Raw genomic sequence first — 115,343 nt, 5'->3', positions numbered from 1 at the left:
CTGACCGCGGACGACGGCGTCCTCTCACGCTGACGTGCCGGACCCTACTTGAGGTACGGCCCCGCCTCGCCGACCTTGCCCGGGGCGGGCGTGGTCGCCGTGTCGAGGACGTAGGCGCGCATGTTGCCCTTGCCCGAGACGCTCGCGGTGAGCGTCCCGTTCGTCACGACCTTGCGGTCGCCCGTCACGGCGTCGACGTACGTGCCGTTGGGCACGGACCGGAACGTCGCGGACTCCGAGACGGCGACGAGCACGAAGCTGTCGACCCCCGCGGCCGTGTAGCGGCGCTTGTACGCGATGCCGCCGTCGACGTTCTTCGTCGAGTACTGCCCCTTCTGGAGCGCGGGGACCGCACGCCGGATGCGGTTGAGCCGCTGGACGTGCTTGACGAGCGGCTTCTCGAGCGTCTGTGCGACCGCTCCGGACGACGACGAGACGACGCCGAAGTCCGAGGCGACGACCGAGCCCGCGAGGTGGTCACCGAAGTACGCGCGACCGGTCGTGGCGAGCGCGCAGCTCGGGCCGCAGTCGATCTGCTTGCCCGCCTGGAACTCGATCTCCGAGCCGTAGTAGAGCGTCGGGATCCCGCGGAACGTCCACATGAGCGACATGTTCTCCGCCCATGCGTCGGTCCCCCCGTCATAACGGACGTTCGACTTGTTGGGCCCGTAGTCGTGCGAGTCGACGTAGACCGTGTTGTACGTCGCGTCGTTGTAGGCGTCGTCGGAGTCCATGCCGTTCCAGAACGCCGAGCCTGCGTCGCCGAAGTTCATGTGCATGCGCATGTCGATGACGTTCATGCCCGAGAACTTCGAGTGGTCCGGCGTGTGGTACGTGTTGCCGTCGGCGCCCGCGAGGACCGCGTTGGTCGACGTGGGCTGGCCGGCCGGACCCTGGAGGTTCTCCCACGCGAACTGCTCGGCGGCCGCGACGACGTCGTCGAGCGCGTACTCCTTGCGCTCCTTCCACGTGTAGAACGGCGCGGAGTGGTTGACCGAGCCGCGGTTCCACTTGTCGTGGACGAACTGGGCGACCTCGCCGAAGACGTAGAAGTCCTTGCCCTTCTCCCCGTGGACCGAGGTGGCGTGTTCCTGGATCGCCGGGAGGAAGTAGCGGTTCCACATGACGCGCGGGATGTGGACCGCGGTGTCGATGCGGAAGCCGTCGACACCCATGTCGATGTACCCGTTGTAGGCGTCGATGAGGTACTGGCGGGTCTCGGCGTCCTCCGTGTTGAAGTCCGCGAGGTCCTCGTGGATCCAGCAGTCCTGCGCGTCCTTCCCCTCCCAGTTGCCGATCCAGCACTGGTGGAAGTTCTTCGCGGGGAACATGCCGGCGGTCGGCGAGGGCCACTGGCACTCACGGAGCGCGAAGCCCTCCTTGGAGAACTTGCCGGTCGGCTGACCGAAGCCCTTGCACGTCGTGCCGAGCGGTGCGGTCGAGGACCACAGGTCGCCGTTGTAGGAGCGGCCCTTCGCGAGGAGGTTCTGCGCAGCCGTGAGCGTCGGGTCGTCGCCCTGGTTCTCGACCATGGGGTCGTACTCGCGGCCGGCCTCCTTCTTCGAGTAGAACCAGCTCCATTCCCCGCTCGAGTCGCCCCACACGGTGGGCGTGAACAGGCCCTTGGCTCCCCAGCGCGAGGAGTGGTTGTAGACGACGTCCTGGTAGATCTTGATGCCCTTGGCGTGGGCGGCGTCGATGAGCTCCTGGTAGCTCGCACCCTGGGACTCGAGGCGCGGGTCGACCCGGTAGAAGTCCCAGCCGTGGTAGCCGTGGAAGTCGTAGTCGGAGCGGTTGAGGACGACCGGGGTGATCCAGATCGCGGAGAAGCCGAGGCCCTTGATGTAGTCGAGCTTGTCGACGAGGCCCTTGAAGTCGCCCCGGAACATGGGGTCGTCGTTCGCGGCGTTGCCGGAGCTCACGTGCTGGGAGCCTCCACGGTTGTTCGTCACGTCGCCGTCGTTGAACCGTGCGGTCATGACGAAGTAGATCGAGTCCTCGCGCGGGTCGCCGCCGAGCGGCGTGCCGCCGCGGGGCTTGTCGGGCGTCCTGCCCGTGGTGACGGCGACGGCAGCGCTCGCGGCGGAGACGTTGCCCGCCGCGTCGAACGCCGCGACGGTGTAGCTGTACCGGGTCTCAGGGAGGAGCCCCGTGTCCGTCGCCGTGAGGGCGGAGACGTCGCGCGTCACAGTGCCGGCGCCGCCGGTGCGCACGACGCGGTAGCCCGCGACCTCGACGTCGTCGGTCGACGCACGCCACGAGACGGTCGTGCGCGTGCCGTCGGCGGTCGCGACGACACCTGCGGGGACCGAGGGTGCGGTCGTGTCCTCGACGGGCGGCGGGACGTCCTCGCACGGGTCGGTGCCGGCGGCGATGCGGCCGTCGCGCACGAGGTTCACGCCGGCGCCGTACGTGTAGTCCTTGCCGCCGTTGTTGTCCCAGCGGCCGGAGCCGTCGTTGAACACGGCGGTGCCGCCGGTCGCGGTGCCGAGGGCGATGTCCTTGACGAACCAGCCGGGGCACGCGGGCGTCATGTCGACGCCGGGGACGGCGGTCCAGGCGCCCGTGGCGACGCGGTAGTGGATCTTCGGCGCCGACCACGTCGAGCTGTAGAAGATCTTCGCGCTCGCCGCGGGGGGCGGGGTCGTCTCGGGGTCGGTGGGCTCGTCGGTGGGCTCGTCGGTGGGCTCGTCGGTGGGCTCGGGACCGCAGGGGTTGGTCCCGGCCGCGATCGCGCCGTCCTTGATGATCTGGACGCCACCGGAGTACGCGTAGTCCTTGCCGCCGTTGTTGTCCCAGCGCCCGGAGCCGTCGTTGAGGACGAGCATGCCGCCGGAGGCGGTGCCGAGCGGGATCTGGTGCTTGTACCAGCCGTCGCACGCGAGCGTCATCGCGATGCCGGGGGCGTTCGTCCATGCGCCCGTGCCGACGCGGTAGTGGATCTTCGGCGTGGTCCAGGCGGTCTTGTAGTAGATGGTGGCCGACGACGTGGGCTCGTTGCCGGTGTCGCAGGGGTTCGCGCCCGGGGTGAGCGCGCCGTCCTTCCAGACGACCGTGCCCCCTTCCGTGCGGTAGTTCCTGCCGCCGTTGTTGTCCCACGCGCCCGCACCGTTGGTGAAGGTCACCTGGGCACCCGCGGCCGAGCCGAGGTCGATCTGCTGGGACTTCCAGCCGGTGCACGCGTCGGCCATCACGACGCCGGGGAGCGCAGTCCACCCCTGGCCGTCGACGCCGTAGTGGATGTACGTCTGCGACCAGGCGGCCTTGGCTGGGTAGTAGACGGTCGTCGTCGCGGCGGGGACCGCCGAGACGAGGCTCGCCCCGAGGAGGGGCACAGCGAGGCTCACTGCCACCACCGAGGCGAGGAGACGTGGTCTCGCGAATCTGCTTCGTCGCATCTTTCTCTCTTCTCGACGGGCCGCGACGTCGCGGCCACGGACCGTCCGGCGTCGTCGCCGGCGGGACTCGCCGCAAGTTTCTGGAGGCTTGCTGCAAAAGTCTGCAACGGAACGTAGTGGATCTCACAGGTGTCCGCTACTGGTAAAGAGCGCAACATGGGATGTTTGCGCAGATCAGCGCCAATCCATCGCGAACGACGGCGAAGGCCCCGGTCCGGGGACCGGGGCCTTCGCCGTGCTGCGTCGACGCGCTCGCGATGCGGACGACGCGAGTCCGCATCGCGAACGTCAGGTGACGGTGCCCATGTGCCAGGGCACGAACTCCTCGACGCCGATGCCGAGCTCCTCGCTCACGGTCTGCTCGCCGGACGCGACGGCGAGCACGAGGTCGAAGAGCTCCTGCCCGACCTCCTCGAGCGTCGCGGTGCCGTCGACGATCCGACCCGCGTTGACGTCCATGTCCTCGCTCATGCGCTCGTACATCTCGGTGTTCGTCGCGACCTTGATCGACGGCGCGGGGCGGCAGCCGAAGACGGAGCCACGCCCCGTCGTGAAGACGACGACGTTCGCGCCGCCCGCGACGAGGCCCGTGACGGACACGGGGTCGTAGCCGGGCGTGTCCATGAAGACGAAGCCTGCGTGGGGCGCCATCGGCTCGGCGTAGTCGTAGACCTCGGAGAGGTCGGCCTGCCCGCCCTTGGCGACGGCGCCGAGCGACTTCTCGAGGATCGTCGTGAGCCCGCCGGCCTTGTTGCCGGGCGACGGGTTGTTGTCGAGGGACCCGCCTCCGGCGGCGGCGTAGCCCTTCCACCACTCGATCTGGTCGAGGAGCTTCTGCGCGACCTCGGGCGTGCGCGCGCGCCGGGTGAGGAGGTGCTCGGCACCGAAGACCTCGGGGGTCTCGGCGAGCGCGGAGGTCGCACCGTACGCGACGAGCCGGTCGGACACCCATCCGAGCGCGGGGTTCGCGGTGATCCCCGAGTAGCCGTCGGACCCGCCGCAGTTGAGGGCGAGCACGAGCTCGGAGACGTCGACGTCCTCGCGGCGGCGCTTGTCGACCTCGGGGAGCATGCGTCGGATCGCCTCGACGCCCGCGCGGACGCTCGCGCGGACACCGCCGGTCTCCTGGATCGTCATGGTCTCGACGAGCGTGTCCGCGGGGATGTCGGCAAGGAGCTCGTTGCCGGGCCGTGGTGCCCCGATCGTCGGCATGCCGAGGAGGATCTCGGGGCCCGCGCCCGCGCCGGAGCGCGTGCTCAGCTGGGAAGTGAGGATCATCTCGCAGCCGAGCCCGAGGACGAGGATCGCGGAGATGTTGGGGTGGGCGGCGTACCCGCGGAGCGTGCGCAGGAGGAGCGCGCCGCCCTCGGACTCGGGGACGAGGCCGCAGCCGGACTGGTGGGTGAGCGCGACGACGCCGTCGACGTTCGGGAACGCCTCGAGGGCGCTGTCGGGGAACTGCGCGGCGATCATCTTCGCGGTCGAGGCGGAGCAGTTGACGCTCGTGAGGATCGCGATGTAGTTGCGGGTGCCGACGCGGCCGTCGGCGCGGCGGTAGCCGCGGAACGTGGGCCGAGGGCCGGCGGGGATCTCGAGCTCGGTGTGGGTGCCGCCGAGCTCGTGCGTCCGCTCGCCCTCCTCGAAGACGAGGTTGTGCGAGTGGACGTGGGCGCCGGCAGGCACGGGCTCGGTCGTCACGCCGATGACCTGCCCGTACTTGTGGACGGGGGCGCCTGCGGGCAGGTCGCGGAGCGCGACCTTGTGACTGCGGGGGACGGAGGTCGTCACGACGACGGGTGTGCCGTCGGGGGCGATCTCGTCACCGGGCTCGAGGGCGCGGGTCGCGACCGCGACATCATCCCCGGTCCGCAGGAGCAGGACGCCCGGGAGGGCGTCCGTGCGCTGGTCCGTCATGTGTGGTCCTTTCCTCGACACCCGGAGCAACCGGTTGCCGTCGACTCGCCAGCGAGCCGCGGAGAAGCTTGGGTGCGCCTAGATACTAGCGTGGAAACCGGTTCCGCACCACGCCGGGCAGCAGTGAGCAACGCCGCACGACGAGGTCAGGACTCGGCGAGCAGCCGCGCTCCGAACGGGTACCACCGCTCCGCGACCGACGACGGGCTGTGGAGCCCGTCGAGCACGACCGCCGCAAGCCGGACCGCCAAGGGGTGCCCCTCGCCCAGCTCGATCGGACGACCCGACGCGACCGCCGGCCCCGCCCCGAGGTACGGCGTCGTCCGCACAAACCACGGCCGGCCACGGTCCTGCACGAGCACGACCGTCGTCCACGCCACCCCGTGACGCGCGGCGACGACGAGCCACGGTGAGCGCGAGCCGTGGACGACCTCGCCCGTGCCGAGGCTCGACGCGACCCGGTGCTCGTCCGCGGGCGCGAACCGCCAGAAGATCCCGCCATAGCCCGGAAGGGACCCCGAATCCTCGGCAGGGTTCGAGATCGTCAGGGCCCGACGCGCCGTGAGCTCGCTCGACCACCGCAGCGCCCAGCCCGCGTCGCCGTCGAGCAGCTCGCCGTCGAGCGTCCGCTCCTCGTCGAGCAGCACCTCGCCGTCACTGCCGCGCCACTCGACACGTTCGACAAGCCGGCCCGGCCGCCCCTCGACGATCTCCGTGGACAGCCGCACCTGACGGCCGTGGTCCCCGAGGACACGCATGCCCTCCCCCGGGACGTACGTCCGACCGCCCCAGAAGTTCGTACCAGCGACGTCGGGCAGCGCGATCGACAGCCCCTGATGATGACGACGGTCGGCGGGCGATGCCGCCGTGATCCGCGTCCCCGAGAGCGAACGCACCGGGTGCAGGTGCGGACGCGGCGAGTGGACGTCGGTCATCGACGCCCCCTCGCGGTACCGCGCGAGCCGCGACTCCCCTGCGGCGAGCACCGTGTCGGCCCCGTCGACCACCCACGCGAGACCCTCGGGCCGCGGCGTGCGACGTGCCGCCGCGGCGGCGCTCGCGCTCCCCGCGGGAGCCGGGCCCGACGACGCCCGCACGACGAGGCGCGTCGGCAGGATCTCCGTGAGCGTGTCCGACTCGTGGTCGTCGGCGACTGCGGCCTTGCCCGCGAACTGCGCGCCGAGACGCTCCCACGCGTGCGCACCGAGCTCGTCGTGCGGCACGTGGACCGTCGTGAGCGACGGCGACGAGTACCGCGCCAGCTCGATGTCGTCGAAGCCGACGACCGAAACATCCTCGGGCACCGAGACACCGAGCTCGCCGAGGTGCGCGAGCAGGCCGAACGCCACCTGGTCGTTGTACGCGACGACCGCGGTCGCACGCGTCGCGAGAACCGCCTCGGCCGCCGCGTAGCCGTCGGCGACCGTCGGCCCGCACGGGAGCGTCACGAGGCTCGTGCCGCCGAACGACACCTGTGCTTCGTCGACCCCCTCGAGACGCGCTCGGTTCGAGGGGCTCGTCGGCGGCCCTTGGAGGTAGGCGATCGAGTCGTGCCCCAGCCCGACGAGGTGCTCGAGCACCGTGTACATGGCCTCGGCATAGTCGACGTTGACCGACGCGATGCGCGAGCCCGGCAGCGACCGGTTGACGAGGACGAGAGGACCAAGCTCCGCCGAAGCCGCCTCGAGCGCCGCGTCCGACATCTGCGGCGAGACGAGCACGAGCGCGTCGCACCGCGCCCGCGTCGCGCGCACGACGTCGACCTCCCGCTCGTCACGACCCGCGGTCTCCGCGATGACGACGCCGTAGCCCGCGCGGTAGGCACCGTCCGTCACCGCGCGCAGCACCGCCTGAAACATGGGGTTGGCGAGGTCGGGCACCACGACGCCGACCGCGAGCGTGCGCCCGAGCGACAGCGATCTCGCGGTCACCGACGGCCGGTACGCGAGACGCTCCGCGACCTCGCGGACACGACGCGTGAGCTCGTCCTCGCCGCGCAGGCCGTTCATCACGCGGGAGACGGTCGCACGCGAGACGCCCGCGGCCTCAGCCACGTCGCTGATCGTCGCGCCACCGCTCGCTGCTCTGCTGGTTCGCACGTCGCCATCCTAAGTGTCGGAAGAGGTGAGGTCTGGGACCCGCGGCGCGCAGTATCCTGCGCGCCGCGGGGTCGTCATCGCGTGAGAGCGGTCCCGAGGTCGAGGTCGTCGACGAGGACCGCCTGCCCGGTCTCGAGCGAACGGTTGGCTGCGACGCCGACGGCGATCGCGCGGACGCCGTCGACGAAGCCCGCGGCCCGCCCGAGCGGGTCGTCCCCGACGCGCAGGTCCCGGCGGAAGACGTCCATGAGGAGGATCGCGTCACCCCCGCCGTGGCCGCCGCGACCCTGCGGGATCGCAACCTCCTCGGCGCCCTCCCAGTGGCGCTGGAGGAGCAGCTGCTCACCCTCGGGCCGGGAAGCCGCGACCGGCACGGCGTCCGGAGTCGCCGACGGGTCGAGGACGACACGTCCGTCACCGTCGACGCGGATCGCGCCGCGCTCGACGACGCGCAGCTCGACGCGGCCGCGCGTCCCGTTGATCGACACCGTGTAGCCCTCCCACGGACTGTGGGCGTTGAGCGAGTACGTCATCGTCGCACCGCCCGCGTAGTCGACGACGACCGCGACGTTGTCCTCGATGTCGATGCCGGCGTCGAAGACGTCACGGTCGCGGACGTAGCCGTCGTGCTGCTCTGACTCGAGGTAGAGCTCGCGCAGCCGCCGGTCGCGGCGCAGGTCAAGCGACCACGGGTCGCCCTCGGCCTCCGAGCCGCGCGCGGGCCGCGGCCCGCGGTCCTCGGCGTGCCCGTCCCCGTAAACGTCACGGTGCGCCGACGCGTAGACCCGCACGGGCGTGTCGTCGAGCCACCAGTTGACGAGGTCGAAGTGGTGCGAGGACTTGTGGATGAGCAGGCTGCCCGAGTTCGCGCGCTCACGGTGCCAGCGGCGGAAGTAGTCGGCGCCGTGGACCGTGTCGAGCACCCACTCGAAGTGGACCGACGTGGGGCGGCCGATCGCGCCGGACGCGATGATCTCGCGGAGCGTGGAGTTCCGTGGCGCGTAGCGGTAGTTGAAGGTCATGACGATGTCGCGGCCGGTCGCCGCGACGGACTCCGCGATCGTGCGCGAGCCCTCGGCCGTCGTCGTGAGCGGCTTCTCGACGACGACGTCCGCGCCGGCGGCCTGCGCGCGGGCGACGTGCTCGGCGTGGAGCCGGTCGGGAGTCGTGACGATGACGACGTCGACGCGCTGCTCGGCGATCATGCGCTCGAGGTCGTCGGGGCCGTACTGCGGCAGCCCGGCCGGGCCGTCGAGGCCGAGCGCGGTGCCGACCTCGCGGTCGTAGAAGTCCATGCGTCCGGGGTTGGTGTCGCACCAGGCGACGAGCTCGGCGACGTCAGCGTGGTCGCCCGTGATCGCGCCGACGTACATGCCGGAGCGGTGGCCCGTGCCGAGGACGGCGTAGCGCCGGCGCGGGCGTCCCGCGGGGACCGGGGCGAACGTCGGGACGACGATCGCGTCCGCGACGGTCGAGGCCGACGCCCCTCGCCGGGGTGCGGTGGGGTTCTGGTCAAGGTCGCTCATCGTTGAGCCTTCCCGTGGAGAAATGGGTTTCAGGGGCAACCATAGCGTCCAGCAGCCGGTCACGCCGCACTGGGCCGTTCGTCCCGGCGAAGCGCGCTCTCAGAGGGTTCACTAGCCCTTAGTTCTCGCGAAAGAGAGCGCATCCACGATTCGAGTGTTGCAAGTCGCTCGAGGTCGTGTATGTTCAGAGCAACCGGTTCCCAGGAACCACGGACACTGACGTCCCGAACCACACGAGGGAGTGTGCATGTCAGCACTGGGCGAGCTCCGCGCGCTGAGCAGGAAGCGCGGCGGCACGACGCCGAAGACCACCACCAACCTGCGCAAGGCCGATGGGCGCGCCGCGCTGGTGTTCCTCGGACCATGGTTCGTCGGCCTCTTCGCGATCACGCTGTTCCCGCTGGTCGCGTCCCTGTACCTGTCGATGACCGACTACAACCTCCTCCAGGCCCCGAACTTCATCGGCCTCGAGAACTTCATCGACATGCTGAGCGACCCGCGACTCCACAAGTCGCTCCAGGTCACGGCGATCTACACCGTGGTCGGCGTGCCACTGCAGCTCTCCGTGGCCCTCGGGCTCGCGATCCTCCTCAACAGGGGCATGCGCGGCATGTCCCTCTACCGCTCGATCTTCTACCTCCCCTCCCTCATGGGTGGGTCGGTCGCGATCGCGATCCTCTGGCGCCAGGTCTTCGGCAAGGAAGGCATCTTCAACGCCTTCCTCGGCCTGTTCGGCATCGAGGGCATGGGATGGATCTCGCATCCCGACACCGCACTGTGGACGATCATCCTGCTGCACGTGTGGACGTTCGGCTCCCCGATGATCATCTTCCTCGCCGGTCTGCGACAGATCCCCGACATGTACTACGAGGCAGCATCCCTCGACGGCGCGTCCAAGCGCCGGCAGTTCTTCTCGGTGACGCTCCCGCTGCTCAGCCCGATCATCTTCTTCAACGTCGTCATGCAGGTCATCGGCTCGTTCCAGGCCTTCACGCAGGCGTACGTCGTCTCGGGCGGCACCGGCGGCCCCTCGGACTCGACCCTCTTCTACACGCTGTACCTGTACCAGGAGGGTTTCAAGAACCTCAACATGGGCTACGCCTCCGCGATGGCGTGGGTCCTCGTCCTCATCATCCTCGCCCTCACCGCTCTGAACTTCTGGGTCTCGAAGTTCTGGGTGTTCTACGAGGACTGAAAGGAACCCGTCGATGTCGGTCACCACGACCCCCCAGCCCGACCAGGCCTCCCGCCTCGCGGAGCTCGCCGCCGAGGTCGGTCCCGTGAAGACGCCCGTCCTATGGCGCACCCGCACCCGCTCGGTCCTCCGCCACACGGTGATGATCGCGGCCGCGGCACTCATGATCTACCCGTTGCTGTGGATGCTCGGCGCATCCTTCAAGCCGACCGAAGAGATCTTCCGCAACCTCTCGATCATCCCGGCGCAGTGGCACCCCGAGAACTACCCCGACGGGTGGAACGCGTTCCAGACGTCGTTCTCGCGGTACATGCTCAACTCGCTGACGATCGTCGCTGGCGCCCTCGTCGGCAACCTCGTCAGCTGCTCGATGGCCGCCTACGCGTTCGCGAGGCTCCAGTTCAAGGGCCGCAACCTCTGGTTCATGATCATGCTCGTCACGATCATGCTCCCCGTGCACGTCCTCATCGTGCCGCAGTACATCATGTTCAACCAGCTCGACTGGATCAACACGTTCTGGCCGCTCATCGTGCCCAAGCTCCTCGCCACGGACGCGTTCTTCATCTTCCTCATGGTCCAGTTCTTCCGCGGGATCCCCAAGGAGCTCGAGGAGGCGGCACGCCTCGACGGCTGCGGCCACGGCCGCATCTTCGGCCAGGTCATGCTCCCCCTCGCGACCCCCGCGCTCGCAACCACCGCGATCTTCACGTTCATCTGGACGTGGAACGACTTCTTCAGCCAGCTCATCTTCCTCACGACGGACGAGATGAAGACGGCGCCGCTCGCGCTGCGCAACTTCCTCGACTCGTCGTCAGGTAGCTCGTGGGGACCGATGTTCGCGATGTCCATCGTCACGATCATCCCGATCTTCATCGTCTTCCTCCTCGGGCAGAAGTACCTCGTCAAGGGCATCGCCACGACGGGCATCAAGTGACGCAGACGGCCCGCCGGGCCCTGCGTGGAAGTTCCAGGCCATGACACGTATCAAAGGAGAGACGTCCATGAAGGCCAACACCAAGGTTGCCACCCGCACCCGGCGCATCGCCGCGGCTGCGATGGCCTCCGCCCTCGTCCTCGGGCTCGCCGCCTGCAACTCCGACGACAAGGCACCCGGTGCGGCAGGTGACGACAAGGTCAACATCACGTTCGCGTGGTGGGGCTCCGACACGCGCCACGAGGTGACCCAGAAGGTCATCGCCGAGTTCGAGAAGAAGCACCCGAACATCAAGGTCACGCCTGACTACACGAGCTGGGACTCGTACTTCGAGAAGCTCAACGTCGCGGCGGCCGGCGGCAACCTGCCGGACGTCATCACGCAGGAGGAGCGCTTCCTCACCGAGTACGCGACGCGCGACCTGCTGCTCGACCTCAAGGGCCTCGGCCTCGACACCTCGAAGATCGACAGCACGATCCTCGACTCCGGCTCGATCGACGGCAAGCTCTACGGCGTCGCCACGGGCATCAACGTCCACGGCGTCGTCATCGACCCGGAGATCTTCAAGGAGGTCGGCGTCGAGATCCCCGACGACACGAAGTGGACGTGGGACGACTACGTCGCGACCGCGAACGAGATCTCGGAGAAGTCGGACGGCAAGTACTACGGCGTCCAGAACTACAGCTTCAACGAGGTCACGCTGAAGATCCTCGCGCGCCAGAAGGGCGAGGAGGTCTTCACGAAGGACGGCAAGATCGGCGTCTCCGAGGCGACCGTCACCGAGTGGTTCCAGCGGTCCGTCGACCTGCTCGGCAAGGGTTCGCCCGACGCCTCCGTCTCGACCGAGGTCCAGGGTGCGGGCGTCGAGGGTTCGCTCCCGGCGTCCGGCAAGGGCGCGATGGCGTGGTTCTGGTCGAACCAGCTCCCCGCGATCTCCAAGGCTGCCGGCCGCCCCGTGCAGATCCTCCGCGCACCGGGCGAGTCGCAGTTCCAGCGTGGCGGCCAGTTCTTCAAGCCGTCGATGTTCTACTCGGCCTCGGCCAAGACGAAGCACCCGGAGGAGGCCAAGCTCTTCATCGACTTCCTCATCAACTCGGAGGAGGCCGGCAAGCTCATCCTCACCGACCGCGGGCTGCCGGGTAACACCGATGTCCGCGCGTCCGTCCTCCCGCTGCTCAGCGAGGCCGACACCGTCGGCGCCGAGTTCGTCTCCGGCCTCGAGGGCGACATCGTCGACGGCACGCCCGTGCCGCCCGTCGGCTCCGGCAAGGCCACCGAGATCACCGGTCGAGTGAACTCCGACGTCCTCTTCGGCAACATCACGCCGGCCGATGGCGCCAAGCGCTGGATCGAGGAGATGAACGCCGCGATCTCCTGATCGCAGCAGCCTCACCAGGTCGACCGCGCGGTCCGGGCCCCTCAGCCTCACGACCCGGACCGCGCGGTCCCCGCACCGCATCACCCGCACCACCTGCAGCGCCAGCACCACCCGCGCTCCCGTGGCGCCTTCACCACCCGCCCGGCCGTCCCGGCCCGAGGCCCCTCAACCTCTCCCCCACCCGAAGGCTCGCGCCCTCACCGTCCCCAGGAGGACCGTTGCGACTCGTCACCCACGTCCACGAGAGCTCCGAGCGCCCCGGAGCGCTCGTCGAGCACGCCGGCACCACGCGTGTCGTCGACCTCGCAGGCGTCGCGGCCACGACGCTCGACATCCTCACGGACCCCGCCCTCGCAGACGCCGCCCGCGCCGCGATCGACGCCGCAGACCTCGCCGCGTGCCCCGCGCTCGATGACGTGCGGCTCGCGCCGCCCGTCCGCCCCGGCCAGGTCCTCGCGATCGGCTACAACTACGAAGGCCACCGCGGTCCCACGCGCGACGGCGCCCTGCCGACGACGCCCAACGTCTTCGTCAAGACGCGCAACGCGCTCAGCGGCCCGCACGACGACGTCGTCCTGCCGAGGATCCCCGCGCAGGTCGACTACGAGGGCGAGATCGCCATCGTCGTCGGCCGCCGCATGGACAACGTCGCCGAGGCCGATGCGCTCGCGCACGTCGCCGGCTACACCCTGTACGACGACGTCACAGCGCGCGACTGGCAGCACGCGACGAGCCAGTGGACGCTCGGCAAGAACTTCACGGGCTTCGGCCAGCTCGGCCCGGCCGTCGTCACGGTCGACGAGGCCGGCGACCTCACGGGCGTCGAGCTCGAGGTCGAGCGCGACGGCGTCGTCGTCGCCCGCGCGACGACCTCCCAGATGGTCTTCCCGGTGCCGCGTCTCCTCCACCTGCTCAGCCAGGTCATCCCGCTCGAGCCGGGCGACGTCGTCGCGACCGGCTCGGCCGCCAAGACCCCCGAGGCCTCGGCCTCGCACGTGCCGCTGGCCGACGGCGACGCGGTGACGATCACCGCGACCGGGCTCGGCTCCCTCACCACCCGTTTTGTCGCCCCCGCGACCCTCACCACCGGAGACCTCCCGTGATCCTCGACTCCTTCCGCCTCGACTCCAAGGTCGCCCTCGTCACGGGCGCCGCCCGCGGTCTCGGACAGGCCGCCGCGCTCGCGCTCGCCGAGGCCGGCGCTGACGTCGCCGTCCTCGACCTGCTCGGCACGGAGGAGACCGTCGCGAAGATCGAGGCGCTCGGCCGCCGCGCGTACCCGATCGAGGCGAACCTCCTCGAGGCCACGCCGGAGGACCTCGACGCGATCGTCGCCGGGGTCGTCGAGCACCTCGGCTCGATCGACGTGCTCGTCAACAACGCGGGCATCATCCGCCGTGCGCCCCTCCTCGAGCACCCCGCGAAGGACTGGGACGACGTCCTCGCGATCAACCTCGACGCCGTCTTCCACCTCTCGCGTTCTGCAGGCCGCCGCTTCGTCGCGCAGGGCTCGGGCAAGATCATCAACATCGCATCAATGCTCTCGTTCCAGGGCGGCATCCTCGTCCCCGGCTACACGGCTTCGAAGCACGCGGTCGCAGGCGTGACGAAGTCCTTCGCGAACGAGCTCGCGGCGCACGGCGTCAACGCCAACGCCATCGCACCGGGGTACATGGCGACCGACAACACCGCGCCGATCCGCGCCGACGCGGCCCGCGAGAAGTCGATCCTCGACCGCATCCCCGCGGCCCGCTGGGGCACCCCCGCGGACCTCCAGGGCGCGTTCGTGTTCCTCGCGTCGCCCGCCTCGGACTACCTCAACGGCGCGATCATCCCCGTCGACGGCGGCTGGCTCGTCCGCTGACGCGGCCCCGCTCCGCCGGCCACCGCCCGACGGCCCGATGCCACCCGTCCTCTCGCGCGTCCAGCGCACCCGCATCCCCCGCACCACGCCCACCAGGAGGCCCACGATGACCGCCCCGACCGACGCCACGACGTACCCCTCCTACGGAGGACCGACGGCGGACTGGGCCCGGCTCGGCGCCGAGACGATGCTCGGCCGTGAGCCGAGCATCAGCCCCGCACGGAAGTGGCGCTACGAGGACGGGCTCGTGCTCGACGGCGTCCGCGAGATCGCGGCCGCGACGGGCGAGCAGCGGTTCCTCGACTATGTCAAAGAGAACATCGACGCGTTCGTCGGCCCGGACGGCGCGATCCACGGGTACGTGCGTGACGAGTGGAACCTCGACCACGTCAACAACGGCAAGGCCGTCCTCTCCCTCTGGGAGGAGACGGGCGACGAGCGCTACCGCACGGCCGCCCTCACGCTCCTCGACCAGCTCGAGCACCAGCCGCGCCTCGACAACGGGAGCTTCTGGCACAAGCAGATCTACCCGCGTCAGATGTGGCTCGACGGCCTCTACATGGGCTCGGTGTTCTACGCGCGGGCCGCGCGTGCGTTCGACCGGCCCGAGCTGCTGCCCGACGTCGTCCACCAGTTCCTCGCCGCGTACGACGCGAGCGTCCTGCCCTCGGGGCTGTGCGTCCACGCGTACGACGAGACCCGGTCGATGTACTGGGCCGACCCGGACACGGGGCACTCACCGCACGTCTGGCTGCGGGCGCTCGGCTGGTTCGCCATGGCGATGGTCGACACGCTCGAGCACCTGCCGGCGGACGTCGAGGGCCGCGACAAGGTCCACGCGAACCTCGTCGCGCTGCTCGAGGCCGTCCAGCGGCACGCCGACCCGGCGACGAACCTCTGGTACCAGATCCCCGACCAGCCGGGCCGGCCGCTCAACTACCTCGAGTCCTCGGGCTCGCTCATGATCCTCACGGCGATCGCCAAGTCCCTGCGGACGGGGCTGCTCGCGGGCGAGGAGTGGGAGCGGGCGCTCGAGACCGGCTGGGCGCACGCGACCGAACGGTTCCTCACCGTCACGGCGGAGGGCTGGGTCAACGTCCACCGCATGTGCGAGGTCGCCGGCCTTGGCGGCGCGACCCGCCGGGACGGCACGTACGCGTACTACATGAGCGAGCCCATCGTCACGAACGACCACAAGGGCGTCGGACCGTTCCTCCTGCTCTCCGCCGAGATGCACCGGCGCCGGGCCTGACGCCCGCACATCCCCCACCTGCACCGCCCTCCTCGACCTGCACCACCTGGAGCAACCCATGCCGTCGCCGTCGTCCACCGTGGACGCCACCCTCACCCTCCACCCCGACCGGGCGCTGCCCGCCGAGCCCGGCGTGCGCGCGATCGCGCGCGAGATCTACGGCTCGGTCGCCAACCTGCCGATCGTCTCGATGCACGGTCACGTCCCGGTCGAGTGGTTCGCCGAGGACCGGCCGTTCAGCGACCCGGCGGAGCTCCTCGTCGTCCCCGACCACTACGTCGTGCGGATGTTCGTCTCGCAGGGGGCACGCCCCGAGGACCTCGGCGTGCGGCCGCTCGACCCGTCGGCGCCGCCCGCGGAGAGCGACCCGCGGACGATCTGGCGGCGCTTCTGCGCGGGCTGGAAGCACTTCCGTGGGACACCGTCGCGGTTCTGGCTCGAGCACGAGCTCGTCGAGATCTTCGGCGTGCGCGAGGTTCCGAGCGAGGCGACGGCGGACGCGATCTACGACCGCATCGAGTCGGTCCTGCGCGAGGACTCGTTCCGTCCGCGGGCGCTGCTCGACCGCTTCAACATCGAGACGATCGCGACGACCGACAACGCGTGGGACACGCTCGACGCCCACGGGCGCCTCGCGGCGGAGGGCTTCGGCTCGCGCGTCCTGCCGACGTTCCGGCCCGACGCGGTGTGCCACCTCGACCGGCCGACGTGGGTGGACGACGTCGACCTGCTCGGCGCGGCCGCAGGCGTCGACGTGTCAACGTACGCTGGGTTCCTCGAGGCGCTGCGCGTCCAGCGCGCACGCTTCGTCGCGGCGGGCGCGCTCGCGACCGACCACGGGCACCTCGGCGTCGACACGACGCCGCTCGACGAGGCGGAGGCCGCGCGCCTCTACGCCGCGGCACGCACCGGTCGGACGACGTCCGCCGGGGCGCGGGCCTTCGCGGGCCACATGCTCTTCCAGATGGCGGCGATGGCTGCCGAGGACGGGCTCGTCATGCAGATCCACCCGGGTGTGCTGCGGGACTTCGACCAGGCCGTCCACCGGCGCCTCGGCCCGGACAAGGGGTACGACATCCCGCTCGCCGTCGACTACGCGCGCGGCGTGCGCCCCATGCTCGAGGCCTTCGGGCACCACCCGAACTTCCGGACGATCCTCTTCACGATCGACGAGACCGTGTACTCGCGCGAGCTCGCGCCGCTCGCGGGCGTGTTCCCGTCCGTGCGGCTCGGCGCGCCGTGGTGGTTCCTCGACGCGCCCGACGCGATGCGTCGCTTCCGCGAGGCCGTCACCGAGACCGCGGGCTTCGCGAACATGTCGGGCTTCGTCGACGACACGCGCGCGTTCTGCTCGATCCCCGCGCGCCACGACCTCGCGCGCCGGGTCGATGCCGGCTACCTCGCGCGGCTCGTCGCCGAGCACCGGCTCACGCTCGACGAGGCCGTCGACACGGCCGCGGACCTCGCCTACCACCTGCCTCGCCTCGCCTACCGCGCCGGAGACGCCCAGTGACGACCACGACCCTGCCCCGCCTGTCCGCCGCGACCGCGGAGCGCACGGCCCGCCCGATCACCGTCCTGCAGTTCGGCGGCGGCAACTTCCTGCGCGCCTTCGTCGACCAGATGATCCACGCCGCGAACACAGCGGGCGTCATGAACGCCGGTGTCGCCGTCGTCCACGCGACGCCCGGCCCGGACCGTGCGCTCGAGCTGCTCGAGGAGCAGGACGGCCTCTACCACGTGCTCCTCGAGGGCGTGCGCGACGGGGAGCCGGTGCGGGAGTTCACGCGCGTCGACGTCATCCAGCGCATCGTGCGGTCGCACGAGCAGTTCGACGCGTACCGCGAGCTGTACCTCTCCCCCGAGCTCGAGGTCATCGTCTCGAACACGACGGAGGCCGGCATCGCGTGGGTCGAGGGCGACGACGTGGCGGCGCAGCCGCCCGCGTCGTTCCCCGCGAAGATCACGGCGCTCCTCCACGACCGCTTCGTCGCGTTCGGCGGCGCCGCGTCCGCTGGCCTGCGGATCGTGTGCTGCGAGCTCATCGAGGACAACGCGACGACGCTGCGCGAGTACGTGCTGCGGCACGCGCGCGCCGCGGGCTACGGCGCCGAGTTCGAGCGCTGGGTGCTCGAGGCGAACTCGTTCCACGACACGCTCGTCGACCGCATCGTGCCCGGGTACCCGCGCGACGAGATCGCGGACATCCAGGCGGAGATCGGCTTCGCCGACGACGTCGTCGTCAAGGGCGAGTACTTCGGCGTGTGGGCGATCGGCGGCGACCCCGTCGTCCAGCAGGTGCTGCCGCTCGACCGCGCCGGGCAGCCCGTGCAGTTCATGACGGACATCCGCCCGTTCCGCGCGAAGAAGGTCAAGATCCTCAACGGCCTCCACACGGCGATGGCGGCGGTCGGCCTGCAGCTCGGGTGCGAGTCCGTGCGCGAGGCGTTCGAGCGGCCCGACGTGCGTGCCTACCTCGACGCGCTGCTCGAGGACGAGGTGCTGCCGTCGATCTCCGAGCCGCGCGAGGAGCTGCGGACGTTCGCCGCGAAGATCGTCGAGCGCTTCGGCAACCCCTACCTCCACCACCGGCTCGCGGACATCGCGCTCAACTCGGTGTCGAAGTGGGGCGCGCGCAACCTTCCCGTCCTGCTCTCCGCATTCAAGGACGGGCGCGAGGCGCCGCGCACCGCGTTCGCGGCCGCCGCGCTCCTCACCCTCTACGTGCGCGGCCCCGAGGGCTTCGAGCCGCACGACGACGCGGCCGTCGTCGCCGCGATCCGCGAAGCGTTTGACCCGGCCGACGTGCCCGCGTGGGTCCGCGCCTCGATCGCCGCGGCCGGCTGGGTAACGGACTGCGACGGCTGCCGCGACCGGCTCGCCGACGAGGTCGCGACGCACGCCGCGCGCATCCTCGAGGTCGGCGTCGAGCAGGCCCTCACGGAGCTGCCCGTCTGAAACCGCCGGCGTCCGCATCCCCCCGTCGCGGACGCCGGCCACCACGTACCACGGGACGCCGTGGTCGACCGAGAGCCAGGCAGGGGTGCCCCGGCCTCGGAACCGCCGCCCCGCACACCTCCTCCAAGGGTGTGCGGGGCGGCGATCGTGTGCGGGCTCGACCGCCGCGGCCGGCCAGTCGACAGCCGTCGTGCGCCCGGCACGGTCAGGCCGTCGACCCGGGGCGGTCCGCGCAGGCTGCGAGCCGACCCACCGCCTCGCGGAGGAACCTCTCGGGCTCACACAGCGGCAGCGCGCGCCGTGCCGCGTCCCACGCGTCCTCGAGCGTGGCTCCGCGGTGGCGGGTGCCGTAGAGAGCGGCGACCGCCGCGGTTCGCGAGCGTGCCTCGGCGCAGTGGACGAACACCTCGGTGCCCTCGGCGCGGATCTCGGCGATGACGTCGACGACGTCGGTGAGCGTGCGCTCGAGGTTGAGGTTGTGCCCCTCGCTGTCGATGAGCCGCACGCGGACGGACTCGAGCCCGTCGGGCACCTCGGCGGTGCCGACACGGCTCAGGGAGACGACGGCGCCGACGCTTGCGGGCAGCGCGTCGAGGGCCCCCTGCGAGCCGAGCCACACGCCGTCGTCGAGCGGGTGGCGCACAGGCGCGGTGACCTTGAGCCCCGGGGTGAGCGTGCTCGGTGCCGACGGCCAGCCCTGTCCGTCGGGCTCGCCGTTGCGGACCGCGAGCGCGGCGAGGCGTACGAGCCCGTTGGCGTCGGTCCCGGGCCAGCCGTGCAGGCGGCGCAGCCACGTGCCGGGGATCTGGGTCTGTCCCCAGAGGGCACCTGCGAGCGCGCCGGCAATGGCGGTGACGGTGTCGGTGTCGTTGCCTCCGCGGACCGCGCGGTACATCGCCTCGCGGTAGTCGTCGGCGCCCGCGACGGCTGCGAGCGCGGCCTGGAACGCGGCGACGACCCAGCCGTTGCGTGCGGCGAAGTCGCGCGGGTGGGCGCCGTCGGCGAGCGCGGCGTCGATGATCCGGGCCCAGCGGTCGCGGGGCTTGCCCGCGGGGACGTGGTCGAGGCCGCGGGCAACGTCGAGCTCGCCGGTGAGGATCGCGTGCTCGATCGCGAGGGACCACAGGACGCACGCGTCGGTGTTGTCCGCCTCCCAGTGGGTGAGGCTCGCGATCGCGCCCGCGGCGCGTGCGACGAGGTCACGGTCGGTGCGGGGTCGTCCGGTGCGTGCGGCGGCGGCGATGCCGGCGAGCCCGACGGGGCCCGTGCGCATGAGCGCGCCGTTGCCGGCGCTGCGCCCCGCGCGATTGTGGTGCTCGCGGGCGGCGCGCCCCGGGAGCATCCGGAGGTTGCTGACGTCGGAGAGGTCCTCGACCTCAAGATCGCCGATGTGGAGCAGGTGTGCGGTGCTGTCGAGGACCGCACGGGTCTGGTTGCCGACGTCCTTGGCGGTCCGGGACCATTCGATCCACTCGCGGACGATCGCGAGGTGCGCGCCGGTGTCGTCGAGCGTGGGGAACGGGAGGGTGCCGGGGTCGATGTCGCTCGGGGTGCTCGGGTCGAGGTCGCCCGCGAGGACGCGGAGGATCGACAGGGCCATCGAGGTGTCGTCGGTCCACTCCCCGACCGCGTGGCCGAAGGTTCCCACGCCCTGGACGGGAGTGAAGCTGTCGTCGTGCGCGGGGCCGAACTCGTACTGGGAGCCGAGGGCGTCGCCCGCGGCGGAGCCGAGGATCGCGCCGATCGCGCGATCGGTCTGGTGGGACGTGAGGTGCATGGTGCCTCCCGAAGTCTTTTGCTCGATTATCGTCTAACTACTGGGTCGAGCATGACACACCCTCGCCCTATTGCGCAACAGTCGCCTAAAGTTGGTCCATGCCCGACGACACCCCCGCCTACCGCGACAGCCATGGCCGCACGCTCACCGACTACCCGCGGCCGTCCGTCGCCGTCGACACCGCCGTGCTCACCGTCGAGGACAACGCGCTGTGCGTTCTGCTCACCCCCGAGTCCCGCGCCCACCGCACGTCGGGCTGGGCGCTGCCCGGCACGTTCCTCCACCCCGGCGAGACGCTGCGCGAAGCAGCGTTGCGCGCGCTGCGCACGAAGGCCGGAGTCGACGGCCTCGACCCGCGCCAGCTGCACGTGTTCGACGCCCCGGACCGTGACGACCGCGGCTGGGTGCTCTCGGTTGCGCACGTCGACGCTGTCCGTGCCGACCGCATCCCCCGCACGGCCACGACCCGCATCGTCCCCGTCGCCGAGGTCCCGCCGCTGCCCTACGACCACCGCGCGATCCTCGACGCGGCCGTCGACGACCTGCGCGCCGAGCACGCCGCGCGCCCCGACCCGCGCGGACTGCTCGGCCCCGAACCCTTCACCGTGCGGGACCTGCGCGTGCTCCACGAAGCGGTCACAGGGGAACGCGTCAACGCCGATACGTTCCGGCGCACGATGCTCCCAGGGCTGCGCGCCACGGGCGAGCTGCGCCGCGGCGCCCGCGGCAAACCCGCGGAGCTCTTCGTCCGGGCGTGAGCGCACGTCCCGCTGGCACATGGCGGCTCCACAAGACGTTCCGCGTGCTCGTCGACGACGAGGGGGTCCGGCGCACCGACCACGTGCTGCGGCTGCGCCGGACGGTCGCGGTGCGACTGCACTACCGGATGGAACGGGTGCGGTGAGCGGCCGCAGTTCCGCGAATGTCGGTGGCTCGGGGTAGCGTCCTCGACAGGTCATGAGCGATCAGCGACACGCCCTCCGCGTGCTGGTCCGGCAACCGCGCTCTCGCGCACGGTGCCCCAGGAGGAAGACCGGCCCGTCACGACCGTGACGGGAAGAGCGAACCACCGGAGCGACCCCATGAACATCGATCCCCGCACGACGCTCGACGAGCGCGGCTTTCTGCGGCTGCCGACCCCGGCCACCACGTCCCACGCCCGACACCACGCCCACGGTGTCCGCGCCCTCCAGCTGTGTCACGCATGCCTTGCCGGGGCCTGGGTGCCGAGCGAGGCCCGCGCCCGCCGCCTCACGTGCGACACCTGCCGCCACCTCGAAGACGTCCTCGCCACGCGCACGGGCCACGCGGCGGTCCGCGCCGTCATGAGCGCGCCCCGCCTCGAACCGTCGCGGTCGCTTCTCTCCGTGCGACTGCGCCGCATCCTCGACGCAGTCGGCCCCGACCAGGTGACGCGTGGTCCTGCTCGCCGACGGACGACGACGTGGTCCGCCGTCGTCGACGTGCTCGACACGAGCACGGAAGCGCGCATCCTCCGGTGGCGCGAATGGCTGCGCGCAGTCGCACCCTCCGACGCCGAGGCCTGGGCGGAGGCGCTCACCGACGCAACGTGGCTTGTCGACGTCGCCGACAACTACGAGCACAAAGAGATCGCGGCCCGGAAGGCCCGGGATCGCGCACGTCGTCGTGAGGATCTTGCCGTGGCCATCGCCGAGCTGAGGCGTGCGCTTCGGGCCGTGGTGCGGCCCGCGGGGCGGGGCCGTGGTGTCGGAGCCTTGTAGCGGTCGACTCGCGCATCCAGCACGCGTGCTTGCGTGGGGCACTATCGACCTGGCCAGCACCTCGACCGGTCCTCCCACAGCACCGGCGCTGCGACCAGTCCCACAGCTGGCGCGATCACGCGCCTCGGGTGCATTCTCGGCTCGGCACGTGATGCAGAACCCACACGTGATGCAGAACCCAACAGGTCCTCATCCGGACGCTCGAACGTGCCGATATCGAAGGGAGGCAACGCAGCACGGAACACTCCGGCAGCAGAACGAGGTCAGGGAGAGAACGGCATGTCGGACGAGATCCAGCTCATCAGCGACGGCAACGGTCTGGCTGTCATCGGACCGCAGAGTGCGATCGAGCTCTTCCTCACCTCGCACGAGCTCGAGTCCACAGAGATGTCGACATCGAGGCTCTCGAGCATCTTCGGCGGCATCAGCGGAGCTGGTCAGGCTGGCGCGACGATCGCCGAGAACTCGGGACGCTGGGTGCAGATCAGCGAGAAGTCGGCACGGCAGATCAAGCAGTTCGGTCTCATGAAGAGCCGCACGACCGGGCTCAGCCTGGGCACCGTCACGTCGCCAGAGACTGGGCGGATCAAGGCTCTCGTCGAGTTCACCAAGGGCCCCCAGGAGCTCGGGACGCTCGTCGGCAATCCTGCTGCGCTCGGCGGTCTCGCCGGCATGATGTCGCAGTACGCGATGCAGCAGAAGATGGATGAGATCACCGACTACCTCGCGGTCATCGACGAGAAGATCGACGACATCCTCCGCGCGCAGAAAGATGCAGCGCTGGCAGAGATGATCGGCGCTGGACTCATGATCGACGAGGCGCTCACCGTGCGGTCCGCGCACGGGACGACGGACGAGCTGACCTGGAACAAGGTGCAGCAGCTCCCTGGAACGATCTCCGTCACGCAGGCCTACGCTCTTCGACAGATCGACGCGCTCGCCAGCAAGGTCGAGGCGAAGGCCAAGCTCGGCGACCTCGCGAAGAACGTGGCCGACGTCGATGCGCGCGTACGGGAGTGGCTCGCCGTGCTCGCACGTTGCTTCCAGCTGCTCGACTCGATCGCAGTCCTCGAGATCGACCGAGCATTCGAGCTCAACCCGTCAACGGTCGACACCCACCGCCAAGGTCTCGAAGCAGCGAGGACCCGTCGGCTCGAGACGATCGGCGTCGCGACGGGACTGCTCCTCACACGGATCGAAGCCGCCGCCAAGACTGCGAACGGCAAGGTCCTCCTTCACCCAACGACTGCTCGCACGATCGTCGGATCGAGCAACAGCGTGCACGAAAAGGTAACTGCGTTCCACACCACGGTGGGAATCACGGTCGAGCAGGAGCAGGTGCGCGCCCGCCGCTGGGCCGAGGCCGCCGGGGAACTGCGCGACAAGGTGCTCGAGACCGGCGCCGAGAGTCTCGAGTCTGCGCGTTCGTTCAGCACGGAGACGCTCGATCGGGCCAAGACCGCAGCCGTCGAGACACGCGGACGTGCACTCGAAGCCACTGAGAAGGTCTCGCTGAGCATCGCGGAGCGTGCCGCCCAGAAGCGCACGGCGGGTGAAACCGAGACGGGGCCGGCCGAGATCGAGGCGAGCTAGCCGCTTCCGCCTCGCACAGTGCCACTCATGCGGCGGGGCGGGACCTGCGACGACGAGGCCTTCCGCACAAGCATCCTTCAGCGAGAACCGATAGCGAGACCTCGCCGAGACGGACGGAACGGGGCCCTCGTCAGGGTCACGCGAAGTCGTAGAGCCAGGCGGGCATGCCCAGCTGGAGGTCGACACCAGCCCAGAACTTCTCGATCTCCGCCCGGTCATCGTCGGAGGCGACCTGACCGACCTTCGCCGTCGCGTCGTCGGACACGATCCAGGCGACCCGAACTCGCTGCCCGTTCACGTCTTCCTCTCGGAAGACGGTGGCGGTCTCAGCGTCGCACGCGCTGTCCGCATCGTCGGTCCCGCCACAGACGACGACGAAAGTGCCGCGCTCCTGGAAGTGGACCTCGGACGCCGACTGCTTCGTGCGGACCGCTTGGACGAACTCCAGGAGAGGCGGCTCGGCTGCCGGCAACGCGACTCGTCCCTTGTTCGGGGACGTGTCGATCCGCTCGACCTGCGCCCGGTTCAGTACGGCGGCTGACGTTAGGGTGTCGCCCTCGTCTGTGAACGGGCTAGTTGCGGCTACGTACCCGAGTGAGGCCGTGATGACCACCGCCGCCATCGTCGCGGCTTTGGCACCTCTACGCATGGTCCCCCCTGTTGTCCGGTTGCGACTCACACGCTAGTAGATGGCAACTGGCTGCGTCGGCGGTTTCGGACAGATTCTTGAACCGCACACCTCAGGCCGCCAGGGTCAGCGGGTCTCGATGGAGCTCGGCCAGAGGCTGCGGGGCGCCCGCTGATTTCCTGGGAGCGGCCCGGGCAGGCGCCCGACCAGCGCCCACGGGACTGCTGCACGGATAGGTGACAGTCAGGTTCAGGCTGCGAGTGCGACCTGAGTGGTCATGATGGTCGCGAACTCGATCGGGGTCAACCGCCCCAGACGGAGCTTCCGCCGGCGACGGTGATAGGTCCTCTCGATCCAGGTGACGATCGCGATCCGCAGCTCCGATCGCGTCCTCCACGAACGGCGATCAAGGACGTTCTTCTGCAGCAGCGCGAAGAACGGCTCCATCGCCGCGTTGTCGCCGGCCGCACCGACCCGGCCCATGGACACGGGGAGCCCGTGACGGGCCAGGGCCCGCAGCACCTTGCGGCTGCGGAACTGACTTCCCCGGTCGGAGCCCGCGATGCATCCGGCCACGTTCCCGCGCATCGCCACCGCGTTCTCGATCGCACGCACGACCAGCCGAGACTTCATCCGAGAGTCGATCGCATACCCGACGATCCTCCCGGAGAACGCGTCCGTGATCGCGCACATGTCGACCTTGCCCTCGGGGAGTCGTGTGCTCGGTGATGTCGGTCAACCACAGTTCGTTCGGGCCGTCGGCCGCGAAGACGTGCCGGACGCGCCCGTGCTCATCAGTGCGAGCGCACAGGTCGTCGTGGACCGGAGGGCCCGGGCGACGGCCGTTCTTGCTCTTCTTCTTGCCGAACGACGACCACCAGCCGTTGGCCGAGGTGATACGCCACGCAGTGCGATCAGCCATTGGATGCCCGGCCGCGCGAGCCTCGTCGGCCAGGAAACGGTGGCCGAACTCCGGGTCGTCACGATGGGCGTCGATCAGCGCGTTCGCGCGGTAGGCCTGCGTGATCTCGGAGGAGGTGATGGGAGCCTTGAGCCAGCGGTAGTAGGGCTGGCGGGCGAGACCCGAGCACCCGGCACGTCACCGCGACGGGGACACCGTCAGCGGCAAGTTCTCCGGCGAGCGGGTAGGTCATCTTCCCGGCAGGTGCGCCTGAGCGAAGTAGGCCGCAGCCCGTCGCAGGACCTCGTTCTCCTGCTCCAGCAGCTTGACCCGGCGACGCAGCTCGCGAGCCTCCAGGGCCTCAGAGGGGACCTCTGCGGCCGTCGCGGCGGGGGCGGCCGCAGAGGCCTCTCTGATCGAAGTTCTGCAAGGAGGACTTGTCGACGCCGAAGTCGGCGGCGATGCGTGCCAGCGGCACGCCGGGGCCGCGCGCGAGGGCGACGCGCACGACGCCGCCCGAGGAACTCTCGGGGATAGCGCTTGGACATGGAGACATCCTCTCAGCGGTGCTGGTCAGCATCGCTGGTGGGTGTTACCTGTCCGGGCAGAAGTCCCGAGCGGGACAACCTCAGCGATGCACTGGGAACTCGGCACCAGCGACAAAGGCCAGGACGATGAGCCCCAGCGTCACCGCGAGCAAGGCCACGTCCCGCACGCGGTACCGCAGGTACCCCACTCGAATCTCGCGGCCGCGTCCGTCGATCTGCGCGAAGGTGAAGCCGCGGGTCTCGAGCGACTCCACCGTCGTCCGCACCGACTTCGCGGTGTTGAGAAAGATGGGATAGAAAGCCAGCACCGCTAACCGAGCCCACTGCACGCCGACTCGCCAGCCGAGAATTCCGCGGGACGACACCGGCGCCGACCGCAGGCGATAACCCTCGAACACCGTAGAGAACTGCTCGATCATGATCGGCAACATGCGATAGCCATAAGAGACTCCGAAGGCCACCATCGCTGGCATGCGGAAAGCCAAGAGCGCATCGGACAGCTTTTCTGGGTCAAGGGAAACGAACGCAGCCATCGACGCCAGGGACACCGCACCAAGTTTCAAGGTGAGTTCCACAAGGGCGACGACAGTGGCGCCGTCACCACCGAACCACCATGCCGCAAGCAGCAGATACACGCTCTCGGCGACGAGCCCGAACACAAACAGGCCCAGAATGAGCGGACCGACGCGGGCGAGCACGACGGAGACGACACCCATGGCGAAGAGCACCGCGAGCACCGTGAGGTTGTGCGTGAGCCACGGGGCGAGTGCCATGACGAGGTACCACACAATCACTGCGCGCGGGTCGAGAGCAGCGAACATGCCCCCGCGCGTGGCATAGGCAGTCCGAATGAGCTCGAGTTTGATCCACTCGACGGAGAGGACGTCGTGCTGCTGGCGCATCATGCCTGCCTTCGTGAAAGAGACTCGTCGTGGAGCTTCCCGGCCGACGGCACCACGGAAGCTGCACCCGACCGCGCGCGGGTCGCGGCGGCCGTTGCGAGGTCGGGATCCGGCCCTGGTGCGGACGGGGTCCCATCGCGACCGAATGCGGTCTGCAGCTCAGCGACCGTGAGCGGAACCGGGGAAAGTCCCAACCCGTGACCGATGCGGGTCACCTCGGGCGCGACGAGACGGCTCGCCATGAGGATCTCGGGGTTGGAGAAGAGGTCGCGCGGGCTCGTGTCACACACGATGCGACCCCGGTCCAAGACGATCACTCGGTTGGCCCACTCAGCCACCAGATGCATGTCATGGGTGGCCACCACCGTGCAACGGATGGAGTCGGCGAGGGCCTCGAGCATGTGCGTGACATCGTCTCGGGAGGAGACGTCGAGGGACGAGGTTGGCTCGTCGAGCAACAGCACCGTCGGACGCATGGCGAGGCCGATCGCCAAGGTGGCCCGCCGTTGCTGCCCGCCCGAGAGGCCACGTGCGTCGCGGTCAGCGAACTCGGTCAGGCGCACGCGGGAGAGAATCCGGTCGACGAGGGTGTCGGCGCCTGGGTGCCGACGCTCTCGCGGAAAGAGTGCCACGTCGTCGCGCACCGTTCCCTTGAGGAACATGAGTTCTGGGTGCTGGTGGAGGTAGGCCGCATACTCGGCCAAGCGCGGTGCAGGCTCTGAACGCGTGTTGGTGCCACCGTGAAAGAGGTTGCCGCTGCGAGGCACGGTGATCCCGGCGAGCAAGCGCATGAGGGTCGACTTTCCAGCTCCGTTCCCCCCGACGAGCGCGATCCGGTCGCCGTCGTGCAGGTCGAGATCGACGTGCGACAGCACCTCCTCGACGTGACCGTGCACGGAGCGATAGCCGTGAGAGACGTCCACGGCGCGCACGACGACGTCGCCGCGGACGTGTCCGCGGCGTGCGGCGTCGAGAGCATGGGCGTGGCCGGGCCACTGTGGAGAGGGCTGGAGGCCCGCGCCCGCGATTGCGCTGACGGCCTCCGTGACGGTCCGTGGAATCGCTTCAACACCGAGCGCACGCGCAGCGACGTAGGTCTGGGGGGCGGGAATCCCATGCTTCTCGAGTTCAGCGAGGCGGCCGAGCGCGTCGTCGATGGGAAGATGCCACACTGGGGTGCCCTCAGCCATGAGGACGACCGAGCGTGCATACCGGGCAATGAACTCCGCGTGGTGCTCGATCGTGATGATCGTGATCCCGTGCTGCTGGTTGAGTTCGGTGAGACGCTCGTAGAGGATTTCGGCGCGCTGCGGGTCGAGCTCAGCGACCGGCTCGTCGACGACAAGGATTGTGGGCTCCAGCGAGAGCACGGAGGCGAGCGCGGTGAGATGAGCCTGTCCGCCGGACAGCTGCCACACAAACTTCTGTGACAGCTCCACGATTCCCAGGCGTGCCAGGGTGTCGTCAGCTCGCTCGGCAAGATCGGCGCGGCCGAAGTTCACCGGGCCGAACCGCACTTCGTCGGCGACCGTCGGCCGCACCAGCTGGTTGGAGAAATCTTGGTAGACGTAGCCCACGCGGTGGGAGAGCTCAGCCACCGAGGACGTCCAGGTGTCGATGCCGTCGACCTCCACGGTCCCCGCGAACTCCCCTGACCAGTAGTGCGGGACGAGTCCGTTGAGCGTCTTGCACAGCGTCGTCTTGGCTGAGCCGTTGCCTCCGATGATGGCGACAAAGTCGCCCCGAGCAACGGTGAGATTCACGTTGCGCAGCGTGTCCTGCGCGGCACCGGGGTAGCGAAAACTGAGGTTCTCGATCCGGATGATGTTGTCAGGTTGTGCGGTCATGCGTGCCACCTCGGAGTCCAGAGTCTGGTGAGTCGACGGCTGCGTCGGCCCGCACGGGGTGCGGGCCGACGTTCGCGTCTTCAGCTGCGCTCGGTGGGCGCGGACTGTGCCGGGTCGGTGGGGCGGGTGCTGGCCAGTGCCCGTTCACGTGCCTGACGCTGGCGGCGCGCAAGGCCCAGAGCGGTGCCGAGCAGGACGACGAGGGCCGCGACGCTCACCCAGAGGAAGCCATCGCCGTACTGGTCGCGGAAGTCACCATCGACGGCGCCGAGCTCGATGTCCCAGGCTTCGAGGAAGGCGAAGAAGAAGGAGGACGCGGCGAGCAGCACAGCAACACCGACGAACCAACCCTTGTGCGCGCCGCCGGGGACGGGTTCACCGGGCACGCGTGGGCGCAGACCGAGGAGGGGCTCAAGCTTGCCGTGCAGGGCCGGAATGAGCCACATGGCGGGGAGAGCTCCGAACAGGATGCCGGAGACGAGCAGGTCGACACCGAAGCCGATTCCTTCGATGGCGAGGATCGACTGGGGCAGACCTTCGACGAGTTCGGCGTCTTCGACGCCGATGTACACCTTCGTGAGGTCGACTGCCGCGGAGAGGAACTTGTCGATGGCCACGACGGTGAGGGCGCCCAGGAAGATCTGCGGCTTGGATCGCGGGTTGCGGATGAGGCTCCCAGCGGCGTAGAGCGCCAGGAACATCTGGATGAAGCCCTCAACCTCACCGAGACCAGAGAAGTCTCCCATGAGGAGGTCGGTGAAGATGATCTCGCCGAGCGGGGCGCCGAGGGCGGCCCAGAAGGGGTTGAGGAGCGCCACCATCACCAGTGGCACGAAGACGAAGTAGGCCACCGAGACGTCGATCGGGCCGATGGTGACGTCAGGGATGATCTCCAGGACGACGTTCGCCAGGCCGAACAGTGCCATCGAGAGCACGAAGATCATGAGCTTTTGGGGCATCTGGAGATCGTTGGCGCCGGGTTCGGTGCTGCCGCGCAGAGTGCCTGCGCGCTCGTAAGTGGTGGTCATCATGGTTCCTTCGCGTTGGACGTGGGGTCAACGGTGGTCGGGGTGGCAGCAGGTGCACTCGGTCGTGCGACGCAGCTCTCCTGCTGTGGTCAGGCACCCACGGCGAGGCGTGGGTGAACGAGGCCGTGGTGTGCGCGCACGAGGTCGCTGACGGCGCTGAGGTTGCTGGCGACGACGGTGGCGAGGCCTGAGGCGAGCGCGGTGTCGAGCTCGGGGTCCGGCGTGGAGCCGCCGCGGACGAGGACGCGATGCGCGATGCGGTGGGTGAGAGCGACGCGCGCATCGTTGTCGGGTTTGTCACCGACGAACCAGCTGAGCCCCGGGTGGGCTCGGGCGATCTGCAGGGCCTCGGCGAGGATCGCGGGCTCGGGTTTGCGAAGCCCCAGCTCGTCAGAGCACACGTAGGCACCGATGAGGTCGGTCAGTCCGTGGGCTGCGCACTCGGCGCGGACGGCGCGCCCCGAGATGGTGTTGGAGACGACGACGACAGGCATCGCGAGATCCTGTGCGGTAACGAGCAGCTCGCGGACGCCGGGGCGCAGGGTGCGCCGGGACTTGGCGCGACCGTAGCGCGCCATGAGGTCGAAGCCTTCGATGCGCAGGATGGCGCGCTGGCGGGCGCTGAGGTCGCGGCCAAGGAGTTCTGTCCAGAACCTCTCAGGGGTGACCTCGAGCAGTGGTGCGGTGCCTGCGTCGTAGTTGAGGCGGAGGCCGCGTTTGAGTGCGCGGTGCCGGTCCTTGGCTGCGGTGAGAAGGGCGCGCGCATGATCGACGCTCACTGGCTCCGTCGGGTGTGTGAGAAGTGCGGCGAGGTGTTCGGCGAAGGATGTGAGCAGGTCTGGGTCTTCCTCGGATGCCGAGATCACTCCCCCGTGGTCGAGGAAGAGAGCCGGCCGTCCTCGAGGCGTGGGGCGCGATGCTGGGCTGCGCTCTGGTGCCCGGGGCGAGGCCTGGAGGGGTGCAGAGGCGAGTGCGTGCGTGAGTGCCTCGAGAAGGCCCTCTGGGGTGTCGAAGATGGCGTCGGGCGCTGCGTCAACTGCAAACGGAGGATTGTCTGAGTGCTGGGAGCGGGTGATGAACACTGCGCCCACGCCGGCGCGACGGCCGGTGACGACGTCCCGGTCGAGGGTGTCACCGACGTACCAGCAGTCGGCGATGTCGACTCCTGCGGCCTCCGCTGCGAGGTGGAGCATGTCTGGGTGAGGTTTGCGCATCCCGACTTCGTCTGAGTAGATCTGGGCCGCGAAGGCGCTGCCGAGCCCGTGCGCGGCGAGCAACTCGCGGTGACTTGAGCCCGAGTGGGCGTTGGAGACGATGACGAGCGGGATGTGGTGGGCGCGCGCGGTGGCAACGAGGTCGGTGATGCCGGGGCGCAACTCGTGGCTGGAGAGGGTTGTGGTGAGCATTTCGAGTACGCCGTGGGCTTCGGCGACGAGTGTTGCGCGTGCTGCGGCAGGCAGATCCGAGGCGAGGAAGTCACCGACGATCTCGCGGTGGGTCATCTCGCGTGGGGTTCGGCGACGCGAGGAGGCGTGCTTCCAGTGCTTGAGCGCGGTGAGGCCCGCATCGAGCGACCGGCGCAGCACCGCATGGTCGATGTCATGACCCGCACGGGTGAGCAGCGTGGCGAGGCGCGCAACGTAGTCGTCGCGGCCCTGGGGTTTCTTCGCGGTGAGGAAGATGACTCCGCCAAAGTCGAGGAGCAGCGCCCGCGGCGGTCGAGCGAGTGAGCCCTGTGACGTCGAGGTACCGACGGAGGGTGACGTGCCGGGCGGAGTGAGCGTGGAGTGGAGCAACCTGGGCCTCTTTCTCGTGCGGGTCCGTCGTCAACGTAGAGCGGCGACGTGACGTCCTGAGAGTGAGAAGGTGAACGGAACTGGAACGCTCCAGAACGTTGCAGAATGGTCGCTCATCCCCCGGGTTTGGTGCTCTACTCGTCGTGATAGAACGTCACTCGTGAGCTCTCATCGCCCCACGATCGTTGACGTCGCCGCAGCGGCCGGCGTGTCGAAGTCCCTCGTGTCGCTTGCCCTGCGAGATGCGCCGGGCGTCAGTGCCACGACGCGGGCGCGCATCATGGCGATCGCCGACGACCTGGGCTACCGATCCCACACCTGGGCCCGCGCTCTCGCTGCGGGGCGCAGCCAGGTCATCGGCATTCTGCTCAACGACCTCCATTCGGCGTATCACACCGACATCGTCGAGGGCATCGAGCGGGCAGCAGATGCCGCCGGGCTCACCACGGTCCTCAGCCACGGTCAGCGCGATCCCAAGGTTCTCGCACAACGTCTCGGCCACCTGCAGGACCTCAGTGTCGACGGTGTCATCGTCGTCTCAGCGCTGCTCAGTCCCGACGCGCTAGCACACGCTGCCCAGCGCGGACCGGTGGTCGTCGTGGGCCGAACCACGCAGGTCGCCGACACCGTCGGCGCCGTATGGAACAACGACGAAGTGGGTGCGCACCTTGCCGTCGAGCACCTGGCACGGCTCGGGCACACGCGTATTGCGCACCTGGCGGGTTCTCATCGGCCCGCTTCGCAGGCACGACGCGCCGCCTTCCACGCGACGATGACCGCGCTCGATCTTCCCGCGCCACACCTCGTCTGTGATGACACCGACACTGTGATCGCCTCCGTGCGAGCCGGTGCCACCACCGCAGTCTTCGCTTCGAACGACACCCGCGCGGCGCGCCTCCTCGGGGCCGCCCTCGACGCGGGCATCAGTGTGCCCGGGGACCTCGGTGTCGTCGGCTATGACAACACCGAGCTCACCGAACTTCTTCGCCCTCGCCTGACCTCGGTTGATCAGCCACGCCACGAGATGGGCCAACGCGCCTTGGCCATCCTCACCGATCTGCTCGGCGGCGGTCCCGCGCGCGTCGAGGTCGTGGCTCCGCGACTCATCGTGCGAGATTCTTCGGGTCCGTCGCCCACCCCGTGACCGGTGAGCACCTGGACGCTTCGCACTGAAGCATCCTGGGGCACAGAGCCCGGCCGATGGCCGAGCGCTCGAACGATGAACGGTGACGCGAGCCATCGATGAACGACGTCCCGACTCATCACATGGGGTGGAGCTGAGGGGACTCGAACCCCTGACCCCCTGCATGCCATGCAGGTGCGCTACCAGCTGCGCCACAGCCCCGCGGAGCCGTGGCTCCGAACGCGGAAGATCCTACCTGCTCGCGGACGGTGCTCTGCGCACGGCCCCGAGACACCAGCCGGGAGACGTCGCCGCGGAAGCACCTCCGCCCAGGCAGACGTGCAGCACCACGAACCCAGGCGACTAGCATCACCCCGACCGCCCGCCCGACGGGCACTCCCATCCGAGAACCGGAGCACCCATGCGCACGACGTTGACGGGCCTCGCCCTGCTCGCCGTCGGCGCGGTCCTTGTCGCCACGGGTGTCCTCGCGTCGGCGGACGTCGCCCATCTCGCCGCACGCGTCGGCCCTGTCCTCGCGTTCGTCGTCGGCATGACGGTCGTCACCGACCTCGCCGCCCGCGCGGGACTCTTCGACGCGGTCGCGGCTCGCGTCGCCCGCTGGGGCCGCGGCAGCAGGCTCGCGTTGTGGGGTCTCGTCGTCGTCGCGGGCGCCGTCTCGACCGCGTTCCTGTCGCTCGACACGACCGCCGTCCTTCTCACCCCCGTCGTCGTCGTGCTCGCACGGCACGTCGACGTCGCTCCCCTGCCGTTCGCGCTCACAACCGTGTGGCTCGCCAACGCGGGCTCGCTGTGGCTGCCGACGTCGAACCTCACGAACCTCCTCGCGCTGCACGCGCTCGGTGACCCGAGCCCGCTCGCGTTCGCGCGCCTCACGTGGGCGCCCGCTCTCGTCGCGACCGTCGTCCCCATGCTCGTGCTGCTCGCCCTGTTCCGCCGCGCGCTCACGGGCCGCCACCGCCCCGAGCAGACCCCGCCCGAGCCCCGCGACCCCGTGCTCCTGCGGATCGCAGGCGTCACCGTGACGCTGCTCGTGCCCGCGCTCGTCTCGGGCGTCGACGTGTGGATCCCCGCCGTCGTCGCCGCGGCGGTGCTCGCGGTCGCGTTCGCGCTCCGCGAGCGCGGCGCCCCCGGCACACCCGGTGCTCTCCGCTGGAACCTCGTCCCCTGGCCGACGCTCGTGCTCGTGAGCGGTCTCTTCGTCGTCTTCGAGGCCGCCCACGGGGCGGGCCTGGGCGCGTGGCTCGCGCGCGTCGCGGGCGAGGGCGAGGGCACTCTCGACCTGCTGCGCGTCGCCGTGACCGGCATGCTCGGCGCGAACCTCGTCGACAACCTGCCTGCCTACCTGGCCCTCGAGCCCGCCGCAGGCTCCCCCGCGCGCCTCGTCGCGCTGCTCGTCGGCGTCAACGCGGGGCCGCTCGTCACGCCGTGGGCGTCGCTCGCCACGCTCCTCTGGCACGACCGCCTCACGCGCCTCGGCGTGAGCGTCCGCTGGGGCGGCTACATGGCGCTCGGTCTGCTCGTCGCACCGCTCACGGTGCTCCTTGCGACGCTCACGCTGGCCGCGATGCTCTGACTGCGTCCCGCTCCGGTCGAGCACGCACGGGGGCCCGCGCGCCCGACCACGTCACCTCAGGACGGCGCGCCCGAACCGGCCGACGCGAACCGCTCTCGCAGGTACTGCGCGTACCCGTGCGGCGCCCGGCCCTCCGTCCGGCCTGACGTGAGGACGTCGACGACGTCCGACGCGACGATCCTCACCGGCAGCGCACGCAGCCGCGCGACGAGCCCGACGTCCTCGTGCGCGACGACCGGGTCGAAGCCGCCGGCGGCGACGTGCGCAGACAGTCGCAGGCCGAGGTTCGCGCCGTGGACGTGCCCGTTGGGCCGCCCGGGCACGCGCGTCGCGGCCCACGCACGCGTCCGCTCAGGCCCGAGATCCGCAGGGTCGGGACGGACGGTTCCGACGACGACGTCGGCCCCCGCGTCCGCGAGCCGCACGTGCTCGACGATCCAGTCGTGCCCGACGACGGAGTCCGCGTCCGTGTGGAGCAGCCACACCTCCTCGTCCGCGACGGCAGCCTCGCGGGCGAGCCGTGCGCGCACCGCCGCGACCCCCGCCTCGCGAGCGCGACCGACCGCGCACGCGTCGAGCTCCACGACCGTGAGGTCGAGGCCCGCGCGCGCCGCGGCCTCCGCCGCGACCGTGCCGGTCGCGTCGCGGCACGCGTCAAGGACGAGCGTCACCCACACGTCGAGCCCGTGCGCGCGGGCGTGCCCGACGGCAGCCGCGAGACCCTCGACGCACCGGCCGACGAGTCCCTCCTCGTCGTGCGCAGGCACGACGACCTCCGCGCGTCGCACCCGCGCCGTCGCCGTCATGTCAGCCCCTCGAGCGCCGCGACCGACCGCGGGTCACGGGCGAGGACGTCGAGGACGAAGTCCTCCTCGACGTGCTCGACGAGCCGCGGCAAGCCGAGCCCGCGCGCCAGGACGTCCCGCGCGTCGTCACCCGTGAGCGGGTACTCCGGCACGTCGTGGCGCCAGTGGCACGTGACGACGCACCCCGCCGGTGCGAGCACGCCCAGGAGTCGGGTCGCGAGGTCCGCGAGGTCGGTGCGCGAGAGGTAGTAGCCCACCTCGGAGACGACGACGGTGTCGAACGGCCCGTCCGGCAGCGTGTCGAGCGCCGAGCCGACCCGCACGTCGACCCTGTCGGCGAGGCCCGCGTCCGCGACGCGCTGCCGTGCCTGCTCGACGGCCCGCTCGGCGACGTCGAGCGCGACGACCTCCCGGGCCCGTGACGCCAGGTCGACCGTGAGGTGCCCGAGCGAGCACCCGATCTCGAGCACACGACCGAGGTCCTCCCGCGGCAGGCTCGCGACCGTGAGCGCACGCTTGCGCCGCTCGTACCACCGCGTGCCGAGCCGCCACGGGTCCTCCCGGCGACCGTAGAGCTCTGTGAAGTACTCCGCGCCCAGCCGCTCGGGCCGGTCGGCAGCGCCCCGGGCGGACGTGACGACGAACGTCTCGACGTCCCGCACCACGTGCCGCAGGAACCGGGCGTGCAGCACCGGGGCCGCCCCGGTGGCGTCCGGCATCGTCTGCGACTCGTAGGCGCCGAGCGCCCGCATCTTCGCGACGACCTCCGCGTCCCGCAGGACCAGCGCGCGAGCACCGTCGGGCAGCCCGGCGTCCGGGTCGCCCCAGTGCCACAGCCACACCGGATACTCCCAGAGGTGCACGCCACGCTCCGCGGCGAGCTCAGCGGCGACCTCCCCGACAACCCGGTGGTCGTGATGCCCGTCGCCGCGCCACGGCGCGACGACGAGCAGCCGCGCGCCACCCGTCCCGGCGTCGAGGACCCGGGCGAGGTCGGCGCGCACCCCTGCACGGTGCGCGCCCGTGGCCGCGTCGGGGTGGTCGAGCACGTGGACCTGCGCGCCCGGGCACTGGACGTCGAGCGCCTCGCGGAGCTCGGCACGCCGCGTCGCGACGAGCTCGTCGCGCCCGACGCCCGCGTGCGACGCCGCGCCGTTCGTCACGCACACGACCTCGAGCGTCACGCCCGAGGCGCCGAGCCGCGCGAGGAGGCCGCCCGCCCCGAGGGTCTCGTCGTCCGCGTGCGCCGCGAGGACCACGACCCGGTCGACTGCCGGAAGCGCGAGCGCGGGCAGCGCCGTGAGCGCCGCGTCCCACGCGCGCGCGTCCGTCCCGGGCTCGGCAGCGTCGAAGGTCACCACGACGGCCCCGTCGCGAGGTTCTTGCGGCCCAGCGACACGAGGTCACGCTCCGCATGGTGCTGACGCACGTAGATCTCGAGATCGGCGACCCGTTTGGCGTGAGCGGCGTCGAGCGCGAGAGGTGCAGGGCCGAGCGCGTGCGCTGCCGTCCGCAGCACCCGCTCGCACGTGCGGGCGACCACGGCCCGAACTCGTGCGGACGTCACGGGCGTCGGACGGCCCGCGGCCACCTCGCGCGCCGCATCGCCGAGCACTGCCCGCGCCGCGTGCAGATGCTCGTCGACGTCACCCAGGTGCATGAGGAGCAGCTCGGCGTCCGACCGTCGCGCGACCTGCTCGCGCAGCGTGCGCGCAAGCCCGACAGCCCCGCCGTACCAGCACGCCGCAACCCCCGCGCCGCCCCACGCGAATCCGGGACGCTCGAGGTACCAGCCGGGTTCCCCGACCGCGACCGCCGGGACCGCCGTGAACTCGAGGCCCGTGCTCGGGATCTCCGTGAGACCGCGCGCGACCCACTTCTCGGCCGCCGCGCCGACGCCCGCGTGCCGCAGGTCGACCGCGTACAGCTGGCGTTCCCCCGCTGCGTCACGCGCCGTGACGAGAGCCGCGTCGAGCCGGTCCGCGAGCGAGCACCACGGCTTCGTCCCGTCGAGCAGCACGACGCGCCCGTCGTCCGAGGCGCGCGCCGCGAGCGTCGCCGCCGGCCCCTCCGCCGCGAACACGCCCCACGACGCCTGCGCAGCGTCCGCCACGACGTCGTCGGGCGCGAGCCCCGCCTGGGCGAGAATCGCGAGCGCGTCAAGGTGCGGCTCGATCGCCCGCGCGAGCCCGAGGTCGCGGGACGCGACCGTCGCGAGCAGCTCCCACACCGCCACCGTCCCGTCGCTGCCCGGACGCAGGGTCGCGGGCAACTGCGCCGCGACCGCGAGCACCCCGTCGACGTCGCTCACGTCGGCGAGCAGCTCGAGCGCGCGGTCCCGCGCGTCGCGCGGCCCCTCGGCGCCGAGCGCGACGACGCTCCAGACCTGCCCGGCCGCGCCGTCCCGCTCCCCGCCGTCCTGCACCACGCCGTCCCGCACCGGGCCCGCCGGCACCGTCGCACCTGCCATCGATCCCTCCTTCGTCGTCGGACGTGGACCGATGATGACCTGCGACGACCGACCGCGCGACCCGGGTGCCGCCGTCGACCCGCCCAGATGCGCGCCGCCGAGGCGCGGCGCACGATGGAGGGAAGGGCCGCGAAGGCCACCGGACACGACGGAAGGACGAACCCATGGGCTCGAAGATGACGTTCCTCGCGGGTGCTGCGGTCGGGTACGTGCTCGGCAGCCGGGCGGGCCGCGCCCGCTACGAGGAGATCAAGGCCAAGGCACGCTCCGTGCTCGACGACGACCGCGTCCAGGACGTCGTCGAGACCGCGAAGGAGCGTGCTGCCGAAGCCGCGGGCGCCGCGGGCGCCGCCGTCCGCGCGAAGGTGGGCGAGGTCGCCGGCGACGCCGGGACGGCGCTCAAGGACAAGGTCACGCACGCGTTCCACCGGGACGACGACGGTCACACGCCGCCGCCCACCATGACCACGCCTCCGGTGGCGCCGACCAGCGGACCGTGATGGCGTAGAAGACCCTTGAGGAGAACCCGAGAGAAGGAGGCACCATGTCACATCTCACCGGCAAGAAGATCGCGTTCGTCTCCACGAACGGCTTCGAGGACTCCGAGCTCATGAGCCCGTGGGAGGCGGTCACGGGGCACGGCGCGACCGCGCACCTCATCGCCCCCGAGACCGGCACGATCACCGGCAAGAACGGCCACGAGCACCCCGTCGACAGGACGACCGGCGAGGCCTCGGCCGACGAGTACGACGCGCTCGTCCTGCCCGGCGGCGTCGTCAACGCCGACCACCTGCGTCTCGACGAGGCGGCCGTCGAGCTCGCCCGCGCGTTCTTCGCGGCGGGCAAGCCCGTCGGCGTCATCTGCCACGGTGCGTGGCTGCTCGTCGAGGCCGACGTCGTCCGCGGCCGCACACTCACGTCGTATCCGAGCCTGCGCACCGACCTGCGCAACGCGGGCGCGGAGTGGGTCGACGAAGAGGTCGTCGTCGACCAGGGGCTCGTCTCGAGCCGCACGCCCGACGACCTGCCAGCGTTCAACGACAAGCTCGTCGAGGAGATCGGCGAAGGCGTCCACACCGGACAGCACGCCTGACGCACGCACGTCGAGGGGCCCGGAACCTTGTGGTTCCGGGCCCCTCGTGCGTGCCCCGTCTCAGAACACCGGCTTGCCGCCCGTGACGCCGAGCACCGTCCCGGAGACGTAGCTCGCGTCGCGCGGCGACGCGAGGAAGACGAACGCCGGAGCGCACTCCGCAGGCTGCCCCGCACGTCCGAGCGGCGTGTCGAGCCCGAACTGCTCGATCTTCTCGTTCGGCTGCGTGGCTGGCTGCAGCGGCGTCCAGATCGGCCCCGGCGCAACCGCGTTGACACGGATGCCCTTCGGGCCGAGCTCGGCCGCGAGGTTGACCGTGAGGTTGTTGATCGCCGCCTTCGTCGACGCGTAGTCGAGCAGCGCGTTCGACGGCTGGTACGCCTGGATCGACGAGACGTTGATGATGCTCGACCCGCTCTCCAGGTGTGGCAAAGCAGCCTGCACGAGCCACACGAGCGCGTAGAGGTTCGTGCGCATCACCCGGTCGAGGTCGTCCGTCGTCACGTCCGCGACCGAGTCGCGGCGCGCCATCTGGTAACCGGCGTTGTTGACGAGGACGTCGAGCCCGCCCAGGCCCTCGACCGCGCGTTCGACCGTCTGCCGGCACACGTCCTCCTGGGTGAGATCACCCGGGACGAGCACGCACCTGCGCTGCACCCGCTCGACCCACCGTGCCGTCTCCTCCGCGTCCTCCTGCTCCTCGGGCAGGTACGAGATCGCGACGTCGGCGCCCTCCCGCGCATACGCGATCGCGACCGCCCGCCCGATGCCGGAGTCGCCGCCCGTGATGAGCGCCCGCATCCCGTCGAGGCGCCCGTGCCCCGTGTACGACGTCTCCCCGTGGTCCGGCTGCGGCTCCATGGGCGCCGTGAGGCCCGGCGGCTCCTGCTGCTGCGCGGGGAAGGCCTGGTTCTCCTCGGTCATGTCGTGCTCCCGTCGTCGTCAGGCAGAACGCGTGCCGGGACGGCACGCGCCGTCCTCACCACGCTAGGGCCCACCTGCGCGACCTGCATCCGCACGCTCGGGTGGCGCGCAGACTCCGCCGTGCCGACGATGAGAGGACGCTCGCACCCACGAGGGACACCCCGAGGACCGGAGGTCGACATGCCACGCACGAAGACACCCCAGCTCAAGGACCCCGAGCTCTACGAGAAGCTCGTCGACGACGGCGCGTCGAAGGAGAAGGCCGCGCGCATCTCCAACGCAGCCGCGCGCGACGGACGTTCGAGCGTCGGCCGTCGTGGCGGCGCCGCCGAGGACTACGAGAAGCGCACCGTGCCCGAGCTGCGCGCTCGTGCCAAGGAGCTCGGGCTCAGCGGGTACTCCCGCCTCCGCAAGGCCGAGCTCGTCGACCTCCTGCGCGAGCACTGACATGGCACGGCTCGTCCGCGCCGACCTGCGCGCACCGGGCTGGGGACGCCGCGGAGCCGGCAAGGGCTTCTTCTACGTCGACTCCGAGGGCGACAGGATCTCCGAACCGGAGACGATCGCGCGCCTCGACGGACTCGCGATCCCGCCCGCCTGGACCGACGTGTGGATCGCGCCGGACCCGCGCAGCCACGTTCTCGTCACGGGCGTCGACGGCGCTGGACGACGCCAGTACATCTACCACCCGGCGTGGATCGAGGCGCACGACGCGGAGAAGTTCGCACGCCTGCCCGATCTCGCCGCCTCGCTCCCCCGCGCCCGCCGGCGCGTGCGCCGTGACCTCGGCGCTGAACCTGCGAGCCGCGAGCGCGCGCTCGCCGTCGGGTTCCGGCTCGTCGACACGGTCGGCATCCGCGTGGGCGACGCGCGGCACACGGTCGTCACGGGCCACCGCGGTCTCACGACGCTCGACGTCCGCCACGCGACCGTCGACGCCGACACCGTGACGCTCGACTTCCCCGGCAAGAGCGGCATGCACTGGCACGTGAGCGCGACCGACCACGACCTCGCGGTCGCGGTGCGCTCGCTCCAGCGCGACAGGTCAGCCCGAGCACGCCTCGTCGCGTACCGCGACGGCCGCCGTTGGCGGCCGCTACGTTCGGCCGAGCTCAACGCGTACGTCCGGGAGGTCACCGGGACCGATGCGACGACGAAGGACCTGCGCACGCTCCTGGGCTCGGCGACCGCCGCGCACGAGCTCGCGCTCGCGGGGCCGCTCGAGGACCCGCGGGACCAGGAGCGGGCGATCCGCGACGCGGTGCGGCTCACCGCCGACGTCCTCGGCAACACCCCGGCTGTCGCCCGCGCGTCGTACGTCGACCCTCTCGTCCTCGACGCGTACCGGCGCGGCGAGGTCGCCGACGCGCATCGCGAGATCGCGGCCGCGTACCTCGACCTCGTGCGACGGGAGGGTGCGTGACGGGGGACGTCCCGCCCGTCGTCCGCGCGCCCCGCGCCGTCGTGGGTGGAACCGCTACCGTTGCCGCATGACCGCACCTCTCTCGCACATCCGCTGGGGCATCATCGGCGTCGGTGACGTCACCGAGCACAAGTCCGGCCCCGGCTTCCAGAAGGCTGAGCGGTCCTCGCTCGTCGCCGTCATGCGTCGCGACGGGGCGAAAGCTGCCGACTACGCGACGCGGCACGGTGTGCCGCGGTGGTACGACGACGCCGACGCGCTCATCCATGACCCCGAGGTCGACGCCGTCTACATCGCGACGCCGCCCGGCTCGCACGCCGACTACGCGATCCGCGTCGCCGCGGCCGGCAAGCCCGTCTACGTCGAGAAGCCCATGGCGCGCACGGCCGACGAGTGCCGCGCGATGATCGACGCGGCCGACGCCGCAGGAGTGCCGCTGTTCGTCGCGTACTACCGGCGGGCCATGCCGCGCTTCAAGATCGTCGAGGACCTCGTGCGTTCGGGCGAGCTCGGCGAGATCCGCACGGTCTCGGTGCGCAACACTGCCCCGCGCGACGCGGGAGACCCCGAGCACCAGCCCTGGCGCCTGCAGCCGGAGATCTCTGGCGGCGGGCTCTTCGTCGACCTCGGTTCGCACGCGCTCGACTGGCTCGACCACGTGCTCGGCCCGGTCGAGGAGGTCCACGGCATCGCGACGAACGTCACCGGCACGTCGGCGGCCGAGGACCACGTCGTCGCGGCGTTCCGCTGGGCGTCGGGCGCCGTCGGCACGGGCACGTGGGCGTACGACGACGCCGAGCGCACCGACGAGATCGTGCTCCACGGCACACGGGGTTCGGTGCGGTTCCCGTGCTTTGGCGAGGCTCCGATCCGGGTGCGTGTCGGCGGCGTCGACCGCGAGATCCAGGCGCCGTACCCCGAGCACGTGCAGCAGCCGCTCATCCAGCTCATCGTCGACGAGCTCACGGGCCACGGCGGCCCGGCACCCAGCACGGGCCGGACCGCGCTGCGCACGGGCGAGGTCATCGACGCGGTCCTCGCCGGCTACCGCCGGGCACAGGCCTGACGCACCCTCGATAGCCGATCTGCACGCCTCAGGCGTACGGATCGGCTATCGAACGTCCAGGCCCGGGCCTGGACGACGCCCTCCGCTGTGCCGATAGCCGATCCGTGCACGTCACGTGCACGGATCGGCTATCGGACCACTGGGGTCGGTGAGCGACCAGAGGACCAGCGCGGCCCCGAGAGCTGGCGACCGCGGCTCAGAGCGTCGCGTCGCCGCCCGCCTCGACCGCCGCGCGCGCCGCCTCGAGCCGCGCGACGGGCACCCGGAACGGCGAGCACGACACGTAATCAAGGCCTGCGCCCTGGAAGAACCGGATCGACTCCGGGTCACCGCCGTGCTCGCCGCACACCCCGATCTTCAGCTCAGGCTTCGTCGACCGCCCACCCTCGACACCCACCCGGACGAGCGCTCCGACGCCCAGCGCGTCGATCGTCTCGAACGGGGAGATCGTCAGGACGCCGTTGTCGAGGTAGTCGTGGAAGAACGCGCCCTCGACGTCGTCGCGCGACATGCCCCACGTCGTCTGCGTGAGGTCGTTCGTGCCGAACGAGAAGAAGTCCGCCTCCTCAGCGATCCGGTGCGCCGTGAGCGCCGCCCGCGGCAGCTCGATCATGCAACCGACCGGCAGGTCGAGCAGATGACCCGAGCCCCGACCAATCTCTGTGAGGATGCCGAGCGCCTCCTCACGGACGAGGTGCATCTCCCGCACCGACCCGACGAGCGGCACCATGATCTCCGGACGCGGGTCGAAGCCACGTTCCCGCAGCTCGACGGTCGCCTCCGCGACCGCCCGGATCTGCAACGCGAACAGCCCCGGGATCTTCAGGCCCAGCCGCACACCGCGCAGGCCGAGCATCGGGTTCTGCTCGTGCATGCGCCGCACTGCCCCGAGGATCTTCACGTCGCGCGGGTCCGCGCCGCCGTCGCGCTCCGCGAGCGCGACCTTGACCGAGAGCTCCGTGAGGTCCGGCAGGAACTCGTGCAGCGGCGGGTCGATGAGCCGGATCGTCGTCGGCAGCCCGTCCATCGCCTCGAGCAGCCCGACGAAGTCCCCGCGCTGCAGCGGCAGCAGGTCCGCGAGCGCCGCCTCACGTTCCTCGTCGCTCTCGGCGAGGACGACGGCCTCAACGAAGTGGCGCCGCTCGCCGAGGAACTGGTGCTCGGTACGGCACAGGCCGATGCCCTGCGCGCCGCGCGCCCGCGCCCGCAGCGCGTCGTCCGCCGAGTCCGCGTTTGCCCGCACCTCCATGGTGCGGACGCTGTCCGCGTGCTCGAGGATGCGGTCGACGGCGACGACGAGCTCGCGCGTCGCGTCGTCGGGCGCTGCCGCGAGCCCCGCGTCGAGACCGTCGGACAGGTAACGCATGACGGGCGAGTCCATGACCGGCACCTCGCCGAGGAACACCTCACCCGTCGACCCGTCGATCGCGATAACGTCCCCAGGGCGCAGCACCTGCCCGTCGACCCGCACCTCGCGGGCCGTGAGATCGACGTCGAGCTTGTCCGCGCCGACGACCGCGCAGATGCCCATGCCGCGGGCGACGACCGCCGCGTGCGACGTCTTGCCGCCGCGCGCCGTGAGGACGCCGGCCGCGACAACCATGCCCGGAAGATCGTCGGGGTTCGTCTCGCGCCGCACGAGGATGACGCTCGCACCCTCGGCTGCGCGGGCCTCGGCCTGCGCGTTGTCGAGGACGATCTCGCCGACCGCCGCACCTGGCGACGCCGCCATCGCTCGCGTGAGGAGCGTCGTCTCCCCCGACCTGTCGAACTGCGGGAACATCAGCTGCGTGAGTTGCTCGCCGGTGGTGCGGGAGATCGCCTCGTCGAGCGTGATGAGGTGCTCGTCGACGAGCTGCGTCGCGACCCGGAACGCCGCGGCCGCCGTGCGCTTGCCGACGCGGGTCTGCAGGAGCCACAGCTTGCCGCGCTCGATCGTGAACTCGATGTCGCACAGGTCGCGGTAGTGCGTCTCGAGCTTACGCATCGCCGCGAGCAGCTCGCGGTACGACGTCGGGTCGAGTTCTTCGAGGTGCGCGAGCGGGAACGTGTTGCGGATGCCGGCGACGACATCCTCCCCCTGCGCGTTTGGCAGGTAGTCGCCGTACACGCCCGAGTGGCCCGTCGCAGGGTCGCGCGTGAAGCACACGCCCGTGCCTGAGTCCTCGCCGAGGTTGCCGAAGACCATCGTGCACACGTTGACGGCCGTGCCGAGGGCGTCCGGGATCCGCTCCCGACGCCGGTAGAGCCGCGCGCGGTCCGTGTTCCACGAGTCGAGGACCGCCTCGATCGCCATGTCGAGCTGCTCGCGCGGATGCTGCGGGAACTCGCGGCCCGAGTGCTCGAGGACGAGCGCCTTGTACGTCGCGACGAGCCCCCGGAGGTCGTCGGCCGTGAGGTCGACGTCGCTCGTCACGCCACGCTCCGCCTTGAGCGTGTCGAGCGCGTCCGCGAAGAGGTCCCCGTCGAGGCCGAGCACGGTGCGACCGAACATCTGCACGAGCCGCCGGTAGGAGTCCCACGCGAAGCGTTCGTCGCCCGCCATCTCTGCCAGGCCCCGCACGGACGCGTCGTTGAGCCCGACGTTGAGGACCGTCTCCATCATCCCCGGCATCGAGAACTTCGCGCCCGACCGCACCGAGACGAGCAGCGGATCCCGCACGTCGCCCAGCTGGCGGCCGAACGCGTCCTCGATCTCGCGGACCGCCATCGTCACCTCGACCCGCAGCTCGGGAGGTACGACGCCGTCGCGCATGTAGGCGCGGCACGCCTCCGTCGTGATCGTGAAACCTGGAGGGACCGGCAGGCCGATCTTCACCATCTCGGCAAGGTTCGCCCCCTTGCCGCCGAGCAGGTCCTTGTCGTCCTTGCCGCCGTCAGCGAACCGGTGCACGTACGTGGCCATGCCAACCTCCCACGTCGGGGGGCGCGCCGTTGCGCCCCACGCGAGACGGCATCGGCATGGCGGCCGCGGTCGGACGCCGTCGGTGCCGTCCTTCTTCCTAGATCTCATACATATCGGCACGTCGCCGTGTGAACGTGGTCCCTAGGTCCCGTGCCGCCGCCCGGAGCCCGTCGTCCCAGCGTCACGCCGTGGTGCACCTACCGACGAGCGTGTCACCGCCACGACGTCATGACACGTCGGGGCGGTCCTCGCGCGGTCAGTCAGCGAGCTGCGCGTCGGTCACTCGGCTGCCCGACTGCGGCGTCCGGATCCACGGTTCCAGGTCGAACCCCTGCGCGCGTGCCGTCCCGAGGAAGTCGGACTCGACAGCGCCGTCGATGTGCGGGGCACGTGCCAGGAGCCAGAGGAACTTGCGGTCGGGTGAGCCGACGAGCGCGGTCCCGTAGTCGTCGGCGATGCGCAGCACCCAGTAGTCGGCGCTCGTCCACGGGATCCATCGCAGCCCGGCGGGCAGGAACGTCACCTCGAGCCGGCCGGGGTGCGCCGGGTCCGGGGTGGCCTTGCCGAGCGCCTGCACGGGTTCGCGGTCGGCGTCGAGACACCTGTTGTCGACGCGCACGTGGCCGTCGTCGTCGAGCGTGTACTCGGCGGTGACGTCGCGGGCGGTGTCGTCCTCGTGCTTCATCGGCAGGCGACCGATCTCGTACCAGAGGCCGAGGTAGCGCTCGAGGTCGAGGGCGGGGACCGAGGTGACGTCCATGGTGTGCTCCGTTCGTCGGCGGCTCCTCACCGTCCCACGGAGCCGTGCAGGGTGCATCCGCACCTCTGGTGCGCGGGGCACCTCACTACGCTCGACCGGGGAGCAGCAACGCACGAGGAGACCCGCATGCCAGCAGTCGGAGCACCTGAACCGTTCGTCGTCCCGGACGTCGCAGCGTGGCGGACGTGGCTCGAGGCGCACGAGGGCACGTCCGACGGGGTGTGGCTCGCGCTCGCAAAGAAGGGAACAACGACGCCGACGAGTCTCACGTACGCGCAGGCCCTCGACGTCGCGCTGTGCTCAGGTTGGATCGACGGGCAGAAGCGGTCGTTCGACGAGGCCGTCTTCCTGCAACGCTTCACGCCCCGCCGGCGCCGGTCCATGTGGTCGGCGCGCAACGTCGAGCACGTCGCGCGGCTCGAGGCCGAAGGGCGCATGCGTGCTCGTGGCCGCGCCGAGGTCGACGCGGCGCGCGCGGACGGCCGCTGGGACCGCGCGTACGCGGGCTCGGCGACGATCGAGGTGCCTGAGGACCTCGCGGCGGCGCTCGCCGCGCGGTCCGGCGCCGCCGAGGCCTTCGCGGGCCTCGATGCCGCGAACCGGTACGCGGTGCTCCACCGGGTCGTCACGGCCGCCCCTGGCGAGACTCGCGAACGGACCGTCGCACGCGCCGTCGAGCGGATCGCCTCGGGCGTTCTCTGGCACCCGCGGACGAGCTGACCGCCCCGGCGCACCGGGCTGAGCCCGGGGTGCTCACGCCCCGAGCATCTCGCGGGCGTGGGCGTACTTCTGCGCGAACCATTCCCGCTCGGATGTCGTGAGGCTCGCGGTGCGCGCCGGGTCGGTGTTGTGCGCGATGTCCGAGAGCTTGACCTGTCTGGCCAGCTCGTTCGCGCGGATGGCGCGGTAGTAGTCGTCGGCCGCGACCTCGGGGGTCCGGGTGAGGAGCACGACCGCGTCGACGACGTCATCGGGAATGCCTGCGAGGCGCAGGTCGTCGGGCGTGATCGACGAGTCCTCGACGACGTCGTGGAGGAGAGCAGCGACGTGCTCGGCCTCCTGCTCGACAGGGTCGAACCGTGCGGCGACGGCGCGCGGGTGCTCGATGTAGTCGACGCCGAGCTTGTCGACCTGCCCGGCATGGGCGTGCAGCGCGATGAGCCCGGCGCGCTCGACGAGGCTGATGCCCCGGACCGACGAGACGGGCACCCCCCACGTGAAGCGCTCGAAGGGCACGTCGTGCGCCTCGAGCCAGCGGCCCTCCCCCGTGGCGACGAGCACGGGCGCAAAGATGCGCAGGAGCTCGAGGACGTCACGGTCCGGGTCGCCGCCGAGCGCGGCGTGCAGCTGCGCGACTCCGTCGGCCGGGACCGCGTGGTGGTACTCGTAGTCCTCGCCGTCCCGGTAGTCCGTGCCGTGGAGGTCGACACCGCCGACCTCGGTGCGGGTCGCGCGCAGGGTGAGGCTGCGCAGCCTGAGAAGAGGTTCGTTCATCGGGGTCTCCTGTCCGCTCGGCCGGGCCGCGCGCCCGCGGCCCGGCCAGCGAGGGTCCCTGAGCCCTCACGAGGAACGTAGCGGCAGCCACCGACTCTCGGCAGGTGGCCGCGCGGCGACGTCGCGGTGATGTCCCCTGACCGGCTCGTCACCGCCCCCGGGCGCATGGTCCCGACGGCGGCGCCGAGGCTCAGCCGGTCGGAGCCGGGCGGCGCGGGTCGACGTCCTGGCGGTCCTTGTCGAGCTCGTCGTTGGCCTTCTGCTCGCGCAGCAGCTCGTCGAGCGGGGCCTCCCACCCTCCGAGCGCCGCGTCGACGAGCAGCGTGCCGTCCTGCTCGACGAGCAGGTAGACGTTCCCCTCGGGCGGCCCTGACGGGGCACGTTCGGGCGGGACGCGCACGATGGTGAGACCGGGGTGTCGCGCATCGGCACGGACGTCGCCGGGATGCACGTCGATCGGCGCGAACGCTGGTTCCTTGTCGAGCCACCACCAATCGACGGTGTCCTCGCACGTCGTCGTGAAGCCGCTGAGGTAAAGCGCGAGCCGGTGCGTCACGAGATCGCACGTCGCGCTCGCGTCACCCCGACCGTTCGCAGTGATGATCGTGTCGGTGAGCGTCATCGCGCGTGTCGTCACCGACGCGTCAGCGAGTCGCTCCGTTGCGGAGTCCGACCCAACGGTCGCCGTCCGCGGCCGGTTGAGCAGGGTGAGAGCGACGATGATGCCGGCGAGCACGAGGACGAGGACGGTCGCAACGGCAAGGCGCTGCTGGCGGGTCCGGCCCAGGTGCGGGGCCGGGAGGCCCGGCGGGCCGTTCAGCCAGTCGTTCGCCGTCGTCGGGATGCCGGGTGCGAGCGTCGGCGTCACTGTCGGGGCAGACACAGTCGACGCGGGTGGTGCGAGTGGCGTGGGCGGTGCGAATGACGTGGGCGGTGCGAACTGCAGGCTCGGGTCGCTCGGAGGAGCCGGAGGAGCCGGAGGATCGGGAGGTGGTGGTTGGCGGACGGGCGGGTTCGACGGCGGTGTGGGCGAGCTCATCCCCGGAACATATGGCGCCGGAGCAGCCGCTGCAGGGCACCTGTGGACAACCTGCTTTCGCACCCTTCCTGTGGGCAACCGACGCGGTGTGACACGAGCCGCCACGCTGTGGGCTCCGCGCCTGCCCCCCCACGCCGGTGCAACCGCACGCGTGCTGCGGCGGCAGCAGTCCGCGACGGCTCAGCCGCGCCGACGGGTGCGAACGGAACGACGCGAGACGACGCGTCGGACCGCACCCGGGGCACCAGCACCGTCCGGGCCCGGCGACGCAGGCGGCCGCGCGGGAGCCGCGCCGACCTGCCCGGGGTGGCTCGGCTGCTCGTCGACGACGAGTCCATGCTCGTCGAACGTCGAGCCACAGGTACGGCAGACGTACGCGAGACCACGCCGGACGTCGCAGCCGGCGAGAACGACCCGCTGCCGCTCGAGCATCAGCCCGTAGTCCTCGAGGGACATGCCGTCGGGCGGGACGACCAGGCCGTACGCGTACCGACAGACGGCGCCAGCCGCCTCGCAGACGGGGCACTCGTCCGTCTCGCCCCACGGCAGGACGGACTCAGGCCGCTCACTCGCGTCGGTGCTGCTCATCGTCGACCTCCCCGTGCCCGGGCCGGCCGGGCCGCGCTACCGCGGCCCGGCCGGCGAGGGTCCCTGAGAGCCCTAACGACGAACGTAGCGGCAGCCACCGACATTCACGGACCAGCCTGCGGCGGTGGTGCGAGTTCCCCTCGGGCCGGGTGAGCTTCCCGTCTCCCGTGACCGAATGTCGGTGGCTGCCGATACGGTCGGCAGCACCACGGTGGGAGATCCACGGCGCCGGAACAGGGACCCGGCGCCGGGGACCACCGTCACGCACAACCCTCAGGGAGTCAGACATGGGTGACATTGGAATGGCAGGGCGACTCGTCTCGCCGGCGGGAGCAGCCTTCGGGCTCGTCCCGGTGCCGGACCCGTGGAGCAGGCCGACAGGCCCGGAGGGGAGACTGCTCGTCGACATCGAGATGCTCTCCCCCGACAGGCTCGTCTGCTACCTCGGGCGCAGGATCCCGACGGCCGGGCTCACCCGCCTTGCGGAGGCCTACCTCAGGGCTGCAGCCGACCAGCATCCCGAGGTCACGGTGCCGGCGGTCGAGATCCCCGAGGGCGGCATCACCGTCGCGTTCGTCGCCTCGACACATCTTGATGTCACCGTCGAGTGCTCGGTCGTCGAGGCTCTCGACGCGCACGTCCCGGAGCACGACGGGCTCGCGTTCGAGGTCCAGCGCGCGAGCCTCGTCTCCGCCTCCCACCAGCTCACGTCATGGGTCGAGGCCCTCCATACGCCGGCCGACGAGGAGGCCTGATGGGACTCCTTGCCAAGCGTCTGGCGCGCGAACCCGGCGACCGGCTCGTCCAGGTCGCGGTCCACCCGTACCTCGACGAGCTCACGGGAGCGCCGTCGACCGTCTACATGCACCGGGTGAGTCTCGACGAGGACGACGACCCCGTCACGTTCGCGAGCGCGCTCACCGCGTTCGTCGACGGCGTCGCGGCGACGATGAGCATCGTCTCCCCCGAGTGGTACGCCTCCTCGTGCGTGCTCCTGCAGATCGTCGAGGAGGACGACGCGGAAGCGCTCGTCCCGGCACTCGGCGGTCCGGACCCGCGGTTCCACGCGCCCAGCGAGTCCGTGCGGCGCGCCTGCCGGTTGCTCACGCAGGCGGACCGCACCCCGGTCCACATGACGTCGTGGACCTTCTCCGACCGGTTCCTCCGGCACAAGTTCGGCAAGGCGCGCAGCATCGTCGAGGCATGGCCCGCGAGCGACCTCATGCTCGCGCTGCTCGGCGAGCTCGCCACCGGCCAGTCCCGCAAGGCGCTCGCGGCCGTCGCCGACGACCTCGGATCACTCCTCGGCGATCCTCCCGACGGCCGGCGCGCCTACCTCCACAGCGTGCTGCGCGGCTGGTCATCGACCTACGACGGACCGGAGGTCCCCGCATGAGGCCAGAACACCTCGCAGCCTGGGTGTGCGAGTTCTGCGGCACCTACGGCGAGACGCTGACCGAGAGCGTCGACGTCCGGCAGTGCGACGTGTGCGGCGAGCCTGTGACGGAGGTCCAGCGATAACTGAGGTGCCCGGCGTCCCCGACCTCGAGCCCGAGGCAATCCCGCTCGCGCACCATGCAAAGGGACGATCTCGACGATCCCACCGGTCCGTCCGAGGTAGGCTCGCACTAGCCGTACGCCTGTGAGGCCGCGACGGCTCATCCTTTCGCTGCCCTGCGCCGATCATCACCGTGGAACGGGGACGCACCGGCACGACGCAGCACCGCGTCGTGACCGTCGAGGACTTACAGCGAGCACAGAGCGACAGGGGCAACGATGACGGTTCTTCCCACGTTCGACACGTCGCTCAGCGACAAGCAGCGCAGGACTGTGGCCCATCACGCCGACGAGCTGCTCAAGGACCTCGACAAGAACGTTGTGCCGTCGTTGCATCGCCATGTTCTCGAGGCCGCGCTCGCGCGACTCGTGGGTTCCTCCGCACCGGCGAGCGCCGACAAGGCCGTGTCCGCGACGGCCCCGTCGCCGACACCGCCCCCGCCCGCGGCCGCCCTCCCGTCCGACGACCTCGCGACCAGCGACCCTGCTGCGCCGTCGGTGGATCCCGATCTCGTCTGGATGCTGAGCGCAGGTGTCCTCACGGCGGGCGAGGAGCTGCGCGGACCGAATGACGCGGCCGACGAGCGCGCTGTCGTCACTGCCGCAGGGTCTGTGGTCCGTCAGGGAACGACCCATCCGGGGCCGTCCGCGGCTGCGACGGCCGCCGTCGGCTACCAGCGCAACGGCTGGCTCTTCTGGCACGTCGTCAAGGACGGGACACCCACGTCGCTCGCCGTGCTGCGCAGCCGTCTCCGGGGCCGCTCGCAGCTTCGACGCCGATAGGGCGCCCGCCTCGCTCACGTTGCCGCGAGGTTGCCCGACCCGTCGGGGATGCTCCACCCGGCGGGCCGGGGCCCCGCTGGGCCTCATGCTGCAGCCCGTGCCTGGGATTCTCCTGGCACATCCTGGGAGCTCCCCTGGCAGAACCGCGCCGTAGGATCGAACCTCCCCCGATCCCCTCCCCGGAGCCCCGCATGCCTGCGTCCACCCTCTCCGACGGCGCCCTCGTCCGCGAGGCCCGCCCCGGTGACGAGCCCGCCATCCTTCGCTGCATCCAGGCGCTCGCCACCTACGAGAAGGAGCCCGACGCGGTCGTCAACACCGTCGAGCGCCTCACGGAGACGCTCTTCGGCGAGCGACCCGCAGCGTTCACGCACGTCGTCGAGCGTGACGGCGACGTCGTGGCGATCGCCCTGTGGTTCACGACGTACTCGACGTGGACGGGCGAGCAGGGCCTGTGGCTCGAGGACCTCTGGGTCGACGACGCGTTCCGCGGACGCGGCTACGGCCGTGCGCTCGTGCAGACCCTCGCAGCCGTGTGCGTCGAGCGGGGCTACCCCCGGTTCGAGTGGACGGTCCTCGACTGGAACGCGCCGTCGATCGCGTTCTACCGGTCGCTCGGTGCGGTCGGCATGGACGAGTGGACGACGCAGCGCGTCACGGGCGACGCGCTCGCGAGGCTCGCCACCCGCTGAGCCTGCACTGCTGGCAGCGTGCCCAGCCTGCCCGGCCTGCCCGGTCGTCCGCTCAGCGCTCTGCGTCGAGCGTCGCGTCGTCCCGCGCCAGCGTGGCCTCGTCGACGACCTTGTTGAGCCGCTCGGAGAGCAGGAGCCCGAGAAGGACGAGGGCCCCGAGGTAGAGCGGGAGCAGCCACATCCCCAGCAGCGCGGACAGCCCGCCGAAGACGGGCGGAGCGAGCGTCGAGCCGGTGTAGGCGGCCGCCATCTGGATGCCGATGATCGCGTGCGAGGTGTGACGCCCGAAGTTCGCGGGCGTCGAGTGGATGATCGCCGGGTAGATGGGTGCGCTGCCCAGACCTGCGAGGACAAGCCCGGCGAGCGCGACGGCGTCCGTCGGGACCGGGAGCGCAACGAGGACGACACCTGCGGCGATCGTGAGGAAGCCGCCACGGATGAGCGCACGGTCCCCGATCCTGTCGGCGACGAAACCTGCGAGGAACCGGCCGGCGGTGATGCCGAGGAGGAAGAGGGAGCCGAACGCGGCTGCGGTCCCGGCGTCGACGTCGCGGTACGTGACGAGGTAGGTCGACGCCCAGAGGATCGCTGTGCTCTCGAGCGCGCAGTAGGCGAAGAACGCGCCGAGGACGAGGCGCACCCCGGGGATGCGCAGGACCGTGCGGAGCGGCACGTGCCCCCTGGTCGGCTCGGTGCCGGACTGCTCGTCCCGGGGTTCGTCGACGGTGTGCGTCGTCGTGGCGACGGGGTTGACCCTCCCCCAGAGCGTGACGCTCAGCAGCAGGACGACGGTGAGCGCGGCCTGGATGATGCCGACGCTCCGGTAGGCGCTCGCCCAGCCGAGGCCAGCACCGATCGCGTGGCTCATGATGAACGGGCTGATCGACGCGCCGACGCCCCAGAAGCTGTGCAGCCAGTTCATGTGACGGGCTGCGTAGTGGAGCGCGACGTAGTTGTTGAGCGCAGCGTCGACGGCTCCGGCGCCGAGCCCGTACGGGAGCGCCCACACGCACACGACCCAGAACGCGTCGGCCGTCGCGAACCCGAAGAGCGCCGCTGCGGTCATCCCGACGCTCACTGCCGTGACGAGGCCGACGCCGAGCCTGCGCGTGAGGAGTTCGGACAGCAGGCTCGAGACGATCGTGCCGCCCGCGATGATCATCGTGAGGACGCCCGCAGAGCCGAGGGGCACGCCGAGGTCGCCGTGCATGACCGGCCAGCCGGCCCCGACGAGAGAGTCGGGCAGTCCGAGGCTCACGAACGCGACGTAGATGAGCGCGAGGAGCAGGGAGTACATGTGCGGGCCGTTCGTGTCGTGACGTCTGCTGGGTGGTGCTGCGGCGCGTGGAGCGTGCGCGAACGGTCAGCCTACGGGTGCGAAGGGCCCCACGCGGGCTGTCGCTTCCGTGCCGCCCATGGCGACGTCGAGCTCGGTGACGTGGACGTCGACGTCTGTGCACGTCGTCGACGTGGGGGGTCCGGTGGCCGGCAGGCGGAGCATCTCCCGGAGCTGAGAGGGTGTGAGGTCGGCGGCGGGTGTCGGCGCGGGGCCGTCCCCAGGTTCGTCCCAGCCGGGGACGAGGTCGTCCTCGGACGGCCCGGGCGTGCTTGCGGGTGGTGCCGCAGTCGGCGTCGAGCCTGGCTCGTCCAACGCCGCGCACGCGCCTGTCGTGGCGCGCACCGTCAGCAACGTGCCCACCACCCGGGTGGTCATGGTGCGGGGGCGCAACATGATCCGAGAGTAGCGGGGCCGCCCGCTGCCGACGCGTGGCCCGCTCGCGCGCTACTCGCCGCCGATGACCTTTTCGGTCACGGGTGACTCGTTCCCGCCCATGTCGAAGCCGACGGCGCAGACGCGCGTCGGGCCCGCCGACGCCTCGATCGTGAGCGGCTGCCGACGGTAGATCGTGTACGCCGAGCGGTCGGCGCAGTCGGTCTCGTCGGCGGGGCCATGGCGCTCCGCACACGGCCGTCGACAGCTTCGAGGCGCGCGTGCGCACGTCCCCGGAGGGCGAGTGGTCACCCGTCGTCGAGGTGCGGGTCGCCGTGCACGACGTCCCCGCACCGGAGCCCGCACGGTCCACCCGGTCGTGGTCGAGCAGCGTCACTGACCGGATCCTCGCGGCCGCGTCGTACCACCCGGAGCAGACAGCACCCTCGAGCAACCCCTCGAACCCGGCCGCGGCGGGGTACGACGCCGCGCGCCCGGAGGCCCTCACGCAGGTCCTCCGGGCCGTCGTCGCGCTCGAGGCGCAGCTCGCGGCGGGAACGGCCGCGGCTCTGCGCGAGGCGGCCTCGGTCCGTCGGTGAGCATGGTGCGGCACGCGGGCATGCTCCCGCGATGCCCGACCCTCCCGCTACGCTCCCCTCACTGATCGCCGACGACAGGAGACCACCGTGACGGCCGAGACCGTGAGCCCCGTCCCGCTCGAGCTCGCGCACGCTCCCGCAGCAAAGGTCGCGCGGGTCCTGCGGGAGCTGTGGACGGTCGACGACGACGCTGTCTTGCCCGTCCTCGCCGAGCGCGGGCCGGCGTTCGCCGAGCAGCTCGTCCGTGAGCTGGCGCGGAACCGCAACCGCTTCGGCCCCGGCGACCCGACACCGCACTCGGCTCTCACACTGCGGCTCCTAGCGACGCTCGACGCGCCGCTCGTCGACCATGCGCCCCACGTCGAGGACTGGGCGCTCCACACCCGGTCCGTCCTCGAGCGGCTCGCGGACCCCGGGACGCGGACGGAGCCGTGGACGGTGTTCGACAGCTCCCTCGAGCCGTCGGTCGTGCTCAGACACGTGCCCGCGCACGTCCGCGCCGCTGCCGAGCACGGCATCCCCGCGACGGCAGGGATCGCGCTCATCGTCCCGGAGCTCCTCGCGCGCGGGGAGCTCGATCGCGACGACACGGTCGAGGCCGCGCTCATGGCGCTCGACACCGTGGGTCGGCCGTCGGACCGTGCGGCGTGGACGACGCTCCTGCGCGAGAACCTCGCCTTCAGCGACGACGAGGTGCGCGCGGTCGGCGACCGTCTGGTGCCTGTCCTCGGGCACGGCGAGACGCCCGTCGTCGAGGCGTTCGCGCCCGCTCTTCTCGCGTCGACGGACGACGCGCTCGTCGGCGACGTCCTCGCGACGACCCTGCACGTGCGGGCCGCGAAGACCCGACGCGTGGTGCTCGCCGCGGCGCTCGAGCGCCCCGCGCCGTCGGACCCGGAGGTGCTGGCCCTTGTGGCGGCCCTCGTGGCCCCGCACCTCACGTCGACGGACCGGGGCGTGCAGAAGGCCGCGAGCGCGCTCGTCGAGCGGTGGGGACTCGAGGTCACGACCGAGGACGAACCCGCGCCGCAGCCCGTCGTCGGCCGGTGGAACGCCACCCCACCTGCGTGGACCCTTCCCCGGTTCGAGCCCGTGGAGCCGACGGCGCGCGCGCTCGAGGCGCTCGTCGCCGAGGTCGCCCGGGGTGCCGAGCGCCCTGTCGACATCGTCTGGGAGCAGCTGCTCGAGGCGATGAACGCCGTCGCAGCGGCAGACCGTGAGGGTGCACGCTCGGCCCTTGCGGGCGTCCCCCATGGCTCGGGCGAGTCGTTCCGCATGGTCGCGGTGCACGTCGAGACGTGGCTCAGGGGTCGCCGCCCCCTCGAGCACGAGCTCGACCGGCGCTTCCAGGCGCGCGACCTCGTGCAGGCCCGCGACGCGCACGTCGTCCACCGGCTCGGCGACCTCCCGTGCCTCCTGTCTACGCCCAGCCACGTCGACCTCAGCATCGTCGCGTCCGACCTCGTCGAGCGGCTCGAGTCCTACGGTCGCGCCGGGGCGGGCGCGTCCGAGGGTGACCTCCAGCTCGCGCTCGCGCGCCTCGATCTCACGTCCGTCGACAGCTCCGTGCGTGAACGCCTCGCCCGGCTTGCCGCTCACAGCGTCCCGCTCCTCGACGAGCGAGGGATCCCGTGCGCCCGCGACGCCGTCGCGGTCGCGCTCGGCTACCTCGACGACCCCTACGTCCTGCGCGACGCGTCCGCCGACACCGCACGAAGCAGTCGGCCGGCGGAGCAGGACGTGACGATCCCCGCCTCTCTGTCCGATCTGCCTCAGCGCGCTCACGCCGGCTGGCTAGTGCCCGACGTCACGGCCTTCCCGACCTGGACCCAGATGCCGGTCGACCGTGTCGTCCCGGCGGGGACGCCAGGCTCGGGGCTCGCACTGGCCCAGGCCGCGCGTCGCCGCGCCCCGCTGCCCCGCGCCGTCGCGACGGCGCTGCTCGTCGAGCCGTCGACCCTGCTGCCCGTCGCCGTGACGGACGGCGCCCGGGCGGTGCGCGACGCATGGTCGCGCGGGCTGCTGCCGCCGGGGGCCGCCGATGCGTCGCTCCCGTGGCGCGGCACGACGCCCACGCGCGTCGCGGCCCTCGCCGCGTCGTTGCTCGCTGCGGCCGACGACGGTGCGGCAGCCGCCGTCTGGCCGTTCGCCGACGACCTTCTCGCACGCTTCGCCGCACTGCCCCGCATCCCGGTCGGCACGGCCGAGCTCGTCGGGACGCTCGCGGCACTCGTGCCGGACGCCCTCGACGCGGTGAGCCGCGGGATCGCACCGGCCAAGGTTCTCGAGGCGCCTGGCCTGCGCGCGATCGCCGATCGCACGGGTTCGTCGCAGGCCGTCACGGCGGCGCAGGCCGCCGTGGCCCTGCTGCCCGCGGTCGACGACAGCACGAGCGAGCCGTCAGCGAGCGCCTCGTCCGCGAGCGCGGGAGCCGCGAGCCCTGGCACCATGAGCACCGGACCCACGCGAGCCAGGTCCGCAGGCGCCGCACGCGCGGGCCGTTCCGCACCCGCGCTCCCCGCGCCCGCCGATCTGCTCGACGACGACGCATTCGCCAGTGCATGGCCGTCGGGCCTCGGCACCTCGCCGGAGATCGACGACGGAGCGACCCTCGGTGCGGCCGTCGTCGCTGTCGGCGCGCACCGCCTGTGCTCGCTCGACCTCACGTTCCCCGATCTCGGGACATTCCGCGTGTCGAAGACCTGGTTCTACGACCTCGAGGTCGAGGGCCAGTGCGAGGCCGAGCCGTGGGCCGACGGCGCCCCGCCGCCGGTGTCCCGTCGCCGCACGTCGCAGTGGCTCTTCTGGGACGCGTCAGGTGGCAAGATCGCCGTCTCCCCCGTCCGCAACCGGCTCGGCGGCAGCGAGGGCCCGCTCGGCAGGGCCGCGCGCACGCCCCTCACGGTGTCGATGGTCGCGGTGCTCCTTGCGGCGGCATGCTCCGAGCCCGCCGCCCCGTACTACCTCACGTCCTCGCTGCGCAGCGGGGGCGTCGGGGCGTCAGCCGTTCGGAGCGCCGTGCAGCGTCTCCTGCCGCTCGAGGACGTCAACCCGGGGCTGCTGCTCCGCCTCCTCGCCTACGAGCCGGAGCTGCTCCCGGTCCTGTGGCCGCTGCTCACGGAGACCGTCCAGCACGCCGCGACGCGCCCGTCGCCGCCGCGCTGGCTGCCCCGCGTGCTCGACGCCGCGACGATCCACGCGCCCGCGCTCCGCACCGCCGCGTACCGGGGTTTGCTCCCTCCCGACGCCGCCGCGTGGCCCGGGCTCCTCGACCTCGCGGAGCGCAAGGGCTCGAGGGTCGCGTTCCGCAAGTCCGCCGCGCTCGCCGCGTTCCTCGGCCTCACCGCGCCCGGCGGTGCGGCATGAGCGCACGCACCTTTGCCGACGCGTCGCGGCTCGACGACACCGGGCTCGCCCTCGCGCTCGCGCCTGCCCTCACGCCCGGCGGTCTCGTCGAGGCGCCGAGCTTCTTCCACGGCTTCGCCGCGCAGCCGCTCGTCCTCGCGCGTGGCCTCGTGGCGCTCGCCGACATCACGTCGACGCGCTACTACAAGCACGTCCCCGAGTCGATGCGCGACCCCGTGCTCACGGCCCACGGCGACCGGCTGCGCGCCGAGTGCTTCTCCGCGTGCGCCTCGGTGCACGCCCGGCTCGACCTGCTGCCGGGGTCGTTCGACTCGGGAGAGATGCGGCACGGCACGACAAATGTCGACATCGGCCCGCAGATGCGCACCGCGCTCACACAGGTGGGACGTGCCGAGCTGCTGCACCTCGACATCGGTCGCGAGGGACTTGCCGTCGCGACGCCGGGCGGAACGACGTACGAGCGGCCCGTCGTCATGCCCGACCGTTGGGTCCGCGGCCTCGGCAACGCCGCCGAGATCCATCACGGGCTGCCGCGTGCCTTCGAGGTCGGGGCTGCTCACGCCCGGGCGTTCGTCGCGGGCCTCCCCCCTGCGACCGGCGTCGACCGGACCGGGTGGCTCGTCGCCGATCGCACGGGGCTGCGTCTGTCGCCCCGACGCGTCGCGGGCGGCGTCCACGTCGCGGGTCTTCACCGCCTCTCGGCGTTCAAGCGTCTCCTCACGCACGTCACGGGGCTCGTCGTCCACGGCACCGAGGCGCCGGGACCGTCGGTCGTCACGCTGCTGCTGCCCGGGGCGCGCCTCGCCCTGGGGCTCACGGACGTCCCGTGGCGCGGGTTCTCGGGCGAGGGCTCGCTGCTCGAACACCTCGCCGGTGGCAACGCCCTCGAGGACGCCGAGCTCCTCGCGGCGCTCCTCGCGTTCGAGCCGGTCCTCGACGAGGGCCGCCTCGCCCGCGACTCCGCGCTGAGCGCCGCGCGTGTGCGCGACGGCCTCGGCGTTCTCGCGGCCTCGGGACGCATCGGGCGCGACGTCGTCGACGACGCGTGGTTCCACCGCGAGCTCCCGCACGACCCGGCGCGAGTCACGAAGGACGCGACCCGACTCACCCGTGCGCGCCGGCTCCTTGCCGAGGGCGCGATCGAGTCGCTCGCCGACTCGTGGCGCGTGAGGACGGGCGACGGTCCCGGCTACACGGTGCGCGACGTCGGTCGGGACGCGACGTGCACGTGCCCCTGGTACCTGCGCCACGGCACGGGCCGCGGCCCGTGTGCGCACATCCTCGCGGTGCAGCTGCTCGTCGAGGCCGGCTGACGCAGCCGTCGTCAGGACCGTCGGGTTGCCCCGGGGCCGGCAGCGCGAGCACAGTCCACGCCTGCCGGGACCTGCAAGAACCCGGCCCCGTGTCTTGACGTCGGGCGCGTACGCCGCAAGACTTCACCCCACATGGGAGCGCTCTCACGCACCCAGCGCCCCGCGTCCCTCGCACAGCGTCGTCATGGAGGACACCACGGTGGACACCGTCGTCAACGCCCCGCCCACCGCCGTCCGGCGACCCCTCCCAGCACTCCTCGCCCTGGCGCTCGCCGTCTCCCTCACCGCGTGCGACCACTCCTCCCCCGCGCCGCCGCCCACCGTCCCCGCGACCGCGCAGACCTCAGCGCCGGCGAACACCGGCACCGAGCTCCTCCCCGCCACGTCCTTCGCCGACGGCCTCGGCCCCTGGGCCCTCTACGGGACCGACGCTGCGCCCCGCACCGCCGACGGCGCGACCTGCGTCGACCTGCCCGGCGGCACCACGAACCCGTGGGACGTCGGCCTCACCTACAACGGCCTCGGCATCGACGCCTCGGCCGCCTACCACCTCGCGCTCACCGCGAGCGCCGCCCCCGCCACGACAGTCCGCGTCGTCGTCGGCGAGGCCACCGGCGCCTACCGCACCGCGACCGAGCTCTTCGCACCCCTCACCCCGACGGCGCAACCGACCGAGCACGACTTCACCGCCGCGATCGCGCTCTCCGCGACCGACGGCGACGTCGGCCAGGTCGCGATCCAGCTGGGCAGCGCCACCCCGTTCACCTTCTGCATCTCGGAGGCCTCCGTGACCACCCGCGACTCCATGCCCACGGCCGCGTCCGACGCGCCCGCCGTCCGCGTCAACCAGGTCGGCTACCTCACGCACGCGGCGAAGGCCGCCACGGTCGTCACCGACGCCGCCGACCCCCTGCCGTGGACCCTCGACCTCGGCGGCATGACGGTCGCCCGTGGCACGACCGAGCCGCGCGGGACGGACCCCTCGGCGGGCCTCGCCGTCCACACCGTCGACCTGTCCGCGGTCACGACCCCGGGCACCGGGTACACGCTCACCGTCGACGGCGCGTCGAGCGACACGTTCGCCATCGGCGACGACCTCTACCGGGCGATGCGCGTCGACGCGCTCAGCTTCTTCTACCCGCAGCGCTCGGGCGTCGCGATCGACGGCGCCGTCGCCGGGGACGCGTACGCGCGGCCGGCCGGCCACGCCGACGTCGGGCCCGACCAGGGCGACGGCGCCGTCGCGTGCCTCCCCGCGGGCGCGCTCACGGTCGACGGGAAGGACCTCTACGACGGCTGGACGTGCGAGGGGACGATCGACGTCACGGGCGGCTGGTACGACGCCGGCGACCACGGCAAGTATGTCGTCAACGGCGGCATCGCCGTCGGCCAGCTCATGAGCACCTACGAGCGGGCGCTCCACGCCCCGACCGGCGACGCCGGCGCGCTCGGTGACGGGACGCTGCGCGTGCCTGAGCACGGCGACGGTGTTCCCGACGTCCTCTCCGAGGCGCGGTGGGAGCTCGAGTGGATGCTCACGATGCAGGTCCCGGCGGGGAAGGACCTTGCCGGCATGGTCCACCACAAGGTGCACGACGACAGCTGGACGGGCATCCCGCTGCTGCCCTCGGACGACGACCGCACCCGCTATGTCCACCGCCCCTCGACTGCGGCGACGCTCAACCTCGCCGCCGTGGCCGCCCAGGGCGCCCGCCTCTTCGAGCCGTTCGACGCCGCCTTCGCCGCGCGGCTGCTCAAGGCGGCCCGGACCGCGTGGGCCGCAGCGGCCGCCCACCCCGACCTCTACGCGCCGAACACGAACCTCCACCCCTCCCCCGGCGGCGGGCCCTACGACGACACCGAGCTCGACGACGAGCGCTACTGGGCGGCCGTCGAGCTCTTCCTCACGACCGGCGAGGACGCGTTCGCCGACGCGCTCACCACGAACCCATACCACGTGGGCGGCACGTCCGAGGCTTTCGGGCCCGCTGCCTTCGACTGGGGTCATGTCGCGGCGTACGCCCGCACCCAGCTCGCGACCGTGCCCAACGCTCTCCCCGTCCTCGCCGAGGTCCGACGCTCGGTCGTCGACGCCGCCGAGGCGACCCTGGCCCGGCAGGCGACGCAGCCGTTCGGCACCGCGTACGTCCCCGACGGCGGCCGCTACGACTGGGGCTCGAACGGCCTCCTGCTCAACAACCTCGCCGTGCTCGTCGCGGCCTACGACCTCGGCGGCGAGGACCGCTTCCGCCAGGGCGTCCTCACGGGCCTCGACCACCTCCTCGGCCGCAACGCCATGGGGATCTCCTACGTCACGGGTCACGGGACGCGCTTCGCGCAGAACCAGCACTCGCGCTGGTACGCGGCGCAGGCGGACCCCTCGCTGCCGCACCCTCCAGCCGGGACCGTCTCGGGCGGGCCGAACTCCGACGTGCCCGACCCCGTCTCGTCCTCACTCGCCGGGTGCGCGCCGCAGCGGTGCTACGTCGACGACATCGGCGCGTGGGGCGTCAACGAGCTGACGATCAACTGGAACTCGGCTCTCGCCTACGTCGTGTCGTTCGCCGCGGACCAGGGCGCGGCGGGCCCGGCCTGAGCCGTCACGGGTGAGGCAGGGTCGACGACGACCCTCGAGCTCCGGCTCGACCGGCGGGCCGCGGCTCAGCCGGCGGGATGTCCGGACGGCTCGAGAAGCAGCTCGGTGCCGTCAGGGTCGTCCGCCGAGACGACCGTGAGGCACAGGTCGTCGCCGACCGGAACCTCATGCTTGACGACGAAGCCGAGGACGTCGGTGTCGAACGCGCGCGCCGCGCGCTGGTCGTCGACAAAGATGCTCGTGAGCGCGATGCGCAGAGGACCCTCCGGTTCCGGCGGACGGCTGCCGACGGACGGCCTCCGGCCACGGTACCGTCGCAGTCGGTCCTGCGGACCGCGACCGCCCGAGGAGCTGGCATGGCACGACCACCCGTCATCACGTCCTTCACCGTGACGCGGTCCGGCACGACGCACACCCTGCACGTCGCCTGGAGGCCCGCACGCACGGGCGTGCGCGGCGCGATCGCGCGGCTCCTCGGGGGCCCTGGGGCCTACGAGGTCGGGATGCGCCCGGGCGGCAGCGCGGGGCCGTGGCGCCTCACGACCCACGCCGGGCGGAGCTCGAGCGCGTGCACGTCGCGACGACGGCGCTCCACGCGCGCCTGACGACGGGGGTCGCGGCGATGCTCCGCGAGGCGGGCTCCGTGCGCCGCACGGCGAGGTCGGACGCCTGAGGGCACCGCGACCAGCGCACGCCCTCGTCCTGTCGCGGACGGAGGGACGTCGTCCGGGCGCCGGACGTGGGACGTCGAGCGATCGCGGCACGAGGGCGGTCGTCCGTGCGACGGACGAGGGCCGTCGAGCGATCGTGGAAGGACGCTCGACCAGGCCGACCCGGTCGCGGAACGACGAAGGCCGGGACCTCGTGGTCCCGGCCTTCATCAACGTGGAGCTGAGGGGACTCGAACCCCTGACCCCCTGCATGCCATGCAGGTGCGCTACCAGCTGCGCCACAGCCCCGTGAGGGTGAGCCCTCGCGTCGACCCACCGCGGTGGGCCTCGGTAAGTCTACGCAGAGGGCTGCCGAGAAATCCAATCGGGTCCGGCCGCCCAGTGTTCGCGCGAGAACGCCGCCCCAGCGTCGTAACGGGCGAGCCGCCACGACGGCACGGCGTCGGGTCCACCGGCGCGCAGCTCGGCCCAGTGGACGTTCGCGGGCCCGACGAGCCCCCGCCAGGTCTCGACGTCGAGGCCGAGGAGCGCGGTCGTCCCGGTCGAGATCGCAGCGCCGTGCGAGACGACGCACAGCACCTCGTCGCGAGCCAGCCCTGCGGCATGCTCCTCGACCGCCTCGACGAAGCGTTCCCCCACGGCCGCGCGCGGCTCGGCGCCCTCGACAGGTTCTCCGCCGTGCCGCCAGGCCGCGTACTCCTCGGGCCAGCCCTCACGCATCTCGGATGCGGTGAGACCTTCCCAGGGGCCGAAGCTGCGTTCGCGCAGCCGCGCGTCGAGGGTCACGGGCAGACCCGTGACCTCGCCGAGGGCGTGCGCGGTGTCGGCAGCGCGCACGAGGTCGGAGGCGACGATCCGGGTGACACGGTGCGCCGCGGCGAGCGCCACCGCCCCCTCGCGCGCCTGCCAACGACCGACGTCGTCGAGCGGGATGTCGACCTGCCCCTGCAGCCGACCTTCGGCGTTGTACGCCGTCCGGCCGTGCCGCAGCAGCAGGAGCGTGCCGGCTCTCATGCCTGCGGCGCGTCCTGCTCCGCGTCGTCAGCCGGAGCGCCGTGGAGGTCGGCGGGGAGCTCGACGACCGGGCAGTCCTTCCAGAGCCGCTCGAGGGCGTAGTAGACGCGGTCCTCGGAGTGCTGGACGTGCGCGACGACCTCACCGAAGTCGAGCAGGATCCACCGGGCCTCGGTGCGCCCCTCGCGACGGACGAGCTTCGAGCCGGCCTTGTGCATGGCCTCCTCGATCGCGTCGCTGATCGCGGTGACCTGGCGCTCGTTGCTCGCCGAGGCGATGAGAAAGACGTCGGTGAGCACGAGCTGCTCCGAGACGTCGAGGGCGATGATCTCCTCGGCCTTGCGGTCGGCGGCTGCGCGTGCGGCGACGACGGCGAGGTCCAGGGCGCGCTGGGTGGCGGGCACGGTTCTCCTAGCGAGAGCGGTCGGGTGACACCCCAGTATGACGGGTCAGAGTTCCCCTGGTGCACGGGCGTCGACCGTGATGGTTGCGACATCCGCGCTCGCCTGCGTTGAGCTGTCGGGGGTGCGCGACTCGAGAAGGAGCCACACGAGGACGCCGAGCAGGAGCCCGACGGCGACGAGGATGATGATCTGCGGCCAGGACAGTCCAAGGACCGCGTCCTGCTCGTTCGCAGGTGCGTCGTCGCGCGCGTCGTCCGGCTCGTCGACCGTCGGTGCCCCGAGCACCTGACCCCACGCGGGGACGATCGGAGCGTCCTCCCCAAGCGCACCCGGCCCTCCCGCGGGGGTGCCCGGCCCACCCGCGGCGACAGCGGCGCCCGGGCCACCTGCGGCGGGGGCGAACGACGGCGCCGCCTGCGGGGCTGCAGCCGGGTTCCCGGCGCCGGTGACCGGTCCCCAGGGCATGGGCTGGCCGGTGGTGGCGTGCGTGCCGGCGTGCGGCGGCTGCGAGGTGAACGCGCCGGGCTGGGCCGCGGCGGTCGGGGCGAACGGCGCGTACGCTCCCGGCGCGGAGTGCGCACGGTCCTCGATCGGACCCCAGGCGCTCGGGGCCGACGGGGCACTGGCGAGCGACGTGCGCTGCTGCTGGGCAGGTGCGGCCGACTGCGGTGTTACCCCGCCCGACGGGTTGACGGGGCTCGGTGTACGGACGGACGCCTGGGCGGCCGCGTCTCGCACACCCATCCGGGCCGGCGCCTGCGCCGCCGGCTGCGCGCCCCGCGGGGATGCCGAGTAGGCCGCCGGGCGGCCGGTCTGATCGACGGGCACGACGGGCGTGATGCGACCGGTGTGGTCGACGGTGCGGACGGCGCCCGTGACCGCTGGCGGGACGACGGTCGGCGCGGGGCGTGACCTCGGTGCTGGCTCGACGTCGGGCACCTGCATCGCTGCACGTCGCACTGCGCCGGCATCAGCAGGCCGTCCGCCCGGAGCCGGTGCACGCTGCGGGAGCGAAGCGCCAGGTTGGGACTGAGAAGCCCCGGTGGGCACCGGGCCCGCGGTCGGGCGTGCATCGGTCATCGACGGGACGTGGCCGCCCCCGTGGTACGAGCCCGGGCGTGCGGGATGCTGTGCCGTCGCGCGTCCCTGCGCGGGCGCTGGCACAGGTGCCTGACGCTGCGCTGCCGGTGCCGGCGCGGCCGCTGGCCGCGGGGCGGGGCGCTGCGCCGCGGGCGCCTGCGGGGCAGGACGCTGCGGAGCCGCCTGCTGGGCGCGCTGACGCATCGGCGGGCTTCCTGCGCCGTGTGCGCCACGACCGGGCACGTGGTGCGAGGGCGCAGCACCCTGCGGTGCCGCGGACTGCCGGGCCGGGGTCGGTCCACCGGGAGCCTGCGCCTGCGTGGGTGAGGCGTGCTCCTGCGCCTCGGCCTGCGCCGCGCGCTGACGCTCCTCACGCTCGGCGATCTCACGCATCTGACGTCGCGTCAGGGGCGCTCCGGCGGACATGGGCTGCTCCGGGGTGGTCATGACGCATCCACGTAGAGTCGATGCTTCTGGATGTACTGGACGACGCCGTCGGGCACGAGGTACCAGACAGGCCGGCCCGCGCGGGCTCGCTCGCGGCAGTCCGTCGACGAGATCGCCAGGGCGGGGATCTCGACGGCGGTCACCTTGAGCGCGTCGAGCGTCCCGAGGTCGAGCGTGTGACCCGGGCGTGTCACGGCGACGAAGTGGGCGAGGTCGAAGAGCTCGTCCGCGTCCTTCCACGCCGCGATCTGCGCGATCGCGTCGGCCCCCGTGATGAAGAAGAGGTCGGCGTCGGGACGCTGCGCGTGCAGGTCACGCAACGTGTCGATCGTGTAGGTGAGACCCGGGCGGTCGATGTCGACGCGGCTCACTGTGAAGCGCGGGTTCGACGCGGTGGCGACCACCGTCATGAGGTAGCGGTGCTCGGCCTCCGTCACACGGGAGTCCTGCTTGAACGTCGGACGCCCCGTCGGGACGAAGATGACCTCGTCAAGGTCGAAGCGCGCGGCGACCTCGCTCGCGGCGACCAGGTGGCCGTGGTGCACGGGGTCGAACGTGCCACCCATGACCCCGAGCCGGAACCGCCGTGCCGTCATCCCGTCAGCTCTCTCCTGCTCCCGTCCGGCCTCGGCTCAGTGACGCGTACCGGAGCTCTTGAACGCGAAGGTCACGAGCAGCAGCGCGAGGAGCGCACCGAGCGTGAGCAGCCCGTACGCGATCGGCGGGATCGGCAGCTCTGTGACGACGGTCGACTCCGAGGCGCGGAGCACGGACGCGATCATGGATGGACCTCCTGGTCGGGTGCGGTCGTCGGGCGCTCCCTCGAGGAGCCGCCACGAAGGCCAAGTCTCTCATGCGGACGGTGCCGGGAGAACCCGGTTCGCGCGTGTCGGGCACCTGTCCGCAGGACCTCCACGTCGCTCTCAGGTTCCGCTCAGGGACGGGTGTGGCCCTCACCCTCGACGACCCACTTCGTCGTCGTGAGCTCGGCCAGCCCCATGGGGCCACGGGCGTGCAGCTTCTGCGTCGAGATACCGATCTCGGCGCCCAGGCCGAACTGCCCGCCGTCCGTGAAACGCGTCGACGCGTTGACGTTGACGACCGCGGAGTCGACCTCGGCGACGAACCGCTCCGAGCTGCGCAGGTCGTTCGTGAGGATCGCCTCGGTGTGGCCGCTCGACCACGTCTGCACGTGCTCGATCGCAGCGTCGAGGTCCGGCACGACGCGCACCGCGAGCTCGGGAGCGAGGTACTCGGTCGCCCAGTCCTCGTCGGTCGCCGCGACGACGTCCACGCCCGCGGGCGCGAGCGCCCGGGTCGCGTCGTCACCGTGGAGGACGCAGCCGGCCGACGCGAGCGCGTCAAGCGCCTGCGGCAGGAACGCAGGCGCCGCAGCCTCGTGGACGAGCAGCGTCTCGACGGCGTTGCACACCCCGACCCGCTGCAGCTTGGCGTTGAGGAGGATCGCGAGCGCGTCGTCGAGGTCTGCGCTCGCGTCGACGACGAGGTGGCAGTTGCCGACGCCCGTCTCGATGACGGGCACGACGGACTCGGCGACGACCGTGCGGATGAGGTCCGCGCCCCCGCGGGGCACGAGGACGTCGACGAGCCCGCGCGCCCGCATGAGGGCGACGCCGCCGGGACGGCCGTAGCGGTCGATCGACTGGACGAGATCGCGCGGCAGGCCCGCGGACTCGAGAGCGCGGGCGAGGACGTCGACGATGACCTCGTTCGACGAGGCCGCGGCCGAGCCGCCGCGGAGGATGACGGCGTTGCCGCTCTTGAGCGCGAGCCCCGCCGCGTCGACCGTGACGTTGGGGCGGGCCTCGTAGATCATGCCGACGACGCCCATGGGCACGCGCAGCTGACGCAGCCGCAGACCGTTGGGCAGGGTCCAGCCCCGGATGAGCTCGCCCACCGGGTCGGGCAGCGCAGCGAGCTCCCGCAGCGCGTCGGCGATCGCACCGATGCGCGCAGGGTCGAGCGCGAGCCGGTCGAGCAGCCCCGGCTCCATCCCGTTGGCCCGGCCGCGCTCGAGATCGAGCGCGTTCGCCACGACGATCTCGTCGGACGCCGCGACGAGCGCGTCGGCCATCGTGTGGAGAGCCGCGTCCTTGACCGCGCGCGTCGCGGTCGCGAGCGCGCGCGACGCGACCTTCGCGCGGCGCGCGATGTCCTGGACGGCGGTCGTCACGTCGTCAGCGAGGGGGGCCTGCGTCTCGGTCGTCATGCGGCCCGAGGGTAGTCCTCGAAGACGCTCAGGTCATCCAAGGTCCGGGGTGCGGACGCCCGCGCAGACGCTGCTCTCAGCCCGCCCGCACCGGCCGGCGCCGCACGAGCACGAGGTCGTCGCGGTGGACGACGGTGCGGTCGTAGCCGTTGCCGAACTTCTCCTTGAGCTCGGTCGTCGTCCGGCCGAGGAGGGCGGGCAGCTCGCCGGAGTCGAAGCTCACGATGCCGCGGGCCACGGCTTGGCCGTCGGGTGCGACGAGGTCGACGACCTCGCCCGACGCGAACTCCCCCTCGACTGCGGTGACACCTGCGGCGAGGAGCGACGCCTTGCCGCCGAGGACGGCGCGCACGGCGCCGTCGTCGAGGACGAGCCGGCCGTGGGTGCGCGCCGCGTGCGCGAGCCACAGGCTGCGCGCGGTGCCCTTCTTGCCGAACGCCGAGAACCACGTGCCCGTGTCCTCGCCGAGGAGGGCGGCGTGGGCGTTCGCGGCGCTCGTGAGGACGACGGGGATCCCCGCGCTCGTCGCGAGGCGCACCGAGTCGAGCTTCGTGAGCATGCCGCCCGTCCCGACGGAGCTGCCGCGCCCCGTCACCTCGATGCCCGCGAGGTCTTCGGCAGAGCGCACCTCGGCGATGCGTCGCGCGCCGGGCCGGGACGGCGGGGCGTCGTAGAGACCGTCGACGTCCGTGAGGAGGATCATCGCGTCCGCGCGCACGAGGTGGGAGACGAGAGCCGCGAGACGGTCGTTGTCACCGAAGCGCAGCTCGTCTGTCGTCACGGCGTCATTCTCGTTGATGATCGGCACGACGCCGAGGTCGAGCAGGCGCTCGAGAGCGCGCTGCGCGTTGCGGTAGCGCGCGCGTCGGATCGTGTCGTCGGCCGTGAGCAGCAGCTGTCCGACGCGCAGGCCGTGGGACGCAAACGCCTCGGTGTACCGCGCGACGAGCAGGCCCTGGCCGACCGATGCGGCGGCCTGGGCGGTCGCGACGTCCTTGGGCCGGGCCGTGAGGCCGAGCGGCGCAAGCCCCGCGGCGACGGCGCCCGACGTGATGAGGACGACCTCGACGCCCGCCTGACGACGGCGCGCCACGACCTCGACGAGCTGCTGGAGGGCGTCGACCGAGAGGTGCCCGTCCGCGCGCGTGAGCGAGGACGAGCCAATCTTCACGACGACGCGGCGTGCCGCGGCGATCGCGGCGCGACCTTCGACGGCAGAGACGTGCTGGTTCACGCGCCCATCATCCCCCGTCCCATCGCCAAGACGCCGTCACGTCCACGGTGCGGCGCGACCCTGCCCGGCAGATGCCTGACGGGGTCGTGAGCGCGTCTGCGCCTCAGACCTCGGACGAGTCGTCGTCGGCCGTCCAGTGCCCGGCCTCGCGCTCGGTCCACAGCTCGGCGCGGGCCTCGGCCTTGGCGTCCATGCGGTCCTTGTACACCTCGCGCTTCTGCGCACGCGTCGGCCGCTCACCTCCCTCGAGGCGCAGGTCGGTACCGCGCGGCCCCGTGAGCAGCTCGGCGCCTGCCATGAGCGTCGGTTCCCAGTCGAAGACGACCGCGCTGTCGCCCTCGCCGATGACGACCTCGGCCCCCGCGACGGCGCCCGCCGCGAAGAGCCTCTTCTCGACGCCGAGCTTCGCGAGCCGGTCCGCGAGGAACCCGACGGCCTCGTCGTTGGCGAAGTCCGTCTGACGCACCCACCGTTCGGGCTTCGTGCCCCGCACCTGGAAGTACGTGGACGGCCCGTCGTCGTGACGGACGACGGTGACGTCGTCGTCGTCGACCGCCTTGGGACGCAGGACGATGCGGGCAGGCTCACGCGGCGGCTCGGCCGCGCGCGCCGCCGCGACGATCTCCCCGAGCGCGAAGGTGAGGGCTCGCAGGCCCTCGTGGCTCGCGGTCGAGATCTCGAAGACCCGCAGGCCGCGCGCCTCGAGGTCGGCCTTGACGAACTCGGCGAGCTCACAGGCCTCAGGAACGTCGATCTTGTTGAGGACGACGAGCCGCGGACGTTCGTTGAGCGGCGCCCGGTTGCCCTCGATGCCGAGGTCGCCCGAGTACGCCTCGAGCTCGGCCTCGATCGTCTCGAGGTCACTGATCGGATCGCGGCCCGGCTCGAGAGTCGCGCAGTCGAGGACGTGGACGAGCACCGCAGTGCGCTCGATGTGGCGGAGGAACTCGAGGCCGAGGCCCTTGCCCGCGCTCGCCCCCGGGATGAGCCCCGGGACGTCGGCGACCGTGAAGCGGTACTCGCCCGCCTGGACGACCCCGAGGTTCGGGACGAGCGTCGTGAACGGGTAGTCGGCGATCTTCGGCTTGGCGGCGGAGATCGCCGCGATGAGCGAGGACTTGCCCGCGCTCGGGTAGCCGACGAGCGCGACGTCCGCGATCGACTTGAGCTCGAGGACGACCGTCGCCTCCTCCCCCGGCTCGCCGAGCAGCGCGAAGCCGGGCGCCTTGCGCTTGGCGGACGCGAGCTTGAAGTTCCCAAGCCCGCCCTTGCCGCCCTCGGCGACGACGTACTCGGCCCCGACACCGACGAGGTCGGCGAGCACCTCGCCGTCGCGCGTCTTGACGACGGTCCCGTCGGGCACCCCGAGGACGAGGTCCTCACCGTTGGCGCCCCAGCGGTAGTCGCCCATGCCCTGCGTGCCCTTGGGCGCCACGCGGTGCGGCGAGTGGTGGTAGTCGAGGAGAGTCGTCACCTGGGGGTCGACGACGAGGCGGACGGAGCCGCCGTCGCCACCGTTGCCGCCGTCGGGGCCCGCGAGGGGCTTGAACTTCTCGCGCCGGATGGACGCGCACCCGTTCCCACCGTCCCCGCCGAAGGCGTGGATCACGACACGATCGACGAAGCTGGCCATGGTGGGGTCCTTACTGCTGGGGTCGGGGACAGCGGGCCAGCAGGCCCACGTCCTCAGGGGTCGACGCGCACGGCGCCGGGAACGCCGAGAGGGACGCACCGCACGGTGCGCCCCTCTCGGTCATGAGCGTGGAGGCTCAGGCAGCCTCGACGATGTCGATGACCTTGCGGCCACGACGCGTGCCGAACTGGACGGCGCCGGCCTCGAGAGCGAACAGCGTGTCGTCCTTGCCACGGCCGACGTTGACGCCGGGGTGGAAGTGGGTGCCGCGCTGGCGCACGATGATCTCGCCGGCCTTGACGACCTGGCCGCCGAAGCGCTTGACGCCGAGACGCTGAGCGTTGGAGTCACGACCGTTGCGCGAGGAGCTCGCGCCCTTCTTGTGTGCCATGACGGCAACCTACCTATCTGGGATCGAGAACGGGGTGTCGGAGACCCGGGCCGCGTCACCGCCGCCCGAGCGACGTCACTTGATGCCGGTGACCTTGAGGCGCGTGAGGGCCTGGCGGTGGCCGATACGCTTGCGGTATCCGGTCTTGTTCTTGTACTTGAGAATGTTGATCTTCGGGCCCTTCTCGTCCCGAACGATCTCGGCGGTGACCTTGACCTTGGCCAGGGCCTCCGCGTCAGAGGTCACCGTCTCGCCGTCCACAAGAAGGAGGGCGGGCAGCTCAACGGTCTCGCCGGCGTTGCCAGCGAGACGGTCGACGACGACGACGTCGCCCACAGAAACCTTCTCCTGACGGCCACCGGCCTTGACGATCGCGTACACCACGTTGCTGCTCATCTCTCTTAGGTCTTCTCGGCATGCTCGTCAACCGGAGAGATCCGGGAGCACACGGGGAACGGCGCGACTCGATACGCACCGACGTTCAAAGATACGGAATCACGGGCGGCCGGTCAAATGCCGTGCCCCACCGCGGGCGCACGTCACACCGCGCCACCACATCCGCGTGCGGACCCCGCCCGGGCACCGCGCACGAAGCGCGATCCGGCCGTCCGAGGGCCACGTTCATGCTGCACGACGACGTGGGGCGCACAGTGCGCGCCACGCCGCCGGACGGCATGGTGTCGATCGTCACACGACGATCGGAGATCTCCTAGCTGAGGTTCTCTCGACGCACCTGCGCGAGCTCGGCGAGGACGTCAAGACGCGGACGCTCGTCCTCCCCCGCAGGAACCGCGTCGGCCGCAGCGGGCGCCCCCTCGGCAGCCTTCGCCTCACGGTCCGCAGCACGTCCGCTCGCCGTCGCTCGACGCGAGCCACGGGCACGCGTCGTCCGCGGCTTCGCAGCGGGCTCAGGAAGATCGAGGACGATCTCCTCGAGGACCGAGGGCGCCTCGGCGTCCGCGGCAGCCTCCGGAGCAGCAGAGGCCTCGGGCGCAGTCGTCTCCGGCGCGCCAACCTCGACCGCGGGCTCCGCCGCTGCAGGCTCGTCGGCGACGGGTGCGCCAGCCTCGGCAGGCTCGTCGACGTGGGCCTGGGCGGCTGCGGCCGCGATCGCGGCGAGCGTCGCGCTCACCTCGGCACGCGCGGCCGGCAGGACCGGGACGGCTGGCGCCGCGGGCGCCTGCTCCTCCTTCGCCGCCCCGCCACGCTTGCGTCGTGAACGCTTCGATTCGTTCTGCGACGGGTCCGACGCCTGCTGACCGCCGTTGCTGCCGTTGCCGCCGCCGTTGCCCTTCTCGACAGGGTCGGCGTGGACGATGAAGCCACGGCCGTGGCAGTGCTCGCACGTCGTCGAGAACGCCTCGACAAGGCCTTGTCCGACGCGCTTGCGCGTCATCTGGACGAGCCCGAGCGACGTCACCTCGGCGACCTGGTGCTTCGTGCGGTCACGGCCGAGGCACTCGACCAGACGACGCAGTACGAGGTCACGGTTGGACTCGAGCACCATGTCGATGAAGTCGATGACGATGATGCCGCCGATGTCGCGGAGCCTCAGCTGGCGGACGATCTCCTCCGCCGCCTCGAGGTTGTTGCGCGTCACCGTCTCCTCGAGCGTGCCGCCCGAGCCCGTGAACTTGCCCGTGTTGACGTCGACGACCGTCATGGCCTCGGTGCGGTCGATGACGAGCGAGCCGCCCGACGGCAGCCAGACCTTGCGGTCCATGCCCTTGGCGAGCTGTTCGTCGATGCGGTGGCTCGCGAAGACGTCCTTCTCCTCGGTCCAGCGCGTGACGCGCTCGGCGAGGTCGGGGGCGAGCTCGCCGACGTACGTCGAGATCGCGTCCCACGCGTCCGTGCCCTGGACGACGAGCGACGAGAAGTCGTCGTTGAAGATGTCGCGCACGACGCGGATCGCCATGTCCGGCTCACCCTGGAGCAGGACAGGCGCGTTGCCGCTCTTCGACTTCTTCTCGATCTTCTCCCACTGGCCCTGGAGCCGGGCAATGTCGGCGCGCAGCTCCTCCTCGCTCGCCCCCTCGGCCGCGGTGCGGACGATGACACCCGCCGAGTCCGGGACCAGCTCGCGGAGGAGCTTCTTGAGACGCGCGCGCTCGGTGTCGGGAAGCTTGCGGGAGATGCCCGTCATGCCGCCGCCGGGCACGTAGACGAGGTAGCGGCCGGCGAGCGTGATCTGCGACGTGAGCCGCGCACCCTTGTGGCCGATGGGGTCCTTCGTCACCTGGACGAGCACGGGGTCGCCCGACTTGAGCGCCTGCTCGATGCGACGCGGCTGGCCCTCGAGGCCCGCAGCGTCCCAGTTGACCTCGCCCGCGTAGAGCACGGCGTTGCGGCCCTTACCGACGTCGATGAACGCGGCCTCCATGCTCGGCAGCACGTTCTGGACGCGGCCGAGGTAGACGTTGCCGACCATCGATGACTGCTCCGCCTGGGAGACGTAGTGCTCGACGAGGACGCCGTCCTCGAGAACCGCGATCTGGGTGCGGCCGTTCTTCTCGCGGACGACCATCGAGCGCTCGACGGCCTCACGGCGGGCGAGGAACTCGGCCTCGGTGATGATCTGGCGGCGGCGGCCCGCGTCACGGCCCTCACGGCGGCGCTGACGCTTCGCCTCGAGGCGCGTCGAGCCCTTGAGCGCGGTGACCTCGTCGGACGACGTCGACGTGCTGGACGCGCGACGCTGGCGCGGCTCGCCCTCCGAGTCGCCCGAGCGGCGACGGCGGCGACGCCGACGGCTCGAGGAGCCCTCGGCGTGCTCGTCACCGTCCTCGGCGGAGCCGGGGACCTCGTCGTCGTGCGTGGACGCGTCGTCGTCGGCGGGGGCGTCGGCGTCGGCGGGGGCGTCGGCGTCGGACGTCTCGTCCGTGTCGTTGGGCTGAGCGTTCTCGGTGCTCGAGCCCGAGCCCGAGCGGCGTCGGCCTCGGCCGCCACGGCGGCGGCGACGGCGCGGCGCACCGCCCTCGTCGTCGGAGGAGTCCTCGTCCGAGGAGTCGTTGTCGGAGGAGTCGTCGGACCCGTCCTCGGTGGCGTCCTGGGCCGCACCGTCCGTCGTCCCGTCGACGTCGGTCGACCCGGGCTCGACCGTCTCGGCGTCGACCGTCACGTCGTCGAGGACCTCGGTCTCGTCGACCTCGTCCTCGACCTCGGCCGGGGTCTCGCGGGCGACCGGCGCGGGGGTGCCCGTGGGCGCCTGGGCACGGCGACGACGCGGGGCCTTCGAGGCGTCGGGCGCCTGGAAGAGGAGCGCAGTCATGGGCAGGCGGGTCGCGGGGGCCTCGTCCGCAGGGGCGTCCTCGACGGGAGCCTCCTCGGCCGTGGTCGGCTCGACCGGAGCCTTCGCGGCCCGTGACCGCGAGGATCGCGAGCGCGCAGGCGCAGCGGGCGCTTCCTCGAGGGGAGCGGCCTCGGCGGCCGTCTCGGGCTGCTCCGCAGGAGCTGCCGCAGCGGCGGGGCGCGTCGAGCGACGCGAGCGCGAGCGCGGGGCGCTCGGCGCCTCGGTCTCGGCAGGCTCGGCGATGGCCGGAGCAGCGGGGCTCTCGGTCGCCGGGGCCTCGCCGACGACGGCCGAAGGCGCGCCGGCCGGACGGCCGGCCGCGCGGCGTCCACGACGTGCGGGCGCAGCGGCGGGTGCAGCCTCCGCAACGGGAGCCTCGGGAGCAGCGGCCGCGTCAGGAACCGACGTCGCGGCGGGGGCAACCTCGGCCTGCGGTGCGGACGCCACCTTCGCGGTGCGTGCGCCCTTCGCCGTGGTCCGGCCCTTCGCGGGCTTCTCGGCGGGGGCGGGGTCGACGTCCCCGGCGCCGGAAACGTCGGTCGCCTCGCTCGCGGGGGCGGCCACGGTGCGCGTCGAGCGGCGGCGCGCCGGCTTCTTCTCGACGGGAGCCTCGGCGGCGCCGTCGGCCTGCGCGGCAGCGGCCGTCGCGGCAGCCTTCGCGGCAGGGGCGGACTCGCCGACAGCGGCGTCAAGCGTCTGCTCGACGCCGTCGACGGGGCCCGACGCACGGCCAGCGCGACGGCGGGGCGCCTTGGCCGGCTTCTCGGCCGCCACCTCGGCAGCGGCGGTCTCCGCCGCGGGGGCCTCGGTCGCAGCAGCCTTCTTCGAGGTCGACCGCGAGCGCGAGCTCGCGCGGCGGGCCGCCGGCGCCTCGGCAGCGTCGGCCTGAGGTGCAACTGCCTCCGCAGGCGCCGTCGCCGCCTCTGGCTGCGTCGCACGGGCGTCGGCCGCGCCGGGCGCAGCAGCCGTGCGGGTCACACGACGGCGGGTCCGCGGTGCAGGAGCCTCTGAGGAGCCGTTCGCCGCGTCGTTGTCGAGAGTCATGGGGTACTCCACGCCCTGGGCCCCGTCCGCACCCACGGCCCCGAGGCAGTCAGTCGTCGCTCGGCAGGTGGGACCTGACCGGCGACGGAAGTCGTCGATGACGGCGCGGCGCACGCCCCGCGGCGCGCCGTCCGTGAGGACGGCTGCGGACCGCGCTCCCGGTCCCGGTGGGCTACGCGCCGCCGGCTGGTGCCGGGGCGTCGGTTCCGCAGGACCGGAGCGGCTGCTGCGCGCTCGTCGCGGCGCCCCGGTGCGCGGGACGTCGCTCCGCCAAGTATCACACAGAGATAACGACGACGAGCGTCGACCCGCCCGGCGAGAGACGATCCGGGACCAAGGTCCCCGGGACCTTCAGCCCATCAGCCCTAGATTCTTCCTGACACGACGCTGCGTCATCTCGCATCCGTCGACCGCACCCCGCACCTCGAACGTGGAGCCCCCGGTGGAAGTACTTGACCTCGCACGATGGCAGTTCGGTGTCACCACCGTCTACCACTTCATCTTCGTCCCCCTGACGATCGGGCTCGCACCGATGGTCGCCGCCTTCCAGACCGCCTGGGTCCGTACGGGCGACGAGAAGTGGCTGCGCCTCACGAAGTTCTTCGGCAAGCTCCTCCTCATCAACTTCGCCATCGGCGTCGTCACGGGCATCGTCCAGGAGTTCCAGTTCGGCATGAACTGGTCCGAGTACTCGCGCTTCGTCGGCGACGTCTTCGGCGCACCGCTCGCCATGGAGGCCCTCGCCGCGTTCTTCGTCGAGTCCACGTTCCTCGGCCTGTGGATCTTCGGCTGGGGACGCCTCCCCAAGAAGATCCACCTCGCGTGCATCTGGGCCGTCGCCATCGCGACGAACCTCTCTGCCTACTTCATCCTCGCGGCCAACTCGTGGATGCAGCACCCGGTCGGCACGATCTTCAACCCCGAGACCGGCCGCGCCGAGCTCGTCGACATCTGGGCTGTCCTCACGAACAACACGGTGCTCGCAGCCTTCCCCCACACCATCACCGCCGCGTTCGTCACGGCCGGTACATTCGTCGCGGGCATCTGCGCCTGGTGGATGGTCCGACTCGTGCGCTCGAAGAAGCCTGAGAACGTCGAGCTCGCCCGCTCCACGTACCGCTCCGGCCTCCGCGCGGGTGCGTGGGTCATGCTCGTCGCAGGCCTCGGCGTCGCGCTCTCAGGCCACACGCAGGCCCAGCTGATGTTCGAGCAGCAGCCCGCGAAGATGGCCGCCGCCGAGGGCCTGTGCCAGACGGAGGACGGCGCCGGGTTCTCGATCCTCACGATCGGCAACCTCGAGGGCGACTGCGGGTCGGTCACCCACGTCCTGCAGATCCCGGGCCTCACCTCGTTCCTCGCGACGAACACGTTCGACGCGACGATCAAGGGCACCGAGCAGCTCCAGGAGGAGATGGCTGCGGTCCACGGCGCGACGAAGGGCGAGCACGCCCAGCTCAACGGCCTTCCCGTGCCGACCGACGGCACCGCCGACGAGGTGCTCGACTACATCCCCAACCTCGCGATCACCTACTGGTCGTTCCGTCTCATGATCGGCTTCGGTGTGTTCTCCGCGCTCCTCGCGCTCGGCGCGCTGTGGTTCACCCGCAAGGGCGCGGTCACGGACAACGTGTGGTTCAAGCGCCTCGGTCTCGTCGCCCTGCCCGCGCCGTTCCTCGCGTCGGCGTTCGGCTGGATCTTCACCGAGATGGGTCGTCAGCCATGGGTCGTCTACCCCAACCCCAACCCGTCCGGCGTCGACGGCGTGTGGATGATGACGTGGCGCGGCGTCTCGAACGTCACGAGCCCCGGCGTCGTCCTCACCTCTCTCGTCGCGTTCACGCTCGTCTACGGCGCCCTCGCCGTCGTCTGGGGCAAGCTCATGCACCGCTACGCGATCGAGGGTGTGCCCCTCGTCGTCCACGACGAGTCCCCCGAAGCCCGCACGGACGACGACACGGACGCCCCGCTGTCGTTCGCCTACTGAGCCGCCACCAGGACAAGGAGAAAACACCATGCTTCCCGAGCTCTGGTTCGTACTCATCGCGGTCCTCTGGGCCGGCTACCTCGTCCTCGAGGGCTTCGACTTCGGCGTCGGCATGCTCCTGCCGGTCCTCGGCAGGAACGACAAGGAGCGCCGCGTCGTCATCAACACGATCGGCCCCGTGTGGGACGGCAACGAGGTGTGGCTGCTCACGGCAGGCGGCGCGACGTTCGCGGCGTTCCCCGAGTGGTACGCGACGCTCTTCAGCGGTTTCTACCTGCCCCTGCTGCTCATCCTCCTCGCGCTCATCATCCGTGGCGTCTCCTTCGAGTACCGCGGCAAGATCGCCGACGCCCGCTGGGCGGCGTGGGCCGACCGCGGCATCATCATCGGCTCGTGGGTGCCCGCGGTCCTCTGGGGCGTGGCCTTCGCGAACCTCGTCGCGGGCGTCGAGCTCGACGCGAACCACGAGTTCGTCGGCGGTTTCTTCTCCCTGCTCACGCCGTTCACGCTGCTCGGCGGACTCGTGACGCTCTCGCTCTTCCTCCTCCACGGCGCGGTGTTCCTCGCGCTCAAGACGGACGGCGAGATCCGGACGCGTGCAACGGGCCTCGCCCGGACGTTCGCGCTCGTCGCGACCGTCCTCGCGGGCGGCTGGGCCGTGTGGGCGCAGGTCGCCTACTCGGTGACGTGGACGTGGGCTGCGGTCGGGGTCGCCGCCGCATGCCTCGTCGGCGTCGTCGTCGCGACCCGCAAGGAGCGCGAGGGCTGGGCGTTCACGCTCTCGGGCGTCACGCTGGTCGCGGCCGTCGTGCTGATCTTCGGCTCGATGTTCCCCGACGTCATGCCCGCCCTCGACCCCGCGAACTCGCTCACCATCCACAACGCGAGCTCGACGGACTACACGCTCACGGTGATGACGTGGGTTGCGGTCGCGCTCGTGCCCGTCGTCCTCCTCTACCAGGGCTGGACGTACTGGGTGTTCAAGAAGCGCCTCACGGTCGAGCACATCCCCGACCCGATCGGGCTGTCGCTCACCAAGACCGACGACATCACGGTGGGTTGAAGATAGGTCTGTGAAGCCTCTCGACCCGCGGCTCCTCGCCCACGCGCGCGACGCCCGCGGCCACGTCCTCGTGACGGCGGCCGCGGGCGTCGCCACGGCGGGGCTCGTCGTCGCCCAAGCACTGCTCCTCGCCGCGATCCTCGCGCCCGCGATCACGCACGACCGGCCCCTCGCGGAGGCCCGCGGGCTGCTCGGCTGGCTCGCCGGCGTCATCGTCGTCCGCATGCTCGTCGTCGGCCTCCAGGAGCGCTACGCGCACCGCGCCGCGACGCGCGTCGTCGCGGACCTGCGCGGACAGGTCGTCGACGCCGCGCTCGCGCGCGGCCCCCGCTGGCTCGCGGGCGGTGACGGTCCTGCCGTGGCGACGCTCGCGACGCGGGGCCTCGACGACCTCGAGCCGTACTTCGTGCGGTACCTCCCCCAGCTGCTGCTCGCCGCGACACTCACGCCCGCGACCCTCGCGGTCGTGTGGTGGCACGAGTGGGTGTCGGGCGCGATCATCCTCGCGACGATCCCGCTCGTGCCGATCTTCATGTGGCTCGTCGGCGTCATGACCCAGGGCGTCTCGGAGCGGCGACTCACGTCGATGCAGCGGCTCGGCGCCCAGACGCTCGACCTCCTCGCGGGCCTGCCGACGCTCCGCGCTCTCGGGCGCGAGCACGGTCCCGCAGCACGGGTCCGGGCCCTCGGCGACGCGCACCGCCGCGCCACGATGGGCACGCTGCGCATCGCGTTCCTCTCGGGCATGGTCCTCGAGCTCCTCACGACGCTGTGCGTCGCGCTCGTCGCCGTGACCATCGGCATGCGCCTCGTCCACGGCAACCTCGACCTCCAGACGGGCCTCGCCGTGCTCGTCCTCGCGCCCGAGGTGTTCCTGCCGCTGCGACAGGTCGGCCTCCACTTCCACGCGTCGACCGACGGGCTCGCGGCCGCCGAGGCCGCGTTCGACGTCATCGAGCACCCCGACGCGACGCCCCGGCCGCGCGGCACCGTGACGCTGCCGGCCGCCGACGCCGCGCCGCGCGTCGAGGTGCGGCTCGACGGTCTGTCCGTCGTCGCGGAGGGGCGCGGTCGCACGGCTCCCGCCGATCTCACGCTCGTGGCCCGCCCCGGCGAGGTGACGGCGCTCGTCGGCCCCAACGGCTCCGGCAAGTCGACCGCGGTCCTCGCCCTGCTCGGGCTCGTCGCGCCCGACGCCGGCGGCGTGAGCGTCGTCGTCGACGGCGCCGAGCACGACCTCGCGGACGTCGACCTCACGTCGTGGCACGCACTCGTCACGTGGGTGCCCCAGCGTGCGACGCTCGCTCCGGCGACCGTGCTCGCCGCGGTGAGGGGCGTCCGCACGACGACCGGCGCACCGACGGCCACCGAGCTCGACGCCGCCCGCGCGACGGGCCTCGACGGCGTCGTCACGACGCTGCCCGGCGGCTGGGACTCCCCCGTCGGCCAGGGCGGCACGGGGCTAAGCCTCGGCCAGCGCCAGCGCGTCCACCTCACCCGTGCGCTCGTCACGGCACGGCCCGTCGTCGTGCTCGACGAGCCGACGGCGCACCTCGACGCGCTGAGCGAGGAGCAGGTGCTCGCCGCCGTCGAGGCGCTGCGTGCGCAGGGCCGGACGGTCCTCGTCGTCGCGCACCGCGCCTCGCTCGTCGCCGCCGCCGACGCGGTCGTCGAGGTGACGGCCCGCGACGATGCCCCCGCGGCCGTGGCCGGGAGGGCCGACGCATGACCGCCCCCGCACCCCGGCGCGACCCGCTGCGTCGCGTCCTGCCGCTGCTCGAGGTCTCCCCCGCCCGCGCCCTGGCCGCTGTCGGTCTCGGCTCGCTCGCGCTCGGCTCGGCCCTCGCCCTCGCCGCCGTCTCCGCGTGGCTCATCGCCCGCGCCTCGCAGATGCCGCCGGTCCTCTCGCTCTCGGTCGCGACCGTCGGCGTGCGCGCCTTCGGCATCGGTCGCGGCCTCTTCCGCTACCTCGAGCGGCTCGCGTCCCACGAGGTCGCGCTCCGCGGCGTCGCGTCGCTCCGCACCAACCTCTACCGCGTGCTCGCTGCCGGCCGCCTCGACGCGGTCGCGGGGCTCCGGCGCGGCGACCTCCTCGCACGCACCGGCCAGGACGCCGACACGGTCGGCGACGTCGTCGTGCGCGCGCTCGTGCCCGCGGGCGTCGCCGTCGTCCTCTCGCTCGGGGCCGTCATCACCGTCGGCGCGTTCCTGCCGTCGGCTGCGCTCGTCCTCACCCTGTGCCTGCTCGTCGCGGGCGTCGTGAGCCCGTGGCTCACGGCCCGCGCGACACGCGCCTCGGAGGCCGCGACCGTCGACGCTCGCGCTCGCGTCACCGACGCCGCCCTCACGCTCCTCGAGGACTCCGCGCTCCTGCAGGTGACGGGTGCTCTCGACGACGAGCGGGCGCGGCTGCGCGCCGCAGACCGCGAGATGTCGGCGGCCCGCGACCGCACCGCCGCACCCCTCGCGGTCGCCGCCGCGATCGCCGACGTCGCGGTCGGGGTCGCACTCCTCGGCGCGCTCGTCCTCGGTATTCCCGCCGTCGGCGCGGGCATGCTCGCGCCCGTCGAGCTCGCGGTCGTCGCGCTCGTGCCGCTCGCGGCCTTCGAGGCGACATCGCTCCTGCCCGCCGCTGCCGTCCAGCTCCACCGTTCGCGCGCCGCCGCGGGCCGCATCGCGGCCCTCCTCGACGCGTGCGACCCCGACGGCTCCGTGAGCGCCCACGTCCTCGCGACTCCCCCGACGGCCGACGCTCCCACGCATGCCACCGTGCCCGACGCGCCCCGGGTGGCGGCCGCCGGCATCGCGTGCGCATGGCCCGGACGCGCCCCCGTCGTCGAGGGCCTCGACCTCGACATCACGCCGGGACGCGTCGTCGCCCTCGTCGGACCGAGCGGCATCGGCAAGACGACAGCGCTCCTCACGCTCGGCGGGCTCCTCGAACCCGCGGCCGGAACCGTGACGAGCCCCGCTGGCTCGAGCATCGTCACAGCCGAGGACGCGCACATCTTCGCGACGAGCGTCCTCGAGAACCTCCGTGTCGCGCGCGGCACCGTCACCGAGGCCGAGGCCGCGGAGACCCTGCGGCTCCTCGGCCTCGGCACGTGGCTCGACGCACTGCCCGACGGGCTCGGCACGCTCCTCGGCCCCGGCGGAGCGACCGTCTCCGGCGGTGAGCGTCGACGCCTCCTCCTTGCGCGTGCCGTCCTCGCCGACGCCCCGATCCTCCTCGTCGACGAGCCCGCCGAGCACGTCGAGCCGGGCGCCGCCGACGCTCTCGTCGCCGAGGTCCTCCCGCGCCTCGCGGCTGCGGGCCGCGGCATCGTCGTCGCGACCCACCGCCTCACGCCGCTCGACGCGGTCGACGAGGTCGTCGTCCTCGCCCTCCCCCCGGCGGTACCCGGCGCCAGCTCCGCGACGTCGGACGGCCTGCGTCCCGCGGCTCGCGTCGTCGCGCGCGGCTCCCACGCTTTTCTGCTCGAGCACCTGCCCGCGTACCGTACGGCGTGGGACCTCGAACGTGCGGAGGCCCGGTGACGACGAACCACGGGGAGACCGACATGGCCGTCCACAGGCCTCACAAGATCGACGACGAGGTGCTTGGCGCCGTGCTCGGCCTCGCGTCCGACCTCGACCTGCCAGCCGTCCTGCAGAACTTCGTCGAGACGTGCGCGAACCTCACGGACTCTCCGTACGCCGCGATCAACTCGTTCTCGCCCGCGGGCGACTCGATCCTCTTCGTCCAGGTCGGCATCGACGAGCGCACGGCCGAGAGCCTGCCCCACCCGCCCGGCTTCCACGGAGTGCTCCGCAAGATTCCCGACCGCGGCACGCTCACGCTCTTCGACCTCATGAAGGATCCGTCCTTCGAGGGGTTCCCGCCCGGGCACCCGCCCATGCACCAGTTTCTCGGCACCGCGATCCGCGTCCGGGACAAGGTCTTCGGCCACCTCTACCTCGCGGAGAAGCCCGGCGGGTTCACGCGCCGTGACGCGTACATCGTCGAGGCGCTCGCCGCCGCGGCGGGCGTCGCGATCCAGAACGCGCAGCTCTACGAGCTTGCCGCACGGCGCGAGCGATGGCTGCGCGCGGGCCAGGAGCTGACGACGCTCCTGCTCTCGGGCGAGAAGGACGAGGAGGAGATCCTCCAGGAGATCGTCTCGACGTCCCGGTACATCGCGGACGCCGACACGGCTGCGCTCATCCTGCCGGGCGTCGGCAAGCGGCTCTTCATCGAGTTCGCCGAGGGGTGGTCGGACGCCGACATCCTCGGCGTCGAGGTCCCACCGGACGGCGTCGCCGGCACTGCGCTCACGTCGGGCTGGGGCGTGCTCCTCGACCTCGCGACAGCCCCCGGTATCCGCGTCCCCGAGATGCGCCGCTTCGGCCCTGCGCTCTACGCCCCCATGGGGACGCCCGAGGATCCCGTCGGGGTGCTCGTCCTGCTGCGCAAACCGGGTCGCGAGCCGTTCGACGAGACCGACCTCGCAACCGCCGAGACATTCGCGGGACAGGCCGCGATCGCCATGATCCTCGCGGCGGCCCGCCAGTCGCAGGCCGAGGCCGAGCTCGCGGGCGAGCGTGACCGCATCGCCCGCGACCTTCACGACCTCGCGATCCAGCAGCTCTTCGCGACCGGCATGCAGCTTGAGACCGTACGCAGGCGCGCCGCGCGCGGCGTCGACGCGACCGAGCTCGTGAGCATCGTCGAGGAGGCGCTCGACAACGTCGACTCGACCGTCAAGCAGATCCGTGCGATCGTCCACGCGCTACGCGACCCGGACGCCGCGACGGGCCTCGTCGAGCGGCTGCGGCGCGAGGCGAGCCTCGCGCGCACGGGGCTGTCGTTCGCGCCGTCGCTCGTCATCACGATCGACGGGCACGTCCTCGGCTCGGAGTCGCGCGCGGATCCGTCCCTCGCGGACGACGAGACGCTCGTCGACGACTTCGTCGCCGACGGGCTCGCCGACGACGTCGTGGCGGTCGTGCGTGAGGGTCTTGCGAACGCGGCTCGGCACGCGCACGCGTCGTCGGTCCAGGTGACGGTCGCGATCACGTCACTCGCGGTCGACATGCTGCCGGGCGTCGCGGGCGGCGGCGAGGTCGTCGTCGAGGTGCGCGACGACGGCGTGGGGCTCGACCACGTCACGGGCCGGCGTTCCGGCACGGGAAACCTTGCGTCACGCGCCCGTCAGCACGGCGGCGAGTTCACGCTCGAGCCGAACCCGGAGGGCGCGGGCACGCTCGTCCGCTGGTCAGTCCCGCTCCAGTAGCGCCTCCGCCCCCGCGCCCCCAGACACGTGAATCCGCGCATCTGGTCGCGGGGAGTGACCAGATGCGCGGATTCTTGCGTGACGGCTACGCCGGGGTCCCGAGGCGAAGGAGGAAGAGCGCCTCGCCGAGTGAGAGCGCCTCGATCTCGGACGGGTCGACCGACTCGTTGGGAGCGTGGATGAGGCTCGCCGGCTCCTCGCAGCCCATGAGGACGATCTCGGCGTCGGGGTTGACCTGCTGGAAGACGTTGCACAGCGGGATCGAGCCGCCTTGGCCGCTCGTCACGGTGCGCTCGGTGCCGAAGGCCTCGGCGAGCGCGTCGGAGAGGACCGCGAAGCCGTGACCGTCGGTGCGGGCGAGGAACGGTGAGCCGGGCACGTCGCGGACGATCGTCGCGTGCGCGCCCCATGGCACGTGCCGTTCGAGGTGCGCGACGAGGAGGTCTTGCGCCGCGGCGGGGTCCGTGCCGGGCGGGACACGCAGGTTGAGGCGGGCACGCGCCGACGCTTGGACGGCGTTGACGGCGTTCGCGACGCTCGGCACGTCGATGCCCGTGATCGTGAGGGCGGGCCGCGCCCAGAGCGCGTCTGCGACGGTGCCCGTCCCGGTGACGTCGACGCCGTCGAGGATCGCCGCGTCGGAGCGGAACGTCGCGAGGTCGTACGGTGCGCCGTCCCACGTGCCCGACGTGTCGAGGCCGTCGACCGTGACGACACCGTCGGCGTCGCGCAGGGTCGCGAGGAGCGCGACGAGGGCCGCGACGGGGTCCGGAGCCGCGCCGCCGTACGCGCCCGAGTGCAGCGGCCCGGCGAGCGTGCGCAGCTCGATCTCGACGTCGGCAGTGCCGCGCAGCGACACCGTGAGCGTCGGCTGGCCCGCGGCGACGTTCCCCGCGTCGGCGACGAGGATGACGTCCGCCGGGTAGGCGTCCGAGTGCGCGAGCAGGTGGTGCTCGAGCCCTCCGGTCCCCTGCTCCTCGGAGCCCTCGACGACGACGCGGATGCTGACGGGGATCGGCTGACCGGTCTCCTGGGTCCACGCACGCAGGGCGCGCAGCGCCGTGAGGTGGGCGACGATGTTGCCCTTGCAGTCGGCCGCGCCGCGGCCGTAGAGGCGACCGTCACGCTCGGTGAGCTCGAACGGCGGGGTCGTCCACGCCTGCTCGTCGAGCGGCGGCTGGACGTCGTAGTGCGCGTAGAGGAGGACCGTCGGTGCACCCTCGGGGCCGGGCAGGTAGCCGACGACGGCGTCGGTGCCGTCGGGCGTCGGGACGAGCTCGCACGGCACGCCCGCCTCGGTGAAGAGGTCGCGCGTGAGCTCGGCCGCCTCGACGAGTCGCTCGTGAGGGACGAGCGCCGCGTCGGCGACGGACGGGATGGCGACGAGCTCGCCGAGCTCGGCGAGGGCGCGGGGCATGAGCCCCTGGACGATGGGGCGGAGCATGCCAGCGTCAGTCATCAGTGCTTGTCCGTCGCCGCCCACTCGCGGTTCTTGCGGCTCGCGGCCCACGCCGCGACCTGCGTCCGGCGCTGGAGGCCCATCTTCGCGAGGAGCGAGGTGATGTGGTTCTTCACGGTCTTCTCGGCGACGGAGAGCCGCTCGGCGATCTCACGGTTGGAGAGGCCCTCGCCGATGAGGTCGACGACGCGCAGTTCGGACGGCGTGAGGTCAGCCGTCGGGTCCTCGTGCTCGGCACGACGACGGGTGATGGTGCGCTCGTCGAGCAGCACGCGTCCCGCGGCGACCGCGTGGATGACGTCGGAGATCTCGGCGCCCCGCACGCTCTTGAGGAGGTAGGCGGCTGCGCCGGCCTCGAGGGCCTCGGCGAGCGCCCGGTCGTCGTCGAACGACGTGAGGATGATCGCCCGCGCCTCGGAGCCGCTCGCACGCAGCTTGGTGATGAGGTCGATGCCGGTGCCGTCGGGCAGCTGGAGGTCGACGAGGATCACCTGGGGCCGCACGAGCGCCGCACGGCGCTCACCCTCGGCGACCGAGCCCGCCTCGGCGACGACGCTCAGGCCCTCGGACCTGTCGACGACCTCGGCGATGCCACGGCGGACGACCTCGTGGTCGTCGACGATCATGACGGTGATCGGCTCACCGGACGTGTCAGGGGCGTTCGTCGCTCGCATAGGACCATCGTACCCAGCGCGCCGCACGGTTGACGCCCTGTCTCGCGCGTGTGGCGGTCGCGTCCTCTCCCGACGCGCGCCGTAGTGCGCCCTGCGGTGACGACGTGAGAGCGCTATTGTCAGCCGCATGCCACGGAACGGACCTTCTACACTCCTCCTCGCCTGGGCGCTCCACGACGTCGAGGAGGCCATGGCGTTCCCCGTCGCGTGCGAGCGCGCCGCCGACGCGACAGGTGTCGAGGTGCTGCGCATGGACCATCGGCAGTCGTGGGTCGCGGTCGGGCTCATGGGCGTGCTCGTCGCCGCCGCCTGCCGCGCAGGTCGCGGCCTCGGCGGCCGCTCACGCCTCTACCGGGCGGTCGTCGCAGGCCTCGAGGCGCACGTCGCGACGCACGTCGGCGCCTCCGTCCTCCAGCGGGGCTACACGCCCGGCGTCGCGACGGCCCTGCCCGTCATGCTGCCCGGCGCGACGGTCGCGCGCCGCGAGCTCGCGCTCGAGGGCACGCCCCTGCGCGCGGCCGATTACGCACGGGGCGCCGCGCTCCTCGTCTCAGCGGCGCTCGTCTGCCACGCCCTCGCGAGACTCCTGCCAGTGTCACGGCGGCGCTGACAGGCGACGCCGCTGACAGGCGGGTCCCCCTCCCCGGGACGGGGAGCGGTGCCGGTGGTCAGGACGACGTGACGAGCCCCGTGATGAGCGAGACCGCCATCGCGACGACGATCGTGTTGAACGCGAACGCGACGACCGTCTGGACGCGGACCGCGGTGAGTCCCGCACGCGTGCGTGGCGTCCCGCCCGAGAGCGCACCGACGGCCGAGACCATGACCGCCATCGAGAGGAACTCCCCGAACTCGGGCTCTTCGTCGAGCCCGAAGTCGATCCGCTCCCCCGCCGCGTGGAGCCGCAGGTAGCGCAGCGCGAACGCGTAGACGACCGACACCCACGTCGACGCGACGGTGACGAGCACGAGCACCGGAAGCAGCAGCCCGCCGTCACGCGCCCCCACGACCGCCGCAGCGATCGAGATGACGAGCGCCGTCGCCGCAGCCGTCACGCCCCACTCCTCGGCCGACCTCAGACCCAGAGCCTTCGACAGCGTGCTCGCACCACGGCGATGCTGGAGGGCCACGAGCCGCGTCACCGTGCGCGCGTCCTCCCTCGACAGCAGCAGGTGCGTCCACGCGTTGTAGACGACGAAGAACACCGTGAAGGACACGCACAGCCACGCGAGCGCCGTCCCGAGGTCGTCCTTCGGCCCCCTGAGCATGAGCACAGCCACGACGACGAACGGCACCGACACGAGCATCGCGATCGCACCGCGGAACCCGTCATCGAAGCGCAGGGGGATGTCACGGGCACGACGAGGGCGAGGCATGGCGGGGAGTCTACGACGCGACGCGCACCCTCACGGCCGCCGCTCACCGCCGCCGCTGGCAGACGGGGCAGAAGAACGACGAGCGGTTCGTGAAGGCCTCGCGGCGCAGGGGCGTGCCGCACCGCGGGCACGGTTCACCCTCGCGCCCGTAGGCGTTGAGGCCGCGCGCGAAGTAGCCGGACTCGCCGTTGACGTTGACGTAGAGCGCGTCGAAGCTCGTGCCGCCGACCGCGAGGGCCTCGGTCATGACGTCGCGTGCGGCCGTGAAGAGATCGACGAGGCGCGTCTCGGCGATGCCCGACGCAGCCCGCGCATGGTGGACGCGCGCCCGCCACAGGGCCTCGTCGGCATAGATGTTGCCGACGCCCGAGACGAACGTCTGGTCGAGCAGGAGCCGCTTGATCGCGGTCCGGCGCGTGCGGGCGGCGCGGGCGAGCGCGCGGACGTCGACCGCCGGGTCGAGGAGGTCGCGCGCGACGTGCGCGACGGGTGCGGGCAGCCACGGGTCCGGGGCGCCAAGCCCTCCGGGCAGGCCGTCGGGCGTGGGGACGAGCTCGCTCACCGCGAGGTAGCCGAACATCCGCTGGTCGACGAAGTCGAGCGCGCGGCCGGCCTCGCCGAGCAGGATCCGGGCCCGCAGGTGCCGGCGTGCCGGCAGGGGCGCGTCGGAGACGAGGAGCTGACCCGACATGCCGAGGTGCGCGAGCAGTGCCTCACCCGTCGGCCCGGACGCGTCGGACAGCGGCAGCCACAGAAACTTGCCGCGCCGCACCGCGGCCGCGAGCCGCAGGCCCGCGAGCCGTCCGACGAGGTCGGGCCCGCCGCCCTCGTGGCGGCGCACGCTCTGGTGCGCGAGAACCTCCGCGCGGGTGACGCTCAGACCGACGACGTGCCGGTCGAGACCGTCGCGGACGGTCTCGACCTCAGGAAGCTCAGGCACCCTCGGCGGGCTCCTCCTGCACGGCGGTCGCGGCGAGGTGCACCTGGACCCACTCGTACGCCTCCTCCGCCGCGATCTGCTCCGCGTGCTTCTTCGCGGTGCCCTGTCCCGTGCCCCGGACGACCCCGGCTAGCACGACGCGTGACGTGAAGATCCGCGCGTGGTCGGGCCCCTCGGAGTCCGACTCGTAGCGTGGCGCGCCGAGGCCGGCCTCGGCGGACGCCTCCTGGAGGCTCGTCTTCCAGTCGAGCCCCGCGCCAAGCCCCGCGGCAGCGTCGAGCAGCGGGTCGACGAGCGTGTGGACGAAGCGCCGTGTGCGCTCGAGCCCATGCGTGAGGTAGACGGCACCGATGATCGCCTCGACCGTGTCGGAGAGGATCGAGTCCTTCTCACGGCCGCCCGTTCGCCGCTCCCCCTTGCCGAGGAGAATGTACTGGCCGAGGTCAAGCGTCCTCGCGACCTCCGCGAGAGCGCGCTGCGAGACCGTCGCCGACCGCATCTTCGCGAGCTCACCCTCGGGCTGCGAGGCGTGCCGACGGAAGAGTGCCTCCGTGACGATGACCCCGAGCACCGAGTCCCCGAGGAACTCGAGGCGCTCGTTCGTCGGGATGCCACCCGCCTCGTGCGCGAAGCTGCGATGGGTGAGCGCAAGGACGAGGAGCTCAGGGTCAACGTCGATCCCGAGCGTCTCGAGCAGGTCCGACGGCGAGAGGGTGGTCTCGGCCGCGCTCATCGCTCGCCCCCCTCAGCGGTGTCGTCGGCATCACCGCCGCCGAGCGCGGCGAGCGCCTTCCAGCGCGGGTCGAGGATCTCGTGGGAGTGGTCCTCGTTCGCTGGGTCGTTGAGGTCCGCGCCGCACTCCGAGCACAGGCCCTGGCAGTCGGGACGACACAGGGGCGAGAAGGGCAGAGACGTGACGACCGCGTCGCGCAGCGGTGGCTCGAGGTCGATGAGCTCGTTCTCGACGAGGTACACCTCGTCGGGGTTCTCCTCGTCGGCCTGCTCCTCCGCGAGGGCGGCTGCCCGTTCGGGGTAGAGGAAGAGTTCGGCGACGTCGACGTCGACGTCGATCTCGAGCTCGGTGAGGCAGCGAGCGCACTCCCCGACAGCGTCGGCCGTCACAAGGCCGGAGACGTACACGCCCTCCATGACGGCCTCGAGGCGCAGGTCGAGGTGGACCGACGAGCCCTCGGGCACAGCGACGATGTCGGTGCCGAACCCGGCCGGAGCCTCGAGCGTCGTGTCGAGCGCGCGCATCGACCCTGGTGAGCGCCCCAGGTCGTGCACGTCGAGGACGAAGGGATCGCGAGGGTCGGGCGTGCGGTGGTCCACGATCGTTGCCTGCTGTTCGTCGGGCCGCACGCTGGATCGGCGCGGCGATCCTCCGATGCTAGTCGTTCGAGGCGGACGCGCTGTCATCAAGCCGCTCCGCCAGCTTGGCGCGGCCGGCCTGCACCTGGAGGACGAGCTTGCCGAGGTCGATCTCGAACTCCGCGAGACGCCGGTCGCAGTAGTCGTCGGCCTCGCGCCGCAGCGTGTCCGCCTGCGCATGCGCCTCCTCGACGATCCGCGCGGCCTCGGCGCGCGCCTGGACGACGACCTGCTCCTCGGCGACGAGCTGAGCGGCTCGCGTCCGCGCGGTCGCGATGACACGTTCTGCCTGCTCCTCAGCGTCCGCGAGCACGCGGTCAGCATCCGAGAGCACCTCGTCGGCGCGGTCGAGCTGAGCGGGCATCGCGGCCCGCAGGTCATCGACGAGCGCGAGCGCGTCGGCACGGTTGACCAGCACGGACGCCGACATCGGCATGGCGCGCGCGTGCGTGACGAGCGCGTCGAGCTCGTCGACGAGCGCGGGGAGGCTGGGGACCTCGTCCTCGGTGGGGTGCTGCTGCTCGGTCATCGGGGCTCCTCGGAGGGACGGGCGGTGCGGGGCCGGGCAGGGTCTGCGTCGGCGGCGCGTCGTGCGAGCGCGGCCCGCACGACGTCGCCGACGCCCGGCGGGACGAGGTCGTCGATCGGTCCGCCGAAGCGGGCGACGTCCTTGACGAGCGACGACGCGACGTGCGCGAGCGCGCCGTCGCCGACGACGAAGACGGTCTCGACGCCCGCGAGGTGACGGTTCATGAGGGCCATCGGCACCTCGGCGTCGTAGTCGGCGCCACCGCGCAGGCCCTTGACGACGACGGTCGCGCCGATCTCCCGGCAGAAGTCGACGAGCAGGCCGGGCACGGGCTCGACCCGCACGCCCGCGAGGCCAGCGACCGCGGCACGGGCGACGTCGAGGCGCTCGTCGAGCGTGAGGAGGGACGACTTCGAGGAGTTGCGGGCGACGCCGACGACGACCTCGGGGACGAGGCGTCGGGCGCGGCGCACGACGTCGAGGTGTCCGAGCGTGAACGGGTCGAACGACCCCGGGCAGACGGCGATGGTCACCTCTCCACGCTAGACCATGCCTCCGGCGACAGCCCGGTCCCCACGCGGCACCCGTCCTGCTCAGGCGGGCGCGTCGTCGCCATCGGGTCCCCCGTACCAGATGCTCGTCTCGCCGTAGTCCTTGTGAGCGATCTCGCTCCACCCGGTGGGCCACGTCGGAGGTGCGGTGCGCCGTGAGCGCTCGACGACGACGACCGCGCCGGGCGTGAGGGCGCCGTCGACCGCGAGCGCCTCGAGGAGCGCGTCGACGGTCGCGTCCGGCAGGTCGTACGGCGGGTCGACGAGGACGAGGTCCCACGGCTGCGCGGGCGGGTGCGCGACGACGCGCTCGGCACGGTCGACGACGACCGTGACGACGGCCGTGAGCCCGGTCGCGGCAGCGTTCGTGCGGCACACGTCCGCGGCCTGGCGCGACGCGTCGACGAGGACGACGGCCGCGGCGCCGCGGCTCGCGGCCTCGAGCCCGAGGGCGCCCGAGCCGGCGAAGAGGTCGAGGACCCGCGCGCCGTCGACGACGTCGTAGTGCTCGAGGCGCGAGAACATCGCCTCGCGCACCCGGTCGCTCGTCGGGCGCGTGCCCTTGGGCGGCACCTTGAGGCTGCGTCCGCCGGCGCGTCCGGCCACGATCCGTGTCACGGGAACAGCCTAGGGCCCGCGACGCGCAGCATCAGGCAGCCGGCGCCTCGGCCCCAGGGCCGGGCCGTGGCCGGGGACGCTGCAGACCGCGGCACGTTCAGCCGCGGTCGAGGAACGCGGTCTCGACGCCCCGGAGCCGCGCCTCGACCGCGGCCGCGAGCGCGGGGAACGCCGCCAGCGTCGGGTCGGCCGCGACGAGGTCCGTCGCCTCCTCGCGCGCCTCCGCGATGAGGTCCGCGTCCTTGACGACGCGCAGGAGCCGCAGCGAGCTCGCACCGCCCGACTGCGACGCGCCGAGGACGTCGCCCTCGCGGCGCACCGAGAGGTCGAGGAGCGCGAGCTCGAAGCCGTCGGTCGTGCCCGCGAGGTGCGTGAGGCGCTGCGCGGCGTCCGAGCCCTCCTCGGCGCGTGTCACGAAGAAGCACGTGCCGGGCAGCGTGCCGCGGCCGACGCGACCACGCAGCTGGTGAAGCTGGGAGATGCCGAAGACGTCGGCGTCGAGGATCACCATGACGGTCGCGAGCGGCACGTCGACGCCGACCTCGATGACGGTCGTCGCGACGAGGACCTGCGTGCGTCCCTCGAGGAACGCGGCCATCGCGCGGTCACGCTCGTCCGACGGCATCCGGCCGTGGAGCGTGCCGATCGCCGCGCCCCCGAGGACGGGCATGCCCTCGAGCTCGCGCACGACGTCCTCGACCGCGCGTCGCGCGGGCGGGGTGCCCGCGCCCGTGCTGCCAGCAGCAACGCCGTCGGGCGACGAGGCGCCCGACGACGTGCCGCCGCCGAGCTGCGCGGCGAGGTCGTCGAGCAGGTCGGCGCCGTCGGACGTGGCGTCGTCGCCCGTGATCCGCGGGCACACGACGAAGACGCGCTCACCCCTGTCGACGTGCTCGCGGGCGACCTGCCAGACGCGTTGCACCCAGGCGGGCCGGTCCGCCCACACGACGTGCGACGTGATGCCTGCGCGCCCCTGGGGCACCTCGGTGAGCGTCGATACCTCGAGGTCCCCGAAGACGGTCATGGCGACCGTGCGCGGGATGGGCGTCGCCGTCATGACGAGCATGTGTGGCACGTCGTCGCCCCGCGTGCGCAGCGTGTCGCGCTGCTCGACGCCGAAGCGGTGCTGCTCGTCGACGACGACGAGACCGAGGTCGGCGAACTGGACCCTCTCGGAGAGCAGCGCGTGCGTACCGACAACGATGCCCGCGCGGCCGCTCGCCGCGTCGAGCAGCGCCTCACGCGTCGCCGCGGCACCGAGCGACCCCGTGAGGAGCGCGACGCGCGTCGCACGCTCGTCACCACCGAGCAGGCCGCCCTCGGCGAGCGGGCCGAGGAGCGCCGTGAGCGTGCGGTGGTGCTGCTGGGCGAGGACCTCGGTCGGCGCGAGGAGGACCGCCTGCCCGCCCGCGTCGACGACCTGGAGCATCGCGCGCAGCGCGACGAGCGTCTTGCCCGAGCCGACGTCACCCTGGAGGAGCCGCTGCATGGGGTGGGCCCGCCCGAGGTCGGCGGCGATCTCGTCACCGACCTCGACCTGCCCCGCCGTGAGGTCGAACGGCAGACGGGCGTCGAGGTCCGCGAGGAGCGACGGGCCCTCGGCGCGCGGCCGCGGCACGGCCGAGAGGGCGAGCGCGGCGTGCCGGCGGCGGGCGAGCTCGGTCTGAAGGACGAGCGCCTCCTCGAAGCGCAGCGTGCGGCGCGCCCGGTAGGCGTCGGCGACCGTGGCAGGCGCGTGCACGGTGCGGATCGCGTCAGGCAGCGACATGAGACCGCGCCGCGCGCGCACCTCGAACGGCACGGGCTCAGGCAGGCCGTCGACGAGCGCGGGCAGGACGGCCCGCACCGCGCGCGCCGTCTTCCACGAGGGCATCTGCGCAGTCGCGGGGTAGATGGGGGTCGGCGGCATCTCGCCGAGCCCCTCGGCGTCCTCAATGACCTCGTAGTCGGGGTGTGTGAGCTGGAGGGCGCCGCGGTACTCGCTCACGGTGCCCGAGAACTGCGCGAGACGACCCGGCACGAGCCGCGACTCGTGCGGGCGCAGCGCGCCCGCGTGCCGCGCGAAGAACGACAGGTCGAGGCTGCGGGACCCGTCCGTGACGACGACCGAGAGGATCGCGCCCGAGCGCGCCCGCATGGTGCGGACCGTCGCGCGTTCGACCTGCGCGACGACCGTGACGTGCGCGCCGACCTCGAGGTCGGCGATGCTCGTGCGCTCACCGGGCTCGACGTAGCGCCGCGGGTAGTGCCGCAGGAGGTCGCCGACGGTCGTGAGGCCGAGCGTCGCGAGGCCCTTGGCCGTCGGCTTCCCGAGGACGCGCTCGAGCGGTGCGTCGAGCCCCGAGGCGTCGGCGGGGACCGCGAGCTCGCTCACAGGAGCCCCACCCGCAGGACCGTGTCGTCGCGGCCCGAGAAGAGCTCGACGACGTCGAGGCCGGGCCGGGCCTTGAGGTGCGCGCGGCACGTTGCGAGGTCGTCGGCGGGGACGCCGCCGCCGACGAGGACCATCGCGAGCCCGACGTCGCCGGGCTCGCCGAGGCTTGTGAGCCCCGCGGCGACGTCGGCCGTGCGGACGTCGAGGTCGCACCAGCGCAGCGCAGCGACCGCGGCACGCATGTCCTCGAGCGCCCGTGCCTCGTCGCCGTGCTGGCCGAGCGATTCCTCGCGCGCGGTGAGCGCGGCGACGACGTGGAGGTCGTCGGGCACGACGACCGCCTCGACTGTCACTCCAGGCATGCGGTGCAGGGACCTGCGCAGGGTCGCGACCGAGTCGGAGCGCAGCACGGTGACGATGTGGCTGCGGCCCGTGTCCTCGAGGACGCGCACGAGCTCCGACGGCGTCCACGGCCGGTCGGTGCGCGCGAGGACGACGGCTCCCGTGCCGGCGGCGTCCGCGAGCAGGCCGGGGCTCCTCACCCCGGCGACGACGCCGACGTCGCCCGGAGGGACGAGGAGGGAGCGGACGCACACCTGCCGGAGGCCAGCCCCCTCGGCCGCCTCGAGGGCTGCCGCCGGCGTGTCCGTGTGGACGTGCGCCTGCCAGACGCCGTCGCCGCCGACGACGACGACCGACTCGCCGACCGCGCGGAGCCGTGCGCGGAGCCCGTCGGCGAGGTCGCCCCCGTCGGTGTCTGCCTCGACGACGTACATGACCTCGAACGCACCGTCGGCCTCCCCTGCGGCGACCACGTGGCCCGGGTGCAGCGTGCCGACGTCACGGCGGCCGCCGGAGGCCGCGAGGTCGTCGGGCAGGTCGACGGCGGAGGCCGCCGCGTCGCGGGTGGCGGGGTCCGTAAGCGCGTCGCGCAGCGCCGCGAGGACGAGCGTGAGGCCGAACGCCCCAGCGTCGAGCACGCCGTGGTGGGCGAGGACGTCGAGCTCGTCGGGAGAGCCGAGAACGGCGGTCCGCGCGCCGGCGACGGCCTCCCGCACGACAGCGGCGGCCGTCGCTCCAGAGTCGGCGGCGGCACGCTCCGCGGCCGACGCCGCCGCGTCTGCGGCCGTGAGGATCGTGCCCGGGGCCGGCCGCGCGACCGCGGCGCGAGCCGCGCCCGCGCCCGTGCGGAGGGCGATCGCGACGCCCGCCGCGTCGAGGCCCGCGAGGTGCCCGCTCGGACCGTGGTCGCGCGTGGCACGCTCGGCGCCCACGGCGAGACCGCGCAGGAGCTCGGAGAGGATGATCCCGGAGTTGCCGCGCGCCGCGAGCAGCGCGCCGCGTGCGAGGTCCAGGAGTGCGCCCGCTGCGTCGTCCTCCGCGTCGTCGACCGCGCGCCGTGCCGCAGCGAGCGTGAGCAGCATGTTCGTCCCCGTGTCGGAGTCCGCGACGGGGAAGACGTTCGCCGCGTCGATCCGCTCGCGCGCTCTCTCGAGCGCGGCGACCGCGAGGTCGGCCCAGCGTCGGACCGCGGCGGCGTCGAGACGGGCTTCCACGGGGAGTCTCCTTGGGGTCGGGCGGACGCCTCCACGATGCCACGGCGGCGGGGCACCCGGCGTCCCGGAGCAGGCTTGTTGGCGAGGTCGCGTCCACGGTACGCGGCACGACCGACAACCGGCGAGACGCACGCCACAGGACATGTCCGTCCACGTGTTTGGGAGTGGCGGTGGCGATCAGGTACTCTGTTCAGGTTGCCCGGGACGACCCGGGCTCGGCGGTGCGCTCGACGCAGGCCCACGACTCCTCTTCGCAGGGTCGGGCCATGTCCAGGCCACGCCGCCTTCACGCCTCGGCCGCGTCCACGCGGCTCGCACGACCGACTATTTCAGGAGAGACAGTGGCCGCCAACTGCGACGTCTGCGCCAAGGGTCCGAGCTTCGGGCACTCCATCTCGCACTCGCACGTGCGTACCAAGCGCCGCTGGAACCCGAACATCCAGCGCATCCGTGCGATCGTCAACGGCACGCCCAAGCGCGTGAACGTGTGCACCTCGTGCCTCAAGGCCGGCAAGGTCCAGCGCCCTGCCTGAGCCCACGGCTTGACGAAGGCCCGCATCCCCCCCGGGGACGCGGGCCTTCGTCGTTCCCAGGTCCGTCGCGGCGGCGCCCGGTGCACGCTCCCCCGGGACGCGACGCCCCCCGAGCGGGTGACGTCGTTCTTTGACGACGATCGCACCGCCCCGTGGTGAACATCGCAGGTCCTTTGCCTCTCCTCGGTGGACCCATGACCGATCGGGTGGCAGTCTTGGCACATGGTGCAGGAGATGAACGCCCTGACGATCCGGACCGCGACGGTCGAGGATGCGCCCGCGGTCGCGCGCATCCACATCACGTCGTGGCGCAGCGCCTACGCGGGCATCGTCCCGGACGACGTCCTCGCGACGCTCGACGTCGACGTGCGCGAGCAGCGGTGGCACGGCTACCTCACCGACGCGCGCATCCGCACGTGGGTGGCAGAGGTCGCTGACCGCGCGATCGGCTTCGCGACGCTCGGCCCGGCCCGGGACGAGGACGCGGACGACGGCGACCTCGAGCTCTACGCCATCTACCTCTCCCCCGAGTCCTGGGGCACGGGCGCCGCGCGCGAGCTCATGCGGACGCTGCTCACGGAGGTCCCTGAGACCGCGCGGCTCACGCTCTGGGTCTTCGCGGACAACGAGCGTGCGCGTCACTTCTACCGCCGCCACGGGCTCGCGCCCGACGGCGTCGAGCGGCTCGAGGAGTTCAGCGGCACGCACCTCACCGAGGTGCGCTACGTCCGCACGAGATCCTGAGTCGTCGGCCGCCTCAACGCACGGCACTGCCTCTCTGATCGGAGCCCCTCGCTCCGTCCCCGGTCCTCAGTCCTTCCCCGGGCCGAAGTGGTCCCAACCGCCCCCGGCACGCACGGCACGACCCCCGACGGTGACTCTCGCACCGTCCGTCGGCAGCTCCTCGACGCGTCCAAGCGTCCGAAAGCCGTCGGGCAGCGCCACCCCGGGCGGGAAGGTCGCGAGCATGCCGTGATCCTCACCTCCCGCGAGCACCCACTGCGTCGCGTCCGCGCCGAGCGCAGCGGCGACGGGTGAGAGCAGCGCGACCTCGTCGGCGAGAACGTCCGCCGGATCGTCGAACGCGAGCCGCACGCCGCTCGCGGACGCGATCCGTCCGGCGTCGCGCAGCAGCCCGTCGGACACGTCGAGCATCGCGGTCGCGCCCGCAACCGCCGCGGCGCGACCGGCCCCGACCGGCGGCGACGGGACACGGAACGCGTCGAGCACGACCGCGCGCACGTCAGCCGGCACGCGGGCGTCGTCGGCGCGCCCCGCGTCGAGGAGCGCGAACCCCGCGGCCGAGCGACCCCGGACGCCCGCGTGCGCGACGACGTCACCGGGCCGGGCTCCCGAGCGCAGCACGGGCGCCCGGCCCTCGAGGTCGCCGAGGACGGTCACGGCGAGGACGACGAGCGGGCCGCCCGCAAGGTCCCCGCCGACGACCCCCGCTCCCCACGGCCGGCACGCGTCGTCGAGGCCGCGCGCGAGGTCCTCGACCCACACGGCGGGCAGCTCGCCGGGCAGGACGAGCGACACGACGAGACCCGTGGGGACGGCGCCGACGGCCGCGGCGTCCGCGAGGTTCTGCGCAGCCGCACGCCGACCGACCTCGCGGGCGCTCGACCAGGCCCGTCTGAAGTGGACGTCCTCGACGAGGACGTCGGTGCTCACGACGACCTTCCCATCGGGTGCCGAGAGGACCGCGCAGTCGTCCCCCGGTCCGACGAGCGCGGCGCCCGGCGCGCCGAGCAGAGGGACGAAGCGCGCGAGGAGCTCCGACTCAGAAAGGTCACCGACGAGCGTCAGCCGGTCGCGGCCCGGGCCGCGCGAGGTCACAGGTGTCACGCGCCCAACCTAACGGTGCCGGACGGGTAGCGTGGAGCCGTGCCTCTCCCCGACCGTCCGTCGTCCCAGGTCCCTGCGCACCGCCCGCACCCGCTCGCCGCTCTGTTCGCCGTCGCGGCCGTCGCCGCGCCGCTCGCGGCGTGCGCGCCGTCGATCTCGCTCACCGCGGCGCCCTACGCGACCGACCCGCTGTGCGCGTCGATCGTCCTCGCGGTGCCGGACAAGCTCGGGAACCTCGACCGCATCACCGCGTCCGCGCAGGCGACGGCCGCGTGGGGCACGACGGCGCAGGCCGTGACGCTCCGCTGCGGCGTCGAGCCGCCCGGCCCGACGACCGACCAGTGCCAGGCGATCGCGGACGTCACGGGCGCGAGCGTCGACTGGATCGTCGTCGAGGAGTCGCGGACGGGCGACTGGGTGTTCACGACGTACGGCCGCACCCCGGCCGTCGAGGTGCGCGTGCCCGCGGGGACGTCGGGTGCGGCCGTCGTCGACCTCAACCGCGCGGTGTCCGCCGCGCCGCAGACGCGACACTGCTACTGAGGCCCGCGCTGCGCTGCGCGCGAGGCTGGCGCGGCGCTGCGCGGGCGGCAGGGGCTCAGCGCAGTCCGGTGGGCCGCTCGAGGGCGAGCGTCAGCAGCTCGTCGATGAGCTCGGCGTAGCCGAGCCCCGACTCCTGCCACATGCGCGGGTACATCGAGAACGGCGTGAACCCGGGCATCGTGTTGATCTCGTTGACGATGACGTGCTCGTCGGGTGTGACGAAGACGTCGACGCGCGAGAGCCCCTCGCTCGAGAGCGCCTCGAACGTGCGCACCGCGACGTCCTGGACGGCGGCGACGACGTGCGCGGGCAGCTCGGCGGGGCACGAGAGCTCGACGTCGCCCTCGCCGAGGTACTTCGCGTCGAAGTCGTAGAACGCGCGGTTGGTATCGCGCACGACGATCTCGCCGGGCAGCGACGCGCGCGGACGGTCGCCCCCGTGCCCGCCGAGGACCGCGCACTCGATCTCGCGCCCGGCGACACCCTGCTCGACGAGCACCTTGGGGTCGTGCTCACGGGCCGCCACGATCGCGGCGTCGAGGTCGGCGAGGTCGTCGACCTTCGAGATCCCGAGGCTCGAGCCGGCGCGGGCGGGCTTGACGAAGAGCGGGAGCCCGAGCTCGGTGATGCGCGCGAGCAACGCGTCGCGCTCACGCTCCCACGCGCCCGGGCGCACGACGACGTAGGGTGCGACCGCGAGCCCCTCGGACTCGCAGACGACCTTCATGTAGTGCTTGTCCATGCCGACGGCTGACGCGAGGACGCCGGCACCGACGTAGCGGACGTCGGACATCTCGAGCATGCCCTGGAGCGTGCCGTCCTCGCCGAACGGCCCGTGGATGAGCGGCATGACGACGTCGACGGCGCCGAGCGCGCTCGGCACCTCGCCGGGCGTGAGAACCTGGACCTCCCGCGCGTGCGTGGCCATGGGAAGGACGACGTCGGCGTGCGACGCCTCGACCTCGGGCAGGCGGCCGTCGATGATCTCCCACGCCGCAGGGTCGTCGGCGGCGACGACCCACTGACCCTGCCGGGTGATGCCGACGGGGACCGGGTCCCAGCGCTCCCGGTCGATCGCGCGCAGGACGCCGGCGGCGGTCGCGCAGGAGATGGCGTGCTCGCCCGAGCGGCCTCCGAAGAGGACCATGACGCGGGGGCGGGTGCCGGGGACGGTGGCGGGGGGCGTGCTGTGCGTGTCCATCGCGGGCAAGCCTACCGCCGGACCACGAGACGGACCCGCGCCCGTCCCAGCACGCCCGGAGGGGTCGTGCGGGCGTAACCTGCGGGCATGACGACGCACGACGCCACGCCCGACCCCGCTCCCGTCGACGCCGCCGCGGCGCTGTCGCCCGCGACGCTCGCGGTCGTCGCCGGCCGCCCTGCGCCCGTCCAGGGTGCGCCCGTCAACCCGCCGGTCGTGCTGTCCTCGACGTACGTCTCGCAGGGGCCCCCTGTGCCCGGCGAGCGCCTCTACGCACGCATGGGCACAGAGACGTGGGAGCCGTTCGAGGAGGCCGTCGCGGCGCTCGAGGGCGGTCGGCACGGTGCGACGGTCTTCGGCTCGGGCATGGCGGCGGTCGCCGCGGTGCTCGCGCTCGTGCCGCTCGGCGGCGCGGTCGTCGTGCCGCGCCACGCCTACCAGGCGACGCTCGGCCTCCTCGACCAGCTCGCGATCGAGCGTGGGCTCGACGTGCGGCGCGTCGACGTCGCCGACACCGACGAGGTCACCCGGGCTCTCGACGACGCGGACCTCCTGTGGGTCGAGACGCCGACGAACCCCATGCTCGAGGTCGCCGACCTCCCGGCGCTCGTCGAGGCGGCCCACTCGCGGCACGTGCTCGTCGCGGTCGACTCGACGTTCGCGACACCTCTCGTCCAGCGGCCCTTCGAGCACGGCGCCGACATCGTCGTGCACTCCGCGACGAAGTACCTCGCGGGGCACTCCGACGTCGTGCTCGGCATCGCTCTTGGCGCGAGCGAGCACCTCACCGACCATCTCCGTGCCTACCGGACGTCGCACGGCGCGATCGCAGGTCCGTTCGAGGTGTGGCTCGCGCTGCGCGGGCTGCGGACGCTCGCCCTGCGCGTCGAGCGGGCCCAGGCCAACGCCGCGGTGCTCGCGGCGCGGCTCGCGGCGCACCCCGACGTCGTCGAGGTCCGGCACCCGAGCCTCCCGCAGGACCCGGGTCACGGCCGCGCAGCCCGGCTCATGGACGGGTTCGGCGCGATCCTCGGCGTACGGCCTCGCGGCGGCGCGGACGCCGCTGACGCGGTCGTCGCGCGCGTCGCACTGTGGACGCCCGCGACGAGCCTCGGCGGAGTCGAGTCGACGCTCGAGCGTCGCCGTCGATTCGGCACCGAGTCCGTCACCGTGCCCGAGGACCTCCTTCGCCTCAGCGTCGGCGTCGAGGACGTCGAGGACCTCTGGGCAGACCTCGACCGGGCACTGCGCGCAGCACAGGGCTGACGTCTCGTCCGGCGGCGGCCCCGCGGTCGCCAGCCCTGCCACCCCGTGTCGCGCACGACGGCCAGGGCCTAGACTCAGGTCCTCACCTCGAGAGGACCCACGATGCTGCTCGCCCGCGCCCGCCGACCGATCGTGCTCGTGCTCGCGACCGTCGCGGCACTCGTGCTCACGCTCCCCGCCGCGGCGCCCGCATCCGCCGCACTGCCCAAGGCCGGAGCGCCGTGGGTGACCGCGCAGTCGGTCACAGGCGGAACCGTGACCCTCAGCATCAGCTGGCCGCGCGTCAAGGGCGCCACCCGCTACGAGGTGGATCTCGTGGCCTCCCGCTCGGGCAAGGCTCTGAGCGGCGCCCAGATCACGCGGTCGTCCGCGACCCGGACCCGGAGCTTCGCCGCGACGAAGGGCACGACGCAGAAAGCCCGCCTCACGCGCCTCAAGCCGGGAACCGTCTACTGCGTCGTCGTGCGCGGGCTGCGCGGCCCGAGGACCGTCGGGCCGCGCAGCGCGCCGCACTGTCGGATGACGACCGAGCGCGACCGTGCCGCGACGAAGGGTCGCGAACGGCTCGCCGTCGCGACGTACAACGTGTGCTCGGGCTGCGCGTCCGGCAAGCTGCCCGCTTGGGGACCGAGCCGCGCCGCGCGGGTCGCCGACCGCATCGCACGGCTCACGGTCGGCACCTCGAAGCGTCGGGCCGACGTCGTGACGATCCAGGAGGGCGACCGCGCCCTCGCGGAGAACGAGGAGCGCGGCGACCTCGAGAACGCGCTCGCCGGCACGTTCACACGCGGCTGCAAGCCGGGCGACGGCACCGGTGACGCGTACGACAACAACGTCGGCGTGCTCCTGCGCGACGCGACGCTCACCGCCGTCCCCGGCACCGCGGGAGGCATGACCTTCGAGGCGTTCGACGACGACGCGACGCACGGCGCGTGCTGGGTCGAGGCCCGCTCCCGCGCCACGGGTCGTACGTACGCGTTCGTCGGGCTCCACGTCGACGAGCGCGCGGGGGCGGACGCCAACCGCAAGCGTGAGACGGCGGCGGTCCACGCCGCCGTGACGAAGGCCCTCCCGGGTCGGACCGTCATCTACGCGGGCGACACCAACTCGAGCCGCAGCCGCAACGTCGACGGTCCGCGAATCGCGCTCGCGGGCAAGGGGTACGACGACGCCTACGACGTCGCGCTGCGCTACCAGTCGCACCCGCACCAGAACTCGGCGATCGGCACGTCGGGCACGATGCGCACGTCGACCCTCTGGGGCGACCACATCGACCGCGTGCTCGTCCCCCGCGGCGTCACGGTGACGGCGTGGAAGGTCGACCACCGCCTCTCGAGCCGCACGCGCTACGCGACGCCCCTCGCGTCCGACCACGACCCGGTGATCGTCGAGCTCCGCCTGCCGCGCTGAGCCCGGGTCAGTCCCGGCCCGTCGGCGCGTCGGCGGCGCTTCCGGCTGTGCGTGAACCGGGGCTCCCGTTCCCGGTCCCAGTCCCGGGACCGATCCCGGTCCCGGCACGATCGTCGTCCGCGCGCGAACCTCCGTCCACCGCGTGGGCCGCTGCGGGCACCGCGGTCGACCGGCCCGGCAGCACGGCCGTGCCCGCCTCGAGGTCGACGCCGAACGGAGGCGCGGCGGCCCCGGTCTGCAGCCGGTCGTGGCGGACCCTCTCACGCTCCTCGGTGAGGGTCGTGCGCGAGGGCTGGAAGATCTCGAGCATCTCTCCGAGCATGCCCGAGGCGATGTCGCTGCCGGTCGTCTCGCGGCGTCGGTCGTCGTGGCGGGGCCGTCCGATGCGGACCGCCACGACGACGATGATCGCGGCAACCACGCCGAGCGCCACGACAAGGTCCTGCCACGCAGGCACGGCCCTACAGCCCTTCTGCCTTCTGCGGGCGGGCAAGCAACGCCCGCGCCATCTCGTCGACCGCGAGGCCGTCGTACAGGACGGCCGCGACGGCCTGCGTGATGGGCATGTCGACGCCGAGCGAGCGGGCAAGCTCGAGCACCGAGCGCGAGGACTTCACGCCCTCCGCCGTGCCGCCGGTCGCCGCGATCGCCTCCTCGAGCGTGAGGCCCTCGCCGATGTGCTTGCCGAGCGTGTGGTTGCGCGAGAGCGGCGAGGCGCACGTCGCCATGAGGTCGCCCATGCCCGCAAGACCCGGGAACGTCTCGGCGCTTGCGCCGAGAGCGCGCCCGAGCCGCGTGATCTCGACGAGACCACGCGTGATGACCGTCGCGGTCGTGTTGAGCCCGAAGCCCTTGCCCTGCGCGATGCCGACGGCGATCGCGATGACGTTCTTCACGGCGCCGCACAGCTCGACGCCGACGACGTCAGCGTTCGTGTAGGGCCGGAAGTAGGGGTTCGTGCACGCGCGCGCGACGAGGGCGGTCGCCTCCGGGTCGGTGCCCGCGACGACAGTCGCAGTCGGCTGTCTCTCAGCGATCTCGCGCGCGAGGTTGGGTCCCGAGACGACGACGACCTGCCGGGCCGGAAGCCCGAGCGCCTCGGCGACGACCTCGCTCATGCGGCGGTCGGTATCGAGCTCGACGCCCTTCATAAGCGAGACGGCAACGGCGCTCGCGGGCACGTGCTCGCGCAGGGTGGTGAGGGTCACGCGTGCCGACTGCGACGGGATCGCGACGACGACGAGATCGGCGCCGGCGAGCGCCGCCGCTGCGTCGGTCGTCGCCGTGATCTGCGCGGGCAGGCGCACGCCGGGGAGGTTGCGGGAGTTGCGGTGGTCGCGCGTGATCTGCGCGCAGACCTCGGACGACCGGCCCCACATGCGGACGTCGCAGCCGGCGTCGGCCATGACGACCGCGAAGGTCGTGCCCCACGCGCCCGTTCCGAGGACGGTGGCGCGGAGGGGGCGCTCGGTCTCCGTCGTGCCGGAGCTCGTGCTGTGCTCAGCCGTCATGAGTCCTCGCCGTCCGTCGTCATGTCCGGCACCGTCGTGCCCGGTGCGCTCGGGCCTGCTTCCATCGTGCCCGGAGCCGTCGTGCCCGGTGCCGCGTCGGCCTCCTCAGGACGTGGGCGAGGGGCGTCGGCCGGTGTCCCCCGGCTCGGGCCTACGGGGACCTGGATGGGATCGACCTTCGCGGCACGCAGGGCCGTCCGCATGTCGTAGCGCACCGCAGGCGGCTCCTCGCCGCGGATCTCGGCGAGGATCGTCGTGATCGCGTCCATGACGCGCTCGGTCGCCTCACGGAGCGTCGCGGCATCGAGCGAGCGGTCGTAGAGGTCGTCGAGCGGGACCGGCGGACCTGCGTGCACCGAGACATGCTTGCGCGGAAACGGGCGGAAGCGCTTGGAGTACCGGGGCAGGATGTCCTGCATCCCCCACTGCGCGACCGGGATGACCGGGACGCGGGCCTCGAGCGCGAGCCGCGCGACGCCCGTCTTCGCGGTCATGGGCCACAGGTCCGGGTCGCGCGTGAGCGTGCCCTCGGGGAACACGGCGACGCAGCGCCCCTCGCGCAGCGCCTCGATGCCCGGGGCGAGCGCATCGTGCGCGTGCGTCGAGTTGCGCTCGACAGGGATCTGACCGGTCGCGCGCAGGAGCGCCCCGACGACCGGCACCTTGAACAACGACGCCTTCGCGAGGATGCGTGGCGCGAAGCCCGCGTCGTACACGTAGTGCGCGAACGTCAGCGGGTCGATGTTCGACATGTGGTTCCCGGCGACGACGAAGCCGCCCGAGGCCGGCAGGTGCTCCATGCCCTGCCAGTCGCGGCGCGTCATCGAGCGCATGAGCGGGCGCACGAGACGCGCGACGTTGCGATAGGCGCGGTTGGCGCTGGCTGGATGCTTCGGCACGGGACGACATCCTACCGGGGCAGGCTCGTCCCGGGGCAGGGACGCCGCGACCCCGGTCGCGGCGGGTGCCAGGACCGGGGTCGTCGTCGGGCGTGTCCGGGCCGTGCGGCCCGGACAGTGCGCTCAGGGACGTTCGAAGTCTGCGCCGAGCGCCGCGAGCTTCTCGGTGAAGTTCTCGTAGCCGCGGTCGATGAGTCCGATGCCGTGGACGGTCGACGTGCCCTTCGCGGCGAGCGCCGCGATGAGGTGCGAGAAGCCGCCGCGGAGGTCCGGGACGGTGATCTCGCCGGCCTCGAGCGGGGTCGGGCCCGAGATGACGGCGGAGTGGTGGAAGTTGCGCTGCCCGAAGCGGCACTCGAGGCCACCGAGGCACTCCCGGTACACCTGGATCGTCGCGCCCATGCCGCGCAGGGCCTCGGTGAAGCCGAAGCGGTTCTCGTAGACCGTCTCGTGGACGATCGAGAGGCCCGTGGCCTGCGTGAGGGCGACGACGAGCGGCTGCTGCCAGTCGGTCATGAAGCCGGGGTGGACGTCGGTCTCGAGAACGATCGAGCTCAGCTCGCCGCCCGGGTGGTAGAAGCGGATGCCGTCGTCCTCGACCTCGAACTCGCCGCCGACCTTCCGGAACGTGTTGAGGAACGCGATCATCTCCGGCTGGGTCGCCCCCTCGACGAAGATGTCGCCGCGCGTCGCGAGAGCCGCCGAGGCCCACGACGCCGCCTCGATGCGGTCGCCGAGCGCGGTGTGACGGAAGCCGCCGAGGCGCTTGACACCCTCGATGCGGATGACGCGGTCAGTGTCGACCGAGATGATCGCGCCCATCTTCTGCAGGACGTTGATGAGGTCCATGATCTCGGGCTCGATCGCGGCGTTCGAGAGCTCGGTGACGCCCTCGGCGCGCACCGCGGTGAGCAGCAGCTGCTCGGTCGCGCCGACCGACGGGTAGGGCAGCTCGATCTTCGTGCCGCGCAGGCCGTTCGGCGCGGTGAGGTGGATGCCTTGGGGCCGCTTGTCGACGACCGCACCGAACTTGCGAAGGATGTCGAGGTGGAAGTTGATCGGCCGGTCGCCGATGTGGCAGCCGCCGAGGTCGGGGATGAACGCCTCACCGAGCCGGTGGAGGAGCGGGCCGCACAGGAGGATCGGGATCCGGCTCGAGCCGGCGTGCGCGTCGATGTCCGCGACGTGCGCCGAGTCGACGGCCGTCGAGTCCATGCGCAGGACACCGCCCTCACGGTCGTGGTCGACGACGACCCCGTGGAGCTCGAGCAGCCCCTTGACGATCTCGACGTCACGGATGAGGGGGACGTTCCTCAGCTCGCTCGGCCCGTCGCCGAGGAGCGAGGCGACCATCGCCTTGGAGACGAAGTTCTTGGCCCCGCGGACCCGGATTCTGCCGTTGAGCGGGGTGCCGCCGGTGACGTGGATGAGATCGGTCATGGGTCTATGGTCGCCTATCGCTGGGGGGCTTCGTGCCAGATGCGCCGCGCGCGGTGTGTGGACTTCGTGGGAGGGCGGGGTGAGATCTGCCGGACCGCGCAGTGCACGGTCGCTCCGAGGGTCGAACGCCGTCCGGCACGCACGGTATTCCGTGGCCTCCGACTCCGCTCCCCTCCGGCACGACGACGCCGGGACGCCGCATGGCGGCGTCCCGGCGTCGGGGTGGTGCGGGTGCGCTCAGGCGCCTGCGGGACGCGCGGCGACGATCTCCTGCTTGGGCAGGTGCTTCGCGGGGAGCGTCTTGGGGCGCCAGCTCTCGCGACGCGCCTCGAACGCGGTGATCTCGTCCTCGTGCTGGAGGGTGAGGCCGATGTCGTCGAGGCCCTCCATGAGGCGCCAGCGCGTGTAGTCGTCGACGTGGATCTGCACAGTGACGTCGCCCGCGGACGCGGTGCGCTCGACGAGGTCGACCGTCACCTCGGTTCCGGGCTCGTTCTCGAGAACCTTCCAGAGGAGCTCGATGTCCTCCTGCGCGACCTGCGCCGCGAGGAGGCCCTGCTTGCCCGAGTTGCCGCGGAAGATGTCGGCGAAGCGTGAGGCGAGGACGGCCCTGAAGCCGTAGTCCTTGAGCGCCCAGACGGCGTGCTCGCGGGACGAGCCGGTGCCGAAGTCGGGGCCCGCGACGAGCACGGAGCCCGACGCGTAGGCCGGCTGGTTGAGGACGAACGACTCGTCGCCGCGCCATGCGGCAAAGAGCGCGTCCTCGAAGCCCGTGCGGGTGACGCGCTTGAGGTAGACCGCGGGGATGATCTGGTCGGTGTCGACGTTGCTGCGACGCAGCGGGACGCCGACACCCGTGTGGGTGGTGAACTTCTCCATGACAGGCTCCTTGGGTGTGGCTTCGGTGACCGGTGCGGGCGTCAGACCTGAACGAGGACGTTCGGGTCGAGCGGCGCGAGCGGCGAGCCGTCGAAGGTCGTGAGGTCGGTGCCCTCGGGCAGGTCGAGGTCGGCGAGCGACGAGAGCGTGCCGCGGATCGCGGTGGCCGCGGCGACGAGCGGCGAGACAAGGTGCGTGCGGCCGCCCTTGCCCTGGCGTCCCTCGAAGTTGCGGTTCGACGTCGAGGCGGCGCGCTCCCCCGGCGTGAGCTGGTCGGGGTTCATGCCGAGGCACATCGAGCAGCCGGCGTTGCGCCACTCGGCGCCGAAGTCGAGGAAGATCTTGTCGAGGCCCTCGGCCTCGGCCTGGAGACGCACGCGCGCCGACGCGGGCACGACGAGGACGCGCGTGTCCGCGGCCTTCTTCTTGCCCTTGAGGACCTTGGCGACCGAGCGGAGGTCCTCGATGCGGCCGTTCGTGCACGAGCCGATGAAGACGGTGTCGATCTTGAGGTCGCGCAGCGGGGCGCCGGGGACGAGGCCCATGTACTCGATCGCTCGCTCGGCGGCGATGCGGTCGTTCTCGTCGGCGATGAGCTCGGGCACCGGGACGTTCGCGGAGAGCGGCAGCCCCTGGCCGGGGTTCGTGCCCCACGTGACGAAGGGCTCGAGGTCGGACGCGTGGAGGGTGACCTCGGCGTCGAAGACGGCGTCGTCGTCAGTGCGCAGCGTCTTCCAGTACTCGACCGCGGCGTCCCAGTCCGCGCCCTCGGGCGCGTGGGGGCGGCCCTCGAGGTAGTCGAAGGTCGTCTGGTCGGGGGCGATCATGCCGGCGCGAGCGCCGGCCTCGATCGACATGTTGCAGATCGTCATCCGCGCCTCCATGGAGAGCTTGCGGATCGCCTCGCCGCGGTACTCGAGCACGTAGCCCTGACCGCCGCCGGTGCCGATCTTCGCGATGATCGCGAGGATGATGTCCTTCGAGGTGGTGCCCGGTGGCAGCTCGCCCTCGACGTTGATCGCCATGGTGCGGAACGGCGCGAGAGGGAGCGTCTGGGTCGCCATGACGTGCTCGACCTCGGACGTGCCGATGCCGAACGCGAGGGCGCCGAACGCGCCGTGGGTGGAGGTGTGCGAGTCACCGCAGACGACCGTGAGGCCGGGCATCGTCAGACCGAGCTGCGGGCCCACCTGGTGGACGATGCCCTGGTCGGCGTCGCCGAGGGAGTGGAGGCGGACGCCGAACTCCTTGGCGTTGGCACGCAGCGTGTCGATCTGGGTGCGGCTCGTGAGGTCCGCGATCGGCAGGTCGATGTCGAGAGTCGGGGTGTTGTGGTCCTCGGTCGCGATCGTGAGGTCCGTGCGGCGCAGCGTGCGGCCGGCGAGACGAAGACCCTCGAAGGCCTGGGGGCTCGTCACCTCGTGGAGGAGGTGGAGGTCGATGTAGAGGAGGTCCGGGGCTCCGTCGACTCCCCGGCGCACGAGGTGTGCGTCCCAGACCTTCTCTGCCAGCGTGCCGGCCATGGATGTTCCTCTCGTCAAAGACTGCCGCGAAGCGGCGGCAGGGACTAGAATCGCGACGACACACGGTGCGTCGCACTTGCGTCTCAGCCTCCGAGACTGCAATATCGTCCTATGGACAACTCTAGCGGAGTCGGCGTCCTCGACAAGGCCGCCGCCGTTCTCGGTGCTCTCGAAGCCGGTCCTGCGACGCTCGCCCAGCTCGTCGCAGCCACCCGCCTCGCCCGGCCGACGGCCCACCGACTGGCCGTCGCCCTCGAGCACCATCGTCTCGTCGCCCGCGACATGCAGGGGCGCTTCGTCCTCGGCCCGCGGCTCAACGAGCTCGCGACCGCGGCCGGCGAGGACCGCCTCCTCGCGGCCGCTAACCCCGTGCTCACCGCCCTCCGGGACCACACCGGCGAGAGCGCCCAGCTCTACCGCCGCCAGGGCGACCAGCGCATCTGCGTCGCGGCCGCCGAGCGGCCCGTCGGGCTGCGCGACTCGATCCCCGTCGGCGCAACCCTCACGATGCTCGCCGGCTCAGCCGCCCAGATCCTCCTCGCCTGGGAGGAGCCCGACCGCCTCCACCGCGGGCTCCAGGGCGCCAAATTCACCGCGACGATCCTCTCGGGCGTCCGCCGCCGCGGCTGGGCGCAGTCCGTCTCGGAGCGCGAGGCCGGCGTCGCGTCCGTCTCCGCGCCCGTCCGCGGCCCCTCGGGCCGCGTCGTCGCCGCCGTGTCGATCTCGGGCCCCGTCGAGCGGCTCAGCCGTCAGCCCGGCCGCCTGCACGCCGGCTCCGTCGTCGCCGCCGCCAACCGCCTCACCGAGGTTCTGCGGCGCGCCGCCAGCTGAGCGGCCCCCGTTCCGAGGCCCGTCGAGCACCCGCTCGGCGGGCCTCGGTGTGTCAGGGGGTCGACGGGACAGAGGATCAGCAGGCCAGCCTCCGTCAGCCCCGACGACCCGCCGCGCCCCGCTGCCGCGCAGCCTCGTAGAGGACGACAGTCGCGGCGTTCGCGGCGTTGAGAGAGCTCGCAGCGCCCGACATGGGGATGCTCACGGTGACGTCGCACAGCTCCCGCCACGCGTGAGAGAGGCCCGACGTCTCGTTGCCGACGAGCAGGAGCGTCGGTCCCGTGAGGTCGGCGTCCATGAGGTCGACGCCGCCGCCCTCATCCGTGCCGACGAGCGTCACCGGCACGCCCGACGCGCGTGCCGCCTCGACCCAGGGGACGACGTCGGCCGGGCCGGGCACACGGACGGTGGGCAGCGCGAAGAGGCTGCCGGTCGTCGCGCGCACGGACCGCGGGTCGTAGGCGTCGGCCGCGTGGCCCGCGACGATGACACCGTGCGCGCCGAACGCGTCCGCCGAGCGCACGATGCTGCCGATGTTCCCGGGCGTCGTTGGTCGGTCGAACAGCACCCCGAGGAAGTCCGCGCCGACGGCGATGCGGCCGAGGTCGTCGTCGGGGATCCCGACGACCGCGACGAGCTCGGGCGCGCCCTCGGACTTCTCCCCCAGCTCGGCGAGGAGCTCGGGCGCCATCGCGACCCTGGTCGCCCCCGTCGTCGCGAGGAGATCCTGCGCCCAGGCCGACAGCGTCCTGTTCTCGTCGTGCAGAAGGGCGTGGACCGGCCAGCCGTGCTCGACCGCGAGCGAGATCGGGCGGACGCCCTGGACGAGCATCTCCCCGAGCTGGTTGCGCTTCCTGCGGTTGGTGAGCAGTGCGTGCCACGCCTGGAACGTCGCGTTGCGGGTCGAGATCCGCTGGGTCGCTGGCATGGGTCCTCCACGGTGAGCCGGGCGCGACGGACGAGGCACGCGCGCCGTCACGAGGTGCGAGACTACCCCGCGCATGCGGAAGGCCCGGTCATCGATGATGACCGGGCCTTCGCGAACGTACCCCCGACGGGATTTGAACCCGTGTTACCGCCGTGAGAGGGCGGCGTCCTAGGCCGCTAGACGACGGGGGCCGGACGACGCTCAAGCCTCACCCGAAGGTGCCGCTCGCTGCGCCGTCGAGAACATTACACAGTCACGGGCTCCGCGCGCCATTCGACGTTCAGTGACCGTCGTCACACAGGAGCGAGGCCAGCGCCGCCTCGGGTCACGACACCGCCGGACCGCCGCCCGGATCAGCCAGCCCCCCGGCCGGGAGGATCGCTGCACGCTCCTGAGCGGCGAGTCGACGGTTGTGCCTCACGGCGCGCACGAGAAGGACGATCCCCGCGACGCCGACGGCAGCCAGCGCAGCGACGACGATCCACAGCCGGCCGATCCACGCGAACAACTCCTCGAGGGCGGGGGCCGGGTCGTAGCTCGCCACGCCCGACTCCGCGTTGATCCGCACGGGAATGGTCTCGCCGACGACCGCGTCGCACGCTTCCATCGCCGCGGGCTCACGGTCGACGGCCTCACGTTCGACGCCGTCGACCGTGTACGTGAAGGTGAGGACGCAGCTGCCGGCGCCCTCGCCGTCCGCGCCCGGTGCGACCGCGACCACCACGCCGCTCGTCGAGGCGTCGCCCTCGTTCACCGCGGCGGTGCTCATGGTAGCGAGCCCGAAGAGAAGCAGGACGATGACCCCGGAGACGATCGAAAGGACCAAGCCCAGGCCGATGAGAGCGATACGCCAGCCGATGCGCCGCCGTCCGGGTGTTGATGGCGTCATGTTCCTGCTCCTCTGCCGGGACCCGGCTCACCGGGTCAGCGCTCACGCGATCCGGTGCGGTCCCGCGCGTCAGCGGCACGCTACCAGGATTGGGTACGTCCTGCGGGTTGTGCGGCTCGCCCGTTCTGCCGCGTGCGACCCGCGGCCCAGAGTCGGGAACGACGAAGGCCCGGTCATCGGTGATGACCGGGCCCTCGAGACGTACCCCCGACGGGATTTGAACCCGTGTTACCGCCGTGAGAGGGCGGCGTCCTAGGCCGCTAGACGACGGGGGCAGGACGTGCCAGGTGCGAGTGCGAGCACTCCTCCTGGCGGAGCAAGACCCTGGCAGTCATGCGGTCGTGACGACTGCTCGATACGAAGATCTTGAGCTGGGGTACCAGGACTCGAACCTAGAATGACGGTACCAGAAACCGTTGTGTTGCCAATTACACCATACCCCAAGGGGGTAACCCACCAGTCCGTCATCGACGCCCTCGAAGAGGCCGCCAACCCGTTTTCCAGGGGTTGTCCCGAGAAAGAACAGTACCCGACGATCGGCCGAGCGACAAAACCGGGAGGGCGTCACCGCGGTCACACCCGCGAGGCGGCGGCCACGTCGAGCATCCCCGCCCGCGGTGGTCAGACGCGCGCAGCAGGCTCCCCGAGCCCGACGAGCACGAGCACGTCCTCGAGCGTCGTCAGCACCGCGACACCAGCCGCCCGCGCAACTTCGGGATCCTCGGGGTGCGCTCCCCCGCGCCGCGCACCCGGCCGGTCGAGCCACGCCCCCAGGAGCCCGGCCCGCACCGCACCACCTGCGTCGATATCGAGCTCGTCCCCAACGTAGAGCGTCTCCGCGGGCGCCGTGCCGAGCCGGCGTGCCGCCTCGAGGAACACGCGGGGGTCGGGCTTGCCGACGCCGAAGACGTCGACGCCCACGAGCATCGGCACGCGCTCCCCCAGGCCGACGGCGCCGAGCTTATGCACCTGGTAGTCGGTCGCAGCGTTCGAGAGCGCGCCGACCGGCACGCCGGCCGCGAGCAGTGCGTCGACGACATCGGCCGCCTCGGGGAACGCCCGCCACGCCTCCGCGAACGCGGACTCGAAGACGCCGTCCCACGCGTCGAAGCCCGCGTCGTCGAGTTCTGGACCACCGAACGCCGCCATGAGCTCGTTCGCTCGCGTCATGCGCTGGGCCCGGAACGACACCTCGCCACGGGTGTACGCCCGGTAGTGGCCGCCGACGTCGCGCCGCCACGTCGCGAGGACCTCACCGCGTCGCTCGTCAGGCAGGTGCGGCAGGTAGACACGCGCGACCTCCGCCATCGCGTCCGCGAACGCCCCGCGCGTGTCGACGAGCGTGTCGTCGACGTCGAAGAGCACGCCCGCGATGCGCGGACGCCCCGCGGCCGTCGCCGCGAGGGCGTCGGCGCGGGGCGCCTGCGGGTCGGACGTACCGGCGGTCACAGCGCCGCCCGCAGCGCGCGGACGCGTGCGAGGGACGACTCGCGGCCGAGGATCTCCATCGACTCGAAGAGAGGCGGCGACACTCGCCGCCCCGTGATCGCGACGCGCAGCGGCGCGAACGCGAACTTCGGCTTGACGCCCATCTCCTCGATGAGCGCGGCCTTGAGCGCGTCCTGCGTCGTCGTCGGGTCGAACGACGCCACGCCCTCGAGGACCTCGATCGCGCGGTCGAGCATCTCGCGCAGACGCTCGCGCACCTGCGCGACCGACGCCTCGGCGAGCTGCATCGCCGTGCCCGGCGCCGCGCCCTCGGGCAGGACGAGCTCGGCCTGGACGCCCGGGAGGACGCCCTTGAACGTGTTCTTGTCGACGAGCGCCGCCATCGAGTCCGCGTCGAGGACGACCGCGTCGTCGGCGACGAAGAGGAAGCCGAGCATCCCCGTGACCTCGCCGAGGAGCGTCATCCGCTCCTGGACGAGGGGCGCGCCCGCGTCGAGCAGCGCACGCTGAGCCTCCGGGAGCTCGTCGTACGCGGCCGCGTCGACGAGCCCCGCCGCGTGGAGGTGCGGCACGAGCCGTGAACGGAAGTCGGCCGGCTCGAGCAGACGCACGTGCGCCGCGTTGATCGCCTCGGCCTTCTTGAGGTCGAAACGCGCCGGGTTGGGGTTGACGTCGGCGATGTCGAACGCCTCGACGAGCTCGTCGACCGAGAAGATGTCGCGGTCCGCCGCGATCGACCAACCGAGCAGCGCGAGGTAGTTGACGAGACCCTCCCGCGTGAAGCCACGGTCGCGGTGGAGGAAGAGGTTCGACTCCGGGTCACGCTTCGAGAGCTTCTTGTTGCCCTCGCCCATGACGTACGGCAGGTGCCCGAACGCCGGCATGACCTTCGCGATGCCGAGCTCGAGCAGCGCACGGTAGAGGACGACCTGGCGGGGCGTCGACGAGAGGAGGTCCTCGCCGCGCAGCACGTGGGTGATCTCCATGAGCGCGTCGTCGACCGGGTTGACGAGCGTGTAGAGCGCGTCACCGTTCGCACGGACGATGACGTAGTCCGGCACCGTCCCCGCCTTGAACGTGATCTCGCCGCGCACGAGATCCGTGAACGTCACGTCCTCGTCGGGCATCCGCAGACGCAGGACCGGCTCACGCCCTGCCGCACGGAACTCGGCCTTCTGCTCGTCGGTGAGGTCGCGGTCGAAGCCGTCGTAGCCCATCGCCGCCGGACGACCGGCCGCGACGTTGCGCGCCTCGATCTCCTCGGGCGTCGAGAAGGACTCGTACGCGTAGCCGCCCTCGAGCAGGCGTCGCGCGACATCCGCGTAGAGGTCCTTGCGCTGCGACTGACGGTACGGGCCGTGCGGGCCGCCGACGTCGATGCCCTCGTCCCAGTCGAGCCCGAGCCAGCGCAGCGCCTCGAGGATCTGCGCGTAGCTCTCCTCGGAGTCGCGCGCCGCGTCGGTGTCCTCGATGCGGAAGACGAACGTGCCGCCGACGTGGCGCGCGTACGCCCAGTTGAACAGCGCCGTGCGGACCATGCCGACGTGCGGCGTGCCCGTCGGCGAGGGGCAGAAGCGGACGCGGACGTCGGAGCCGGTGGGGAGGACTGCAGACACTGTGTGCACCTTGTTCCAGGGGTGGCCGGAGGCCTGCGCGGCAGGCCGGGGAAAGGAGGGGCGGAGGCGCGGCTCAGCCGCGCCGGATGACGGGGTTGCGCAGGACGCCGACGCCCTCGACCTCGCACTCGACGACGTCACCGTGGTCGACGGGGCCGACGCCCGCAGGCGTGCCCGTGAGGATGACGTCGCCCGGCAGGAGCGTGAACGCCTGCGAGACGTAGGAGACGAGGAATGCGACGTCGAAGATCATGTCCGACGTGCGGCCGTCCTGCCGGACCTCACCGTTGACCCGCGACCGCACCGCGAGGTCCTCCGGGTCGAGGCCCGTCGTGATCCACGGGCCGAGCGGGCACGAGGAGTCGAAGCCCTTCGCCCGCGCCCACTGGTCCTCGGCACGCTGCACGTCGCGCGCCGTGACGTCGTTCGCGACCGTGAAGCCAAAGACCTTCGAGAGCGCGTCCTCAGGCTCGACGTCCTTCGTCACCTTGCCGATGACGACCGCAAGCTCGGACTCGTAGGAGACCTCGCGCGTCCACGACGGCAGGACGATCGGGTCGTCCGGGCCGACGACCGACGTGTTCGGCTTGAAGAACAGCAGCGGGGACGTGGGCAGCTCGTTGCCCATCTCCTTGACGTGGTCCGCGTAGTTGCGGCCGACCGCGACGATCTTCGAGCGTGGGATGACCGGCGCGAGGAGACGGACGTCGTCCGTGAGCGGGACGACCTCACCGGTCTGCTGGACCGGCATGTAGAGCGGGTCCCCGGTGATGACGTGGAGCGTCTCCGCGCCGGGGGCGCCGTCGACGAGCGCGAAACGGGGGTCGGAGCCTTGGGTGAACCTAGCGATACGCACGGGCCAAGCCTACGCGGGCCGACCGACACCCGGCCGTGACGCCCGACTCACGGTCACGACGCAGCACGGTCACGACGCAGCACAGGCTCACGCCCGCGCGAGCACCTCGCCGTGCGTGATCGAGAACCAGCCATCCTCGTCCTGCGCCCACTGGCGCCAGCCGCGGGCGATCTCCTCGAGCGCGACGTCGTCCGCGAGGCCCGTCGCCCGCGCCTGCATTCCGAACTGCGACGAGAGGCACCGCTCCGCCCACAGGTCGCCCCACCACGCGCGGTCCGCGTCCGACGCGTAGCACCACACGCCAGCCGACGCCGTGATGGCCTCGTCGGCAAAGCCCGCGGCCCGCACCCACGACACGAGCCGACGCCCAGCGTCCGGCTGCGCGCCGTTCGCGGCTGCAACCTCGTGATACAGCTCGTTCCACTCGGTGAGTTCCTGCGATTCCGGGTACCAGGCCATCGCGGCGTAGTCCGCGTCGCGGACCGCGACGAGCCCGCCGGGGCGTGTGACGCGACGGATCTCACGCAGCGCCGCAACCGGGTCAGAGAGGTGCTGAAGGACCTGGTGCGCGTGAACGATGTCGAAGGAGCCGTCGGCAAACGGCAGGTCGTAGACGTCGGCCTCGACGAACTCGACGTTGCGCACACCCTGGTTCGCGGCCGTCTCACGCGCCTGCTCGAGGACCGCCGTCGACGTGTCGATGCCCGTGACGACGCCCGGGCCCACGGTGCGCGCGAGGTCGACCGTGATCGTGCCCGGGCCGCAGCCGACGTCAAGCACGGAGAGGCCCTCGCGCAGGTGCGGCAGCAGGTACGCGGCGGAGTTCTCCGCCGTCCGCCACCTGTGCGAGCGCAGCACGGAGTCGTGGTGCCCGTGCGTGTAGGAGTCCTTGGGGTGAGGCTTGGAGCCGTCGGTCACGGCGTCCGGCCCGGTGGTCGTCGACATGTGGTCACGCTAACCACGGCCCTCATGACGTGGGACGTCCTGACCACATCGTGGGCCCGCACGGGGCGTAGCCTCGGACGATGCGTGACATGCCCGCTCCCGACCCCACCGACCCCCGCAGCGAGCACGACCGGATGGTCGCAGGCGACTGGTACCGCTACCGGCTCGACCCCGCGCTCGCCGCCATGACGACGGGGACGCAGGCGACCTGCCGACGGATCACCGCGCTCTACGACACGGATCGGCCCGCCGCCGAGGCTCTCTTCCGCGACCTCCTCGGCTCGGTCGGCGAGGGCGTCGACTTCCGCCCGCCGCTCTACCTCGACTACGGCAGCCGCCTCCACGTCGGCGACGGCACCTTCCTCAACGCCGACCTCCTCGTC

101 protein-coding genes, 5 tRNA genes, 1 pseudogene and 1 riboswitch (1 of these 108 only partly in view) are annotated in these 115,343 nt (G+C 72.1%); of the genes and pseudogenes, 43 read left to right on the top strand and 64 right to left on the bottom strand.

Features of this window, described 5'->3' with window-relative positions; genetic code table 11:
• Positions 1-44 precede the first annotated feature (44 nt).
• From IGS67_RS11440 to IGS67_RS11425, 4 genes are all read right to left on the bottom strand, one after another.
• On the bottom strand, positions 45-3,347 hold the full coding sequence (locus IGS67_RS11440; RefSeq protein ID WP_210767280.1) for a carbohydrate binding domain-containing protein: 3,303 nt from the start codon (positions 3,345-3,347) through the stop codon (positions 45-47).
• A gap of 339 nt (positions 3,348-3,686) precedes the next feature.
• Complete coding sequence (locus IGS67_RS11435) at positions 3,687-5,312, bottom strand: UxaA family hydrolase (protein WP_192281086.1); 1,626 nt, start codon at positions 5,310-5,312, stop codon at positions 3,687-3,689.
• A gap of 146 nt (positions 5,313-5,458) precedes the next feature.
• Positions 5,459-7,411, bottom strand: a complete 1,953-nt coding sequence (locus IGS67_RS14440; protein WP_328742528.1) for a DUF6807 family protein — start codon at positions 7,409-7,411, stop codon at positions 5,459-5,461.
• Between the two features lie 74 nt (positions 7,412-7,485).
• Positions 7,486-8,937 (bottom strand): Gfo/Idh/MocA family protein, encoded by a 1,452-nt coding sequence (locus tag IGS67_RS11425; protein ID WP_192281083.1) that lies wholly within the window; start codon positions 8,935-8,937, stop codon positions 7,486-7,488.
• Between the two features lie 247 nt (positions 8,938-9,184).
• Here IGS67_RS11425 and IGS67_RS11420 point away from each other — a divergent pair, with 247 nt between their 5' ends.
• The 8 genes from IGS67_RS11420 (at position 9,185) to IGS67_RS11385 (ending at position 18,518) form a co-directional block, all read left to right on the top strand.
• Complete coding sequence (locus IGS67_RS11420) at positions 9,185-10,132, top strand: carbohydrate ABC transporter permease (RefSeq protein WP_192281079.1); 948 nt, start codon at positions 9,185-9,187, stop codon at positions 10,130-10,132.
• Positions 10,133-10,145: 13 nt separating this feature from the next.
• Positions 10,146-11,066 carry a carbohydrate ABC transporter permease gene (locus tag IGS67_RS11415; RefSeq protein ID WP_192281076.1) on the top strand — a complete coding sequence of 307 codons (921 nt, stop codon included), beginning with the start codon at positions 10,146-10,148 and terminating at the stop codon, positions 11,064-11,066.
• A 67-nt stretch (positions 11,067-11,133) separates the two neighbouring features.
• Positions 11,134-12,444, top strand: coding sequence for an ABC transporter substrate-binding protein (locus tag IGS67_RS11410; RefSeq protein ID WP_192281073.1), 1,311 nt, complete (start codon positions 11,134-11,136; stop codon positions 12,442-12,444).
• 218 nt (positions 12,445-12,662) lie between these two features.
• On the top strand, positions 12,663-13,547 hold the full coding sequence (locus tag IGS67_RS11405) for a fumarylacetoacetate hydrolase family protein (protein WP_192281070.1): 885 nt from the start codon (positions 12,663-12,665) through the stop codon (positions 13,545-13,547).
• A complete protein-coding gene (gene kduD / locus IGS67_RS11400; protein WP_328742522.1) occupies positions 13,544-14,308 on the top strand; it encodes a 2-dehydro-3-deoxy-D-gluconate 5-dehydrogenase KduD in 765 nt (254 codons plus the stop codon). Before IGS67_RS11405 ends, kduD begins: the two co-directional genes overlap by 4 nt.
• A 106-nt stretch (positions 14,309-14,414) precedes the next feature.
• A complete protein-coding gene (locus tag IGS67_RS11395; protein WP_192281067.1) occupies positions 14,415-15,560 on the top strand; it encodes a glycoside hydrolase family 88/105 protein in 1,146 nt (381 codons plus the stop codon).
• A gap of 58 nt (positions 15,561-15,618) precedes the next feature.
• Complete coding sequence (uxaC, locus tag IGS67_RS11390) at positions 15,619-17,073, top strand: glucuronate isomerase (protein WP_192281064.1); 1,455 nt, start codon at positions 15,619-15,621, stop codon at positions 17,071-17,073.
• Positions 17,070-18,518 (top strand): tagaturonate reductase, encoded by a 1,449-nt coding sequence (locus IGS67_RS11385; RefSeq protein WP_192281061.1) that lies wholly within the window; start codon positions 17,070-17,072, stop codon positions 18,516-18,518. Before uxaC ends, IGS67_RS11385 begins: the two co-directional genes overlap by 4 nt.
• Positions 18,519-18,723: 205 nt before the next feature.
• On the opposite strand, the gene IGS67_RS11380 is transcribed toward IGS67_RS11385, so the two are convergent.
• Positions 18,724-20,295 carry an ADP-ribosylglycohydrolase family protein gene (locus tag IGS67_RS11380; RefSeq protein WP_192281058.1) on the bottom strand — a complete coding sequence of 524 codons (1,572 nt, stop codon included), beginning with the start codon at positions 20,293-20,295 and terminating at the stop codon, positions 18,724-18,726.
• A 98-nt stretch (positions 20,296-20,393) separates the two neighbouring features.
• On the opposite strand from IGS67_RS11380, the gene IGS67_RS11375 reads away from it, so the two are divergent.
• From IGS67_RS11375 to IGS67_RS11360, 4 genes are all read left to right on the top strand, one after another.
• Positions 20,394-21,053 (top strand): NUDIX hydrolase, encoded by a 660-nt coding sequence (locus tag IGS67_RS11375; protein WP_192281056.1) that lies wholly within the window; start codon positions 20,394-20,396, stop codon positions 21,051-21,053.
• Complete coding sequence (locus tag IGS67_RS11370; RefSeq protein WP_192281054.1) at positions 21,050-21,199, top strand: hypothetical protein; 150 nt, start codon at positions 21,050-21,052, stop codon at positions 21,197-21,199. The genes IGS67_RS11375 and IGS67_RS11370 overlap by 4 nt, the downstream gene beginning before the upstream one ends.
• Before the next feature lie 49 nt (positions 21,200-21,248).
• A riboswitch (SAM riboswitch) is annotated at positions 21,249-21,363 on the top strand.
• A gap of 14 nt (positions 21,364-21,377) precedes the next feature.
• A complete protein-coding gene (locus IGS67_RS11365; RefSeq protein WP_192281052.1) occupies positions 21,378-22,037 on the top strand; it encodes a hypothetical protein in 660 nt (219 codons plus the stop codon).
• 279 nt (positions 22,038-22,316) lie between these two features.
• On the top strand, positions 22,317-23,630 hold the full coding sequence (locus IGS67_RS11360) for a hypothetical protein (RefSeq protein WP_192281050.1): 1,314 nt from the start codon (positions 22,317-22,319) through the stop codon (positions 23,628-23,630).
• Positions 23,631-23,766: 136 nt separating this feature from the next.
• Here IGS67_RS11360 and IGS67_RS11355 read toward each other — a convergent pair whose 3' ends face one another.
• The 6 genes and pseudogenes from IGS67_RS11355 to IGS67_RS11330 form a co-directional block, all read right to left on the bottom strand.
• Positions 23,767-24,243, bottom strand: a complete 477-nt coding sequence (locus IGS67_RS11355) for a hypothetical protein (RefSeq protein ID WP_192281048.1) — start codon at positions 24,241-24,243, stop codon at positions 23,767-23,769.
• A 264-nt stretch (positions 24,244-24,507) separates the two neighbouring features.
• Positions 24,508-25,715: pseudogene (locus tag IGS67_RS11350) on the bottom strand (IS3 family transposase).
• Positions 25,716-25,787: 72 nt separating this feature from the next.
• On the bottom strand, positions 25,788-26,612 hold the full coding sequence (locus IGS67_RS11345; protein WP_210767279.1) for an energy-coupling factor transporter transmembrane component T family protein: 825 nt from the start codon (positions 26,610-26,612) through the stop codon (positions 25,788-25,790).
• A complete protein-coding gene (locus IGS67_RS11340; protein WP_192281045.1) occupies positions 26,609-28,456 on the bottom strand; it encodes an ABC transporter ATP-binding protein in 1,848 nt (615 codons plus the stop codon). The genes IGS67_RS11345 and IGS67_RS11340 overlap by 4 nt, the downstream gene beginning before the upstream one ends.
• An 80-nt stretch (positions 28,457-28,536) precedes the next feature.
• Complete coding sequence (locus tag IGS67_RS11335; protein ID WP_192281042.1) at positions 28,537-29,484, bottom strand: cell division protein FtsQ; 948 nt, start codon at positions 29,482-29,484, stop codon at positions 28,537-28,539.
• Between the two features lie 89 nt (positions 29,485-29,573).
• On the bottom strand, positions 29,574-31,280 hold the full coding sequence (locus IGS67_RS11330; RefSeq protein ID WP_192281039.1) for an HAD family hydrolase: 1,707 nt from the start codon (positions 31,278-31,280) through the stop codon (positions 29,574-29,576).
• 70 nt (positions 31,281-31,350) lie between these two features.
• On the opposite strand from IGS67_RS11330, the gene IGS67_RS11325 reads away from it, so the two are divergent.
• A complete protein-coding gene (locus tag IGS67_RS11325) occupies positions 31,351-32,424 on the top strand; it encodes a LacI family DNA-binding transcriptional regulator (RefSeq protein ID WP_210767278.1) in 1,074 nt (357 codons plus the stop codon).
• A 128-nt stretch (positions 32,425-32,552) separates the two neighbouring features.
• Here the strand turns inward: IGS67_RS11325 and IGS67_RS11320 are convergent.
• Positions 32,553-32,625: transfer RNA gene (locus IGS67_RS11320), tRNA-Ala, on the bottom strand.
• Positions 32,626-32,824: 199 nt separating this feature from the next.
• Between IGS67_RS11320 and IGS67_RS11315 the strand changes: the two genes are divergently transcribed.
• Positions 32,825-34,000 (top strand): SLC13 family permease, encoded by a 1,176-nt coding sequence (locus IGS67_RS11315; protein ID WP_192281037.1) that lies wholly within the window; start codon positions 32,825-32,827, stop codon positions 33,998-34,000.
• A gap of 56 nt (positions 34,001-34,056) precedes the next feature.
• On the opposite strand, the gene IGS67_RS11310 is transcribed toward IGS67_RS11315, so the two are convergent.
• Genes IGS67_RS11310 through IGS67_RS11300 form a run of 3 tightly spaced genes read right to left on the bottom strand, consistent with a single transcriptional unit; the run spans position 34,057 to position 37,276 of the window.
• Positions 34,057-34,806, bottom strand: a complete 750-nt coding sequence (locus IGS67_RS11310) for a glycosyltransferase (protein ID WP_192281035.1) — start codon at positions 34,804-34,806, stop codon at positions 34,057-34,059.
• A complete protein-coding gene (locus IGS67_RS11305; protein ID WP_192281033.1) occupies positions 34,803-36,167 on the bottom strand; it encodes a PIG-L family deacetylase in 1,365 nt (454 codons plus the stop codon). The genes IGS67_RS11310 and IGS67_RS11305 overlap by 4 nt, the downstream gene beginning before the upstream one ends.
• Entirely contained in the window at positions 36,161-37,276 is a 1,116-nt protein-coding gene (locus IGS67_RS11300) for an acyl-CoA dehydrogenase family protein (RefSeq protein ID WP_192281031.1), read from the bottom strand. Before IGS67_RS11300 ends, IGS67_RS11305 begins: the two co-directional genes overlap by 7 nt.
• A 164-nt stretch (positions 37,277-37,440) precedes the next feature.
• Here IGS67_RS11300 and IGS67_RS11295 point away from each other — a divergent pair, with 164 nt between their 5' ends.
• Together IGS67_RS11295 and IGS67_RS11290 are read left to right on the top strand one after the other, a co-directional pair.
• On the top strand, positions 37,441-37,776 hold the full coding sequence (locus tag IGS67_RS11295) for a YtxH domain-containing protein (protein ID WP_192281030.1): 336 nt from the start codon (positions 37,441-37,443) through the stop codon (positions 37,774-37,776).
• 44 nt (positions 37,777-37,820) lie between these two features.
• Positions 37,821-38,369, top strand: coding sequence for a type 1 glutamine amidotransferase domain-containing protein (locus IGS67_RS11290; RefSeq protein WP_192281028.1), 549 nt, complete (start codon positions 37,821-37,823; stop codon positions 38,367-38,369).
• 60 nt (positions 38,370-38,429) lie between these two features.
• Here the strand turns inward: IGS67_RS11290 and IGS67_RS11285 are convergent, their stop codons facing one another.
• Positions 38,430-39,293: an SDR family oxidoreductase gene (locus IGS67_RS11285; protein ID WP_192281026.1), complete on the bottom strand. Its 864-nt coding sequence runs from the start codon at positions 39,291-39,293 to the stop codon at positions 38,430-38,432.
• 180 nt (positions 39,294-39,473) lie between these two features.
• On the opposite strand from IGS67_RS11285, the gene IGS67_RS11280 reads away from it, so the two are divergent.
• The 3 genes from IGS67_RS11280 to IGS67_RS11270 all read left to right on the top strand — a co-directional run bounded on the left by IGS67_RS11280 (position 39,474) and on the right by IGS67_RS11270 (position 41,782).
• Positions 39,474-39,740 (top strand): DUF7218 family protein, encoded by a 267-nt coding sequence (locus IGS67_RS11280; protein WP_192281023.1) that lies wholly within the window; start codon positions 39,474-39,476, stop codon positions 39,738-39,740.
• Between the two features lies 1 nt (position 39,741).
• Entirely contained in the window at positions 39,742-40,716 is a 975-nt protein-coding gene (locus tag IGS67_RS11275; protein ID WP_192281018.1) for a DNA topoisomerase IB, read from the top strand.
• A 67-nt stretch (positions 40,717-40,783) separates the two neighbouring features.
• On the top strand, positions 40,784-41,782 hold the full coding sequence (locus IGS67_RS11270; protein WP_192281016.1) for a Gfo/Idh/MocA family protein: 999 nt from the start codon (positions 40,784-40,786) through the stop codon (positions 41,780-41,782).
• Positions 41,783-41,978: 196 nt separating this feature from the next.
• Here IGS67_RS11270 and ppdK read toward each other — a convergent pair whose 3' ends face one another.
• Together ppdK and IGS67_RS11260 are read right to left on the bottom strand one after the other, a co-directional pair.
• On the bottom strand, positions 41,979-44,687 hold the full coding sequence (gene ppdK, locus IGS67_RS11265) for a pyruvate, phosphate dikinase (RefSeq protein ID WP_192281014.1): 2,709 nt from the start codon (positions 44,685-44,687) through the stop codon (positions 41,979-41,981).
• Between the two features lie 256 nt (positions 44,688-44,943).
• Entirely contained in the window at positions 44,944-45,447 is a 504-nt protein-coding gene (locus tag IGS67_RS11260; protein ID WP_192281012.1) for a lipocalin family protein, read from the bottom strand.
• 126 nt (positions 45,448-45,573) lie between these two features.
• Between IGS67_RS11260 and IGS67_RS11255 the strand changes: the two genes are divergently transcribed.
• The gene (locus IGS67_RS11255) at positions 45,574-46,167 is read left to right on the top strand and encodes a YdeI/OmpD-associated family protein (RefSeq protein ID WP_192281010.1); all 594 of its coding nucleotides are present in this window, start codon (positions 45,574-45,576) and stop codon (positions 46,165-46,167) included.
• A 33-nt stretch (positions 46,168-46,200) separates the two neighbouring features.
• On the opposite strand, the gene IGS67_RS14040 is transcribed toward IGS67_RS11255, so the two are convergent.
• From IGS67_RS14040 to IGS67_RS11240, 3 genes are all read right to left on the bottom strand, one after another.
• Positions 46,201-46,941: a hypothetical protein gene (locus IGS67_RS14040; RefSeq protein WP_235978098.1), complete on the bottom strand. Its 741-nt coding sequence runs from the start codon at positions 46,939-46,941 to the stop codon at positions 46,201-46,203.
• A 190-nt stretch (positions 46,942-47,131) separates the two neighbouring features.
• Entirely contained in the window at positions 47,132-47,824 is a 693-nt protein-coding gene (locus IGS67_RS11245; RefSeq protein WP_192281008.1) for a hypothetical protein, read from the bottom strand.
• 336 nt (positions 47,825-48,160) lie between these two features.
• The gene (locus IGS67_RS11240; protein WP_192281005.1) at positions 48,161-48,568 is read right to left on the bottom strand and encodes a hypothetical protein; all 408 of its coding nucleotides are present in this window, start codon (positions 48,566-48,568) and stop codon (positions 48,161-48,163) included.
• 287 nt (positions 48,569-48,855) lie between these two features.
• Here IGS67_RS11240 and IGS67_RS11235 point away from each other — a divergent pair, with 287 nt between their 5' ends.
• From IGS67_RS11235 to IGS67_RS11220, 5 genes are all read left to right on the top strand, one after another.
• Positions 48,856-49,323: a hypothetical protein gene (locus IGS67_RS11235; protein ID WP_192281002.1), complete on the top strand. Its 468-nt coding sequence runs from the start codon at positions 48,856-48,858 to the stop codon at positions 49,321-49,323.
• Entirely contained in the window at positions 49,323-49,964 is a 642-nt protein-coding gene (locus tag IGS67_RS11230) for a hypothetical protein (protein ID WP_192280999.1), read from the top strand. Before IGS67_RS11235 ends, IGS67_RS11230 begins: the two co-directional genes overlap by 1 nt.
• Positions 49,961-50,089 (top strand): hypothetical protein, encoded by a 129-nt coding sequence (locus IGS67_RS14195; RefSeq protein ID WP_268888788.1) that lies wholly within the window; start codon positions 49,961-49,963, stop codon positions 50,087-50,089. Before IGS67_RS11230 ends, IGS67_RS14195 begins: the two co-directional genes overlap by 4 nt.
• A gap of 255 nt (positions 50,090-50,344) precedes the next feature.
• The gene (locus IGS67_RS11225) at positions 50,345-50,908 is read left to right on the top strand and encodes a hypothetical protein (protein ID WP_192280996.1); all 564 of its coding nucleotides are present in this window, start codon (positions 50,345-50,347) and stop codon (positions 50,906-50,908) included.
• Between the two features lie 191 nt (positions 50,909-51,099).
• Positions 51,100-51,600 carry a GNAT family N-acetyltransferase gene (locus tag IGS67_RS11220; protein WP_192280993.1) on the top strand — a complete coding sequence of 167 codons (501 nt, stop codon included), beginning with the start codon at positions 51,100-51,102 and terminating at the stop codon, positions 51,598-51,600.
• 52 nt (positions 51,601-51,652) lie between these two features.
• On the opposite strand, the gene IGS67_RS11215 is transcribed toward IGS67_RS11220, so the two are convergent.
• Positions 51,653-52,897 (bottom strand): MFS transporter, encoded by a 1,245-nt coding sequence (locus tag IGS67_RS11215; RefSeq protein WP_192280990.1) that lies wholly within the window; start codon positions 52,895-52,897, stop codon positions 51,653-51,655.
• Between the two features lie 66 nt (positions 52,898-52,963).
• Positions 52,964-53,332: a hypothetical protein gene (locus IGS67_RS11210; RefSeq protein WP_192280987.1), complete on the bottom strand. Its 369-nt coding sequence runs from the start codon at positions 53,330-53,332 to the stop codon at positions 52,964-52,966.
• 260 nt (positions 53,333-53,592) lie between these two features.
• On the opposite strand from IGS67_RS11210, the gene IGS67_RS11205 reads away from it, so the two are divergent.
• From IGS67_RS11205 to IGS67_RS11190, 4 genes are all read left to right on the top strand, one after another.
• Positions 53,593-53,910: a hypothetical protein gene (locus tag IGS67_RS11205; protein WP_192280984.1), complete on the top strand. Its 318-nt coding sequence runs from the start codon at positions 53,593-53,595 to the stop codon at positions 53,908-53,910.
• A gap of 87 nt (positions 53,911-53,997) precedes the next feature.
• Positions 53,998-57,276 (top strand): DUF7824 domain-containing protein, encoded by a 3,279-nt coding sequence (locus IGS67_RS14435; protein ID WP_192280981.1) that lies wholly within the window; start codon positions 53,998-54,000, stop codon positions 57,274-57,276.
• Entirely contained in the window at positions 57,273-58,589 is a 1,317-nt protein-coding gene (locus IGS67_RS11195; RefSeq protein WP_192280978.1) for an SWIM zinc finger family protein, read from the top strand. The genes IGS67_RS14435 and IGS67_RS11195 overlap by 4 nt, the downstream gene beginning before the upstream one ends.
• A gap of 184 nt (positions 58,590-58,773) precedes the next feature.
• Positions 58,774-61,185, top strand: coding sequence for a glycoside hydrolase family 9 protein (locus tag IGS67_RS11190; protein WP_192280975.1), 2,412 nt, complete (start codon positions 58,774-58,776; stop codon positions 61,183-61,185).
• 65 nt (positions 61,186-61,250) lie between these two features.
• Here IGS67_RS11190 and IGS67_RS11185 read toward each other — a convergent pair whose 3' ends face one another.
• Positions 61,251-61,598, bottom strand: coding sequence for a VOC family protein (locus IGS67_RS11185; protein ID WP_192280972.1), 348 nt, complete (start codon positions 61,596-61,598; stop codon positions 61,251-61,253).
• 116 nt (positions 61,599-61,714) lie between these two features.
• Between IGS67_RS11185 and IGS67_RS11180 the strand changes: the two genes are divergently transcribed.
• Positions 61,715-61,858 (top strand): hypothetical protein, encoded by a 144-nt coding sequence (locus tag IGS67_RS11180; RefSeq protein ID WP_192280969.1) that lies wholly within the window; start codon positions 61,715-61,717, stop codon positions 61,856-61,858.
• Positions 61,859-62,071: 213 nt separating this feature from the next.
• Here IGS67_RS11180 and IGS67_RS11175 read toward each other — a convergent pair.
• The 12 genes from IGS67_RS11175 to IGS67_RS11120 form a co-directional block, all read right to left on the bottom strand.
• Positions 62,072-62,144 (bottom strand) — tRNA-Ala (locus IGS67_RS11175).
• A gap of 48 nt (positions 62,145-62,192) precedes the next feature.
• On the bottom strand, positions 62,193-62,870 hold the full coding sequence (locus IGS67_RS11170) for a histidine phosphatase family protein (RefSeq protein ID WP_192280966.1): 678 nt from the start codon (positions 62,868-62,870) through the stop codon (positions 62,193-62,195).
• Complete coding sequence (gene rsfS, locus IGS67_RS11165; RefSeq protein ID WP_102507912.1) at positions 62,867-63,274, bottom strand: ribosome silencing factor; 408 nt, start codon at positions 63,272-63,274, stop codon at positions 62,867-62,869. Before rsfS ends, IGS67_RS11170 begins: the two co-directional genes overlap by 4 nt.
• Before the next feature lie 45 nt (positions 63,275-63,319).
• The gene (locus tag IGS67_RS11160; protein ID WP_192280963.1) at positions 63,320-64,219 is read right to left on the bottom strand and encodes a hypothetical protein; all 900 of its coding nucleotides are present in this window, start codon (positions 64,217-64,219) and stop codon (positions 63,320-63,322) included.
• A 578-nt stretch (positions 64,220-64,797) separates the two neighbouring features.
• Complete coding sequence (nadD, locus tag IGS67_RS11155; RefSeq protein ID WP_192280960.1) at positions 64,798-65,397, bottom strand: nicotinate-nucleotide adenylyltransferase; 600 nt, start codon at positions 65,395-65,397, stop codon at positions 64,798-64,800.
• 36 nt (positions 65,398-65,433) lie between these two features.
• Positions 65,434-65,583 carry a hypothetical protein gene (locus IGS67_RS11150; RefSeq protein WP_165375380.1) on the bottom strand — a complete coding sequence of 50 codons (150 nt, stop codon included), beginning with the start codon at positions 65,581-65,583 and terminating at the stop codon, positions 65,434-65,436.
• 152 nt (positions 65,584-65,735) lie between these two features.
• Positions 65,736-67,031 carry a glutamate-5-semialdehyde dehydrogenase gene (locus IGS67_RS11145; protein ID WP_192280957.1) on the bottom strand — a complete coding sequence of 432 codons (1,296 nt, stop codon included), beginning with the start codon at positions 67,029-67,031 and terminating at the stop codon, positions 65,736-65,738.
• Positions 67,032-67,107: 76 nt separating this feature from the next.
• Positions 67,108-68,265 carry a glutamate 5-kinase gene (gene proB, locus IGS67_RS11140; protein ID WP_192280954.1) on the bottom strand — a complete coding sequence of 386 codons (1,158 nt, stop codon included), beginning with the start codon at positions 68,263-68,265 and terminating at the stop codon, positions 67,108-67,110.
• A gap of 103 nt (positions 68,266-68,368) precedes the next feature.
• A complete protein-coding gene (gene obgE, locus IGS67_RS11135) occupies positions 68,369-69,898 on the bottom strand; it encodes a GTPase ObgE (RefSeq protein WP_192280951.1) in 1,530 nt (509 codons plus the stop codon).
• A gap of 136 nt (positions 69,899-70,034) precedes the next feature.
• Entirely contained in the window at positions 70,035-70,289 is a 255-nt protein-coding gene (rpmA, locus tag IGS67_RS11130; RefSeq protein WP_102507885.1) for a 50S ribosomal protein L27, read from the bottom strand.
• A gap of 75 nt (positions 70,290-70,364) precedes the next feature.
• Positions 70,365-70,673, bottom strand: coding sequence for a 50S ribosomal protein L21 (rplU, locus tag IGS67_RS11125; protein WP_192281174.1), 309 nt, complete (start codon positions 70,671-70,673; stop codon positions 70,365-70,367).
• Between the two features lie 325 nt (positions 70,674-70,998).
• Positions 70,999-74,625 carry an Rne/Rng family ribonuclease gene (locus IGS67_RS11120; protein ID WP_192280948.1) on the bottom strand — a complete coding sequence of 1,209 codons (3,627 nt, stop codon included), beginning with the start codon at positions 74,623-74,625 and terminating at the stop codon, positions 70,999-71,001.
• A 442-nt stretch (positions 74,626-75,067) separates the two neighbouring features.
• Here IGS67_RS11120 and IGS67_RS11115 point away from each other — a divergent pair, with 442 nt between their 5' ends.
• From IGS67_RS11115 to IGS67_RS11095, 5 genes are read left to right on the top strand one after another with little or no spacing between them, the layout of a single operon-like run.
• Positions 75,068-76,609: a cytochrome ubiquinol oxidase subunit I gene (locus IGS67_RS11115; RefSeq protein ID WP_192280945.1), complete on the top strand. Its 1,542-nt coding sequence runs from the start codon at positions 75,068-75,070 to the stop codon at positions 76,607-76,609.
• A 28-nt stretch (positions 76,610-76,637) separates the two neighbouring features.
• Complete coding sequence (gene cydB / locus IGS67_RS11110; protein WP_192280943.1) at positions 76,638-77,672, top strand: cytochrome d ubiquinol oxidase subunit II; 1,035 nt, start codon at positions 76,638-76,640, stop codon at positions 77,670-77,672.
• A 10-nt stretch (positions 77,673-77,682) separates the two neighbouring features.
• Positions 77,683-79,401, top strand: coding sequence for a thiol reductant ABC exporter subunit CydD (cydD, locus tag IGS67_RS11105; RefSeq protein ID WP_192280940.1), 1,719 nt, complete (start codon positions 77,683-77,685; stop codon positions 79,399-79,401).
• A complete protein-coding gene (cydC, locus tag IGS67_RS11100) occupies positions 79,398-81,209 on the top strand; it encodes a thiol reductant ABC exporter subunit CydC (protein WP_192280937.1) in 1,812 nt (603 codons plus the stop codon). Before cydD ends, cydC begins: the two co-directional genes overlap by 4 nt.
• On the top strand, positions 81,206-82,945 hold the full coding sequence (locus IGS67_RS11095) for a GAF domain-containing sensor histidine kinase (RefSeq protein ID WP_328742483.1): 1,740 nt from the start codon (positions 81,206-81,208) through the stop codon (positions 82,943-82,945). The genes cydC and IGS67_RS11095 overlap by 4 nt, the downstream gene beginning before the upstream one ends.
• Positions 82,946-83,030: 85 nt before the next feature.
• Here the strand turns inward: IGS67_RS11095 and IGS67_RS11090 are convergent, their stop codons facing one another.
• Complete coding sequence (locus IGS67_RS11090; RefSeq protein ID WP_192280934.1) at positions 83,031-84,404, bottom strand: dipeptidase; 1,374 nt, start codon at positions 84,402-84,404, stop codon at positions 83,031-83,033.
• Complete coding sequence (locus tag IGS67_RS11085) at positions 84,404-85,078, bottom strand: response regulator (RefSeq protein ID WP_456237408.1); 675 nt, start codon at positions 85,076-85,078, stop codon at positions 84,404-84,406. The genes IGS67_RS11090 and IGS67_RS11085 overlap by 1 nt, the downstream gene beginning before the upstream one ends.
• Before the next feature lie 127 nt (positions 85,079-85,205).
• Between IGS67_RS11085 and IGS67_RS11080 the strand changes: the two genes are divergently transcribed.
• Entirely contained in the window at positions 85,206-85,688 is a 483-nt protein-coding gene (locus IGS67_RS11080) for an HXXEE domain-containing protein (RefSeq protein ID WP_192280930.1), read from the top strand.
• Between the two features lie 58 nt (positions 85,689-85,746).
• On the opposite strand, the gene IGS67_RS11075 is transcribed toward IGS67_RS11080, so the two are convergent.
• The 9 genes from IGS67_RS11075 to IGS67_RS11035 form a co-directional block, all read right to left on the bottom strand.
• Entirely contained in the window at positions 85,747-86,454 is a 708-nt protein-coding gene (locus IGS67_RS11075; protein WP_192280926.1) for a DUF1345 domain-containing protein, read from the bottom strand.
• Between the two features lie 43 nt (positions 86,455-86,497).
• Positions 86,498-87,394: a bifunctional DNA-formamidopyrimidine glycosylase/DNA-(apurinic or apyrimidinic site) lyase gene (gene mutM / locus IGS67_RS11070; RefSeq protein WP_192280923.1), complete on the bottom strand. Its 897-nt coding sequence runs from the start codon at positions 87,392-87,394 to the stop codon at positions 86,498-86,500.
• Positions 87,387-88,127 (bottom strand): ribonuclease III, encoded by a 741-nt coding sequence (gene rnc / locus IGS67_RS11065; RefSeq protein WP_192280920.1) that lies wholly within the window; start codon positions 88,125-88,127, stop codon positions 87,387-87,389. Before rnc ends, mutM begins: the two co-directional genes overlap by 8 nt.
• The gene (locus IGS67_RS11060) at positions 88,124-88,651 is read right to left on the bottom strand and encodes a YceD family protein (RefSeq protein WP_235978156.1); all 528 of its coding nucleotides are present in this window, start codon (positions 88,649-88,651) and stop codon (positions 88,124-88,126) included. Before IGS67_RS11060 ends, rnc begins: the two co-directional genes overlap by 4 nt.
• A 133-nt stretch (positions 88,652-88,784) precedes the next feature.
• Positions 88,785-89,294, bottom strand: coding sequence for an ATP synthase subunit B family protein (locus IGS67_RS11055; protein ID WP_192280914.1), 510 nt, complete (start codon positions 89,292-89,294; stop codon positions 88,785-88,787).
• Entirely contained in the window at positions 89,291-89,827 is a 537-nt protein-coding gene (gene coaD / locus IGS67_RS11050) for a pantetheine-phosphate adenylyltransferase (protein ID WP_192280911.1), read from the bottom strand. The genes IGS67_RS11055 and coaD overlap by 4 nt, the downstream gene beginning before the upstream one ends.
• Before the next feature lie 60 nt (positions 89,828-89,887).
• Positions 89,888-90,463: a 16S rRNA (guanine(966)-N(2))-methyltransferase RsmD gene (gene rsmD / locus IGS67_RS11045; protein ID WP_192280908.1), complete on the bottom strand. Its 576-nt coding sequence runs from the start codon at positions 90,461-90,463 to the stop codon at positions 89,888-89,890.
• A gap of 97 nt (positions 90,464-90,560) precedes the next feature.
• Positions 90,561-92,837: an ATP-dependent DNA helicase RecG gene (locus tag IGS67_RS11040; protein WP_192280905.1), complete on the bottom strand. Its 2,277-nt coding sequence runs from the start codon at positions 92,835-92,837 to the stop codon at positions 90,561-90,563.
• A complete protein-coding gene (locus tag IGS67_RS11035) occupies positions 92,834-94,393 on the bottom strand; it encodes a DAK2 domain-containing protein (protein WP_192280902.1) in 1,560 nt (519 codons plus the stop codon). Before IGS67_RS11035 ends, IGS67_RS11040 begins: the two co-directional genes overlap by 4 nt.
• A 341-nt stretch (positions 94,394-94,734) precedes the next feature.
• Here IGS67_RS11035 and rpmB point away from each other — a divergent pair, with 341 nt between their 5' ends.
• Positions 94,735-94,926 carry a 50S ribosomal protein L28 gene (gene rpmB, locus IGS67_RS11030; protein WP_102507850.1) on the top strand — a complete coding sequence of 64 codons (192 nt, stop codon included), beginning with the start codon at positions 94,735-94,737 and terminating at the stop codon, positions 94,924-94,926.
• A 222-nt stretch (positions 94,927-95,148) separates the two neighbouring features.
• Complete coding sequence (locus tag IGS67_RS11025) at positions 95,149-95,670, top strand: GNAT family N-acetyltransferase (RefSeq protein ID WP_192280899.1); 522 nt, start codon at positions 95,149-95,151, stop codon at positions 95,668-95,670.
• Positions 95,671-95,736: 66 nt separating this feature from the next.
• On the opposite strand, the gene IGS67_RS11020 is transcribed toward IGS67_RS11025, so the two are convergent.
• On the bottom strand, positions 95,737-96,774 hold the full coding sequence (locus tag IGS67_RS11020; RefSeq protein WP_328742475.1) for a thiamine-phosphate kinase: 1,038 nt from the start codon (positions 96,772-96,774) through the stop codon (positions 95,737-95,739).
• Between the two features lie 39 nt (positions 96,775-96,813).
• Here IGS67_RS11020 and IGS67_RS11015 point away from each other — a divergent pair, with 39 nt between their 5' ends.
• Positions 96,814-97,317, top strand: a complete 504-nt coding sequence (locus tag IGS67_RS11015; RefSeq protein ID WP_328742473.1) for a DUF3515 domain-containing protein — start codon at positions 96,814-96,816, stop codon at positions 97,315-97,317.
• A gap of 55 nt (positions 97,318-97,372) precedes the next feature.
• Here the strand turns inward: IGS67_RS11015 and IGS67_RS11010 are convergent, their stop codons facing one another.
• The gene (locus IGS67_RS11010) at positions 97,373-98,518 is read right to left on the bottom strand and encodes a D-alanine--D-alanine ligase family protein (RefSeq protein ID WP_235978097.1); all 1,146 of its coding nucleotides are present in this window, start codon (positions 98,516-98,518) and stop codon (positions 97,373-97,375) included.
• An 87-nt stretch (positions 98,519-98,605) separates the two neighbouring features.
• Between IGS67_RS11010 and IGS67_RS11005 the strand changes: the two genes are divergently transcribed.
• Positions 98,606-99,784 (top strand): trans-sulfuration enzyme family protein, encoded by a 1,179-nt coding sequence (locus IGS67_RS11005; RefSeq protein ID WP_192280896.1) that lies wholly within the window; start codon positions 98,606-98,608, stop codon positions 99,782-99,784.
• A 102-nt stretch (positions 99,785-99,886) separates the two neighbouring features.
• Positions 99,887-101,194, top strand: a complete 1,308-nt coding sequence (locus IGS67_RS11000; RefSeq protein ID WP_192280893.1) for an endonuclease/exonuclease/phosphatase family protein — start codon at positions 99,887-99,889, stop codon at positions 101,192-101,194.
• Between the two features lie 7 nt (positions 101,195-101,201).
• On the opposite strand, the gene IGS67_RS10995 is transcribed toward IGS67_RS11000, so the two are convergent.
• The 6 genes from IGS67_RS10995 to leuC all read right to left on the bottom strand — a co-directional run bounded on the left by IGS67_RS10995 (position 101,202) and on the right by leuC (position 107,446).
• Positions 101,202-101,651, bottom strand: a complete 450-nt coding sequence (locus IGS67_RS10995) for a DUF6191 domain-containing protein (RefSeq protein ID WP_192280890.1) — start codon at positions 101,649-101,651, stop codon at positions 101,202-101,204.
• Positions 101,652-101,655: 4 nt separating this feature from the next.
• Complete coding sequence (locus tag IGS67_RS10990) at positions 101,656-102,705, bottom strand: NAD(P)H-dependent glycerol-3-phosphate dehydrogenase (protein ID WP_192280887.1); 1,050 nt, start codon at positions 102,703-102,705, stop codon at positions 101,656-101,658.
• Complete coding sequence (locus IGS67_RS10985) at positions 102,702-103,604, bottom strand: lysophospholipid acyltransferase family protein (protein ID WP_328742468.1); 903 nt, start codon at positions 103,602-103,604, stop codon at positions 102,702-102,704. The genes IGS67_RS10990 and IGS67_RS10985 overlap by 4 nt, the downstream gene beginning before the upstream one ends.
• Positions 103,605-103,727: 123 nt before the next feature.
• A complete protein-coding gene (gene murA / locus IGS67_RS10980; protein WP_192280884.1) occupies positions 103,728-105,044 on the bottom strand; it encodes a UDP-N-acetylglucosamine 1-carboxyvinyltransferase in 1,317 nt (438 codons plus the stop codon).
• Between the two features lie 237 nt (positions 105,045-105,281).
• Positions 105,282-105,923 (bottom strand): 3-isopropylmalate dehydratase small subunit, encoded by a 642-nt coding sequence (leuD, locus tag IGS67_RS10975; RefSeq protein ID WP_192280881.1) that lies wholly within the window; start codon positions 105,921-105,923, stop codon positions 105,282-105,284.
• Positions 105,924-105,964: 41 nt separating this feature from the next.
• Entirely contained in the window at positions 105,965-107,446 is a 1,482-nt protein-coding gene (leuC, locus tag IGS67_RS10970; protein ID WP_192280878.1) for a 3-isopropylmalate dehydratase large subunit, read from the bottom strand.
• 111 nt (positions 107,447-107,557) lie between these two features.
• Here leuC and IGS67_RS10965 point away from each other — a divergent pair, with 111 nt between their 5' ends.
• On the top strand, positions 107,558-108,277 hold the full coding sequence (locus tag IGS67_RS10965) for an IclR family transcriptional regulator (RefSeq protein WP_192280875.1): 720 nt from the start codon (positions 107,558-107,560) through the stop codon (positions 108,275-108,277).
• Positions 108,278-108,371: 94 nt separating this feature from the next.
• Here the strand turns inward: IGS67_RS10965 and IGS67_RS10960 are convergent, their stop codons facing one another.
• The 9 genes from IGS67_RS10960 to IGS67_RS10920 all read right to left on the bottom strand — a co-directional run bounded on the left by IGS67_RS10960 (position 108,372) and on the right by IGS67_RS10920 (position 114,960).
• Entirely contained in the window at positions 108,372-109,205 is an 834-nt protein-coding gene (locus IGS67_RS10960; RefSeq protein WP_192280874.1) for a TrmH family RNA methyltransferase, read from the bottom strand.
• A gap of 118 nt (positions 109,206-109,323) precedes the next feature.
• A tRNA-Glu gene (locus IGS67_RS10955) sits at positions 109,324-109,396 on the bottom strand.
• 134 nt (positions 109,397-109,530) lie between these two features.
• The gene (locus IGS67_RS10950) at positions 109,531-110,094 is read right to left on the bottom strand and encodes a hypothetical protein (protein ID WP_192280872.1); all 564 of its coding nucleotides are present in this window, start codon (positions 110,092-110,094) and stop codon (positions 109,531-109,533) included.
• A gap of 202 nt (positions 110,095-110,296) precedes the next feature.
• Positions 110,297-110,369 (bottom strand) — tRNA-Glu (locus IGS67_RS10945).
• Between the two features lie 96 nt (positions 110,370-110,465).
• Positions 110,466-110,537 (bottom strand) — tRNA-Gln (locus tag IGS67_RS10940).
• 178 nt (positions 110,538-110,715) lie between these two features.
• Positions 110,716-111,543 carry an HAD family hydrolase gene (locus tag IGS67_RS10935; RefSeq protein ID WP_192280870.1) on the bottom strand — a complete coding sequence of 276 codons (828 nt, stop codon included), beginning with the start codon at positions 111,541-111,543 and terminating at the stop codon, positions 110,716-110,718.
• A complete protein-coding gene (gene gltX, locus IGS67_RS10930) occupies positions 111,540-113,159 on the bottom strand; it encodes a glutamate--tRNA ligase (protein WP_192280868.1) in 1,620 nt (539 codons plus the stop codon). Before gltX ends, IGS67_RS10935 begins: the two co-directional genes overlap by 4 nt.
• Positions 113,160-113,232: 73 nt before the next feature.
• The gene (locus IGS67_RS10925) at positions 113,233-114,015 is read right to left on the bottom strand and encodes a fumarylacetoacetate hydrolase family protein (protein ID WP_192280866.1); all 783 of its coding nucleotides are present in this window, start codon (positions 114,013-114,015) and stop codon (positions 113,233-113,235) included.
• Between the two features lie 87 nt (positions 114,016-114,102).
• On the bottom strand, positions 114,103-114,960 hold the full coding sequence (locus IGS67_RS10920; RefSeq protein WP_192280864.1) for a methyltransferase domain-containing protein: 858 nt from the start codon (positions 114,958-114,960) through the stop codon (positions 114,103-114,105).
• An 80-nt stretch (positions 114,961-115,040) separates the two neighbouring features.
• Between IGS67_RS10920 and IGS67_RS10915 the strand changes: the two genes are divergently transcribed.
• A protein-coding gene (locus IGS67_RS10915) for a sugar O-acetyltransferase (RefSeq protein ID WP_215905452.1) crosses the window boundary here: on the top strand, positions 115,041-115,343 show its 5' portion. 291 nt of this gene lie beyond the right edge of the window; 303 of the gene's 594 nt are visible here — the first part of the coding sequence; the start codon lies at positions 115,041-115,043; its stop codon lies off the right edge, out of view.

It is taken from the genome of Flavimobilis rhizosphaerae (genome assembly GCF_014852685.1).
GTDB classification, from domain to species: domain Bacteria; phylum Actinomycetota; class Actinomycetes; order Actinomycetales; family Cellulomonadaceae; genus Flavimobilis; species Flavimobilis rhizosphaerae.
Note: the sequence above shows the minus strand (reverse complement) of the source record. Positions and strands in the feature narration are given on the sequence as shown.

Coding starts and splice junctions, on each gene's coding strand:
- IGS67_RS11435 (WP_192281086.1), bottom strand. CDS start 5,312: ATGACGGACCAGCGCACGGACGCCCTCCCGGGCGTCCTGCTCCTGCGG.
- IGS67_RS11425 (WP_192281083.1), bottom strand. CDS start 8,937: ATGAGCGACCTTGACCAGAACCCCACCGCACCCCGGCGAGGGGCGTCG.
- IGS67_RS11420 (WP_192281079.1), top strand. CDS start 9,185: ATGTCAGCACTGGGCGAGCTCCGCGCGCTGAGCAGGAAGCGCGGCGGC.
- IGS67_RS11415 (WP_192281076.1), top strand. CDS start 10,146: ATGTCGGTCACCACGACCCCCCAGCCCGACCAGGCCTCCCGCCTCGCG.
- IGS67_RS11410 (WP_192281073.1), top strand. CDS start 11,134: ATGAAGGCCAACACCAAGGTTGCCACCCGCACCCGGCGCATCGCCGCG.
- IGS67_RS11395 (WP_192281067.1), top strand. CDS start 14,415: ATGACCGCCCCGACCGACGCCACGACGTACCCCTCCTACGGAGGACCG.
- uxaC (WP_192281064.1), top strand. CDS start 15,619: ATGCCGTCGCCGTCGTCCACCGTGGACGCCACCCTCACCCTCCACCCC.
- IGS67_RS11380 (WP_192281058.1), bottom strand. CDS start 20,295: ATGCACCTCACGTCCCACCAGACCGATCGCGCGATCGGCGCGATCCTC.
- IGS67_RS11375 (WP_192281056.1), top strand. CDS start 20,394: ATGCCCGACGACACCCCCGCCTACCGCGACAGCCATGGCCGCACGCTC.
- IGS67_RS11365 (WP_192281052.1), top strand. CDS start 21,378: ATGAACATCGATCCCCGCACGACGCTCGACGAGCGCGGCTTTCTGCGG.
- IGS67_RS11360 (WP_192281050.1), top strand. CDS start 22,317: ATGTCGGACGAGATCCAGCTCATCAGCGACGGCAACGGTCTGGCTGTC.
- IGS67_RS11345 (WP_210767279.1), bottom strand. CDS start 26,612: ATGATGCGCCAGCAGCACGACGTCCTCTCCGTCGAGTGGATCAAACTC.
- IGS67_RS11340 (WP_192281045.1), bottom strand. CDS start 28,456: ATGACCGCACAACCTGACAACATCATCCGGATCGAGAACCTCAGTTTT.
- IGS67_RS11335 (WP_192281042.1), bottom strand. CDS start 29,484: ATGACCACCACTTACGAGCGCGCAGGCACTCTGCGCGGCAGCACCGAA.
- IGS67_RS11315 (WP_192281037.1), top strand. CDS start 32,825: ATGCGCACGACGTTGACGGGCCTCGCCCTGCTCGCCGTCGGCGCGGTC.
- IGS67_RS11310 (WP_192281035.1), bottom strand. CDS start 34,806: ATGACGGCGACGGCGCGGGTGCGACGCGCGGAGGTCGTCGTGCCTGCG.
- IGS67_RS11300 (WP_192281031.1), bottom strand. CDS start 37,276: ATGGCAGGTGCGACGGTGCCGGCGGGCCCGGTGCGGGACGGCGTGGTG.
- IGS67_RS11295 (WP_192281030.1), top strand. CDS start 37,441: ATGGGCTCGAAGATGACGTTCCTCGCGGGTGCTGCGGTCGGGTACGTG.
- IGS67_RS11290 (WP_192281028.1), top strand. CDS start 37,821: ATGTCACATCTCACCGGCAAGAAGATCGCGTTCGTCTCCACGAACGGC.
- IGS67_RS11285 (WP_192281026.1), bottom strand. CDS start 39,293: ATGACCGAGGAGAACCAGGCCTTCCCCGCGCAGCAGCAGGAGCCGCCG.
- IGS67_RS11280 (WP_192281023.1), top strand. CDS start 39,474: ATGCCACGCACGAAGACACCCCAGCTCAAGGACCCCGAGCTCTACGAG.
- IGS67_RS11275 (WP_192281018.1), top strand. CDS start 39,742: ATGGCACGGCTCGTCCGCGCCGACCTGCGCGCACCGGGCTGGGGACGC.
- IGS67_RS11270 (WP_192281016.1), top strand. CDS start 40,784: ATGACCGCACCTCTCTCGCACATCCGCTGGGGCATCATCGGCGTCGGT.
- ppdK (WP_192281014.1), bottom strand. CDS start 44,687: ATGGCCACGTACGTGCACCGGTTCGCTGACGGCGGCAAGGACGACAAG.
- IGS67_RS11260 (WP_192281012.1), bottom strand. CDS start 45,447: ATGGACGTCACCTCGGTCCCCGCCCTCGACCTCGAGCGCTACCTCGGC.
- IGS67_RS11255 (WP_192281010.1), top strand. CDS start 45,574: ATGCCAGCAGTCGGAGCACCTGAACCGTTCGTCGTCCCGGACGTCGCA.
- IGS67_RS14040 (WP_235978098.1), bottom strand. CDS start 46,941: ATGAACGAACCTCTTCTCAGGCTGCGCAGCCTCACCCTGCGCGCGACC.
- IGS67_RS11240 (WP_192281005.1), bottom strand. CDS start 48,568: ATGAGCAGCACCGACGCGAGTGAGCGGCCTGAGTCCGTCCTGCCGTGG.
- IGS67_RS11235 (WP_192281002.1), top strand. CDS start 48,856: ATGGGTGACATTGGAATGGCAGGGCGACTCGTCTCGCCGGCGGGAGCA.
- IGS67_RS11230 (WP_192280999.1), top strand. CDS start 49,323: ATGGGACTCCTTGCCAAGCGTCTGGCGCGCGAACCCGGCGACCGGCTC.
- IGS67_RS14195 (WP_268888788.1), top strand. CDS start 49,961: ATGAGGCCAGAACACCTCGCAGCCTGGGTGTGCGAGTTCTGCGGCACC.
- IGS67_RS11225 (WP_192280996.1), top strand. CDS start 50,345: ATGACGGTTCTTCCCACGTTCGACACGTCGCTCAGCGACAAGCAGCGC.
- IGS67_RS11220 (WP_192280993.1), top strand. CDS start 51,100: ATGCCTGCGTCCACCCTCTCCGACGGCGCCCTCGTCCGCGAGGCCCGC.
- IGS67_RS11215 (WP_192280990.1), bottom strand. CDS start 52,897: ATGTACTCCCTGCTCCTCGCGCTCATCTACGTCGCGTTCGTGAGCCTC.
- IGS67_RS11210 (WP_192280987.1), bottom strand. CDS start 53,332: ATGTTGCGCCCCCGCACCATGACCACCCGGGTGGTGGGCACGTTGCTG.
- IGS67_RS11195 (WP_192280978.1), top strand. CDS start 57,273: ATGAGCGCACGCACCTTTGCCGACGCGTCGCGGCTCGACGACACCGGG.
- IGS67_RS11190 (WP_192280975.1), top strand. CDS start 58,774: ATGGAGGACACCACGGTGGACACCGTCGTCAACGCCCCGCCCACCGCC.
- IGS67_RS11170 (WP_192280966.1), bottom strand. CDS start 62,870: ATGAGAGCCGGCACGCTCCTGCTGCTGCGGCACGGCCGGACGGCGTAC.
- IGS67_RS11160 (WP_192280963.1), bottom strand. CDS start 64,219: ATGCAGGTGCCCGACGTCGAGCCAGCACCGAGGTCACGCCCCGCGCCG.
- nadD (WP_192280960.1), bottom strand. CDS start 65,397: ATGACGGCACGGCGGTTCCGGCTCGGGGTCATGGGTGGCACGTTCGAC.
- IGS67_RS11150 (WP_165375380.1), bottom strand. CDS start 65,583: ATGATCGCGTCCGTGCTCCGCGCCTCGGAGTCGACCGTCGTCACAGAG.
- IGS67_RS11145 (WP_192280957.1), bottom strand. CDS start 67,031: ATGACGACCGAGACGCAGGCCCCCCTCGCTGACGACGTGACGACCGCC.
- obgE (WP_192280951.1), bottom strand. CDS start 69,898: ATGGCCAGCTTCGTCGATCGTGTCGTGATCCACGCCTTCGGCGGGGAC.
- rpmA (WP_102507885.1), bottom strand. CDS start 70,289: ATGGCACACAAGAAGGGCGCGAGCTCCTCGCGCAACGGTCGTGACTCC.
- IGS67_RS11120 (WP_192280948.1), bottom strand. CDS start 74,625: ATGACTCTCGACAACGACGCGGCGAACGGCTCCTCAGAGGCTCCTGCA.
- cydB (WP_192280943.1), top strand. CDS start 76,638: ATGCTTCCCGAGCTCTGGTTCGTACTCATCGCGGTCCTCTGGGCCGGC.
- cydC (WP_192280937.1), top strand. CDS start 79,398: ATGACCGCCCCCGCACCCCGGCGCGACCCGCTGCGTCGCGTCCTGCCG.
- IGS67_RS11090 (WP_192280934.1), bottom strand. CDS start 84,404: ATGACTGACGCTGGCATGCTCCGCCCCATCGTCCAGGGGCTCATGCCC.
- IGS67_RS11085 (WP_456237408.1), bottom strand. CDS start 85,078: ATGCGAGCGACGAACGCCCCTGACACGTCCGGTGAGCCGATCACCGTC.
- IGS67_RS11080 (WP_192280930.1), top strand. CDS start 85,206: ATGCCACGGAACGGACCTTCTACACTCCTCCTCGCCTGGGCGCTCCAC.
- IGS67_RS11075 (WP_192280926.1), bottom strand. CDS start 86,454: ATGCCTCGCCCTCGTCGTGCCCGTGACATCCCCCTGCGCTTCGATGAC.
- rnc (WP_192280920.1), bottom strand. CDS start 88,127: ATGAGCGCGGCCGAGACCACCCTCTCGCCGTCGGACCTGCTCGAGACG.
- IGS67_RS11060 (WP_235978156.1), bottom strand. CDS start 88,651: ATGCGCGCGCTCGACACGACGCTCGAGGCTCCGGCCGGGTTCGGCACC.
- IGS67_RS11055 (WP_192280914.1), bottom strand. CDS start 89,294: ATGACCGAGCAGCAGCACCCCACCGAGGACGAGGTCCCCAGCCTCCCC.
- IGS67_RS11025 (WP_192280899.1), top strand. CDS start 95,149: ATGGTGCAGGAGATGAACGCCCTGACGATCCGGACCGCGACGGTCGAG.
- IGS67_RS11010 (WP_235978097.1), bottom strand. CDS start 98,518: ATGGACACGCACAGCACGCCCCCCGCCACCGTCCCCGGCACCCGCCCC.
- IGS67_RS11005 (WP_192280896.1), top strand. CDS start 98,606: ATGACGACGCACGACGCCACGCCCGACCCCGCTCCCGTCGACGCCGCC.
- IGS67_RS11000 (WP_192280893.1), top strand. CDS start 99,887: ATGCTGCTCGCCCGCGCCCGCCGACCGATCGTGCTCGTGCTCGCGACC.
- IGS67_RS10990 (WP_192280887.1), bottom strand. CDS start 102,705: ATGACGGCTGAGCACAGCACGAGCTCCGGCACGACGGAGACCGAGCGC.
- murA (WP_192280884.1), bottom strand. CDS start 105,044: ATGACCGATCTCATCCACGTCACCGGCGGCACCCCGCTCAACGGCAGA.
- leuD (WP_192280881.1), bottom strand. CDS start 105,923: ATGGAGAAGTTCACCACCCACACGGGTGTCGGCGTCCCGCTGCGTCGC.
- leuC (WP_192280878.1), bottom strand. CDS start 107,446: ATGGCCGGCACGCTGGCAGAGAAGGTCTGGGACGCACACCTCGTGCGC.
- IGS67_RS10965 (WP_192280875.1), top strand. CDS start 107,558: ATGGACAACTCTAGCGGAGTCGGCGTCCTCGACAAGGCCGCCGCCGTT.
- IGS67_RS10960 (WP_192280874.1), bottom strand. CDS start 109,205: ATGCCAGCGACCCAGCGGATCTCGACCCGCAACGCGACGTTCCAGGCG.
- IGS67_RS10950 (WP_192280872.1), bottom strand. CDS start 110,094: ATGACGCCATCAACACCCGGACGGCGGCGCATCGGCTGGCGTATCGCT.
- IGS67_RS10920 (WP_192280864.1), bottom strand. CDS start 114,960: ATGTCGACGACCACCGGGCCGGACGCCGTGACCGACGGCTCCAAGCCT.